At 64.6% G+C, this 111,954-nt stretch carries 107 protein-coding genes and 1 tRNA gene (1 of these 108 only partly in view); 45 read left to right on the top strand and 63 right to left on the bottom strand.

All coding sequences use genetic code 11. The annotated features are described in order from the left end of the window. The 3 genes from fmt to truA all read left to right on the top strand — a co-directional run. Positions 1 to 876: the 3' portion of a methionyl-tRNA formyltransferase gene (gene fmt / locus AC0YKC_RS12205; protein WP_488511200.1), read on the top strand. The gene continues 60 nt to the left of window position 1, outside the view; only the last 876 of its 936 coding nucleotides appear in the window; its start codon lies beyond the left edge, outside the window; the stop codon is at positions 874 to 876. Continuing rightward, positions 873 to 1,379 carry a GNAT family N-acetyltransferase gene (locus AC0YKC_RS12200; RefSeq protein WP_434724714.1) on the top strand — a complete coding sequence of 169 codons (507 nt, stop codon included), beginning with the start codon at positions 873 to 875 and terminating at the stop codon, positions 1,377 to 1,379. The genes fmt and AC0YKC_RS12200 overlap by 4 nt, the downstream gene beginning before the upstream one ends. A gap of 116 nt (positions 1,380 to 1,495) precedes the next feature. Beyond that, positions 1,496 to 2,251, top strand: a complete 756-nt coding sequence (gene truA, locus AC0YKC_RS12195; protein ID WP_488511199.1) for a tRNA pseudouridine(38-40) synthase TruA — start codon at positions 1,496 to 1,498, stop codon at positions 2,249 to 2,251. 12 nt (positions 2,252 to 2,263) lie between these two features. On the opposite strand, the gene AC0YKC_RS12190 is transcribed toward truA, so the two are convergent. The 4 genes from AC0YKC_RS12190 to dapE all read right to left on the bottom strand — a co-directional run bounded on the left by AC0YKC_RS12190 (position 2,264) and on the right by dapE (position 4,751). Beyond that, entirely contained in the window at positions 2,264 to 2,515 is a 252-nt protein-coding gene (locus tag AC0YKC_RS12190; RefSeq protein ID WP_488511325.1) for a type II toxin-antitoxin system RelE/ParE family toxin, read from the bottom strand. Positions 2,516 to 2,576: 61 nt separating this feature from the next. Beyond that, the gene (locus AC0YKC_RS12185; RefSeq protein WP_488511198.1) at positions 2,577 to 2,858 is read right to left on the bottom strand and encodes a type II toxin-antitoxin system ParD family antitoxin; all 282 of its coding nucleotides are present in this window, start codon (positions 2,856 to 2,858) and stop codon (positions 2,577 to 2,579) included. Positions 2,859 to 2,943: 85 nt separating this feature from the next. Then, on the bottom strand, positions 2,944 to 3,549 hold the full coding sequence (locus AC0YKC_RS12180; RefSeq protein ID WP_488511324.1) for a transporter: 606 nt from the start codon (positions 3,547 to 3,549) through the stop codon (positions 2,944 to 2,946). Positions 3,550 to 3,551: 2 nt separating this feature from the next. After that, a complete protein-coding gene (dapE, locus tag AC0YKC_RS12175) occupies positions 3,552 to 4,751 on the bottom strand; it encodes a succinyl-diaminopimelate desuccinylase (protein ID WP_488511197.1) in 1,200 nt (399 codons plus the stop codon). Between the two features lie 175 nt (positions 4,752 to 4,926). Between dapE and AC0YKC_RS12170 the strand changes: the two genes are divergently transcribed. Beyond that, positions 4,927 to 5,961: a 2-dehydropantoate 2-reductase gene (locus tag AC0YKC_RS12170; protein WP_488511196.1), complete on the top strand. Its 1,035-nt coding sequence runs from the start codon at positions 4,927 to 4,929 to the stop codon at positions 5,959 to 5,961. Here AC0YKC_RS12170 and AC0YKC_RS12165 read toward each other — a convergent pair. From AC0YKC_RS12165 to dapD, 3 genes are all read right to left on the bottom strand, one after another. Further along, positions 5,936 to 6,637, bottom strand: a complete 702-nt coding sequence (locus AC0YKC_RS12165) for a hypothetical protein (RefSeq protein ID WP_320293904.1) — start codon at positions 6,635 to 6,637, stop codon at positions 5,936 to 5,938. The genes AC0YKC_RS12170 and AC0YKC_RS12165 overlap by 26 nt on opposite strands. Before the next feature lie 7 nt (positions 6,638 to 6,644). Beyond that, positions 6,645 to 7,016 (bottom strand): DUF805 domain-containing protein, encoded by a 372-nt coding sequence (locus tag AC0YKC_RS12160; RefSeq protein ID WP_320293905.1) that lies wholly within the window; start codon positions 7,014 to 7,016, stop codon positions 6,645 to 6,647. Positions 7,017 to 7,141: 125 nt separating this feature from the next. Next, positions 7,142 to 7,996 carry a 2,3,4,5-tetrahydropyridine-2,6-dicarboxylate N-succinyltransferase gene (dapD, locus tag AC0YKC_RS12155; RefSeq protein WP_320293906.1) on the bottom strand — a complete coding sequence of 285 codons (855 nt, stop codon included), beginning with the start codon at positions 7,994 to 7,996 and terminating at the stop codon, positions 7,142 to 7,144. 144 nt (positions 7,997 to 8,140) lie between these two features. On the opposite strand from dapD, the gene AC0YKC_RS12150 reads away from it, so the two are divergent. Further along, complete coding sequence (locus tag AC0YKC_RS12150; protein WP_320293907.1) at positions 8,141 to 8,986, top strand: LOG family protein; 846 nt, start codon at positions 8,141 to 8,143, stop codon at positions 8,984 to 8,986. 136 nt (positions 8,987 to 9,122) lie between these two features. Here AC0YKC_RS12150 and AC0YKC_RS12145 read toward each other — a convergent pair whose 3' ends face one another. Together AC0YKC_RS12145 and AC0YKC_RS12140 are read right to left on the bottom strand one after the other, a co-directional pair. Beyond that, a complete protein-coding gene (locus tag AC0YKC_RS12145; RefSeq protein ID WP_320293908.1) occupies positions 9,123 to 9,767 on the bottom strand; it encodes a response regulator transcription factor in 645 nt (214 codons plus the stop codon). A gap of 362 nt (positions 9,768 to 10,129) precedes the next feature. Beyond that, positions 10,130 to 10,732 (bottom strand): sensor histidine kinase, encoded by a 603-nt coding sequence (locus AC0YKC_RS12140; protein ID WP_320294443.1) that lies wholly within the window; start codon positions 10,730 to 10,732, stop codon positions 10,130 to 10,132. A 355-nt stretch (positions 10,733 to 11,087) separates the two neighbouring features. On the opposite strand from AC0YKC_RS12140, the gene AC0YKC_RS12135 reads away from it, so the two are divergent. The 3 genes from AC0YKC_RS12135 to AC0YKC_RS12125 all read left to right on the top strand — a co-directional run bounded on the left by AC0YKC_RS12135 (position 11,088) and on the right by AC0YKC_RS12125 (position 12,602). After that, the gene (locus AC0YKC_RS12135; RefSeq protein WP_320293909.1) at positions 11,088 to 11,504 is read left to right on the top strand and encodes a hypothetical protein; all 417 of its coding nucleotides are present in this window, start codon (positions 11,088 to 11,090) and stop codon (positions 11,502 to 11,504) included. A gap of 178 nt (positions 11,505 to 11,682) precedes the next feature. Next, the gene (locus AC0YKC_RS12130; RefSeq protein ID WP_320293910.1) at positions 11,683 to 12,135 is read left to right on the top strand and encodes a hypothetical protein; all 453 of its coding nucleotides are present in this window, start codon (positions 11,683 to 11,685) and stop codon (positions 12,133 to 12,135) included. After that, complete coding sequence (locus AC0YKC_RS12125) at positions 12,135 to 12,602, top strand: hypothetical protein (RefSeq protein ID WP_320293911.1); 468 nt, start codon at positions 12,135 to 12,137, stop codon at positions 12,600 to 12,602. Before AC0YKC_RS12130 ends, AC0YKC_RS12125 begins: the two co-directional genes overlap by 1 nt. Before the next feature lie 430 nt (positions 12,603 to 13,032). Here AC0YKC_RS12125 and AC0YKC_RS12120 read toward each other — a convergent pair whose 3' ends face one another. Continuing rightward, positions 13,033 to 13,740 (bottom strand): pyrimidine 5'-nucleotidase, encoded by a 708-nt coding sequence (locus AC0YKC_RS12120; protein ID WP_320293912.1) that lies wholly within the window; start codon positions 13,738 to 13,740, stop codon positions 13,033 to 13,035. Positions 13,741 to 13,890: 150 nt separating this feature from the next. Between AC0YKC_RS12120 and AC0YKC_RS12115 the strand changes: the two genes are divergently transcribed. The 3 genes from AC0YKC_RS12115 (at position 13,891) to AC0YKC_RS12105 (ending at position 16,523) form a co-directional block, all read left to right on the top strand. Then, entirely contained in the window at positions 13,891 to 14,652 is a 762-nt protein-coding gene (locus tag AC0YKC_RS12115) for a GGDEF domain-containing protein (RefSeq protein WP_320293913.1), read from the top strand. Between the two features lie 276 nt (positions 14,653 to 14,928). Next, positions 14,929 to 15,087: a hypothetical protein gene (locus AC0YKC_RS12110; protein WP_320293914.1), complete on the top strand. Its 159-nt coding sequence runs from the start codon at positions 14,929 to 14,931 to the stop codon at positions 15,085 to 15,087. Then, positions 15,084 to 16,523 carry a GMC family oxidoreductase gene (locus tag AC0YKC_RS12105; protein ID WP_320293915.1) on the top strand — a complete coding sequence of 480 codons (1,440 nt, stop codon included), beginning with the start codon at positions 15,084 to 15,086 and terminating at the stop codon, positions 16,521 to 16,523. Before AC0YKC_RS12110 ends, AC0YKC_RS12105 begins: the two co-directional genes overlap by 4 nt. Positions 16,524 to 16,601: 78 nt before the next feature. On the opposite strand, the gene AC0YKC_RS12100 is transcribed toward AC0YKC_RS12105, so the two are convergent. Continuing rightward, entirely contained in the window at positions 16,602 to 16,769 is a 168-nt protein-coding gene (locus AC0YKC_RS12100) for a hypothetical protein (RefSeq protein WP_488511195.1), read from the bottom strand. A 96-nt stretch (positions 16,770 to 16,865) separates the two neighbouring features. On the opposite strand from AC0YKC_RS12100, the gene AC0YKC_RS12095 reads away from it, so the two are divergent. Next, entirely contained in the window at positions 16,866 to 17,354 is a 489-nt protein-coding gene (locus AC0YKC_RS12095; protein WP_434724723.1) for a MarR family winged helix-turn-helix transcriptional regulator, read from the top strand. A 262-nt stretch (positions 17,355 to 17,616) separates the two neighbouring features. On the opposite strand, the gene phhA is transcribed toward AC0YKC_RS12095, so the two are convergent. After that, positions 17,617 to 18,453 carry a phenylalanine 4-monooxygenase gene (phhA, locus tag AC0YKC_RS12090; RefSeq protein ID WP_488511194.1) on the bottom strand — a complete coding sequence of 279 codons (837 nt, stop codon included), beginning with the start codon at positions 18,451 to 18,453 and terminating at the stop codon, positions 17,617 to 17,619. A 137-nt stretch (positions 18,454 to 18,590) separates the two neighbouring features. On the opposite strand from phhA, the gene AC0YKC_RS12085 reads away from it, so the two are divergent. Next, positions 18,591 to 19,067, top strand: coding sequence for an Lrp/AsnC family transcriptional regulator (locus tag AC0YKC_RS12085; RefSeq protein WP_320293919.1), 477 nt, complete (start codon positions 18,591 to 18,593; stop codon positions 19,065 to 19,067). Between the two features lie 102 nt (positions 19,068 to 19,169). Further along, positions 19,170 to 20,732: a magnesium-protoporphyrin IX monomethyl ester anaerobic oxidative cyclase gene (bchE, locus tag AC0YKC_RS12080; RefSeq protein WP_488511193.1), complete on the top strand. Its 1,563-nt coding sequence runs from the start codon at positions 19,170 to 19,172 to the stop codon at positions 20,730 to 20,732. Positions 20,733 to 20,771: 39 nt separating this feature from the next. On the opposite strand, the gene argB is transcribed toward bchE, so the two are convergent. Continuing rightward, positions 20,772 to 21,665: an acetylglutamate kinase gene (gene argB, locus AC0YKC_RS12075; protein WP_488511192.1), complete on the bottom strand. Its 894-nt coding sequence runs from the start codon at positions 21,663 to 21,665 to the stop codon at positions 20,772 to 20,774. A 410-nt stretch (positions 21,666 to 22,075) separates the two neighbouring features. Between argB and AC0YKC_RS12070 the strand changes: the two genes are divergently transcribed. The 4 genes from AC0YKC_RS12070 to msrB all read left to right on the top strand — a co-directional run bounded on the left by AC0YKC_RS12070 (position 22,076) and on the right by msrB (position 24,801). Continuing rightward, on the top strand, positions 22,076 to 22,615 hold the full coding sequence (locus AC0YKC_RS12070) for a sigma-70 family RNA polymerase sigma factor (protein WP_320293922.1): 540 nt from the start codon (positions 22,076 to 22,078) through the stop codon (positions 22,613 to 22,615). After that, entirely contained in the window at positions 22,612 to 23,334 is a 723-nt protein-coding gene (locus AC0YKC_RS12065; RefSeq protein ID WP_488511191.1) for an anti-sigma factor, read from the top strand. The genes AC0YKC_RS12070 and AC0YKC_RS12065 overlap by 4 nt, the downstream gene beginning before the upstream one ends. Before the next feature lie 204 nt (positions 23,335 to 23,538). Then, complete coding sequence (locus tag AC0YKC_RS12060) at positions 23,539 to 24,096, top strand: fasciclin domain-containing protein (RefSeq protein WP_127234038.1); 558 nt, start codon at positions 23,539 to 23,541, stop codon at positions 24,094 to 24,096. Between the two features lie 201 nt (positions 24,097 to 24,297). Then, positions 24,298 to 24,801, top strand: coding sequence for a peptide-methionine (R)-S-oxide reductase MsrB (gene msrB, locus AC0YKC_RS12055; protein ID WP_320293925.1), 504 nt, complete (start codon positions 24,298 to 24,300; stop codon positions 24,799 to 24,801). A 92-nt stretch (positions 24,802 to 24,893) separates the two neighbouring features. On the opposite strand, the gene AC0YKC_RS12050 is transcribed toward msrB, so the two are convergent. Both AC0YKC_RS12050 and AC0YKC_RS12045 read right to left on the bottom strand, forming a co-directional pair. Beyond that, positions 24,894 to 26,510, bottom strand: coding sequence for a DHA2 family efflux MFS transporter permease subunit (locus AC0YKC_RS12050; protein ID WP_434724727.1), 1,617 nt, complete (start codon positions 26,508 to 26,510; stop codon positions 24,894 to 24,896). A gap of 231 nt (positions 26,511 to 26,741) precedes the next feature. Next, positions 26,742 to 27,935, bottom strand: coding sequence for an HlyD family secretion protein (locus tag AC0YKC_RS12045; RefSeq protein ID WP_488511190.1), 1,194 nt, complete (start codon positions 27,933 to 27,935; stop codon positions 26,742 to 26,744). A 133-nt stretch (positions 27,936 to 28,068) separates the two neighbouring features. Between AC0YKC_RS12045 and AC0YKC_RS12040 the strand changes: the two genes are divergently transcribed. Then, positions 28,069 to 28,767, top strand: a complete 699-nt coding sequence (locus AC0YKC_RS12040) for a TetR/AcrR family transcriptional regulator (RefSeq protein ID WP_488511189.1) — start codon at positions 28,069 to 28,071, stop codon at positions 28,765 to 28,767. A gap of 198 nt (positions 28,768 to 28,965) precedes the next feature. Beyond that, entirely contained in the window at positions 28,966 to 31,434 is a 2,469-nt protein-coding gene (locus AC0YKC_RS12035; protein WP_488511188.1) for a DNA translocase FtsK, read from the top strand. A 366-nt stretch (positions 31,435 to 31,800) separates the two neighbouring features. Here the strand turns inward: AC0YKC_RS12035 and yihA are convergent, their stop codons facing one another. The 3 genes from yihA to AC0YKC_RS12020 all read right to left on the bottom strand — a co-directional run bounded on the left by yihA (position 31,801) and on the right by AC0YKC_RS12020 (position 33,517). Further along, entirely contained in the window at positions 31,801 to 32,472 is a 672-nt protein-coding gene (gene yihA / locus AC0YKC_RS12030; protein ID WP_430699223.1) for a ribosome biogenesis GTP-binding protein YihA/YsxC, read from the bottom strand. Beyond that, on the bottom strand, positions 32,469 to 33,107 hold the full coding sequence (locus AC0YKC_RS12025) for a CatB-related O-acetyltransferase (RefSeq protein WP_488511187.1): 639 nt from the start codon (positions 33,105 to 33,107) through the stop codon (positions 32,469 to 32,471). Before AC0YKC_RS12025 ends, yihA begins: the two co-directional genes overlap by 4 nt. Before the next feature lie 95 nt (positions 33,108 to 33,202). Continuing rightward, on the bottom strand, positions 33,203 to 33,517 hold the full coding sequence (locus tag AC0YKC_RS12020) for a hypothetical protein (RefSeq protein WP_320293931.1): 315 nt from the start codon (positions 33,515 to 33,517) through the stop codon (positions 33,203 to 33,205). 167 nt (positions 33,518 to 33,684) lie between these two features. On the opposite strand from AC0YKC_RS12020, the gene AC0YKC_RS12015 reads away from it, so the two are divergent. Genes AC0YKC_RS12015 through AC0YKC_RS12005 form a run of 3 tightly spaced genes read left to right on the top strand, consistent with a single transcriptional unit; the run spans position 33,685 to position 36,639 of the window. Beyond that, positions 33,685 to 33,816, top strand: a complete 132-nt coding sequence (locus tag AC0YKC_RS12015; protein WP_320327827.1) for a hypothetical protein — start codon at positions 33,685 to 33,687, stop codon at positions 33,814 to 33,816. Further along, positions 33,809 to 35,098 carry an HlyD family secretion protein gene (locus tag AC0YKC_RS12010; protein WP_488511186.1) on the top strand — a complete coding sequence of 430 codons (1,290 nt, stop codon included), beginning with the start codon at positions 33,809 to 33,811 and terminating at the stop codon, positions 35,096 to 35,098. Before AC0YKC_RS12015 ends, AC0YKC_RS12010 begins: the two co-directional genes overlap by 8 nt. Further along, positions 35,095 to 36,639, top strand: a complete 1,545-nt coding sequence (locus tag AC0YKC_RS12005; protein ID WP_488511185.1) for a DHA2 family efflux MFS transporter permease subunit — start codon at positions 35,095 to 35,097, stop codon at positions 36,637 to 36,639. Before AC0YKC_RS12010 ends, AC0YKC_RS12005 begins: the two co-directional genes overlap by 4 nt. Before the next feature lie 677 nt (positions 36,640 to 37,316). Here AC0YKC_RS12005 and yidC read toward each other — a convergent pair. Genes yidC through rpmH form a run of 3 tightly spaced genes read right to left on the bottom strand, consistent with a single transcriptional unit; the run spans position 37,317 to position 39,668 of the window. Beyond that, the gene (gene yidC / locus AC0YKC_RS12000) at positions 37,317 to 39,149 is read right to left on the bottom strand and encodes a membrane protein insertase YidC (RefSeq protein WP_434724736.1); all 1,833 of its coding nucleotides are present in this window, start codon (positions 39,147 to 39,149) and stop codon (positions 37,317 to 37,319) included. 14 nt (positions 39,150 to 39,163) lie between these two features. Next, positions 39,164 to 39,517 (bottom strand): ribonuclease P protein component, encoded by a 354-nt coding sequence (gene rnpA / locus AC0YKC_RS11995; RefSeq protein WP_140708569.1) that lies wholly within the window; start codon positions 39,515 to 39,517, stop codon positions 39,164 to 39,166. A gap of 16 nt (positions 39,518 to 39,533) precedes the next feature. Beyond that, complete coding sequence (gene rpmH / locus AC0YKC_RS11990) at positions 39,534 to 39,668, bottom strand: 50S ribosomal protein L34 (RefSeq protein WP_008833937.1); 135 nt, start codon at positions 39,666 to 39,668, stop codon at positions 39,534 to 39,536. A gap of 254 nt (positions 39,669 to 39,922) precedes the next feature. On the opposite strand from rpmH, the gene AC0YKC_RS11985 reads away from it, so the two are divergent. Together AC0YKC_RS11985 and AC0YKC_RS11980 are read left to right on the top strand one after the other, a co-directional pair. Then, positions 39,923 to 41,413, top strand: a complete 1,491-nt coding sequence (locus tag AC0YKC_RS11985) for a HAMP domain-containing sensor histidine kinase (RefSeq protein ID WP_320293937.1) — start codon at positions 39,923 to 39,925, stop codon at positions 41,411 to 41,413. Between the two features lie 189 nt (positions 41,414 to 41,602). Then, a tRNA-Arg gene (locus AC0YKC_RS11980) sits at positions 41,603 to 41,679 on the top strand. 273 nt (positions 41,680 to 41,952) lie between these two features. Here AC0YKC_RS11980 and AC0YKC_RS11975 read toward each other — a convergent pair. Together AC0YKC_RS11975 and AC0YKC_RS11970 are read right to left on the bottom strand one after the other, a co-directional pair. Continuing rightward, positions 41,953 to 42,714, bottom strand: a complete 762-nt coding sequence (locus tag AC0YKC_RS11975) for an alpha/beta fold hydrolase (RefSeq protein WP_488511184.1) — start codon at positions 42,712 to 42,714, stop codon at positions 41,953 to 41,955. Between the two features lie 355 nt (positions 42,715 to 43,069). Beyond that, the gene (locus AC0YKC_RS11970) at positions 43,070 to 43,939 is read right to left on the bottom strand and encodes an SDR family oxidoreductase (protein ID WP_434724742.1); all 870 of its coding nucleotides are present in this window, start codon (positions 43,937 to 43,939) and stop codon (positions 43,070 to 43,072) included. A gap of 104 nt (positions 43,940 to 44,043) precedes the next feature. On the opposite strand from AC0YKC_RS11970, the gene AC0YKC_RS11965 reads away from it, so the two are divergent. The 5 genes from AC0YKC_RS11965 to AC0YKC_RS11945 all read left to right on the top strand — a co-directional run bounded on the left by AC0YKC_RS11965 (position 44,044) and on the right by AC0YKC_RS11945 (position 48,403). Further along, positions 44,044 to 44,934: a LysR family transcriptional regulator gene (locus AC0YKC_RS11965; protein ID WP_488511182.1), complete on the top strand. Its 891-nt coding sequence runs from the start codon at positions 44,044 to 44,046 to the stop codon at positions 44,932 to 44,934. Between the two features lie 138 nt (positions 44,935 to 45,072). Further along, positions 45,073 to 45,603 (top strand): dihydrofolate reductase family protein, encoded by a 531-nt coding sequence (locus AC0YKC_RS11960; protein ID WP_488511181.1) that lies wholly within the window; start codon positions 45,073 to 45,075, stop codon positions 45,601 to 45,603. 167 nt (positions 45,604 to 45,770) lie between these two features. Further along, a complete protein-coding gene (locus AC0YKC_RS11955) occupies positions 45,771 to 46,502 on the top strand; it encodes an NUDIX hydrolase (protein ID WP_488511180.1) in 732 nt (243 codons plus the stop codon). Positions 46,503 to 46,515: 13 nt separating this feature from the next. Beyond that, on the top strand, positions 46,516 to 47,499 hold the full coding sequence (locus AC0YKC_RS11950; RefSeq protein ID WP_488511179.1) for an SPFH domain-containing protein: 984 nt from the start codon (positions 46,516 to 46,518) through the stop codon (positions 47,497 to 47,499). Between the two features lie 10 nt (positions 47,500 to 47,509). Continuing rightward, positions 47,510 to 48,403 carry a diacylglycerol kinase catalytic domain-containing protein gene (locus AC0YKC_RS11945; RefSeq protein WP_488511178.1) on the top strand — a complete coding sequence of 298 codons (894 nt, stop codon included), beginning with the start codon at positions 47,510 to 47,512 and terminating at the stop codon, positions 48,401 to 48,403. Between the two features lie 35 nt (positions 48,404 to 48,438). Here AC0YKC_RS11945 and AC0YKC_RS11940 read toward each other — a convergent pair whose 3' ends face one another. The 18 genes from AC0YKC_RS11940 to AC0YKC_RS11855 all read right to left on the bottom strand — a co-directional run bounded on the left by AC0YKC_RS11940 (position 48,439) and on the right by AC0YKC_RS11855 (position 69,398). Then, a complete protein-coding gene (locus tag AC0YKC_RS11940; RefSeq protein ID WP_488511177.1) occupies positions 48,439 to 49,089 on the bottom strand; it encodes a 4'-phosphopantetheinyl transferase family protein in 651 nt (216 codons plus the stop codon). Between the two features lie 4 nt (positions 49,090 to 49,093). Further along, a complete protein-coding gene (locus AC0YKC_RS11935; RefSeq protein ID WP_488511176.1) occupies positions 49,094 to 49,564 on the bottom strand; it encodes a GNAT family N-acetyltransferase in 471 nt (156 codons plus the stop codon). Then, positions 49,561 to 53,631 (bottom strand): Pls/PosA family non-ribosomal peptide synthetase, encoded by a 4,071-nt coding sequence (locus tag AC0YKC_RS11930; protein WP_488511175.1) that lies wholly within the window; start codon positions 53,629 to 53,631, stop codon positions 49,561 to 49,563. The genes AC0YKC_RS11935 and AC0YKC_RS11930 overlap by 4 nt, the downstream gene beginning before the upstream one ends. A gap of 228 nt (positions 53,632 to 53,859) precedes the next feature. Beyond that, entirely contained in the window at positions 53,860 to 54,399 is a 540-nt protein-coding gene (locus AC0YKC_RS11925) for an NADH-quinone oxidoreductase subunit B family protein (RefSeq protein WP_320293948.1), read from the bottom strand. A 123-nt stretch (positions 54,400 to 54,522) separates the two neighbouring features. Continuing rightward, positions 54,523 to 56,034 (bottom strand): hydrogenase large subunit, encoded by a 1,512-nt coding sequence (locus tag AC0YKC_RS11920; RefSeq protein WP_488511323.1) that lies wholly within the window; start codon positions 56,032 to 56,034, stop codon positions 54,523 to 54,525. Between the two features lie 20 nt (positions 56,035 to 56,054). Then, on the bottom strand, positions 56,055 to 57,506 hold the full coding sequence (locus tag AC0YKC_RS11915) for a hydrogenase 4 subunit F (RefSeq protein ID WP_488511174.1): 1,452 nt from the start codon (positions 57,504 to 57,506) through the stop codon (positions 56,055 to 56,057). Next, complete coding sequence (locus AC0YKC_RS11910) at positions 57,503 to 58,165, bottom strand: hydrogenase-4 component E (protein ID WP_112098328.1); 663 nt, start codon at positions 58,163 to 58,165, stop codon at positions 57,503 to 57,505. The genes AC0YKC_RS11915 and AC0YKC_RS11910 overlap by 4 nt, the downstream gene beginning before the upstream one ends. Beyond that, a complete protein-coding gene (locus tag AC0YKC_RS11905) occupies positions 58,165 to 59,121 on the bottom strand; it encodes a respiratory chain complex I subunit 1 family protein (RefSeq protein ID WP_320293950.1) in 957 nt (318 codons plus the stop codon). Before AC0YKC_RS11905 ends, AC0YKC_RS11910 begins: the two co-directional genes overlap by 1 nt. After that, entirely contained in the window at positions 59,112 to 61,127 is a 2,016-nt protein-coding gene (hyfB, locus tag AC0YKC_RS11900) for a hydrogenase 4 subunit B (RefSeq protein WP_488511173.1), read from the bottom strand. Before hyfB ends, AC0YKC_RS11905 begins: the two co-directional genes overlap by 10 nt. Then, the gene (locus AC0YKC_RS11895; RefSeq protein ID WP_488511172.1) at positions 61,124 to 61,429 is read right to left on the bottom strand and encodes a helix-turn-helix domain-containing protein; all 306 of its coding nucleotides are present in this window, start codon (positions 61,427 to 61,429) and stop codon (positions 61,124 to 61,126) included. The genes hyfB and AC0YKC_RS11895 overlap by 4 nt, the downstream gene beginning before the upstream one ends. 208 nt (positions 61,430 to 61,637) lie before the next feature. Then, positions 61,638 to 62,522 carry an RNA polymerase sigma factor gene (locus AC0YKC_RS11890; protein WP_434724755.1) on the bottom strand — a complete coding sequence of 295 codons (885 nt, stop codon included), beginning with the start codon at positions 62,520 to 62,522 and terminating at the stop codon, positions 61,638 to 61,640. A gap of 41 nt (positions 62,523 to 62,563) precedes the next feature. Further along, entirely contained in the window at positions 62,564 to 62,884 is a 321-nt protein-coding gene (locus AC0YKC_RS11885; RefSeq protein ID WP_320293954.1) for a hypothetical protein, read from the bottom strand. Positions 62,885 to 62,980: 96 nt separating this feature from the next. Continuing rightward, positions 62,981 to 63,946, bottom strand: coding sequence for a ketopantoate reductase family protein (locus AC0YKC_RS11880; protein ID WP_488511171.1), 966 nt, complete (start codon positions 63,944 to 63,946; stop codon positions 62,981 to 62,983). Between the two features lie 95 nt (positions 63,947 to 64,041). Continuing rightward, a complete protein-coding gene (locus AC0YKC_RS11875) occupies positions 64,042 to 65,697 on the bottom strand; it encodes an FAD-binding dehydrogenase (RefSeq protein WP_488511170.1) in 1,656 nt (551 codons plus the stop codon). Between the two features lie 41 nt (positions 65,698 to 65,738). Then, positions 65,739 to 66,725 carry a Gfo/Idh/MocA family protein gene (locus AC0YKC_RS11870; protein WP_488511169.1) on the bottom strand — a complete coding sequence of 329 codons (987 nt, stop codon included), beginning with the start codon at positions 66,723 to 66,725 and terminating at the stop codon, positions 65,739 to 65,741. Between the two features lie 284 nt (positions 66,726 to 67,009). Continuing rightward, positions 67,010 to 67,585, bottom strand: a complete 576-nt coding sequence (locus AC0YKC_RS11865) for a YceI family protein (RefSeq protein ID WP_488511168.1) — start codon at positions 67,583 to 67,585, stop codon at positions 67,010 to 67,012. A gap of 67 nt (positions 67,586 to 67,652) precedes the next feature. Further along, complete coding sequence (locus AC0YKC_RS11860; protein ID WP_488511167.1) at positions 67,653 to 68,222, bottom strand: cytochrome b; 570 nt, start codon at positions 68,220 to 68,222, stop codon at positions 67,653 to 67,655. Between the two features lie 285 nt (positions 68,223 to 68,507). Then, complete coding sequence (locus AC0YKC_RS11855; RefSeq protein WP_320293960.1) at positions 68,508 to 69,398, bottom strand: LysR family transcriptional regulator; 891 nt, start codon at positions 69,396 to 69,398, stop codon at positions 68,508 to 68,510. A gap of 96 nt (positions 69,399 to 69,494) precedes the next feature. Between AC0YKC_RS11855 and AC0YKC_RS11850 the strand changes: the two genes are divergently transcribed. Further along, complete coding sequence (locus tag AC0YKC_RS11850; RefSeq protein ID WP_488511166.1) at positions 69,495 to 70,490, top strand: aldo/keto reductase; 996 nt, start codon at positions 69,495 to 69,497, stop codon at positions 70,488 to 70,490. Between the two features lie 245 nt (positions 70,491 to 70,735). On the opposite strand, the gene AC0YKC_RS11845 is transcribed toward AC0YKC_RS11850, so the two are convergent. From AC0YKC_RS11845 to infC, 8 genes are all read right to left on the bottom strand, one after another. Next, a complete protein-coding gene (locus AC0YKC_RS11845; RefSeq protein ID WP_488511165.1) occupies positions 70,736 to 71,338 on the bottom strand; it encodes a nucleotidyltransferase family protein in 603 nt (200 codons plus the stop codon). 47 nt (positions 71,339 to 71,385) lie between these two features. Beyond that, on the bottom strand, positions 71,386 to 73,794 hold the full coding sequence (gene pheT / locus AC0YKC_RS11840; RefSeq protein ID WP_488511164.1) for a phenylalanine--tRNA ligase subunit beta: 2,409 nt from the start codon (positions 73,792 to 73,794) through the stop codon (positions 71,386 to 71,388). Continuing rightward, on the bottom strand, positions 73,791 to 74,228 hold the full coding sequence (locus tag AC0YKC_RS11835; RefSeq protein ID WP_488511163.1) for a GFA family protein: 438 nt from the start codon (positions 74,226 to 74,228) through the stop codon (positions 73,791 to 73,793). The genes pheT and AC0YKC_RS11835 overlap by 4 nt, the downstream gene beginning before the upstream one ends. Then, the gene (gene pheS, locus AC0YKC_RS11830; protein WP_434724765.1) at positions 74,225 to 75,277 is read right to left on the bottom strand and encodes a phenylalanine--tRNA ligase subunit alpha; all 1,053 of its coding nucleotides are present in this window, start codon (positions 75,275 to 75,277) and stop codon (positions 74,225 to 74,227) included. Before pheS ends, AC0YKC_RS11835 begins: the two co-directional genes overlap by 4 nt. A 319-nt stretch (positions 75,278 to 75,596) precedes the next feature. Next, positions 75,597 to 75,998 (bottom strand): 50S ribosomal protein L20, encoded by a 402-nt coding sequence (gene rplT / locus AC0YKC_RS11825; RefSeq protein WP_042637600.1) that lies wholly within the window; start codon positions 75,996 to 75,998, stop codon positions 75,597 to 75,599. Positions 75,999 to 76,038: 40 nt separating this feature from the next. Further along, the gene (rpmI, locus tag AC0YKC_RS11820) at positions 76,039 to 76,242 is read right to left on the bottom strand and encodes a 50S ribosomal protein L35 (protein ID WP_027166935.1); all 204 of its coding nucleotides are present in this window, start codon (positions 76,240 to 76,242) and stop codon (positions 76,039 to 76,041) included. Positions 76,243 to 77,017: 775 nt separating this feature from the next. Continuing rightward, positions 77,018 to 77,665: a methyltransferase family protein gene (locus AC0YKC_RS11815; protein WP_488511162.1), complete on the bottom strand. Its 648-nt coding sequence runs from the start codon at positions 77,663 to 77,665 to the stop codon at positions 77,018 to 77,020. A gap of 261 nt (positions 77,666 to 77,926) precedes the next feature. Then, complete coding sequence (gene infC / locus AC0YKC_RS11810) at positions 77,927 to 78,463, bottom strand: translation initiation factor IF-3 (RefSeq protein ID WP_010912915.1); 537 nt, start codon at positions 78,461 to 78,463, stop codon at positions 77,927 to 77,929. A 215-nt stretch (positions 78,464 to 78,678) separates the two neighbouring features. On the opposite strand from infC, the gene AC0YKC_RS11805 reads away from it, so the two are divergent. The 4 genes from AC0YKC_RS11805 (at position 78,679) to AC0YKC_RS11790 (ending at position 82,170) form a co-directional block, all read left to right on the top strand. Further along, positions 78,679 to 79,452: an alpha/beta hydrolase gene (locus AC0YKC_RS11805; RefSeq protein WP_488511161.1), complete on the top strand. Its 774-nt coding sequence runs from the start codon at positions 78,679 to 78,681 to the stop codon at positions 79,450 to 79,452. Then, entirely contained in the window at positions 79,452 to 80,594 is a 1,143-nt protein-coding gene (locus AC0YKC_RS11800) for a benzoate/H(+) symporter BenE family transporter (protein WP_488511160.1), read from the top strand. The genes AC0YKC_RS11805 and AC0YKC_RS11800 overlap by 1 nt, the downstream gene beginning before the upstream one ends. A gap of 115 nt (positions 80,595 to 80,709) precedes the next feature. Then, positions 80,710 to 81,189, top strand: coding sequence for a DUF2852 domain-containing protein (locus AC0YKC_RS11795; RefSeq protein ID WP_320293970.1), 480 nt, complete (start codon positions 80,710 to 80,712; stop codon positions 81,187 to 81,189). 222 nt (positions 81,190 to 81,411) lie between these two features. Next, a complete protein-coding gene (locus AC0YKC_RS11790) occupies positions 81,412 to 82,170 on the top strand; it encodes a M48 family metallopeptidase (protein WP_320293971.1) in 759 nt (252 codons plus the stop codon). Between the two features lie 288 nt (positions 82,171 to 82,458). Here AC0YKC_RS11790 and AC0YKC_RS11785 read toward each other — a convergent pair whose 3' ends face one another. Further along, on the bottom strand, positions 82,459 to 82,674 hold the full coding sequence (locus AC0YKC_RS11785) for a hypothetical protein (RefSeq protein ID WP_320214843.1): 216 nt from the start codon (positions 82,672 to 82,674) through the stop codon (positions 82,459 to 82,461). A 110-nt stretch (positions 82,675 to 82,784) separates the two neighbouring features. On the opposite strand from AC0YKC_RS11785, the gene AC0YKC_RS11780 reads away from it, so the two are divergent. From AC0YKC_RS11780 to AC0YKC_RS11755, 6 genes are all read left to right on the top strand, one after another. Next, the gene (locus tag AC0YKC_RS11780) at positions 82,785 to 83,444 is read left to right on the top strand and encodes a phosphoribosylanthranilate isomerase (RefSeq protein ID WP_488511159.1); all 660 of its coding nucleotides are present in this window, start codon (positions 82,785 to 82,787) and stop codon (positions 83,442 to 83,444) included. Between the two features lie 90 nt (positions 83,445 to 83,534). Beyond that, entirely contained in the window at positions 83,535 to 84,785 is a 1,251-nt protein-coding gene (gene trpB, locus AC0YKC_RS11775; RefSeq protein WP_320293972.1) for a tryptophan synthase subunit beta, read from the top strand. Between the two features lie 2 nt (positions 84,786 to 84,787). Further along, on the top strand, positions 84,788 to 85,627 hold the full coding sequence (trpA, locus tag AC0YKC_RS11770; RefSeq protein ID WP_488511158.1) for a tryptophan synthase subunit alpha: 840 nt from the start codon (positions 84,788 to 84,790) through the stop codon (positions 85,625 to 85,627). Positions 85,628 to 85,665: 38 nt separating this feature from the next. Then, complete coding sequence (gene accD, locus AC0YKC_RS11765) at positions 85,666 to 86,592, top strand: acetyl-CoA carboxylase, carboxyltransferase subunit beta (RefSeq protein WP_488511157.1); 927 nt, start codon at positions 85,666 to 85,668, stop codon at positions 86,590 to 86,592. A gap of 236 nt (positions 86,593 to 86,828) precedes the next feature. Then, positions 86,829 to 88,154: a bifunctional folylpolyglutamate synthase/dihydrofolate synthase gene (locus AC0YKC_RS11760; RefSeq protein ID WP_488511156.1), complete on the top strand. Its 1,326-nt coding sequence runs from the start codon at positions 86,829 to 86,831 to the stop codon at positions 88,152 to 88,154. Positions 88,155 to 88,206: 52 nt separating this feature from the next. Then, entirely contained in the window at positions 88,207 to 88,626 is a 420-nt protein-coding gene (locus tag AC0YKC_RS11755) for a VOC family protein (protein ID WP_488511155.1), read from the top strand. Between the two features lie 7 nt (positions 88,627 to 88,633). On the opposite strand, the gene AC0YKC_RS11750 is transcribed toward AC0YKC_RS11755, so the two are convergent. From AC0YKC_RS11750 to AC0YKC_RS11690, 13 genes are all read right to left on the bottom strand, one after another. Continuing rightward, a complete protein-coding gene (locus AC0YKC_RS11750; protein WP_027166948.1) occupies positions 88,634 to 88,915 on the bottom strand; it encodes a cupin domain-containing protein in 282 nt (93 codons plus the stop codon). Between the two features lie 129 nt (positions 88,916 to 89,044). Next, on the bottom strand, positions 89,045 to 89,368 hold the full coding sequence (gene trxA, locus AC0YKC_RS11745; protein ID WP_488511154.1) for a thioredoxin: 324 nt from the start codon (positions 89,366 to 89,368) through the stop codon (positions 89,045 to 89,047). A gap of 74 nt (positions 89,369 to 89,442) precedes the next feature. Further along, positions 89,443 to 92,955 carry a double-strand break repair helicase AddA gene (addA, locus tag AC0YKC_RS11740; RefSeq protein WP_488511153.1) on the bottom strand — a complete coding sequence of 1,171 codons (3,513 nt, stop codon included), beginning with the start codon at positions 92,953 to 92,955 and terminating at the stop codon, positions 89,443 to 89,445. Next, the gene (gene addB, locus AC0YKC_RS11735) at positions 92,952 to 96,086 is read right to left on the bottom strand and encodes a double-strand break repair protein AddB (protein WP_488511151.1); all 3,135 of its coding nucleotides are present in this window, start codon (positions 96,084 to 96,086) and stop codon (positions 92,952 to 92,954) included. Before addB ends, addA begins: the two co-directional genes overlap by 4 nt. After that, complete coding sequence (locus tag AC0YKC_RS11730) at positions 96,083 to 96,805, bottom strand: nucleotidyltransferase family protein (protein WP_434724774.1); 723 nt, start codon at positions 96,803 to 96,805, stop codon at positions 96,083 to 96,085. The genes addB and AC0YKC_RS11730 overlap by 4 nt, the downstream gene beginning before the upstream one ends. Next, positions 96,802 to 98,313 carry a tRNA (adenosine(37)-N6)-threonylcarbamoyltransferase complex ATPase subunit type 1 TsaE gene (gene tsaE, locus AC0YKC_RS11725; RefSeq protein ID WP_488511150.1) on the bottom strand — a complete coding sequence of 504 codons (1,512 nt, stop codon included), beginning with the start codon at positions 98,311 to 98,313 and terminating at the stop codon, positions 96,802 to 96,804. The genes AC0YKC_RS11730 and tsaE overlap by 4 nt, the downstream gene beginning before the upstream one ends. 9 nt (positions 98,314 to 98,322) lie before the next feature. Further along, positions 98,323 to 100,902 (bottom strand): sensor histidine kinase, encoded by a 2,580-nt coding sequence (locus AC0YKC_RS11720; protein WP_488511149.1) that lies wholly within the window; start codon positions 100,900 to 100,902, stop codon positions 98,323 to 98,325. Between the two features lie 190 nt (positions 100,903 to 101,092). Next, complete coding sequence (gene ahcY / locus AC0YKC_RS11715) at positions 101,093 to 102,493, bottom strand: adenosylhomocysteinase (protein ID WP_320293984.1); 1,401 nt, start codon at positions 102,491 to 102,493, stop codon at positions 101,093 to 101,095. A gap of 579 nt (positions 102,494 to 103,072) precedes the next feature. Continuing rightward, positions 103,073 to 103,369, bottom strand: a complete 297-nt coding sequence (locus tag AC0YKC_RS11710) for an HPr family phosphocarrier protein (RefSeq protein ID WP_320293985.1) — start codon at positions 103,367 to 103,369, stop codon at positions 103,073 to 103,075. Then, entirely contained in the window at positions 103,366 to 103,767 is a 402-nt protein-coding gene (locus tag AC0YKC_RS11705; RefSeq protein WP_320293986.1) for a PTS sugar transporter subunit IIA, read from the bottom strand. The genes AC0YKC_RS11710 and AC0YKC_RS11705 overlap by 4 nt, the downstream gene beginning before the upstream one ends. A 165-nt stretch (positions 103,768 to 103,932) precedes the next feature. Beyond that, a complete protein-coding gene (locus tag AC0YKC_RS11700; protein WP_320294447.1) occupies positions 103,933 to 104,394 on the bottom strand; it encodes an HPr kinase/phosphorylase in 462 nt (153 codons plus the stop codon). 20 nt (positions 104,395 to 104,414) lie between these two features. Continuing rightward, positions 104,415 to 106,199: a stimulus-sensing domain-containing protein gene (locus AC0YKC_RS11695; RefSeq protein WP_434724777.1), complete on the bottom strand. Its 1,785-nt coding sequence runs from the start codon at positions 106,197 to 106,199 to the stop codon at positions 104,415 to 104,417. Positions 106,200 to 106,333: 134 nt separating this feature from the next. After that, entirely contained in the window at positions 106,334 to 107,035 is a 702-nt protein-coding gene (locus tag AC0YKC_RS11690; RefSeq protein ID WP_006201274.1) for a response regulator transcription factor, read from the bottom strand. Positions 107,036 to 107,375: 340 nt separating this feature from the next. On the opposite strand from AC0YKC_RS11690, the gene AC0YKC_RS11685 reads away from it, so the two are divergent. From AC0YKC_RS11685 to AC0YKC_RS11670, 4 genes are all read left to right on the top strand, one after another. Beyond that, a complete protein-coding gene (locus AC0YKC_RS11685; protein ID WP_488511148.1) occupies positions 107,376 to 108,986 on the top strand; it encodes a phosphoenolpyruvate carboxykinase in 1,611 nt (536 codons plus the stop codon). Between the two features lie 185 nt (positions 108,987 to 109,171). Next, a complete protein-coding gene (gene arfB / locus AC0YKC_RS11680; RefSeq protein WP_488511147.1) occupies positions 109,172 to 109,609 on the top strand; it encodes an alternative ribosome rescue aminoacyl-tRNA hydrolase ArfB in 438 nt (145 codons plus the stop codon). 91 nt (positions 109,610 to 109,700) lie between these two features. Then, entirely contained in the window at positions 109,701 to 110,318 is a 618-nt protein-coding gene (locus tag AC0YKC_RS11675) for an alpha-ketoglutarate-dependent dioxygenase AlkB family protein (protein WP_488511146.1), read from the top strand. Positions 110,319 to 110,448: 130 nt separating this feature from the next. Then, positions 110,449 to 111,606: a glycosyltransferase family 87 protein gene (locus AC0YKC_RS11670; protein WP_488511145.1), complete on the top strand. Its 1,158-nt coding sequence runs from the start codon at positions 110,449 to 110,451 to the stop codon at positions 111,604 to 111,606. Positions 111,607 to 111,954: the final 348 nt, after the last annotated feature.

Here is a 111,954-nt window from a genome sequence, read left to right as displayed (position 1 = left end):
ATCGCCGAGGCCGGCCACGAGATCGCGGCCGTCTACACGCAGCCGCCGCGCGCCGCAGGCCGGCGCGGGCTGGAACTGACGCCGTCCCCGGTGCAGCGCGAGGCCGAGCGGCTGGGGCTCGACGTGCGCACGCCGACATCGCTGAAAAGCGAGGCCGAGCAACAGGCTTTTGCCGCCTTGCAGGCCGATGTCGCGGTCGTCGTCGCCTATGGCCTGCTGTTGCCGAAAGCGGTTCTCGAGGCGGCCAGGCTCGGCTGTCTCAACGGCCATGCCTCGCTTTTGCCACGCTGGCGTGGTGCTGCTCCCATCCAGCGTGCGATCATGGCCGGAGATAGCGAAACCGGCATGATGATCATGAAGATGGAAGAGGGTCTGGACACCGGACCGGTGGCATTGGTTGAAAAAGTCGCCATCGCACCCGATATGACGGCCGGCGAATTGCATGACCGCCTGATGGCACAAGGCGCTTCGCTGATGGTCGAGGCGCTCGCCCAGTTGGGGATAAATTGTCTGACATTTACCCCGCAGGCAACGGCAGGGGTGACCTACGCCCGAAAGATCGATAAATCGGAGACACGCGTAGACTGGACGCGGCCTTCTGGCGAAGTCCACAATCACATTCGCGGCCTCTCGCCCTTCCCGGGCGCGTGGTGCGAGGTCGAAATTGGCGGCCGCATGGAGCGGCTGAAACTGCTTCGCTCGACGCTCTCGGATGGCGTCGGCGAGTCGGGAGGAATTCTCGATGACCGGCTGACGGTTGCCTGCGGGGCAGGCGCGGTCAGGCTGGTCGAAGTTCAACGGGCGGGCGGAAAGCCTGCCGCCGCGCAGGAGTTTTTGCGCGGAGCCAAGATCGAAAAAGGAATGAAACTCACATGAGCATGATGTCGATACGCGCGGCGACGCCGCGGGATCGCGAGGCGATCCGCCTCGTCGAAGAGCATGCCTTTGGCCAGCAGGCGGAAGCCGGCCTGGTCGATGCCCTTGTCACCGGCGGCGATGCCGTCGTCGAGCTGGTTGCCGAGGAAGACGGCCAGGTCGTCGGCCATATTCTTTTCTCGCGGCTTTTCGTGCGAAACGGCGCCAAAGAGTTCGCGGCTGTCGCGCTTGCGCCGCTGGCGGTCGAGCCCTCCTTTCACGGCACCGGCATCGGCGGCGCGCTGATCCGCGAGGCGCATGTGCGCCTCAAGGAAGCCGGCGAGAAATTGGCCGTGGTTCTGGGCGATCCGGTCTATTACGGCCGCTTCGGTTATAGCCATGCCCGCGCCGGGAAGTTCGAGAGCGAGTATCAGGGCGAGGCGCTGCAGGCGCTGGCCTGGGGCGACGCGCCCGAGACCGGCAGGCTGGTCTACGCTTCGGCCTTCACCGCTTTGGCCGCCTAGAGCATGATCCCGAACCGAAGGTCCGCGTTCGCGAAAAGTGGGAACCGGTTTTCGGGTAAGATCATGCTCCACCGAGAAAACAGGGTCTCGTCTCAGACATCGGTAATTGTCTGAACATGCCGCGTTTTCGGCTCGATATCGAATATGACGGCAGCCAGTTCGCCGGCTGGCAGCATCAAGCCGACCAGCCCTCGGTGCAGCAGGCGATCGAGCAGGCGATCGAAAAGTTCTGCGGCGAAGACCTGAGAATACGTGCCGCCGGCCGCACCGATGCCGGCGTGCACGCCACCGCCCAGGTGGCGCATGTCGACCTCAGCAGGGACTGGCCGGCCGACAAGGTGCGCGACGCCGTCAACGCCCATCTGCAGGCGGCCGGCGCGCGCGTCGCCGTCCTGAAAGCCGCCGTCGTCGCCGTCGGTTTCGACGCGCGCTTTTCGGCCACCCGCCGCCACTATCTCTATCGCATCCTCAACCGCCGGGCACCGGCGGCGCTGGAAAAGGGCAAGGCCTGGTGGGTGCCGAAGCGCCTCGACGCCGAGGCCATGCACGACGCGGCCAAGGTGCTACTCGGCCGGCATGACTTCACCACCTTCCGCTCCACCCAGTGCCAGGCCGAAAGCCCGGTCCGCACGCTCGACCGCCTCGACGTCAGCCGCGCTGGCGATTTCATCGAGGTCCGCACCTCGGCGCGCTCGTTCCTGCACAACCAGGTGCGCTCGATGGTGGGATCGTTGCGGCGCATCGGCGACGGCTCCTGGGGCGCCGCCGATCTCAAGGCGGCGCTCGAAGCGCGCGACCGTGCGGCTTGCGGCCAGGTGGCGCCGCCGGATGGGCTTTTTCTCGTCGGGGTGGATTACCAGGAAGCCATCTGAAGGACGCTTCGATCAGCCGGTGTCGCCTTCAGCGAGTTCGTCCGACCAGTTCGCTCCGCCATAGAACAGGCGCAAAATGACGACCCGCTCAGGCTCCACGACGAAAGCGACGGTTACCCGGCGCTCAAATCCAACGACGCGAAGGTCGGGCCGCACACCATCACGACGCGTGCCGCGTTCAGAGCCATGTTCGAGGCGCTCGCAGAACGCCCGTATGCGACCGTCATGGCGGTCCGCCGTGGCAGGGCTGCTGGGTTCAGCAATGATGGTGTAGATGCGATCGAGATCGTTGCTACATCAAGCGTGTAGATGACGGTCCGCCGCTTCACGGTTTCTTCTGCGAATGGGTCGCGTGGCGCTTGCGCGCCCGTTCGGCCATGTCCTCCGGCGAAATGCCTTTGCCGGGAATTGCCTTCCACGCATCATAGGTCGAAGCGACTTCCTCGCGCAGCCAGCGCTCCACTGCGGCGTCACGCTCCTGAAGGGCGCGAAGCCCGGCGCGGATGACTTCGCTGCTGGTTGCATAGGTGCCGGAGCGCACAAGCTGATCGATGAAGGCGGCTTGCTCCGCCGGCAGGCTGAAAGTGCGTTTTTCGGTGGCGGACATGGGTTCGCGCTCCGCGAGGACAGCAGTATGAAATTATCATACCATTCCGGCTCGAAAATGAGAGGCGCCATCTGTTGGGCAAAGATCAGCCCGTGGTGCCATCCGGGAAGTCGATGCCGAGCAGCGCCTGCAGGCCGAACAGGACGAGCAGCGAGGCGATGAACATGCCGACAAAGACGGCTGTGCCCACGGCGGCGCCCTTGCCGATCGATGCATTGGTCATGCGCCACGTCAGCACCATCGACAGCGCGAACAAGAACAGCGACACCAGGCTGTTGACGTCGCTGGTGGAGGGCAGGAAAAGCCTGAGCAGCGCCGAGGGCAGCATCAGCCAGGCGATGATCGCCGATGTCCAGTTGGACGCGACGACATAGTGGACGAAGCGGCCGCCGATGCCGGCACGCGGCGCGACCAGCGCCAGCGCCACCAGCGGCAGCACCCAGGAGCCGATATCGACGGTCGCCAGCCGTATCAGCATGCCGAGACGCCCGGCGAAGGCGTCAGGGTCGCCGATCTCATTGGCGATGCCGACCCAGCCGACGATCAGCGCCGGCGCCGCCACGACGATGGCGAAGAAGGAATTCCAGAAACCGTCGGCCGAAAGGTCGAGCAGGCGCAAGCCGTCGGCCTTGCCGAGCATCAGCCGCCAGGCGCCGGCCAGCGAAGCATAGGTTTCGTCCGCCGAAAGCATGGTCACGAAAGGCCTTGTCCGAACCAGTCTTCGATGAAGCGTTCGTAGATTTGCGTCAGCGTCTCGAGGTCGGCAAGCGCGACGCGCTCGTCCACCATATGCATGGTCTTGCCGACCAGGCCGAACTCGACCACCGGGCAATAATCCTTGATGAAGCGCGCGTCCGACGTGCCGCCGGAGGTGGAGAGTGCCGGCGTCTTGCCGACCACCGCCTTGACCGAACCGCTCAGCTTATCGATCAACTTGTCGTCGCGGGTGAGGAAGACATGGCTCGGCCGGTCGCGCCAGACGAGCTCGTAGTCGACCGGCGTCTTCTTGTCCGGCCGGTATTTCTTGCGGCCCGCTGCCTGGTCGAGCCGGTTGTGGATCTCGGCCTGGACCGATTCGGCATCCCAGGTGTCGTTGAAGCGGATGTTGAAAATGGCCGTCGCCTTGGCCGGGATGACGTTGGTCGCCGGATTGCCGACGTCGATCGACGTCACTTCGAGATTGGTCGGCTGGAAATCCTTCGTGCCCTTGTCGAACACCGGATGGAGCAGCGCGTCGACCAGGCTCATCAGCCCGCGCACGGGGTTGTCGGCAAGCTGCGGATAGGCGGCATGGCCCTGGCGTCCGTTGACGGTCACGCTGCCCGACATCGAGCCGCGCCGGCCGATCTTGATCATGTCGCCGAGCGCATCCGGATTGGTCGGCTCGCCGACGATCGAGGCGTCCCATTTCTCACCCTTGGCCGCCGCCCAGTCGAGCAGCTTGGTGGTGCCGTTGATGGCCGGTCCTTCCTCGTCGCCGGTGATCAGCAGCGACACCGAGCCTTTCGGGCCGCCATTCTTCGCGACATGGCGCGCCACGGCGGCGATGAAGCAGGCGATGCCGCCCTTCATGTCGACGGCGCCCCGGCCATACATCTCGCCATTGGCGATTTCGGCGGCGAAGGGCGGATGCGTCCAGGCCACCTCGTCGCCCACCGGCACGACATCGGTATGGCCGGCAAACATCAGATGCGGGCCGTTGCCGGAGCGCCGCGCATAGAGGTTTTCGATGTCCGGCGTGCCGTCTTCCGAGAACACCGGTCGCTCGACCGAGAAGCCGAGAGGCTTCAGCATACCCTCCAGCGCGGCAAGCGCCCCACCTTCGGCGGGCGTCACGGAAGGACAGCGGATCAGGGCGGCAAGATTGGCGGCGGGATCGGTCGGCAATGTCATGGGCAAAGCGATAGTCGAAAGCGTTTGTCGTGTCACGATGGCAGATCATCGCCGGTCATGCCGCCGACAATATGGTTTTCATGGCGTATAAATGCATGCCGCCCAGAAGTGTGCAGCGGTTCTGGGAGAAACGACATGCATCATGGCAAGCCGTGAGCCAAGCGAGGACGAATGCATGGGCGGTGCAACAAGCACGATCGCGATAGCTGGCGCCGGCAGCATCGGCTGCTATGTCGGCGGCTGCCTGGCGCTCGCCGGACGCAAGGTCGTCTTCCTTGGCCGCGGCCGTGTCGTCGAGGCGATGCGCGAAAGCGGGCTGCGCGTCAGCGATCTTGACGGCCGCGACCGCCGCGTCGAAGCGCAGGCGATTTCGGCGACCGACGATCCGGCAACCGCGCTGCGCGACGCGGACGTCATCCTGGTGACGGTAAAGAGTGGCGCGACCGGCGAGATGGCCGGGCTGATCGCCGCCCACGGGCGCCCGGAAGCCGTGGTGGTCAGCCTGCAGAACGGCGTCGACAATGCCGACAGGCTGCGCGCCGCGCTCCCTGGACGGCGGGTGCTGACCGGCATGGTCATGTTCAACGTCGTCCAGTCGCCCGACGGCGAGACGCCGTTGCGTGCGCATCGCGCCAGCCAGGGCGAGGTGATGATCGACGACGGCGTCGATGGCCTCGTCGGCCTGCTCGACGTCGACGGGCTTGCCGTCGAAGCGCGCGCCGACATGAAGGCGGTGCAGTGGAGCAAATTGCTGATGAACCTCAACAATGCCCTGGTGGCGCTCTCCGACCTGCCGCTGGCAAGGCAACTGGCCGACCGAAGCTGGCGCGCCATCCTCGCCGCCGAGATCGACGAGGCGCTTGCCGCGATGCGAGCGGCGGGCATAGCGCCGGCGCGCATCACCGGCCTGCCGCCGTCGCTGCTGCCGAAAGTGCTGCGCCTGCCCGACTGGCTGTTCGGGATTCTGGCGCGCCGCATGCTGGCGATCGACCCTCAGGCGCGCTCGTCGATGTGGGACGACCTCAAACGCGGCCGCCCGACCGAGATCGACGAATTGCAGGGCGCGGTCATTCGCCTGGCCAAGCAAGCGGGCATCCCGACGCCGCTCAACGAACGCGTGACCGCGCTGGTGCGTCAGGCGGAAGCGGCAAAGCGCGGTCCGCCGGGGCTGACGCCGGACGAGGTCAGCGGCGGTCCTCGATCAGCGTGATCTTCTGCCAGATCTTGCGCGACAGGTTGGAGGACAGGTTCTCGATATCGTTGACGGCATTGACGACGACATCGTCATTGACCGACTGCGCGAACAGCGCCGCGATCTTGCCGGTGATCGACAGCATTTCCGAGCAATAGTCGAGATAGCGCGCCAGATCGGCCGCGTTGGTGATGCGGGCGGGCGAGTGCGAGGTCGGCTTGAAGTCGGCCGACAAGGTCGCCGGATCCTTGGTCAACTGGTGCATGTCGATGACATGGATCAGCGAGCGCAGCCCGTGCAGCTGCCGGAACACCTGCTTGCGCTTGATCCGCTCTTCCGTGCGGATCAGCGCCAGCAGCCCGAGCACCGCCAGGATCACCGTATTGATCGTCGCCTCGATGCCCTGCATCGACTGCACGGCATCGTCGGCGCCCGAAATGCGGTCGAGCGGCAGGATGGTGCCGACGAACAGGAACATCGCCACGCCGGCGATGAAGGCCGCGACGATGACGCCGCGCAGCCACCAGATCGGCGCTTCCAGCTCCTTGGCGGCCTTGGCGAGATCTTGCGACAGCGACACCAGTTCGGCGGCGACGGCGCTGAGGCCTCTTTCCGGGAACCGCTCGGCGACACGCTCCTCCAGCCTTTGGGCGGTCTCGATGATCCGCGTCGGATCGAGCGTGCGGTAGCGCATGGCGACCTCAGCTATCGCCCGGCGCGTTGGTGCGCCTGCCGTAGCGGTTCGGTCCGGGATCGCTGCGGAAACAGGCGAGGATGATGAGCAGGATCGGACCGATGATGAGCGAGATCAGCGCGAAATAGGTCGGCTTGCCGAAATCATGGAAGCGCTTTGCCGTAACCGCGAAGGTGGCCCAGGCCGAGATCAACAGCACGCCCCAGCATATCATGGCCCAGTTCTGGCTGGCGGTCGTGTTCAGCTCCACCCGCGCGAACTGGTAGAACGGGAAGAACTGGACAAGCACCAGCAAGATCCCGGCCAGCGCATAGGCGACCGGGCTCAGCCGCCCCGAAAGGCTGAAGAACAGCCAGAGGAATTGCGATCTCTCAGACAACCGCGTCCGCTCCGTTAAAGCAATGTCTCCCGAAAGTGGGAACCGGTTTCGGGACAAAGACATGCGCAAGAAAACCTAAAGCGCAGGGAGCGAATCTGAAAGATCGCGACGCGCTTTACGCAGGATCAATCGCGCAGCAATTCGTTGATCGAGGTCTTCGAACGGGTCTTGGCGTCGACGCGCTTGACGATGACGGCGCAGTAGAGGCTCGGGCCCGGCTCGCCATTGGGCAGCGGCTTGCCCGGCAGCGATCCGGCGACAACCACCGAGTTCGGCGGCACTTCGCCGTAAAACACCTCGCCGGTGGCGCGGTCGACGATCTTGGTTGACTGGCCGATGAACACGCCCATGCCAAGCACCGAGCCCTCGCGCACGATGCAGCCTTCGACCACTTCGGAGCGCGCGCCGATGAAGCAATTGTCCTCGATGATGGTCGGGCCGGCCTGCATCGGCTCCAGCACGCCGCCGATGCCGACGCCGCCGGAAAGATGCACGTTCTTGCCGATCTGGGCGCAGGAGCCGACCGAAGCCCAGGTGTCGACCATGGTGCCCGAATCGACATAGGCCCCGACATTGACGAAGGACGGCATCAGCACGGCGCCCGGCGCGACATAGGCTGAGCGGCGCACGATCGAGGACGGCACGGCGCGGAAGCCGGCCTTCTCGAAGTCGACGGCGCTCCAGCCGTCGAATTTGGACGGCACCTTGTCCCACCACACGGCCTGACCCGGACCGCCCTTGATGATCTCCATCGGATTCAGCCGGAAGGAGAGCAGCACCGCCTTCTTCAGCCACTGGTTGACGTGCCACTTGCCGTCGTCCTGCTTTTCGGCGACGCGGGCGATGCCGCGATCGAGCAGGTCGAGCGCCGCCTGGATGGCCTCGCGCGTCTCGCCGCGCGTCGCTGCCGAAATCGTGTCGCGCTCCTCGAAAGCCTTTTCGATGGTCTTTTCGAGGCTCGCCAGATCAGGCTTCGACATGATTTCGCTCCATTACCAAGCTGTTAAGGGGCTGCGCCTTAACCTGTTTAAAAGTCGCGCGGACCCTATGTTAAGGCTGAATGAGGGTCAATCGCGCCAGCGTCACGGGACGGCGCAAGTAAGGGAATTGGACGGGTGGATTCGATGACTCCCATGGAAAAGGCGGGATGGACGCCGCTGCCGCATTCGGACGAAGACCTGGAACGCTCGAAAAGCGTGCCGGATACCCCGCAGACACGAGCCGAAACCTACCGGCTGGCCTGGAACGATCCCGACTTCATGACCAGGCGCGAATTGCGCGCCGTGCGGCTGCAGCTCGAGCTGCTCAAGCCGGAAATGATCCTGGCCGAACGCGGCATTCGCTCGACCGTCATCCTGTTCGGCGGCGCCCGCCTGCCCGAACCGGGCGGCGAGGCCTGGGCGGCGAAGAACGAGACGCAGAGGAAGAACCTCGAGGCGAACAGCAAATATTACGAGGAGGCGCGCAAATTCGCCCGCCTGTGCTCGCAGCAGTCGGCGACGTCCTATTATCGTGAATATGTCGTCGTCACCGGCGGCGGGCCCGGCGTTATGGAGGCGGGCAACCGCGGCGCCGACGACGTCGGTGCGCCGTCGATCGGCTTGAACATCGTTTTGCCGCACGAGCAGGCGCCCAACGCCTATGTCACGCCGGAGCTCTGCTTCAACTTCCACTACTTCGCCATCCGCAAGATGCATTTCGTCATGCGCGCCAAGGCAGTCGCGGTGTTTCCGGGCGGCTTCGGGACGATGGACGAATTTTTCGAGACGCTGACGCTCATCCAGACGGGACGCATGGAGCGCGTCCCGGTCATCCTGTTCGGCAAGGCGTTCTGGCAAAGGGCGATCGATCTCGACTTCCTCGCCGAGCAGGGCACGATCTCGCCCGGCGATCAGGACATCATCGATTTCGTCGACACGGCCGACGAAGCGTGGGACATCATCCGCCGCTTCTACAAGTTGGGGGAGTAGGAACTGATGAATTGAAGAATTGGAGAATTGAAGAATTGGGGAAAAAGGACGTCCAGATCGTTCGCCTGTTCTCCAGCTCTTCAATTCCTCAGTTCTCCAATTCCTCTACCCCGGAACGGCATCCGGCTCGGTCTGTTCATACGGGCAACTCGGCCAGCCAGCCATTCGAATGGGCGAAGCGCACGATGGCCGCCCGTGAGTGCAGCGCGAGCTTCTCGGTTGCCCTGGTGCGATAGGTCTCGATCGTCTTTATGCTGAGGTTAAGCCGGGACGAGATCTCCTTGTTGCTGTAGCCCTGCGCCACCAGTTGGATGACCGACCGTTCCCGCTCGCTGAGATTGCCGGGATCGCCCTGTGTGGCGCTGCGTGGACTCAATATGCGCGCCGCAAGCGCCGGATCGACATAGTTGTCGCCTGCCAATACGCACCGGATGGCCTGCAGCAGGTCCGTCGCCGTCGACCGCTTGACCACGAAGCCGCGTCCGCCGGCCGCAAGCACCTGGCGCAGGCAGCCCGGGTCCTCATGCGCCGTCAGCGCTATGCAGCTGACCTCGGGAAAGCGTTCGCCGAGCCGTGCGATCAGCGTCACCCCGTTGACGCCCGGAAGCGATATGTCGACCACCGCGACATCGGGCAGCGCCTTGCCGATCCCTTCAAGGGCATCCTCGGCGTTTCCGGCCAGTCCGACGATCGTCAGATCGTCCTGGCTGTTGATCATCGCGCCGACCCCCGACAGGATGATCGGATGGTCGTCGACCACGAATATGCGCCTGGAGCACACCTTAACCTCCATCAGTCTGCCAAAGGCCCTGTCACGCGGAAAGGGTCCTCTTTGTCCTTGATGGTCTAGGCAACTGCCCCGCCTGGCGCGGGACGCCCGTCTGTCTCAGGCCCTAAACGGCCGCAACGGGTAAGCCATCCCCCGCCTAATCCCATGAGGCCGAATTGTAAGTCGTGACTAATGTCCGGGATGTGCAGCGCTTCACGTAGACGAATTTTAAGAAAGGTGCGTCGCGGTTCTGCCATCCGGAACTGTGCAAAAACAGACACTTGGCAAAACGCGATGAACAGGCCCGAAGCCGAAGCGACCATTTCCCCACCCCATCAGACTTTCGTTGGAAGGCGCAGCCTCCCACCCACTTTTCAGTGTGCCAACGGCACATCCGCATAAATGGTAGTTCCTTTCATCCTGGCGGTTTCGACCGTCAACTCACCGCCGACCAGCGCAAGCCGCTCCCGCATTCCGGCAAGTCCCAGGTGACCCGGGCCTGGTTCGGCGCGGCCGTCAAAGCCGCGGCCATCATCCTCGATCGTCAGGCGCATCCGGTCGGCCTGGATATGCGCCGTCACGCTTACCCGGCTTGGCTGGGCATGCTTGCCGATATTGGTAAGCGCCTCCTGCGCGACACGATAAAGCGTGAGCGCGGTCTCTGCGGGCAGTGGGTTCGAAAGGGCTTCGAGGTCCATCTCGCATGCAATGCCGAGCTGGCCGCAAAGCATTGTCGCCAGATCCTCGACCGAAGCGCGCAGGCCGGTGCGATCGAGGTCCGCGGGCCTCAGGTTCCAGGCCGCGTCATGCACTTTGGCGCTCAGCCGATCGATAAGCATCGCGGCACGCGCGAGACGCCCGTCCATCCCTTGCGTGCCGGCACGGACGTTGTGCAACTCCAGCGCGACACTGGCCAGCATCTGGCCGAGGTCGTCATGCAACTCCCGCGACAGCCGCAGGCGCTGCTCTTCCTGCACGGCGACCAAGCGCCGCGCAAGGCTACGGCGCAGGGCCCTATTGTCCTTGCTTGTAGTCATACCCGCCCACATCAACCTTTCTCTTCCCATTGCCGTCGCGGGGGTCGCAAGCCACCTGCGGGTCGGCGAGAAAAGGCATGAATGTCCGCGCAATATACACCCGCCAGATGCCTTTATGCCTGTCAGTTTTTTCCTGATTACTTCAAATTTTCCTGACATGGCGATCAGCAGAAAAACCGACAACCTCCGCTGAACATCCCGAATGTCTCGCCGCTATTTCTGCGTGCATCCTTAGAGCGTCCTCCCGGTCATCTTGAACTGGCCGGGAAGCTCAACACAAACCAAGGAGAACGTCATGAGAAAGATCATCCTGGCCGCGGCCGTCCTGTCGGCTCTGACTGGATCGGCATCCGCAACGTCGGTCGGTAGCGGCAATGGCAACGGCAATGGCAACGTCGGCGTCGGCAACGGCAATGGCAACGGCAACGCCAATACCGGCGCCTTCAACGGCAACTTCAACGGCAACGGCAATTTCGGCATCGGCAACGGTAACGGAAACGGCAACGGCAACTGGGGCGCCTTCAACGGCAACTACAACGGCAACCTGAATGCCGGCATCGCCAACGGCAATGGCAACGGCAACGGCAACTTCGGGTTCGGCAACGGCAACGTGAACGGCAACGGGAACCTCGGCCTCGGCAACGGCAATGCCAACGGCAACGGCAACTGGGGAGCCGGTAACGGCAACGGAAACGGCAACGCCAACCGCTAGCGCTGGTCCAACCGACAGCGTCGCCAAGCCGACGCTGACGTCTCTGGGATCGCCGAGCCACGCGCCCGTCCCCCGCGCAAGGCTATCGCGACATGTCGCCGGCGGTCCCAGTCCTTTTCGAAACAGGGGTCAATTTCAAAAGCCCAATTTCAAGCTTAGCCATGGAAGGAGCTCGCAGATGAAACGCTACGTCATATCGGCGCTATGCCTTGGGTTGTTGAGTGCAACCGCGGCGAAGGCCGACACCACGACGGGCAGCCAGGCCTTCGGCATGTCGGCCGTTCAGGGGGCGGTCGGCAAATACGGCAAAGCCATCGGCTCGGACGTCAGGGGCATGAACCCGCTCGGCAACTTCGGCGGCAATCTCGGCTACAAGAACAGCGGCACCGGCAATGTCGGCGCCTTCAACAGCGGCACCGGCAATGTCGGCGCCTTCAACGGCAACTCCAACACCTCGCCGACAAGCGGCAACGGCAACATTGGCGCCTTCAACGGCAACTCCAACGCCGGTCAATACAACGGCAACAGCAACATCGGTGCCGGCAACGGCAACTTCAACGGCGGCAACTTCAACGGCAACGGCAATGTCGGCGCCTTCAACGGCAACTCCAACGGCCGGGGGAACCGCTGATGACCAGCGTGAGATCAGCCGCGTCCGTTCGGCTTCGCCGGTGCAGCGTGGCGGCGAGGCTGCTTGATGGAAACGGCCTCGCGCTCGGCACGCTGCTTGCCGCGATCCTTGTTGCCGACGCCTCGACCCTGGTCAGAATTGCCGACCTTCCGATCGGCGCTGGCGTGACCAACGGGCTCGGCAATACCGGAAATTTCAACGGCAACGGAAATTCCGGCAACTTCAACGGCAATGGCAACAGCGGCAACTTCAACGGCAACGGTAACGCCGGAAGTTTCAGCGGCAACTTCAATGGCGGCAGCTTCAACGGCAACGCCAATTGCGGCAATGGCCACGGCAACGGCTACTCGTCCGACGGCAATGGCAACGGCAGCGGAGCCGGAGGCACGCCGGCCTGGTGCCGGTATCTGAAGGAGCTAAATGGCCGATTGGGGCTGCCGCCCGGCACGATTCCGGATTTCGACTAGATCCTCAACGCAGAAGTTTTGACCGGTTGGCTGGTGTGCGTTGGCAGATCCCAGGCCTTGGCGATTGGCCGAGACGCCTATCGCGGTCGTCATCCACGGGCGGAGCAAGGAGCGTAGCGACGCGCGCAGACCCGAGGATCCATGCCGTGACTTGGAAGCGCCGCGGCGGTCCAGAATTCTGCACCGTTGCACACTTCGGTCTCGGTAACGGCGTGGATTCCAGGGGTCTGCGCGCGTCGCTTCGCTCCTTGCTCCGCCCTGGAATGACGAGGTTCAGGAGCCTCCAGCTCGTCACCAGCGTTTGGCTGACTAGCCTTGCCCGACAAGCCCGCAATCTTTCAAAATCACTGGGGCAGAGGAACTAGATTCCGCCGTCTGCGCTAACAGTGCCCGTTGCGCGCGGACGGCGTACCGACAATCCAGGGTTGGTTCAGGCCATGACGTCGACGATCGCGGTCAGGAAGCCGGCGAGGTCGTCGGTGACGAAATCGACGTCATCCTCGTTTGCGGGGTCGCGTTCCCAGATCTCCGAGAAGGTCGGCTCGAAATTGCGCGGCACCACCAGCACGGTCGTCATGCCGAGCGTTTTCGGCACGGCCAGATTGCGCGCCAGATCCTCGAACATCACGGCATTGTGGCCGGTCACCGAGTGCAATTCGGCAAAACGCTCATAGGTCTGGCGCTCCGGCTTGGGATTCAGCCCCGCCGCGACGATGTCGAATATGTCGTCGAAATGCTCCAGTATGCCGAGCTGGCGCGCAGTGCGTTCGGCATGCCTGCGGTCGCCATTGGTGAAGATGAATTTGCGCCCGGGAAGCTGGCGGATCGCCGCGCCAAGCACAGGGTCCGGCACCAGCCGCGAATAGTCGATGTCATGCACCTTCTCGAGGAAATCGTCGGGGTCGATGCCGTGCCGCTTCATAAGCCCGTTCAGGGTCGTGCCGTACTCCAGGTAGAGTTCCTTCTGCAGCTTGCGTGCGTCGTCGCGCGAAAGCGTCAGCAGCTCGCCGACATAGGCGGTCATCTTCACGTCGATCTGCGCGAACAGGTTCGAGTGATGCGGATAGAGCGTGTTGTCGAGGTCGAACACCCAGTCAGTAACATGGGCGAAGCGGGCGGGATCGGGTGTCGTTGTCATGGTTTTCTTATGGCATGCCGACGCTGAGTTTATCCACAACTTATGCGCGTCACGAATTGTGAAAATGGCGGGTCACTTCAAATTTTATAAGTCCCGGAAAGGTCGCCTTTAACGCTTGCTGGCACAGAGGTTTTCCGTTGGGAGCAAGTGATGAGTCGCATATTTCTGAAGGCCGCTGCCGTGGCGTTCGCTTCGGTCGCCGTCTCGCTGTTGTTGACGCTGATTGTGGTTCCGGCAATGGGCTTTCCGATGAGCCGCACTGTCTGGCTGGCGTCGACGGTTTGCCCGCTCGTGCTCGCCTGGGCTGCCAGCGCCAGCAGCTTCTGGCAGAGCGACCGGTTGCAGAATGCCCATCGCGAGCTTGCCCGGGCCCACGCGCAGCTCGCGGCGGCGCACAGGCGCCTGTCGGACAAGGCAAGCCGCGACGACATGACCGGCATGCTCAACCGCGAAACCTTCTTCGCCGCGCTCGACGGGTCGCGGCGCAAGAGCGATCGCGGCGCGCTGCTCATCATCGACGCCGATCATTTCAAGCGGATCAATGACAGCTACGGTCATCTGACGGGAGACGAAGCGCTGCTTCTGATCGCCGGCGCCATCGAACGCGGCATTCGCAGTGGTGACGTGCTCGGCCGCATCGGCGGCGAGGAATTCGCGGCCTTCCTGGTCGGTGCCAGCGAACCGGAAGCCAAGCATATCGCCGAGCGCATCCGCCGCGAGGTCGAGCTGATCCGTTTCCGCCCCATCGACGAGCGGACCGTGCCGCTTACGGTCTCGATCGGCGGCATAAGCTGCGGCGAGAGCGCGACCGTTTCCGATCTGATGCGCGCCGCCGACCGCAGGCTTTACGAGGCGAAGAACCGCGGCCGCAATCTTTCGATCCTCGACCGCGAACTCCCCGAGGCCGCATGAAGCCTGCCGCGGGCGTCATGCATGTCGCCCAAAGTGCGCAGCGGTTTTGGGACAACGACACGCATCAAAACAAAGACTCGAAAAGCGCGGCGCCTGAATCGGGTTCAGCGCGACGCGCTTTAGGAAAGCCCTAACCATGTCCATATTCAACCGCGCTAAACTTCCGGGTGTAACGCCGTTTTCACCTAGGTTTGGCACGGAATTGGCCTCCTCGGCGCCACGTGTGCCGTTCGGGAACGGCATGCGTGGATCGAGGCCCCTATCGAGAGACGTGTCATGAGCAGGATCATAAGAAAGATGTCGCGCCGCGCGATCGTGCAGTCGCTGCTCGCGCTGCCCGCGCTGTCGCTGTTCCGCAGCCAGCAGCCCGTGGCCGACCCCGATGAAATCGTCGAGATCAATGGCTGGATCCTGCGGCGGAGCGATCTCGCATGATCTTCGACAGCTATGAGGCCTACAAGCAGGCTGGCTTCAAGCCCAAGGCATGCATCCTCGGCTCCGGCCCGGCCGGCACGACGATCGCCAGGAAGCTCGGCGCGGCCGGCATCCCGGTCGTCGTCCTGGAGGCGGGTTCGCGCGAATTCAGCGACGAGTCGCAGGATTTCTATCGCGGCAAGACGGTCGGTGATTTCTATTTCGACCTCGACATCACCAGGCTGCGCTTCATGGGCGGCTCGTCCAACCACTGGGCCGGTTGGTGCCGCGTGCTCGACAAGCAGGATTTCGAGCCCAAGGCCTGGGCGCCGGACACCGGCTGGCCGATCAGCCGCGCCGACATCGAGCCCTATCTGCCGGAAGTCCACGATATCCTCGAGCTTCCCGACTTCCGCCCCGATGTGCCGGTTTCGGACGACATCCGCTGGGTGCAGTTGATCAAGAGCCCGGCGGTGCGCTTCGGCGAGAAGTTCGCCGACGAGCTCGACCAGAGCAAGAACATCGCCGTGGTGCTCAACACCTACGCGACCGAGCTTGCCGGCGACGGCAAGCGCGTCACCGGCGCGAAGCTCTGGTCGAACGGGCAGGACGCCGGTACCTTCAGCGCGGACTATTTCGTCACCTGCACCGGCGGGCTGGAAAACTCGCGGCTGCTTTTGTGGTCGAATGAGCGCTCGAATGGTGGCGTGGTGCCGAACGCAGCGGCGCTCGGTCGCTACTGGATGGAGCATCCGACCTTCGAGGGCGGCAACGCCATCCTCGCCAACTACTCGGAGTTCGAGGTCGACGGCTCGAACGAAGCCTTTTTCTCGCCGACGCTTGCAGCGATGGAGCGGCTGCAGATCATGAATTTCGGCGTCCGCCTGATCGAGAGCCCTTATCCCAATGTGAAGAAGCTGATCGCGGATCTCGCCTGCACGGCGCCCAACATGGCGGAGTGGATGTCGTCACAGCTCGACCAGAAGCTGCGCTGCGCCGCCCAGCTCTACGTCGCCTGGGAACAGGCGCCGCTCGCCTCGAACCAGATCGAGCTGTCGAAGGCCGATGTCGACCACGCCGGCGTGCCGCGCATCGAATTGCACTGGAAGAAGTCGCCGCTCGAGCGCCGCACGCTGCTCGAGGGCCTCAGGCTGTTCGGGACGACCATGGCGCAGAAGAATCTCGGCCGTGTCCGCATCGACGACTGGATCAGCAATGGCGGCGATTATCCGACCAACGAGGAGACGGCCGGTCACCACCATATGGGCGGCACCCGCATGGGCGCCGATGTCTTGAAGAGCGTCGTCGACGCCAACTGCAAGGTGCACGGCATGGACAACCTCTATGTCGGCGGCTCCTCGGTGTTCTGCACGTCGGGCCAATGCAACCCGACGACGACCATCACCGCGCTCGCCTGCCGCCTGGGCGAGCATCTCGGCAAGGTGATCGCCGTCTGATCCCCGAACGCCGGCGGCACCGGCGCCTGGAGTGGCAACCGGCCCTGCCTTAGCGCTCTTGGGGGATTGCGACCTAGCTCAAAGGCCGTAGACGGCGATGCGCACCAGCACGGCCGCGGCGGCCAGCGCCACCAGTAGGATGCCGAGGCCGATGGGCGAGCCCCAGCCATACCATTCCATCGCCAGCTTGGCGTATTTGTACTCCTCCTCATTGGAGAGCGGGGTGCGTTGCTGGGTCATGCTCATTTTATCACTCCTTGCCGGCGACCTGGCCCTTGCTTTGCAAAGAGCGTCGTCGCATATTTATACGATGGCCTGAATGTTAGGCAAATTAATAATTAGATGATCGAAACAAATCCGTCAAGCACGAAACGCGATGAAATGACCCGGGACCTCGGCCTCGCCGTCATGCGCTGGCAGGACGCTACGCAAGCCTATGACGAGGCGGTGGGGGCGCGGCTGGGCCTGATCGCGGCCGAGCGGCATTGCCTGGGCCTGCTCCATGCCGGACCGCAATCGGCGGGCGCCGTGGCGGCTGCGACGGGGTTGACGCCGGCGGCGGTGACGGCGCTGATCGACCGGCTGGAGGCGCGCGGCTACGTCACCCGGACGCGCAGCCTCGAGGACAGGCGCAAGGTGGTGATCGAGGCGACCGAGCGGACCAGGGAGCTGTCGGAGCGCTACTACGGCACGATCGCGCGCGAGGGCGAGAAGGTGGTGGCGAGCTTCAGCGATGCGGAGCTCGCAACCGTGCTGCGCTTCATCAACGCCGCGCTCGAGCTGCAGAGCGAGCAGCTGGCCAGAATCAAGGCCGAGCCCGGCAAAACGTAAACATCCAAAGAAGCAACGCGGCTCAGCCGCCTGTCGGCACCTGGACCGCCCTAGAGTATGATCCCGAAAAGTGGGAACCGGTTTTCGGAAAAGATCATACTCCAACAAAAAGTCAGATCAGGATGACGGTTCAACGAAACGTCATCCTGATCTAATGTCGGTTGGGCGAAAACCGACCACAGAGCAATTCCAGGAAGAGTGCGTTGCGGTTTGGGCTCGGCGACTTCGCCGTAGCCTCTGTCCGGAATTGCGTAAACAACAATCAGACCGTCGCCGGGTCGAGCGCCGGCTGGCCCTTGAACCGCGCCACGATGCCGGCGAGGTCGCCCTTGGCGAAGGCATCGCGCAGCGCATCGAAGGACGGCAGCACGAAATAGGCGCGCTGGAACTTGTCGATCTCATAGCCGGTGCGCATCACCGTCGCGAGATCGAACGGCACATGGTGGGCGTCCTTGCTCTCGACCGCGAACTGCAGCTCGGTGAAGGATGACATCAGCCCGGCGCCGAACGCCTTCACCGGCTGGCCAGGCTCCTGGATGAGGCCGTATTCGGCGCTGTACCAGTAGAGCCTTGTGATCATCTCGTCGCCGCCGAGCGCGATCACGCTCTCCGCCTTCTCGCCATACATCTGCATGAAATCGGCGAACACCGGCTGGGTCAGGATCGGCACATGGCCGAAGAAGTCGTGGAACATGTCCGGCTCGACGATGTAGTCGAGCTCCTTCCTCGTCCGCAGCCAGTTGGTGACCGGGAAGCGCCGGTTGGCGAGATGGTCGAAGAACGGGCCGGCCGGGATCAGGCCCGGCACCGCGACGATTTCCCAGCCCGTCAGCCTGGCGAGCTTCTCGCTCACTTCGTCGAAATCCGGGATCCTGTCGAGCAGGCCGAGCGCCGCGACGCCGTCGAGATAGGAACGGTGCGCGAGCTTCCGGGTCAGCTTCGTCTGGCGATCGCACAGCGTGCGCCACACCGCCTGTTCCTCGGCCGAATAGTCGTAGCCCTGCGCCACGGTGAAATCGGTGCGGCACACCGAATAGTTGCCGCGAAGGCCCTGCGCCGCGCATTCGGCGGCGTAATCGGCAACGCTGATCGTCATCATGTCCTCCTCGAAGATCGTGATCCGCGGATCCTGAAGAGGAGTTTAGGAGCGATCGCTGAGGCAAATCAGCCTTGTTTTGTAGCTCGTCTGCTGATTTCGACGTAAAAGCACTCGGATCAATGTGAGATCGAGAAGACATGCCTCAATTCGACGATTTCGAGATAAAGATGCTCGACATCCTGCAGCGCGATGGCCGCAAGCCCGTGTCGGAGCTGGCGCAGGAGATCGGCCTGTCGACCACGCCTTGCGCGCGCCGCTTCGAGGCGTTGCAGGAAACCGGCATCATCAAGGGCTTTGCCGCCGTGCTCAGCCGCCGCGCCGTCGGCCTGACGGTCGAGGTGTTCATCCAGGTGCGGCTGGTCAGCCACAGCGACGGCTCGCCAGAAAGCTTCATCGCCGCCGTGCAGCGCATGGACGAGGTCTCGTCCTGCTGGACGATGACCGGCGACCACGATTTCCTGCTGCATGTCATGGTGCCGTCGGTGGACGAGCTGAACGCCTTCGTCATGCACCGGCTGATGCGTCTGCCCGGCGTGCGCGACGTCCACACGCAACTGGTGCTGCAGAACATCAAGGGCCCCGGCCATGTGCCGCTCAGCCATCTGCGGCGCTGATTCGGTCAAATCTGGCCAAAAGCTGCGTGGAAACTGCTGAACCGCGCCAAGGCGGCTTCGACATCGGCGGCTAGCACAAGCGGACCAACCTGGAGGTCCGCCATGAACATCGTGCTGATCAATCCGCCGCACACGGCCATCGGCAGCCGCGTGCCCGACGACCATCTGCCGCCGCTTGGGCTGCTGGCGATCGGCGGTCCATTGATCGATTCCGGCCATGAGGTGCGCCTGGTCGACGCCGAATTCGGGCCGATGCCGCTTGCCGTGCTTGTCGACGAGGCCCTGCGCGGCGATCCGGATTTCGTCCTGATCGGCCATTCCGGCTCGACCTCGGCGCATCCGACCGCCTTGAAGATCGCCGAAATGATCAAGGCGCGCGCGCCCGGCGTCATCGTGATCTATGGCGGCGTCTTCCCGACCTATCATTGGCGCGACATCCTCGTCGCGACGGACGTCTTCGATTTCATCGTGCGGGGCGAGGGCGAGGCGACCGCCACGGCGCTGGTCGAGGCGATCGAGATGCGCCAGCCGGTGGCGAGCGTCGCCGGCATCGCCTATCGCGACGACCTTGGCCGCGCTGTCGCCACGCAGCCGGCCATGACCATCGCCGACCTCGACGCCTACCGCGTCGGCTGGGAGCTGATCGATCACCGCCGCTACTCCTATTGGGGCGGCAAGCGGGCGGTGGTGATGCAGTTCTCGCGCGGCTGTCCGCATCTGTGCAACTATTGCGGCCAGCGCGGCTTCTGGACCCGCTGGCGTCACCGCGACCCGGTCAAATTCGCCAGGGAGATCGCCTGGCTCCATCGCGAGCACGGCGTCGAGCTGATCAACCTGGCGGACGAGAACCCGACATCCTCGAAGAAAGCCTGGCGTGCCTTTCTCGATGCCATGATCGCCGAGAACGTGCCGGTGCTGATCGTCGGCTCGACCCGCGCCGACGATATCGTGCGCGATGCCGATATCCTGCATCTCTATCGCAGGGCTGGCGTCATCCGCTGGCTGCTCGGCATGGAGAACACCGACGAGGAGACGCTGTCGCTGATCCGCAAGGGCGGCAGCACCAAGTCCGACCGCGAGGCGATCCGGCTGCTCAGGCGGCATGGCATCCTGTCAATGGCGACCTGGGTGGCCGGCTTCGAGGACGAGACCTTGCGCGACCTCTGGCGCGGCTTCCGCCAGCTCATCGCTTATGATCCCGACCAGATCCAGGCGCTCTATGTGACGCCGCACCGCTGGACGCCGTTCTTCCGCATCGCCAGCGATCGCAAGGTGATCCAGAAGGACGTGCGTCTCTGGGACTACAAGCACCAGGTCCTGCACATGACGCGGCTGAAGCCGTGGATGCTGTTCTTCGCGGTCAAGCTGATCGAGGTCGCCGTGCAGTCGCGGCCGAAAGCGCTGGCGCGCATCCTGTTCCACCCCGATCCCGAGCAGCGCCATTCGATGCGCTGGTACACGAAGATGGGCCGCCGCGTCTGGTTCAGCGAGGTCTGGGGTTTTCTCGCCCGCGACGGCCGCGTGAGCGATGGCCCGACGCTCGCCGAATTCTGGGGGGCGCCACAGGATGCGGAGGAGGAATCGATGGCCGTCGCGCGGCCGGCCCGAAAGCCGGCTCTGCCGGCCGCACAACGCGCGGCGGAGGAAAGAAGGTTAGCCGGCTGATTATGGCAGTTTACCGTTCCGGTGAACTTGCCTGCCCTGTTACGGAACGATCAGTGTGCCGGCGCCGTGCTCGGTGAAGAGTTCCAGCAGCACCGAATGCGGCGTCTTGCCGTTGAGGATGACGACACCCTCGACGCCGCGCTCGATCGCCTCGATGCAGGTCTCGACCTTCGGGATCATGCCGCCGGACACCGTGCCGTCCTTGATCAGCGCCCTGGCTTCGGCGACCGTCAGCTCGTCGATCAGCTTCTTGTTCTTGTCGAGCACGCCGGGCACGTCGGTGAGGAAGAGCAGGCGCGAGGCGCGGCAGGCGCCCGCGATGGCGCCGGCGAACGTGTCGGCATTGATGTTGTAGGTGTGGCCGTCGCGGCCCGGCGCCACCGGCGCCAGCACCGGGATCATTTCGGAGCGCGCGAGAAGATCGAGCAGCGTGCGGTCGACCTCGACCGGCTCGCCGACGAAGCCGAGATCGAGCACCCGCTCGATGTTGGAGTCGGGGTCGATCATGGTCTTGCGCGCCTTTTCGGCGAACACCATGTTGCCGTCCTTGCCGCAGAGCCCGATCGCCCACTCGCCCTCGGCGTTGATCAGCGCCACGATCTCCTTGTTGATCGAGCCGGCCAGCACCATCTCGACGATCTCGACCGTCTTCTGGTCGGTGACGCGCAAGCCGCCCTCGAACCTGGATTCGATACCCATCTTGGAAAGCATCGCGCCGATCTGCGGCCCGCCGCCATGCACGACGATCGGGTTGACGCCGGACTGTTTAAGAAGCGCGATGTCGCGGGCGAAGGCCTTGCCGAGCTCGGTGTCGCCCATGGCATGGCCGCCATATTTCACCACCACCGTCTTGTTCTCGTAACGCTGCATATAGGGCAGCGCGCGCGAGAGCAGCGCGGCCTGCATTTCGGCGGTGGCGGCGACGTCCGTCATCGGTATCGATCCCAGTTGAGCATGTCTCCCGAAAGTGGGTACCGGTTTCGGGATGAAGACATGCTTGAAATCAGAGTTAAAGCTTGAATGGCGGCCTCTTAGCGGGAATTGCCGCAGGCCGCAAACGGCTTTCCGGTCACAATGACGAAATCGTGCGTGGGAGGTTCTAAGCGGGGCACCTTGAGCGGCGCGCGCCGCTTCAGCCATCCGACAGCTTCTCCATCTGCGCGGCGAAGGAACCGCGAGATAGAGTGGTTCGCCGGTTCCGTGAAACGGTGAAACGCTTTGGCGGCGCGGAATTTGCTTGGCAACGACCCAGCGCCGAACCGTCTCGGATCGGCCCGCAGCCGCTGCTGGACAACGCTTCCGGCACCCGTTGCAAATAAATCGCAATCTTCTAATTTGCCGCTATGGCGCCGCAGGACATCAGCAAGCTGATCGTCCGGACTTCGATGAAGGACCGGGCCGCGTTCGATCTGCTCTACAAGCAGACCAGCGCGAAACTTTTCGGCGTCTGCCTTCGTGTATTGCGGGACAGGGGAGACGCGGAAGAAGCGCTGCAGGAGGTCTTCGTCAAGATATGGACGAAGGCCGATCGTTTCGCGGTTTCCGATCTGAGCCCGATTTCCTGGCTGGTGGCCGTTGCGCGCAACCATGCGATCGATCGCATTCGGGCGCGGCGCAGTCCTTCTGCCAATATCGATACGGTCCTCGACGTCGCCGATCCGACGCCGGGACCCGAGGCCATGGCCGTGGCGGGCGGCGAGACCGAACGCATCTACCATTGCCTCGACGAACTGGAGAAAGACCGGGCGGCGGCCGTCCGGGGCGCCTATTTGAGCGGCGAAAGCTATGCCGAGCTGGCGGAACGCTTCAAGGTTCCGCTGAACACGATGCGGACTTGGCTGCGGCGAAGCCTGCTCAAACTTAGAGAATGCCTGGAAAGATGACGCTGGCGGAAGACAACGGACCGGAACGTGGAGGCGACGACCTGCTCGCCGCCGAATACTTTCTCGGCGTTCTGGCGGCCGACGAACGCCAGATCGCTTCCCGTCGCATCGACTCGGAAACGGCGTTCGCCCGCCTGGTCGATGCCTGGGAGGTCCACTTCGCGCCGATGGCCTCGGCCTATGCCGCGGTCGAGCCGCCGGCTTCCGTCAAGGTGGCGATCGACCGCCGCCTGTTTGCCTCGTCCGCGTCGACATCCACTGCGCCCAGTGGCAGCGTTTGGGCGAGCCTTGCTTTCTGGCGCGGCCTCGCTGCCGCGGCAATCGCCGCTTTGGCCGTCTATGTCGCCCTGCCTTATGTCAATCCGCCGGCGCCGCAGCCCGAGACCAGGCTGGTCGCCTCTCTGGCCGCCGACAACAGCAACGTCAAATACCTTGCCGTCTACGACGCCGCACGCCACGAGGTCGGCCTGTCGCTGGTTTCCGGCGATCGCGGCGCCGGCAAGGATTTCGAGCTGTGGATGATCGAAGGCAAGAACGCGCCGGTCTCGATGGGCGTCATCCCCGCCGGCCAGACCGCGCGCATGGCCGTCACCCCGGCCGTCCAGCAGAAGCTGGCGCAAGGCGCCGTGCTCGCCGTCAGCCTCGAGCCTTCGGGCGGTTCGCCGACCGGCCAACCGACCGGTCCGGTCGTCGCCGCGGGTGACCTGAAGGGCATCTGATCCCGACCTCTGAATCTAAAGACTAGATAAAGTCCATATCCTATCCTTGCCAGGAAGGGGAAGTTCGCTGTCGCCATAGGTGATGCGAACGAAATAATCGGACGAAGAAAAAATCTCGCCACGCTCGTGAAACTAAGTTTTTTCGACAACGTATCTCCTCGCGTTCCCAAAGACGGGAAGAAACAACCCGAGGAGACTGACATCATGCGTAAACTCGCCACCCTTTTGCTTGCCTCTACGCTCGGCCTTTCGGCGCTCGGCGCCGTCGCCTATGCCGCCAATCCGATGGTCGGCGGCGCGCCGATGTATGCCAAGAAGAACATCATCGAGAACGCCGTGAATTCGAAGGACCACACCACGCTGGTCGCCGCGGTCAAGGCCGCCGGGCTGGTCGACACGCTGCAGGGCGCCGGTCCCTTCACCGTCTTCGCGCCGACCAACGAGGCCTTTGCCGCACTTCCCGCCGGCACGGTCGACACGCTGCTCAAGCCCGAGAACAAGGACAAGCTGACCAAGGTGCTCACCTGCCACGTCATCGCCGCCAAGGCGCTGGCCGCCGACGTCGCCAAGATGGCCAAGGCCGATGGCGGCGCCCACCAGGTCAAGACGGTCGGCGGCTGCGAGCTGACGCTCAAGGCGGAGAAGGGCAAGGTTACCGTCACCGACGAGAACGGCAATGTCGCCCACGTCACCATCGCCGATGTCCGCCAGTCGAACGGCGTCATCCACGTCATCGACAAGGTTCTCTTGCCGAAGATGTAACAAAGCGGACCTGGCCGGCGAAGACATGGCTGAGCGCCGGCCGCGACATCCAAGATCCGCGCCGCCGGCAAGGGTGTGCTCCGCGTCGTGCCGCAAGCGCGGCGCGGAGCAGCATCCGAGCAAGGAAACGGACAGAGCGTCACCGGCTTTTGATTTCAGGGTGGCGCTCTATCTTGGCAAAATGCATCAGGAGGAACGGCCATGAACCGTCGCGATTTTCTCTGGAGCGGGGCTGCCGCCACCGCTCTCATCGTCGGATCCGGGGCGATGCTGCGCGCCGGTGGACCAGGACCCGCTCTCGCCGCCGAGACCTTCGAGGTCACCAAGACCGACGCCGAATGGCATGCCATACTGTCGGACGAGGCCTTCGACGTGCTGCGCAAGCAAGGCACGGAATATCCCGGCACCAGCCCGCTGCTCAACGAGCACCGCAAGGGCATCTTCGCCTGCGCCGGCTGCGACCTGCCGGTCTATTCGTCGGAGACGAAATTCGATTCCGGCACCGGCTGGCCGAGCTTCTACCAGGAGATCGCCAATTCCATCGGCAAGACCGTGGACACTTCGCTCGGCATGACGCGCACCGAGGTGCATTGCCGGCGCTGCGGCGGCCATCTCGGCCATGTCTTCGACGATGGCCCGCCGCCCACCGGCCTGCGCCACTGCATCAACGGCGTGGCGCTGAGCTTCAAGCCGGCCGCCGCCTGAAAACTTCGATCTCTCTAAAAGAAATGACCCCGGAAATCGTCGCCGATTTCCGGGGTCACGCGTTGAGGAAGCCAGGCGGGGGTTCCGGCTCCTCAATGGCCTCCGCCGCCGCCGCCGCCCTGCTGGGCCGGCTTGTTGATGAACAGCACGAAGAATCCGAGCGAGGCGAACAGCACCGTCAGCATCATGAACACGTCCATGAAGGACAAAAGCGCCGCCTGCTGATGCACCATGCCGGACAGTTTCGAGATCGCGGCGCTTGTGGCGTCGAGGCCGGCGGTCTGCCCGAAATTCTGCGTCATGTTCTGCAGCTTGGTCTGCGCGGCGGAACTGCCCCACTGCACATGCTCGGCGAGCCGCGCGTAGTGGAAGGCGTTGCGGTCGATCAGCACCGTGTTGATCAGCGCCAGGCCGACGGCGCCGCCGAGATTGCGGGTCAGGTTGAACAGGCCCGATGCGTTCTTCAGCCGTTCCGGTGGCAGCGTGCCCAGCGCGATGTTGTTGATCGGCACCATGCACAGCATCATCGAGCAGCCGCGCAGGATCTGCGGGATCAACAGCTCATAGAAATCCCAGTCGGCGGTGAGATGCGTCATCCACCAGGTGCCGGTGGCGAAGCCGAGGAAGCCGATCATCATCATCAGCCTGAGATCGATCTTGTTCGACAGGATGCCGGCAACGGGCGCGGTGAAGAACATCGCCATGCCGCTGACGAACAACGCCTCGCCGATCATCATCGAATCGTAGCCGCGGATACGCCCCAGGAACACGGGATAGAGATAGGTGAGCCCGTAAAGCCCTATGCCGACGACGAAGGAGAACAGCGAGCCGAAGGCGAAGTTGACGTTGCTGAACGCCCTCAAATCGACGATCGGCTCCTCGGCGGTGAAGACGCGCCAGAAGAAGATGATGCCGCCGATGGTCATGATGACGGCGCAGGCGAACACCGCCGGCTCCTGCAGCCAGTCATGGTTCGGGCCTTCCTCCAGCACATATTCCATGCAGCCGAGGAAAGCGGCCATGCCGATCAGGCCCCACCAGTCGAACTTCGAGAACAGCTTCAGGTTGGGCTTGTCGAAATCGATCAGCGCCCAGGCCGCCGTCGCCACCAGGATGCCGGGCACGACATTGATCAGGAACAGCCAGTGCCAGGACATGGCGTGGCTGATATAGCCGCCCACCGTCGGGCCGATCGTCGGCGCCAGCGTCGCCACCAGGCCGATCATCGGCGAGACGACCGCGCGCCTGGAGGGCGGGAAGATGGTGAAGGCGGCCGCGAACACGCTGGGGATCATGCCACCGCCGATGAAACCCTGGATGGCGCGGTAGACGATCATCTGGTCGATATTGGTGGCGGTGGCGGCCAGTGCGCTGGCCGCGGTGAAGCCGGCCGCCGCGGTAGTGAACAGCACGCGCGTCGACAGCATGCGGCTGAGGAAGCCCGACAGCGGGATCATCACCACCTCGGCGATCAGGTAGGCGGTCTGCACCCACGGGATCTCGTCGGAGCTGGCGCTCAGCCCCGCCTGGATTTCCGAAAGCGAGGCCGAGACGATCTGGATGTCGAGGATCGCCATGAACATGCCGAACACCATCGCCAGGAAGGCGACGACGCGGCGCACCGGCATATGGTCCGCGGGCAGGGCCGGCGCGGCGGCAGCGACGGAGCGTCCCGGCGCTGATCCTGCGGTGATGGTTGCGGTTGCCATGTCATGGGCTCCTAGAGCATGATGCCGAAAAGTGTGAAGCGGTTTTCGGCCGACATCATGCTCTATCTCTTTGATTTAGAGCCGGATTCAGATTTCAGGTCGGTTCGACCTGAAATCATCCGGCTCTAGGCAATTCTTGGCACAGCGCGCTTGGCGGTCCCGAATTGCGTCGAAACGGATAAAGCAGGCTGGGCGGCTCGGCGCTCGATTGGCCACCGAACCGCCCCCCAATTAGTTGGTCGTCGAGGCCGGCGCGGTGCGGCTGTCGACCGCGACGATGACGCTCAAGCCGGCGCGCAGCTTGCCGGTCTTCAGCACGTCGGCCGGCACGTCGATGCGCACGGGCACGCGCTGCACCACCTTGGTGAAGTTGCCGGTGGCGTTTTCCGGCGGCAGCAGCGAGAACACCGCGCCCGAAGCCGGCGCCAGCGAAGACACGGTACCCTCGAAGGTCTGGCCGTCGATCGCGTCGACGGTGATGCGGACCTTCTCACCGGGCACCATGCGGCCGAGCTGCGTCTCCTTGAAGTTGCCGACGATGTAGAGCTTGTCCATCGGCACGACGACGGCGAGCTTCTGTCCGGGGCTGACGAGGTCGCCCTGTTCGACAGAACGGTTGCCGACGACGCCGTCATAGGGCGCCTTCAGCACGGTGAAGGACAGGTCGCGCTGCGCCTTGTCGCGGGTGAGTTGCAGCGAGGCGAGCGTCGAGGCCGATTCCGCGCGCTGCGCTTCCAGAACGCCGATATTGGCCTGCGCCGCGGCGATCTGGGCATCGGCGCCGACAAGCGCCGCCTTGGCCTGGTCGAGCGCGGTCTGGGCGTCGTCGAGCTGGGCCTGCGTGCCGACATGGGTCTTGAGCAGCTGCGCGGCGCGGTCCTGGGCGCGCGCCGCATTGTCGGCTGCGGCCTGGTCCGCGAGCTTCTGCGCCTCGGCCTGCGACAGCGAGGCCTGGGCCGCCTTTGTCTGGGCGTCGATGCGGTCGAGCGTCTTCGCCAATGTGGCGATCTGCGCCTCGGCCTGGGCGACGGCTATTCTGTAGTCGCCATTGTCGATGGCGAACAGCGGATCGCCGGCCTTGACCTGCTGGTTCTCGCTCACCAGCACCTTGTCGATATAACCGGATATTTTCGGCGACACGAACGACATATCGGCCTGGACATAGGCGTCGTCGGTGGAGATCATGAAGCGGCCGTCGGTCCAATAGTTATACCCATACCAGGAGCCGGCGCCGAGCAGGGCAAGGCCAATGATCGGCAAAAGGAAAGAGCGCACCGAACGCTTCTTCTTGGCAGGCGCTTCGGCCGCCGGCGGCGCTACCGGGGTGGCGGGCTGTACGGGAATTTCCGGCGCTTCGGTCGAGGGTTGGACCTTGGCGTTGGGAAACGTGCGGACTTCGGCGGTGGCGGGCGCGTTCGAGGACATGGCGATCTCTCTGGAATGTCAGTCAGACTGAACCGTTCGGTTCGAATTGGTGATTGACATAGCGCGGAAAGAGGACCATATCAAGAGGAAATCGAACCGAGCGGTTCGAAATATTTTCTAAGGAATGACTTCCATGGTCGAAACGACAGCCGATAGCGATCTGCTCGACTTACGCAAGGGCCGTCCGGCCGCCGGACAGGACCCGGTCAAGCGCGCCCAGATCATCGAGGGCGCCCGCCGCGTCTTCATAGACAAGGGTTTCGAGGCCGCCTCGATGAATGACATCACCCGCGAGGCCGGGGTCTCGAAGGGCACGATCTACGTTTATTTCGAAAACAAGGAAGAGCTGTTCGAGGCCCTCATCGAGGAAGAGCGCGGCACCATCTTCAAGAACTTGTATGAGGTGCTCGACCACTTCGACGACTTGCGCAAGACCCTGGTGAAGTTCGGCATAGCGCTTTCGGTGAAGATCACCTCGGTCAAGGTCATCCAGGCGCAGCGAACCGTAGTCGGCGCCGCCGACCGGATTCCCGAGCTTGGCGCGCGCTTCTACGAGCGTGGTCCGAAGCGCGGCCACGACAGGATGATGGTCTTCCTCGATGAAGCCGTCGGGCGCGGCCTCTTGCAGATCGATGACGTTGATCTCGCCGCCTATCAGTTCACCGAGCTCTGCCTCGCCGGCCTGTTCCGCCAGTGTATCTTTTCCTACCGCACCAAGGCGCCGAGCCAGACCGAGATCGAGCATGTAGTGCGGTCGGGCGTCGACGTCTTCCTCAAGGCCTACGCCACGGAAAAATTCCTCGCCGAGGAAAAGGCGCCGCAATCGGCCTGAGTGCCCCCGGGCACTTGAATCCCAAAGCGTGCGAAAGCAAGGCTGAAAGGCCTCGGCGCGCCTTTGTGACGTCGTCGAGATCGTCCGCAGACCCCTCTGAAAATATCGATCGGCATCGCTGCGGCATGCGCTTTCGGAAGGACCTGTTAACCATCGCTTCCTATGTCTCGGGAGACGTTCAATCGGCGAGTCTCGAGAATGACATCCATGCGTTTTCCCCGTGCCAATCTTTCCGGCGCTTCCGCCGAAGACGATCACCGCGCGGAGGATGTCGGGCGCCGTGGCGGGGTCTCGCAGCCGCAGGCGCAACCGGGGCAGGTGGTCGCCTTGCGCGCTGTCCCGGCAGGCGGATCGGACGCGGCTCGCGCTGGGTCGTCCGAATCGGCTGATGGCGGCGAATTCAACCGTCCGGCGTGGCAGGACTATTTCTTCCTCGCGCCCAATGTGCGGTTCACCCGCACGCCGGACACCGATCTCTCCAGGCGCGCCGCCCCGCAGGCGGAAGATGCCCAGCAGGGCAAGGCGTCCGAGCCCGTCCGGCCCGCGCCGCCGGTCCCGGCGGTTGCCAATACAGTCCGGGCGATTCCCACTGTGTCTGCGGCCCGCGCCGCGGCGCCGGCACAGGCCAAAGCGGTCCGCGCACCTTCCACGGTTGCCCCAGCCGCGGTCCCGGCTCCTCCGGCGGCACCTTCCCAGGCCGCTCCCTCGCCCAAGCCGCGCCCGACCGGATTGCGCTGGTCCTATCTTTCCGATCATGCTTTTTTCGAATTCGGCATGCCCTTCCTCGCCGAGCGCCTGGCGCGGGCGCGTTTGAACGAAGCCGGTCAGGCGCCTGCCGTTCCGGCGCAGCCGCAGGTCAAGCCGACGCCGGCGCATCGACCTGAGGCCCAGGCAAGCCAGGCCCATGCCCCCTTCATGAGCGAGGCGACGTCGTTTTACCGGGTCATCGAATGGCGCTCCAACGTCGCGGATGCCGGCTTCGCGTCGACGCCGGTCCCGGCACCCATCCAGCCGATGCCTGTCGAGCCTATGCCGGTTTCTGTCCCGGTCAGCGCAAGGAAAGCCAGGCAGGCGCCTTCGCTGCCGATGGCCGTCGAGGTCATGCCGCTATCGGCGATGGTCGGCTACGAGCTGCCCTCCGAGGACCTTTTGCAGATGCCGCCGGAAGGCCAGGGCTTCTACATGTCGCAGGAGCGGATGGAGCAGAACGCCGACCTGCTCGAAAGCGTGCTCGAGGATTTCGGCGTCAAGGGCGAGATCATCCATGTCCGCCCCGGTCCGGTCGTCACGCTCTACGAGTTCGAGCCGGCGCCGGGCGTGAAATCCAGCCGCGTCATTGGCCTCGCCGACGACATCGCCCGCTCGATGTCGGCCATCTCGGCGCGTGTCGCCGTGGTGCCGGGCCGCAATGTCATCGGCATCGAATTGCCCAACGAGACACGCGAGACCGTCTATTTCCGCGAGCTGATCGGATCGGCCGGCTTCCGCAACACCTCCTGCAAGCTGGCGCTCGGCCTCGGCAAGACGATCGGCGGCGAGCCGGTCATCGCCGAGCTTGCCAAGATGCCGCATCTGCTGGTGGCCGGCACCACCGGCTCCGGCAAGTCGGTCGCCATCAACACCATGATCCTGTCGCTGCTCTATAGGATGAAGCCGGAGGAATGCCGCCTCATCATGGTCGACCCCAAGATGCTGGAGCTCTCCGTCTATGACGGCATCCCGCATCTCCTGACGCCGGTCGTCACCGATCCCAAGAAGGCCGTCACGGCGCTCAAATGGGCGGTGCGCGAGATGGAGGATCGCTACCGCAAGATGGCGCGCCTCGGCGTGCGCAACATCGACGGCTACAACCAGCGCGCGGCAAGCGCCCGCGACAAGGGCGAGGTCGTGACCATGCAGGTGCAGGCAGGCTTCGAGAAGGGCACCGGCGAGCCGCTGTTCGAGGAGCGCGTGATCGACCTCGCGCCCATGCCCTACATCGTCATCATCGTCGACGAGATGGCCGACCTGATGATGGTGGCCGGCAAGGAGATCGAGGGCGCCATCCAGCGCCTGGCGCAGATGGCTCGCGCCGCCGGTATCCATCTGATCATGGCCACGCAGCGCCCGTCGGTCGACGTCATCACCGGCACGATCAAGGCCAATTTCCCGACCCGCATCTCCTTCCAGGTGACGTCCAAGATCGACAGCCGCACGATCCTTGGCGAGCAGGGCGCCGAGCAGCTGCTCGGCCAGGGCGACATGCTGCACATGGCTGGCGGCGGGCGCATTTCGCGCGTGCATGGTCCCTTCGTGTCCGACCTGGAGGTCGAGCAGGTCGTGGCGCACCTGAAGGCGCAGGGGCGTCCCGAATATCTCGACACCGTCACCGCCGACGAGGAAGAGGCTGAGGAAGCGGCTGAAGCCGGCCCCGTCTTCGACAAGAGTTCGATCGCCGAGGAGGACGGCGACGCGCTCTACGAGGAAGCCATCAAGGTGGTCAAGCGCGACAAGAAATGCTCGACCTCCTACATCCAGCGGCGCCTCGGCGTCGGCTACAACCGCGCCGCCTCGTTGGTCGAGCGCATGGAAAAGGAAGGACTGGTCGGCGCCCCCAACCATGTCGGCAAGCGCGAAATCCTCACCGGCCGGCGCGATCGTGAGCCCGAACGCGAGGAGACGGATTGAGCGGGGGAGTTTGGAGTTGGCCGAAACGCCTCCCCCAACATCGTCATCCACGGGCGGAGCAAGGAGCGAAGCGACGCGGCGCAGACCCGAGGATCCATGCCGTGACCTAGAAGCGCCGCGGCGGTCCAGCATTCTGCACCGTTGCACATTCCGGTCGATGCAACGGCATGGATTCTAGGGTCTGCGCCGCGTCGCTTCGCTCCTTGCTCCGCCCTAGAATGACGAGGTTGGGGAGCCTTCAGCTCATCGCCAGCGTTTGCGCTAATTACCCCAACGGACTTTGACAAACTTGCCCACGGATGGGCCAGCGCGCCTTTCAAAATCCTGCACAGAGTCCTGTCTTATCTGACGCGGTTTCGGCGGACCTCAGCCGCCGTTCGCCACCAGGGCGATGGCCGCGCGCAACTCGTCCAGCCCTGCGGCTTTCTCCGATGAGGTGGCCAGTACGACCGGAAACGCCGCTGGCCGCTTCTTGATCTTGGCCAGCGTTTCCTCGATCAGCCTCGGCACGCCGGCGGCCTTGATCTTGTCGGTCTTGGTCAGCACCACCTGGTAGGACACCGCCGCCTTGTCGAGCAGCGTCAGCACTTCCTCATCCTTGGCCTTGATGCCGTGGCGCGCGTCGATCAGCACATAGACGCGTTTGAGCGTCACGCGGCCCTGCAGATACTCGTAGATGAGTTTCGTCCACTCATCGACCTTGTCCTTCGGCGCGCTGGCATAGCCGTAGCCCGGCATGTCGACCAGCGCCATCGGCGGCAGGTCGGCGCCCTCGCCGGAAAAGCCGTCGGGCACGAAATAGTTGAGCTCCTGCGTGCGGCCCGGCGTGTTCGACGTGCGCGCCAGGCCCTTGTGCCCGACCAGCGCATTGATCAGCGACGACTTGCCGACATTGGAGCGGCCGGCAAAAGCGATCTCCGGCGGTCCTTCCGGCGGCAGGAACTTCATCGACGGCACGCCGCGGATGAAGATCCAGCCACGGGTGAACAGCTCCGGGCTTACCGCAGTTTCGTTCGGGGTCTTGTCCGACGCGTTCAAACCGCTGCCTCCAGCCTGGAAATATCGGCGCCGCGAATGGCATTGAGGTTGCGGCTGATCTTATCGACCGGCCAGTCCCACCAGGCCGCCTTGAGCAGCCGCCGCACCGTGAATTCGTCGAAGCGCATCTTCACCACCTTGGCCGCATTGCCGGCGACGATCGCATAAGGCGGCACGTCGTGCGTGACAACCGATTTCGCCGCCACGATGGCGCCGTCGCCCACCGTCACGCCCGGCATGATCACCGCATCCATGCCGATCCACACGTCATTTCCGATGATGGTATCGCCGCGGATCTCCTTCGACCACGTCTGCGGGTCGAAGCCTTCCTCCCAGCCATGGCCGAAGATATTGAACGGATAGGTCGAGAAGCCGGACATGGCGTGGTTGGCGCCGTTCATGATGAAGCGCGCGCCTTCGGCGATGGCGCAGAACTTGCCGATCACCAGCCGGTCGCCGATGAAGTCGTAGTGATGCAGCACGCATTTCTCGGCGAATTTATCGGGACCGTCGGGGTCGTCGTAATAGGTGAAATCGCCCACCTCGATGTTGGGCGACGTCACCAGCCCCTTCAGGAAGCCGACGCGCGGATGCATCGCGACAGGATGCTTGATGTTGGGATTGGGCCCGGTCATCGCCGTCCCTCCATGGTTCCATAGGCATGTTCTGGGCGCGGCCGGCACGCCCGCGCCCGATCAAACTAACGTGATCCTTCTATAGCACCAACCGTTCAATGGCCGCCGCGGCAGATCACGATCGGATTGGAAAGGGCGCTGTCGAAGCCGCTGCCCTGATAGACCTGGACGTTCGATGCCCCGGGCGGCAGCGAGAAGCTGCCCTCGACGATTTTCTGGTCGCCGGCCGTCGTGTGCAGCGCCCAGCTGAAGGTGCAGAACTGCGGCGGCGCCTTGGGTTGCACGTGGCTGCAGTTGAGCTGCGCGCCGCCCAGCATCGCCGCCCCGCCGCAACTCACCGCGTCCTTCGCGGCGGCCGGAAAAGCGTATCCCATGAGCAGCGCCAGCATGATGATCTTGAGCCGGTTCATCGTCTTGTCCTTGCTGCAAACCAGGCCGGTCCGGCCGGGTTGTGGCCTATGCGATATTTTTACCAAGCGCCTTAGTCGGTCTTGCGCTCGGCGTCCAGCCGGATTATGTGCATGATGATAATAAGCATGCTCATGAAAGTTTGTCCGCCGACTCCGAAGCCCTCCCTATGTCCAGTTCGCCCAATATCAGCTTCGTGCTGCACGATGTCGCGCGCCTTTTCAGGACACGCCTGATCAAATCCAATCTGCTCGAGGCCTGCACCCAGCCGGCCGTCGACCGGGAGAAAGTCCATGTCTGAAGGAACCTCACCCAGAAAGTCCGCCGACGGAGAAAATGCCGGCGAAAGAGCAAGCGACCAGGTCATCCGCCTGGACAGCCAGCGCGAGCAGAGGCGCGCCAATCCGCCTGTCGTCGAAGACGATGAGCTGGAAGCGCCCGTAGCGCCGGAGCCGGTAGCCGAGGCTCCCTCGGCCCAGCCGAAGCCGGCCGCCGTCACGGTGGCTGCGCCCGCTCCCGCCAGGCCGCGCCGCAGCCTGACGCGGCCGATCCTGTTTGCGCTGCTGCCGGTCGCGCTGGTCGCCGGCGGCTACTATTACGTCGTCGGCGGCCAGATCATGACCACCGACAACGCCTATATCCAGGCGCAGTCGCTCGGCGTTTCGACCGATGTCTCCGGCACCGTGCAGGAGATCGACGTGCAGGACAACCAGGCGGTGAAGAAGGGCGACGTGCTCTTCCGGCTGCGGCCTGCCTCCTTCGAAACCGCGCTTGCCGGCGCCAAGGCGCAGCTCGGCACGGTGCGCAACCAGGTGCTGACGCTGCAGGCGAGCTACCGGCAGTCGCTGGCATCGATCGACCAGGCGCAAGCGGACATTCCCTATTACGAGTCCGCCTTCCAGCGTCAGCAGGACCTGCTCAAGACCTCGACCGCCTCCAAGGCGACCTTCGACAGCGCCCAGCACGACCTCGTAGCGGCCCGCCAGAAGGTCACCGTCGCCAAGGCGCAGGCGCAGGCGATGCTCTCCCAGCTCGGCGGCGACGCCAGCCAGCCGGTCGAGCGGAATCCGTTTTATCTCCAGGCCCAGTCCGCGGTGGACGACGCGCAGCGCAACCTCAACGATTCCATCGTCAGGGCGCCGTTCGACGGCATCGTCACCAATGTCGACGCGCTGCAGGTCGGCAAGTACCTGCCGGCCTCGCAGCCAGCCTTCAGCCTGGTGTCGTCGACCGACATCTGGATTGCGGCCGAGCCCAAGGAAACCGAGCTCACCTATGTGCGTCCCGGCCAGACGGCGACGATCAGCATCGACGGCTATCCAGGCGAGGTCTGGCACGGCACCGTCGGCTCGATCAGCCCCGCTTCCTCGTCGAGCTTCTCGCTGCTGCCGGCGCAGAACACCAGCGGCAACTGGGTCAAGGTCGTGCAGCGCATCCCGATGCGGGTGACGATCGACGATCCCCAAGGCAAGCCGCCGCTGCGCGGCGGCATGAGCGCCGTCGTCAGCATCGACACAGGCCACGCCCGCGGCCTGCCGGACTTCATCGCCGACCTCTTCAAGCAATCCGGATCAAAGTCATGACAACGGCTTCCGCGACAGGCGCGCCCGTGGTCGCCAATCGCGGCGCCATCACAGCTTGCGTGATCCTGGCGGTCATCATGCAGGCGCTGGACACCACCATCGCCAATGTGGCGCTGCCCTATATCCAAGGCAGCGTCTCTGCGAGCGCCGACCAGATCAACTGGGTGCTCACCTCCTATATCGTCGCCGCCGCGGTGATGACGCCGCCGTCCGGCTATCTGGCCAACCGCTTCGGCCGCAAGCGCATCCTTTTGGTGGCGATCACCGGCTTCGTGGTCGCCTCGGTGCTGTGCGGCTTCGCCCAGTCGCTGCCGCAGATCGTCGGCTTCCGCCTGCTGCAGGGCCTGTTCGGCGCGGCGCTCGTGCCGCTGTCGCAGTCGATCCTGCTCGATATCTACAGCGTCGAGGAGCGCGGCTCGGCCATGGCGCTGTTCGGCGTCTCGGTCATGGTCGGTCCGGTGCTTGGCCCGGTCATCGGCGGCTGGCTGACCGAGAACGTCTCCTGGCGCTGGGTCTTCTACATCAACGTGCCGATCGGCGCGCTGGCCTTCGCCGGCGTCTCGATGTTCGTCCAGGAAACCAAGCTCGACTTGAAGGCCAGGTTGGACTGGCTGGGCTTCGGCATGCTCTCGATCGCCATCGCCTCGCTGCAGATGTTCCTCGACCGCGGCGAGCAGCTCAATTGGTTCTCATCGGCCGAGATCATCGTCGAGGCCCTGGTCTGCGCGTCGGCCTTCTACATCTTCATCGTCCACACCTTCACCGCGCGCGATACTTTCGTGAATCCACGGCTGTTCCTCGACCGCAACTTCGCCGTCGGCATGGTGTTCATCTTCATCATCGGCATCACCTATCTCGCCTCGCTGGCGCTGATGACGCCCTACCTGCAGACGCTGATGGGCTATCCGGTGGTGACGGCCGGCATCGTCATGGGGCCGCGCGGCCTCGGCACCATGGCCTGCATGTTCGTCGTCGGCCGGCTGGTCGGCAAGGTCGACACGCGCTGGCTGCTGTTCATCGGCCTGGCGATCACCGCCTGGGCGATGTACGACATGACCGGCTGGACGCCGGCTGTCTCGCAATGGACGATCATCAGCACCGGCTTCATCCAGGGCGCGGGCCTCGGTTTCCTGTTCGTGCCGCTCACCACCATCACCTTCGCCACGCTGGCGCCGGAGCGGCGCTCGGAAGGCACTGGTCTCTACAATCTGTCGCGCAACATCGGCTCCAGCGTCGGCATCTCGGTGGTCTCCGCGCTTCTGACGCAGAACCAGCAGATCAACCACGCCAACATCGCCGCCTATGTGACGCCCTACAACCCGGCCTTCAGCGATCCGGCGGTCTCGCAGGCGCTGAGCCCCTACACCGCCGCCGGCCGCGCCGCGCTCGACGGCCTGGTCACGCTGCAGGCGACGATCATCTCCTATGTCGACGACTTCAAGCTGATGATGATCCTGTCCTTGGCCGCCATCCCGCTGGTGCTTTTGCTGCGCAAGCCGGGCACGCCGGCCAAGGTCGATCACAGCGCCGTCATGGAATGAAGAACCGGGGTCCCGCCGCGGGACCCCGGCCTGCTGGACAGCCTCCCAAACACCGGCGTCATTGCGCCGGAAGCCATCCGGCCTTTTTGGGGAGGACCGGAATGATACGAGGCGAGCCGGCGCGGAGTTTCAGGAATTCCGAATAATTTCCTGAAAAGCATTCTCGCCCCAGTGCATCGAGGGCAATCACGTATGGGTTTATCGGCGGGTCAACGCAACGGCGTCATCCTCGGGCTTGTTCCAAGGATCCGCCGCGCACGCGGATATAACGTGACCAGCTCAGGGACGCCGGTAGATCCTCGGGACAAGCCCGAGGATGACGCCGATCAAGGCATGCCGGCTATCTGAACGCAGAAAGCCGCACGCGATCACCTTGCCCGAATGGCGCCGACGTTGGAGATTGGCCGAAATCCCCCGTGACGTCGTCATCCTCGGGCTTGACCCGAGGATCCATTCCGTGACCTCTGCCGCAGAGTGTGACGGTGCAGAATTCTGTAACCGTCGCAATGCCTTGGCGTAACGGCATGGATTCCAGGGTCTGCGCGCGTCGCTCCGTCCTGGCATGACGACCGGGGTGTAGGCCACGGCCAATCGCGAATGTTGGCGCTGTCTCGTTGGCATCTCCAACAAAAAACCCGGCCGAGGCCGGGTTTTTGGTTTGGAGCTCGCGGAGCCTTCTATTCCGCCGGCGATGGTTTCTTGCGGAATAGCGCCGCCAGATTGTCCCACAATTCGATCTTGGCGCCCTGGCGCTTCATGATCACGCCCTGCTGCAGGATCGACAGCGTGTTGTTCCAGGCCCAGTAGATGACGAGGCCGGCCGGGAAAGAACCCATCATGAAGGTGAAGATCACCGGCATCCAGGTGAAGATCGCCGCCTGCGTCGGGTCCGGCGGCGCCGGGTTCATGCGCATCTGCAGGAACATGGTGATGCCCATCACCACCGCCCAGGCGCCCATATGCGGCAGGAAGGCGGGCGCCGCGAACGGCAGCAGGCCGAACAGGTTGAAAATCGACGTCGGATCGGGCGCCGCAAGGTCGTGGATCCAGCCGAAGAATGGCGCATGCCGCATCTCGATGGTGATGTAGAGCACCTTGTAGAGCGAGAAGAAGACCGGGATCTGCAGCGCCACCGGCCAGCAGCCGGCGAGCGGATTGATCTTCTCGGTCTTGTAGAGCTCCATCATCGCCTGCTGCTGCTTCATCTTGTCGTCCGCGTATTTCTCGCGGATCTCGACCATCTTCGGCTGCACCTTCTTCATGTTCGCCATCGAAGCGTAGGATTTGTTGGCCAACGGGAAGAAGATCGCCTTGACGATGACGGTGGTGGCGAGGATCGCCAGGCCGAAATTGCCGAAGAATTTGTAGAGCGTGTCGATGAGCCAGAACATCGGCTTGGTGATGAAATAGAACCAGCCCCAGTCGATCATCAGGCTGAACTGGCGGATCTGCCGGTCCTTTTCATAGGCGTTGATGGTCGAGACTTCCTTCGCTCCGGCGAAGATTTCGGACTCGACCGTCGTCGACTGGCCGGGCGCGACGCTGATCGCGTCGGACAGGTAGTCGGACTGGTAGCTGTGGCTGTGCGGTCCGTCCTTGAACTCGAAATAGGAGAATTTCGGCTGGAAAGGCTGCTTTTCCGACGGGATGAGCGTCACGGCCCAGTATTTGTCGGTGATGCCGAGCCAGCCATTGGTCGACTTGCTGGGCGTGTATTCCTTGTCTTTCTCGATCTTGGCGTATTTGTATTCCTGCAGCCCTTCGCTGCCGGTGACGCCGATCAGGCCCTCATGCAGCACATAGGTGCTGGCGACGGCCGGCTTGTCGAAACGCGTGACGCGTCCGTAATTGTAAAGCGAGACGGCGGCCGTTCCCGAATTCTGCACCGTGTCGGAAACGGTGAACATGTACTCGTTGTCGATCGAGATGGTGCGCTTGAACGTCAGGCCCTTGTCGTTGGTGAAGGTCAGCGTCACCGGGCTCGACGGCGTCAGCGTCGAATTGCCGTCGACGCTCCACACCGTATCCGCGCCGGGAACAGTGCCGGTGGTGTCGTTGCCGACGAAGCCGATCTCGGCGAAATAGCCATTGGGCAGCGACGAGGGGTTGAGCAGCTCGATCTCGGGCGAGTTCTTGTCGACCGTCTCGGTGTAGTGCTTGAGCTTCAGGTCGTCGAGGCGCGCGCCGGTCAGGTTGATCGAGCCTTCGAGGCTCGGCGTGTCGATCTTGACGCGCTTGGTCGCGGCGATCGCCTGGTCGCGGCTGGCCGCCGTCACGGTATCGCCACCGGGCGCGCCGGGAACGCTGCCGGCGGTCGGCGCCGGCGTTCCGGCCGCGCCGGAATTGGCGCCGCCGCCCGCTTCCTTCTTCTGCGCCTCGACGCGCTGCTGCTCGATACGGGCCTGTTCGCGTTGCTGCTCCATGCGCGGGTTCATGTAGAACACCTGCCAGAGCGTCAGGATCAGCACCGACAGCGCGATGGTGATGAAGAAATTGCGGTTGTTTTCCATCGAAAGCCCTTGGCCTATCGTGTTCCGCGCAGCCGGCGGGAAAGCTCGGCCTTCAACTGGCCGAACGGAATGGCAAGCACGTCTTCACGCCCCACGATGACATAGTCGTTGCCGGGCGCCATGTCATCGGCGGCATGAACGCGCACAGCTTCCCTCAGCCGCCGCCGGACGCGGTTGCGCACCACGGCGTTGCCGACCTTCTTCGTGACGGTGTAGCCGACGCGCGGCGCGAGGTCGTCGCCGCGGTCGAGAACTTCAACGAGAAAAAGCCGTCCGCGGCGTTTCTCGCCGCCGCGCACAGCCAGGAATTCCGCGCGTTTCAGAAGCCGCCCGGGAGTTTTCCCCTTTGGCTTGCCGGTTGCGGGCAACGATCTCGTCTTTCGTTCAGGCGCTGAGCCGCTTGCGGCCGCGATTGCGGCGGGCGGCAACGACGCCACGGCCACCCTTGGTGGCCATGCGGGCACGGAAACCATGCCGGCGCTTACGGACGAGCTTGGACGGTTGGTAGGTACGCTTCATTTGTTTTAATACCGCGGGGTGCGGCCCTTCTTGATTCTGTCACTCTGTAACAGGAGCTTTGCCGGGCCGGCTTAGGCGCGATCGAAACCGCGCCGGGACGAATGGCCCGAGCGTGAGCGGCTTATAGAAAGAAGGTTTTTGGAAGTCAATCCGGGGTGCTCGCGAGGGCTTTTTTGCTGGTCCAAGGTTGAAATTGGCAAAAAAGCCGCAAATCGCATAATCTTGGCCGATCAAGCCTTTGTGAATGCGCGTCAATGACGAGTGAAACTCTGCCCACGAACGAGAAGGCAAGGCCGGCGGCGAATTCGACGCGGCGGGTGCCGCTGTCGCGCGGCCTGTCCACCAAGCTTCTCTTCCTCACCATCGCCTTCGTGCTTCTGGCTGAAATCCTGATCTTCCTGCCCTGGATCGCCAGCTACCGGGTCAACTGGCTGAAGGAGCGGCTGAGCACCGCCGCCGCCGTGTCGATCGTGCTCTTGCAGGGCGAGCCCAACTCGCTGTCGCACAATGCCCAGAACGACGTGCTGATGGCGATCGGCGCCAAGGCGATCGCCGTGCGCGACGGCGGGGTGTCGCGGCTGCTTGTCGTTTCCGACATGCCGCCCCAGGTCGACGAGCATATCGACATCGCCGATGTCGGCCTGGTCAACGGCATGACCGGCGCGCTCGACACGCTGTTCTTCGGCGGCAAGCACATGCTGCGCGTCTTCGGCCCGGTCGGCGACAGCGACAAGGAATTCGAGCTGATCATGCCGGACTACCGGCTGCGCGACGCCATGCTTCGATATTCGCGCAACGTCGCCGTCGTCTCGCTGCTGATTTCGCTGTTCACCGCCATGCTGGTTTACGCGGCGATCGACCTGATCATGATCGGGCCGATCCGCACCATGACGCGCTCGATCCTGGCCTTCTCCGAGGCGCCCGACGATCCCGGCCGCGTCATCCGGCCCGCCGACCGCGCCGACGAGATCGGGGTGGCTGAGCGCGAGCTGTCGCAGATGCAGGACCGGCTGCAGAAGATGCTGTCGGAACAGAAGCATCTCGCTGACCTCGGCCTGGCCGTCTCGAAGATCAACCACGACATGCGCAACATCCTGGCGTCCGCGCAACTGATGTCGGATCGCCTGCGCCAGGTGAAGGACCCGACCGTCCAGACCTTCGCGCCGAAGCTCTTGCGCGCCCTCGACCGCGCCGTCGCCTATTCCGAAGGTGTGCTTCACTATGGCCGCACGCAGGAGCCGGCGCCGTCGCGCCGCCGTGTGCGGCTGCGCCAGCTGGTCGACGACGTGCACGGCCTGCTCGACATCGAGGACGGCATCGAGTTCATAAACGGCGTCGAGACCGCCTTCGAGGTCGACGCCGATTCCGACCAGCTGTTCCGGGTGCTCACCAATCTGTGCCGCAACTCCGTGCAGGCGATGGCCGCCGATACCGAAAGCGCTGTGGTGCGCCGGCTGGCGGTCGCGGCCGAGCGCCACGGCAGCGTCAGCCGCATCATCGTCACCGACACCGGCCCCGGCCTGCCGCCCAAGGCGCGAGAGAATCTCTTCGCCGCTTTCCGCGGCTCGGCGCGCAGTGGCGGCACCGGGCTTGGCCTGGCGATCGCGCACGAGCTGATCCGCGCCCATGGCGGCACGGTAGAGCTCGTCGAATCGATCGGCGGCCGCACCGTCTTCGCCGTCACCATCCCCGACCAGCCGGTGCGGCTCGATCAGGCCCGCAACGGCCTGCGCCGTCCGGCCTGAGGCCACCACCCTTCGGCTGAGCCGCCTGTCGGCAGCGGCGCGCCTCGATCAGCACCGGCAAAACCACCTGCGACAAAACTTTTGCCGGATCGACTTGCTTTTCGCAAATTCAGTCGTTAGGGAACACTCCACATCGCGGCCGGCCGTCTCGACCGGATCGCGGGGCTTGTGTCACACACGGCCTGTTGCGCGCCCGTAGCTCAGCTGGATAGAGCACCAGACTACGAATCTGGGGGTCAGGAGTTCGAATCTCTTCGGGCGCGCCATTTCGGTACAGAACTGGGCACACCAAAACCTGCCGTTTTGCGCCTTCAAGCGTCTTCTTGGTCCAATATCCGCGTTGCCCGGGTGATTCGACGATACGATAGCCGATCGGCGGCAACGCCCCATTCCAGAAGCCCTGACAGGCGGACGATACGCCGGGCGCGCATCGCGCTAATGCATGTCGCGCAAAAGTGACCTCGGTTTTGCGGCAACGACATGCATCAAAACAAAGACTTAAAGCGTGTCGCCTGAATCCGTTTCAGCGCGACGCGCTTTTAGGGTGCGGTCTCGGCGCGCTTCCAGAATCCGCGCAGCATGGTGGCCACCTGCTCCGGCTCAACCCGGTGCGGGGGATCGAAATGATGCCGGTCGGGATAGGTTTCGATCGAAAAGTCGGGAAAGACCGTCGCAAGCCGGTCGGCCATCCGGGCGAAGTAGTCAGGGTTGCTCAGTCCGCCCAGCAAATACAGTACCGGACGCTGGAAAGCCCTGAGGCGGCGAAGATCGAGTTTCGCGCGGCTGAACGCTTTCGCCAAAGCGTTCAGCCCGTCTGGTCGCTTCGCCATCCAGGGTGGCGTCGGTCCCTCGGGGGATGGAGGCGGCGAGACGCCTTCCCTCAAGTGGGCCCGCACAAATCCAGCCATGAACTCGGGCGGCGGTAGCCCTTCGAGTTGGCGAAAGATCTGCCGTACCGCAAGCTCCTCGGCGCTCAGGCCTTCGTTACCAGCCCAAGCGGGCTCCATGAGAGTGAGGCTCGATACGCGCTCGGGATGGGCGCACACGAATGCCAGGCTCGCGGCGCCGCCGCCCGAATAGCCCACGAGATGGAATTTTTCGAAGCCGAGCCGGTCGGCATAGCGCGCTATTCCGTCGACCTCGACGTCAAGCGAATAGTCGCTCGGCGGTGCCGCTTCAGCATAGACCTCCAAGTCCTTGGCATGGGCGTCGACGTCATTGCCGAGCGCCGAAAGGAGTGCCGCATAGGCCGGCTGGGCCGGCAAGACTCCGCCAGGAAGGAGGATCGCCTTGTGAGACATCGTTCTTCTCGCACCGCGCCCGCGCCGAAGTCATTGCCTGGGTTTGCCTGGGCGCACGGATCTGACTTCTGGCTCTCTCATTTTGCGCGCCTTGCGGCTCGCCGACAAGGCCAGCCATCACGCCCCTTAGGGCGGTAATTTCATAGGGTTGTGGAGTGGACATAATTGTCGCTTTCGTCCCGTGAGGTGTCATTCCTACGCTACGGGCACGCCAAGCCTTCGCGGCAACCGGAAGCCGCACGGGGCAGAGGCCGGGAAGTTGACGGGCGACGCGGGCCTCGAGTTGCTGGCTGGTCCAAGCTTCGCGCGGGCCAGCCAGGTTTCGCCTTCCGGTTCAACAGGACAGCCCCGGCCGTTAGGCCGAGGTCGCGATCTCGGTCGCGAAGTTGCGATAGGAGTGTAGCGGGCGGCCCAGGACCTTGGTCAGACGCTCGACGTCGCCAACCTCCGGGATCATGCCGTCGCTGACATAGCGTTCGGCCATCAGGCGCATCTCGTAGGCCATCCACTTCGGCATGAAGGTCGCCAGGTTCTGCTCGAATCCGGTGGGGTCATCGCCGCCGTAGTTGACCGGGCGGCCCAGCACATCCGACCAGATCGCGGCCACGTCCGCACCCGTGAGCGTGTCGGGACCGACCAGGTTGATGGTTTCTATCGGCAGCTTGCCTGGCGCCTGCTCGCGACGGATCAGCTCGATCGCCGCGACCTCGGCGATGTCGCGGGCGTCGACCATGGCAACACCCTTGCTGCCGATCGGCATCGGATAGACGCCGTAGTTGAAGATGACGTCCTTGATCATGTGCTCATTGTCGATGAAGTAGGACGGACGCAGGATCGTGGCGCTGAAGCCCATCTGCTGGATCATTCGCTCGGCGCCTGACTTCACCGCGAAGTGCGGCACGTTGACGAAGCGATCGGCATGGATCACCGACAGATAGACGACCCGTTCGACGCCGGTTTCACGCGCGACGTTCAGCGTGATGATCGCTTGCGTGAATTCGTCGCTCGCGACCGCATTGAGCAGGAACAGCGTGCTGACGCCGGTGAATGCGCTGCGCAGCGAGTCGATGTCGAGCAGGTCGCCTTGCGCGACCTCCACACCAGCCGGGAAATCGGCCTTCGAGGCATCGCGGGTGAGCACGCGCACATTGGCGCCGCGCTTGACGAGTTGATCGACGACATGGCGGCCGACACGCCCGGTGGCGCCGGTAACAAGGATAGTCATGAGAGTCACTCCTGGTTGGGGTCGAAAGACACCCTGTAATTTATCGTTCCACATTCACCGCAGTAGGCGGTATATTTGGACAGGTCGTCTCACTGGTGGAACATATGGATCTGCTTGCTCTCGCCGATTTCAATCTCGTCGCCCGACACGGAGGGTTCGGGCGGGCCGCTCGCGCAACTGGGCGCCCAAAGGCGACCCTGTCCCGCCGGGTCACGGAACTTGAAGCCGCGCTCAACCTGCGTCTGCTGGAGCGCGGCGCGCGTGCGCTGAGACTCACCGAGGAGGGGCGTGCGCTCCATGAACGAACGGGGGCATTGCTTACCGAGCTCGAAGAGACGGCGGCGGCGATCGCCTCGGGCGGAGAAAAGCCGCGAGGCAGGTTGCGGATCAGCGCGCCCCTGCTTTTCTCCCAGACCGCGATGGGGAAGCTGGCCGCCGGGTTCGCCTTGAAGTATCCGGAGGTAAGGCTCGAGGTCACGACGGAAGACCGGGCCGTCGATATGATCGAGGAGGGATTTGATCTGGTGATCCGGGTCAATCCGGATCCGGATGACGGCCTGGTCGGGCGAATCTTTCTCCGTGACCGGCTGGTGGCCGTGGCAAGTCCCGACTTTGTCCGGCCGACCGCGGATCTCGCTGTGCCCGCTATTGTGCGCTCGGAAGGCGATCGGCTGGCATGGGACGTGAAGACGCCTACTGGCCTGTCGACAATTGTGATCAAGCCGGTTCTTGCCCTGTCATCGCTCCTCATGGTCCGTGATGCGGTCCGGGCGGGCGTTGGCGCCGGCCGTCTCCCCATATCGCTGGTGAGCAACGATCTGGCCGATGGCACCCTGGTCCACTGGGGAGATATCGACGGACCCGACATTGCCCTATGGACGCTTTACCCCTCCAGGCGCCTGCTGAGCGCTCGCGTATCGGCATTCCTCGATTATCTAAAACAGGCCTTTCCCAAGGGGACGCCGGATGAGCTGGCGGCCTATATCGGCGAATGAGCAGGAAAACCGCGATCGAAGCACCGCCGACGGCGTTCATGATTCCAAAAACCAATTGCAAAACAAAATCGGTCGACCTAACCTGAACCGATTGCATAACGCAATCAGATCGCGCACATGCCATTTGAGGAACAGGCGATGGCGAAGCTCGTGTTCGGAATGAATCAGTCGCTGGACGGCTATGTCGACCATACGAAGTTTGGGCCGAGCCCCACGCTCTTCCGCCACTTCATCGAGGAGACGCGGGGGCAGGCCGGCAGCATTTACGGTCGCCGCATGTATGAGATCATGCGCTACTGGGACGACGAGCATCCTGAATGGGATGCGGAGCGGCTAGCCTACGCGACGGCGTGGCGGAACCAACCGAAATGGGTCGTTTCGCGTTCGTTGCAGTCGGTCGGTCCCAACGCCACGCTTGTCGAGGGCGATCTCGCGGACGCGATCCGCAAGTTGAAGGCCGAGCGCGACGGCGAGATCGCAGTCGCCGGCCCGGATCTGGCGCGAAGCCTCACCGAACTGGGCTTGATCGATGAGTATCGGATCTACCTGCATCCCGTGGTGCTAGGTCACGGCAAGCCATATTTCGCAGGACCCCGGCCGCCGCTCCGCCTCGTGGCGCATGATCGGATCGACGAGGATGTGATCAGGTTGACTTACGTCCCCGCCTGATCTTGCGGCCCTTGGGTCGAAATCGCAGAGGAACAGGGGGCTTGGACCCCAAGCGGCGGGAAGGGCCATCTCGCAGCGAAACCCAATGGCATGGCGTCGATGATTCTCTCGTTGACATATATTCAATATAGATATATGTAGTATGCATATTAGTAAGGCGCGTATCAATGAACGAGACCGATTTCCTCAAGGACTACGACCCCGCCGCATTCCAGCGCCCGTCGGTGGCGGTCGACCTCGTTCTGCTGGGAATTCGCGATGGTCGGCCGACTGTGCTGCTCCTCAAGCGCGACCAGCACCCGCATGCTGGCCGCTGGGCGCTGCCGGGCGGCTTTATCGGCATCGATGAATCGCTCGATGCCGCGGCCGCGCGGGTTCTGCGCGAAAAGGCCTCCATGGCGCATGCGCATCTCGAACAGCTTTACACCTTCGGCGCGGTGGACCGCGATCCACGCATGCGCATCATCAGCGTCGCCTATCTTGCGCTGCTCACCGAGCAGGCCTTCGAAGCCGCGCTGAGCGCGATGCCCGCCTTGCTGCCGGCGGTGATCCAGGTGCCCTGGACCGGCGAGGTCGGCGGTCCTGTCGATGCGCTCTCGCCGGACAACGACAGGCTGACGCTCGCCTTCGACCATGCCGGCATCCTGGCGACGGCGATGCTCAGGCTGCGCGGCAAGCTCGATTATTCGGACGTCGCCTTCGCGCTGCTGCCCGAGCTCTTCACATTGCGGCAGCTGCAGGATGTGCACGAGGCCATTCTTGGCACGTCGCTCAACAAGCCGGCCTTCCGCCGGCGCCAGCTCGACAGAGGCTGGCTGGCGCCGACAGGCGCCTATGAATCGGGCGCCGCCTTCCGCCCGGCTGAGCTTTATCGTTTCCAGCCTTCCACGGCCGATTGAGGGAGAGACCACCATGGCCACCATTCGCAGTTTCGGCTTCATCGCCCAGCTTCGCAGCGAGGCAAGCAGCCACGTCATCCGCTACCGCAACGGCCGTGCCGTGCAGAGCGGCCGCGGCCTGGTCTTCTGGTTCGTGCCGGAGACAGCCAGCATTGCCGAGCTGCCGATGGACGACCGCGAGATGACCTTGTTCGTCAAGGGCCGTAGCCAGGATTTCCAGACCGTTGCCGTGCAAGGCACCATCGGCTGGCATGTCGTCCACCCGGCGCGGCTCGCCGAGCGGGTCGACTTCAGCATCGATCTTGGGAACGGCAAGCTGCGCGGCGAGCCGATCGAAAAGATCCAGGCGCGCATTGCCGGCATCGCCAACCAGGCGGTGCAGCAATATCTCGGCCAGGCGCCGGTGCGCGCGCTGCTCGATGCCGGCCCGGCGCCCTTGCGCGAGCGGCTGCAGGCGCTGGTCGCGGCCGATCCGGCGCTGACCGATATCGGCGTCGCCGCCGTCGCCGTGCGTCTCACCAATCTGACGCCGACCAGCGAGCTCGAGCGGGCGCTGCAGACGCCGACCTTCGAGGCCCTGCAGCAGAAGGCCGACGAGGCGACCTTCCAGCGCCGGGCGCTTGCGGTCGAGAAGGAGCGCGCCATCGCCGAGAACGAGCTGGCGAACAAGACCGAGCTGGCGCGGCGCGAGAAGCTGCTCATTGCCGAGGAGGCCGAGAATGCTCGCAACCGCGCTACCGGCGCGGCCGAAGCGCAGCAGATCGAGGCCGGCGCCGAGGCCGAGCGCATCCGCACCATCGAGAGCGCCAAGGCCGAGACCGAAAGGCAGCATATCGCCATCTATCGCGACCGGCCGCCCGCGATCCTGCTCGGCCTTGCCGCCCAGCAGCTCGCCGGCAAGCTGGACAAGATAGAGCACGTCAATGTCACGCCCGACCTGCTTGCCACGGTGCTCGGCGAATTCCGCAAAGGCCCGGCGGTGATCGAGCAGCGCTGAGGGGGTAACAATGGCCGCGAACCGTCCCCGCGCGGTGTTCGTGACGCGCGAGACCGACTACGAGCTTCTGATCGCGCATCACGCGACGCGCGGTCAGGCCCGCTTCTTCCTCGAGACGCGCGGCCAGCGGCTGGAAGACGTCGAGGCCCGGCACGACCGCTTCCACACGGTGTTGGGCTCCGCCCGCGCAGCGGTGCCGGCCGACTGGCGCCAGACCCTGGTGAGCCGCGCCGATCTCAACCGCTTCCTGTTCGCGCCCGACGATGTCGTTGTCGCCGTTGGGCAGGACGGGCTGGTCGCCAACGTCGCCAAATATCTGAACGCCCAGCCGGTGTTGGGGGTCAATCCGGCGCCGGATCTCTATGACGGCGTCCTGGTGCGGATCGGCGTCGACAGGCTGGCCAGGCTGCTTGTCGCCAGCACGGCCGGCGATGTCGACATGGAATCGCGCACGATGGTCCAGGCCGAACTGGGTGAGGGCGAGACGCTTCTCGCGCTCAACGAAATCTTCGTCGGCCACCGCAGCCACCAGTCGGCCCGCTACCGCATCGAGGCGGAAGGCGCGGCGGAGGACCATTCCTCCAGCGGCCTCATCGTCGCCTCCGGCACCGGCGCGACCGGCTGGGCGCGAATCATGGAAGCCACGCATCTGGAACTGTCGCTCGGCCGCGAGGAGCACGCGGTCGGCTTCTGGGTGCGCGAGCCGTTCCCCAGCATCGCCACCGCCACGAAATTGCGGGCCGGCAAGATCACCGAAAAACCGCTCTTCATCACCTCGCGCATGAATGATGGCGGCGTCATTTTCGCCGACGGCATCGAGCAGGACTTCATCGCCTTCGACTGGGGCAGGCAGGTGCGGCTTTCGCCGGCGTCAAGGGTGCTGCGCCTGGTCGTCGACCGGTAACCGCGGGGCGACGGCTCAGGCAGAATTCGGCACTCTCATGCCGTATAGGCCAGCGCCAGAATTCTCGCGGAGACGGAAAAGCGCACCGTCAGACGACGGCCGAATGACGTGACTGCTTCGCCCGATTTGAAATCGACGGCGATGTCTTCAAAGCCAAGCACCAGACCGTCGAGCGGAAACGATGCCTTGTAGGCGGCTTCCTTCGCCGCGAACAGTATGCGGCCACCTATGTCCGAATCGAGGTCGCCCAGGCGATCTTGCGGCGTGATCACGATGGGTCGTAGGTCGGTCGGCAATGGCAAGACAGGCTCGATGTCCACGCCGACGCTTCTCATCGCATCTATTCGCGCGACGACCGCCACGGCCAGTTCGTCGTCATGCGCGATTGAACCGACGACATCTGCCGGCCAAACCGGGTCTCCCATCCGGCCTCTCGTTACGGCGAGATCCGCCCACCCCAGACGCTGCAGCAATTCATGTGCGATCTTGCGGCCCGCCCCACTGGCGTCGCGCGCCCTGTGTTCGCGCGTGGCGATGGAAGCGCGCTCGGCTGGAAGAAGAAATTGTTCGTCTCCGACCTGAATGCGGCGGCAGCCGGTCAGCAGGCCGGGTGGAGCAACGCCGATCAGCGCCCGATCCAGGGCAGTCTCGATCGCTTGGGGAGAGCTGTCCGGCCGGGTGTGCAACGCTTTATCGGCTCAATTCGAGCGCGGCGATCATCTCGTCGTCCTCGTCCAACCCCTGCTCGATGAAACCGAAGCTTGCATAGAGGCGACGCGCCGCCTCGTTTTCTGGCTCATAGCAGATCGAAACGCGGCTTATGTGGCTAAGGCGCGCAATCTCTTCCAGTACCTTGGCGACAGCGGCGCGGCCGAAGCCTTTGCCCTGTTCGCGGCGGTCGATCATGAAACGATAGATGATCGCCTCGTCATCGTCTTCGGGCGCGCTGTACATCAGGAATCCGACGACGCGCCCTGCTGCGACCACGGCGCGAGGGACGGCCTCGTCATCCTGGCGAGCCTCGGCCAGCGATTCTGCGTTGGAGGCGACGAAGCTTTGTTGGTCGGGCGCGAGCTTCAGCGCCAGGATCGCCGCACGGTTGCCCTTGCCGACTGGCTCCAGGGCAACCGGCTGGTCACTCATGCCGGCGGCGCGCGTCACGGGGCATGCCCGATTTCCATCGCGCGGGCATCGATCGGCGTCACCACGCCATAGAGCTTCGCCGGATTGCCGCGCCAGACCGTGTTCGGCTCGAGCACCTCGCCCTTCATGACGAAGCAGTCGACGTCGGCCACGGATCCCTCGCCCATCACCACCGCGTAGTGGACGAAAGAGGAAGGCGCCAGCGTGCAGCCATTGCCAATACGGATGTAGTCGGACTTGAACGCGCCTTCCTCCAGCGAGTGCGGCTGGATCACGCAGCCCTCGTTCAGCGTTACATCGTCGCCGATCTCCACCAGCGAGCGCTCGGTTATGATGCAGCCGCCGTCATAGAGGCGAAGCCCGACCTTCACGCCCAGCATGCGCAGGATGATCGGCCGGAACGGCGTGCCGGTGAACAGGCCCATGATCGGAGAATCGGACAGCTTCCAGTGCCGCTCATGCCGCCAGAAGACCGGGTCGTAGATCGTGGCCATCCTTGGCTTCAGCCGGCTGAAGCCGAGGCTGGCGCGCTCGAGGAAGATGTAGAATGGGAGACCGATCGCGGTCGTCAGCATCACCGCAACGAACAGCGCCGTCGCCCCCCATTCGGTATAGTAGTTGAGCGCCCGGTCCCAGATGGCGAGCGTCAGGAAGAGGATCAGCCACTGCGCGGCCACGAACATCAGCGCTGTGACGAGATTGTGCAGGTTCTTCAGCGGCAGGCGGCGGTTGCGCTCCTTGTCGGAGATCAATCCGAGAAGCTCCTTGTCGCGATTGACCATGCGCGGAATTTCGAAGGGTGGGGAGCCGAGAAGCCCGACATTCTCGCGCATCGGTCCGTCCACCGGAACGTGCACCTTGGTGCCGAGAAGGCAGTTGTCGCCGGCGCGCGAATCCGGCGAATAGACGATGTTGTTGCCGAAGAAGTTGCGTTCGCCGACCCGCGTGTGCTCGAGGCGGAAAGAATTGGCCGACTTTTGCATGTTGACCATGAACAGTCCGTCGGACACCATCGTGTGCGAGCCGATCTCGCTCAGTTGCGGGTTTTCGTGCCGCTGGTTGGTGCCGAAATTCGACCCGGTCTGGTCCACCTTGTTCAGCTTCCAGCCGATGGCGCGCAGATAGTAGACGACGGCCGAGCTGTCGCCGAACAGCACGTTGAGCAGCCGCACATTGCTGACCAGCTCCAACATCGTCTGCAGCCAGTAGTGGAAGCCGTAGAGCGAATAGTTCCGGCCGGGCTTCAGCACGAGGTTGAACAGCCGCGGCACGATCGCCGCCAGGAGCACGCCGCCGATGATGAAGCCGACCACCGTGACCGTCGTGCCAATCGCCACGATGCCGATGGTCTCGTCATAGTCGTCGCCGACATTTTCCCAGTAGCTGTGGAACAGAAGCGGGAATGGCGTGACGATGGCGAACAGGATGAAGAGCTGGATCGTCTCGTAGATGACGCGGCGCGCCCGCGACAGCGGCACGTTGGGGACGGTGCAATAATTCGCTTCGGTCGGGATCGCCGGCGATCCGTGCCAGCGCTCGCCGGCCGGGATCGACTGCCCGCGATGCAGCGACGAGGCATGGCCGAGCTGGGAGCCGTCGCCCATGCGGGTGTCGATGTCGAGCGTCGATCCGACACCGACGAAAGCGTTGTTGCCGATGTCGACGGGGCCGGTATGGATGTAGCCCGCCTGCGCGCGGAAACCGAGGATCGTCGAATCCTTGCGCAGGATCGAGTTGTCGCCGATGGCAATCAGGTCGGTGCAGACCGGAACGGCCCGGCACTCGACGACCGCACGGCTCCCGAGCCGCGCGCCGAGCAGGCGCAGATAGAGACTGTAAAGCGGACTGCCGCGGAACAGCACCACCGGGGCGCTGCGCACCAGTGTCTTGACGATCCAGAAGCGGTAGTAGCGCCAGCCCCAGATCGGAAAGGATTCGGCCTTCCAGCGGCCGACCAGCAGCCATTTGGCGACGATGGCGAAGCCGCTCAACCCGAAGAACACGCCGGCGGACAGAAGAACGCAGCGCAGATAGAGAGACGCCGGGTCGTCCAGGGCGTCATAGACCCAGCTGAGGCCGTCATTGATCGCCCACAGCGCGAGATAGCTGTAGGCCGCATAGAACAGCAATTGGCCGAACCCCGTTGCCCAGATGGCAAGATTGGAGGCCCGATGCGTCAGCATGGGCTCGCTCGCGACAACCGCGGCCATCTGCGGCGCCCGCAGGTAGTCGGCGAGCTTCGCCACCGTCGGGTGCAGGTAGATGTCGCGCATCGAAGTCGTCGACCAGGCCTTGCGCGAGCGGATGCGCGCGCAGAACCTGGCCATCAACAGCGAGTTCGCGCCGAGATCGTCGAAGAAGTGATCCTCGATCGAGATATCGTCGAACTTCAGCACATCCTGCAGCGTATCGACGAGGAACTTCTCGTCGTCGTTGCGCGGGTCGATCATCGCATGACCGGCGGCAACGCGGGCGCTCGTCGGCTTGGGCAGCTTCCGCAAATCGACCTTGTTGGAAACGGTCATCGGGATTGCAGGCAGCTGTTCCAGATAGGCCGGAACCATGTAGTCGGGCAGCCGCCGCTTGAGCTCCTGCACCAACACGGTGCGGTCCACGCCGTCGCCGCCGCTCTTGGGGGCATAATAACCGACCAGCTCGGTGCGCTCGGGCTCGATCTCCCATGTCGTGACCGCCGCCTGCGCGATACCCGGCTGATCCAGAAGCACGGCTTCGATCTCGCCCAGCTCGATGCGGTAGCCGCGGATCTTCACCTGCGTGTCGATGCGGCCGTGATATTCGATATCACCATTGTCGTTGATGCGGCCAAGGTCGCCGGTCCGATAGATGCGGCCGCTGGGATTGTTCGGCAGGCCGATGAAATCCTCGATGAACCGCTGTTCGGTGAGTTCCGGCCGGTTGAGGTAGCCGACCGCGACGCCCATGCCGCCGATGCAGACCTCGCCCAACTGGTCGCCGGTCAGCACCTCCGGCTTTTCGGGATCGAGAATGGCGATCGAATAGGTGGGCAGTGGCTTGCCGATGGTCACCGGCTCGTCGGGGGTCAGCAAGGCCATCGTCGCCGTGACCGTCGCCTCGGTTGGTCCGTAGGTATTGAGAATCTTGCGGCCCGGCTTTGCCCAGCGGGTGACGAGCTTCTGCGAGCAGGCTTCGCCGCCGACCAGGATCGCGCGCAGGCTTGGCGCATCGCTCTCGATCGATGACAGCAGCGTCGGGCTGCAGGCCATGCAGGTGATGTTATGCTCGCGCAGGAAGCTCGCCAGTTCCTCGCCGACCAGCGGTTGCTGGCCCGGCGCCGGCACGACTGTAGCGCCGGCGGCGAATGGCACCCAGATCTCCTCCGAGGAGAAATCGAAGGCGATCGTCATGCCCTGGTACACGCGGTCACCCGGCTGGTAGCCATAGGAGGCGGCGGCGACGCGGATGAAGTTGCAGAAACTCTGATGCGTGATGACCACGCCCTTCGGCTTGCCCGTGGTGCCCGAGGTATAGAGGATGTAGCAGGTCTGGTCCTGGCTGCCGTCCGGCAAGGGTGCCGTTTCCGGATGCAGCGCGATCTCGGACTCGGCCGAATCGATCGAGATATGCGGAACGGGCAGGCGCGCCACGCGCGCCGCATAGCCCGAGACGCTAATCACCATCGTGACGTTGGCGTCCTCGATGATCATCACCATGCGATCTTCCGGAAACGCCGTGGCCAGGGGCACGAATGCCGCTCCGGCCTTCATCACGGCAAGCACGGCGATATAGGTTTCGGCGGAGCGGTCGAGCAAGAGGCCGATCCGGTCGCCCGGCTTCACGCCGCGCTCGATCAAGAGATGCGCGAACTGGTTGGCGCGGTTGTTCATCTCGCGATAGGACCAGGCACGGCCGTCGGAAATGACTGCGGTCGCGGCGTCGAAGCGGCTCGCCAGGTCGCCGAAGAAACGGTCGAGCCTCTCGTTCGGCTCACCCTTGTGAATGAAATCGGGGCCGACAAGAACCTGGTCGTGCGCCGGGGAGTTCGCTGCTGCTTTGGCGGTGCGAGAGCTTTGCCTGGCGGGCTTGCTTGCTTCATTGAGAGACATTGGAGATTCCCGCGAGCTCGTATTCGCTCGCACTATGCCGCCATCGGCGAAAAGACAATAAGCTGTGATATTGGGCCAGTTGATCCGCCTTTGCGGCCGAATTGAGATGCGGTGCGCTTTGATGTCGTCGCCCGAAAGTGCGCGGCGATTTCTGGCAGACGACATGCATCATGGGTCGCCGCCAGTGCGACACTTCAGAGCCAAGGAGGGTTCCACGACGCTCTCTGCTCAGCCCTTGGCGGTGCCCGCCTTCCCATTCGCCCCATCGAGCAGCGCGATCAATCCCTTGAGGATGTCGATCGGCGGAGGCGGGCAGCCTGGGATGTGCAGGTCGACCGGCACCACGTCGGACACGCCGCCCACGACGGCGTAGCTGCCGGCGAAGCAGCCGCCGTCCTTGGCGCAGCCGCCGAGCGCCACCACCCATTTCGGGTTGGGCGTTGCGTCGAATGTCCGCTTCAGCGCCTCGCGCATGTTTTTCGTCACTGGCCCGGTGACCAGAAGCACATCGGCATGGCGCGGCGAGGCGACGAAGCGGAAACCGAAGCGCTCGATGTCGTAGAAGGCGTTATTGAGCGCGTGCATCTCGAGCTCGCAGCCATTGCAGGAGCCGGCGTCGACCGCGCGGATCGACAGGCTCCGGCCGAGCCGCTTGCGGGCAAGTCCGTCGAGCGCGCGCGCCAGCTCGTCGACGGCAGCATTGCTCGCTTGCGGCGGACGCTCGGTCAAGGGCGGGCGGATCAGGCTTTCAAAGAGCAGTTTTCGCATGGCGGTGTGCCTTGGCCCGGTTTGGAGCAGTTCAGCGTCTGATAGAATCGCCGACCTGCTCCAACTCTTTGTTTTCGCGCAATTCCGGACGGAAAACCGCTGCGCACTTTTCCTGGAATTGCTCTAGAGATCATGGCCGGAATAGGAGCAGTTGAACGATTTGTTGCAGATCGGGAAGTCGGCGACGATGTTGCCTTCGATCGCCGCTTCCAAGAGCGGCCACTGGAACCATGAAGGGTCGCGCAGGTGGCAGCGCTCGATCGAGCCGTCCTCGCCGATGCGCAGCCAGACCAGTATGTCGCCGCGAAACCCTTCGACCAGCGCCATGCCCTCGCCCGGCCCTTCCGGCGCAGCGATATCGACGCGGATCGGACCGGCGGGCAGCCGCCCGAGGATCTGTTCGACCAGCGACAGGCTCTGCTCGACCTCCCGCACGCGGATCCAGACGCGCGCGTTGACGTCGCCTTCCTGGAGGACCGGCACGTCGAAGGTGAGTTCGTCATAAGGCGCGTAGCTCGGGGCGCGGCGCGCATCGAAATCGCGGCCCGACGCCCGCCCGACATAGCCGCCGGCGGCATATTGCCGGGCAAGCTCGACCTTGAGCCGGCCGGTCGCCACCGTGCGGTCCTGCAGCGAGGCCGTGTTGTCGTAGAGTTCCACCAGATGCGGGAAGCGCCGCCTGATCTCCGCGACAAGCGATCGGATGGCGCTGGTCCCCGCCTCGCTCAGATCGCTTGCCGTGCCGCCGGGCAGGATGCGGTCGCGCATCAGGCGATGGCCAAAGGCCGCGTCGGCGGCGCGCAGGACGCGCTCGCGCAGCACGCCGCAATGCGCGTGCATGATCGCGAAGGCGGCATCGTTGCAGATGGCGCCGATGTCGCCGAGATGATTGGCAAGGCGCTCCAGTTCGGCCATCAGCGCCCGCAGCCAGATTGCGCGCGCGGGAACCTCGATCCCGAGCGCGGCTTCGACGGCGCGGGCAAAGGCCAGCGAATAGGCGATCGTGCTGTCGCCCGACGTCCTGCCCGCGAGTTTTGCGGCGCGGTCGATCGGCGCGCCGGCCATCAGGCCTTCGATGCCCTTGTGCACATAGCCCAGCCGCTCTTCCAGCCGCACCACCGTCTCGCCGCCGGCCGTGAAACGGAAATGCCCCGGCTCGATGATGCCGGCATGCACCGGCCCGACCGCGATCTGATGCAGGCTTTCGCCCTCCGCCGCCAGGAACCGGTAGGAGGCGGCGGCCGCCGGCCCGCCAGGCCGCGCGGCCAGCGGATGCGAGACGCCCCATTGGCCATGGTCGAGCCAGCGGCGGGTGTCGGGAAGGCCTTGCGGCGCCAGTCCGAACAGGTCCGCGGCGGCGCGCTCCAGCCGCAGGGCCGGCGGATGGTATTGGCCGACCGACGGGTAGCGGCCGCCGCGGCACTCCAGGCTGATGACGCCGATGTCGAGCGCGTCGTCGAGAAGCGCCATGTGCACCTTTTCCGGCTCCCCCCACAGGTCGAGCAGGCTCCAGCGGCCGCCGGCGAGCTGCTCGACGGCGATATTCCAGGCCTTCGGGGCCACCACGGCGCGCCGCCAGGGGGCGTGACGCTCGATCCGGCGGCCGGCTTCGATGAGATCGGCGAGCGCGGGCATGTTCTTCCTCGCCATGCGCATCACCCCAATATTCCGGCGACATGCTGGAACCACGCCACCAGCGGCGCCGGCAGGTAGATGCCGGCGGCGAAGACGAGGGCGAGGTGCGAGTACATCGGCACATAGGATGCCTCGACCGGCGCCATGCCGCCGCGCGGCTCGCCGAAGGCAAGGCCGCTCAGCCGCAGCAGCAGCGCTCCGAAGGCGATGAGCAGCCCGAACACCAGCGGGATCGCCAGCCATGGATGCCTGGCGAAGGTCGAGCTGACGACCAGGAACTCGCTCATGAAGATGCCGAGCGGCGGCAGGCCGGCGATCGCCACGACGCCGATGACCAGCGCCCAGCCGAGCCCGGGATGGCTTTCCGTCAGCCCTCTGATCTCGGAGATCTTCTGCGTGCCCTTGACCTGCGCGATATGGCCGACGGCGAAGAAGATCGCCGACTTGGTCAGGCTGTGCATGACCATGTGCAACAGGCCGGCGAAGTTGGCGAGCGGGCCGCCCATGCCGAAGGCGAAGACGATGATGCCCATATGCTCGATCGAGGAATAGGCGAACAGGCGTTTGATGTCGCGGCGGCGGTAGAGCATGAAGGCCGCGAAGATCAGCGAGGTCAGGCCCATCGTGACCATCAGCGGTCCAGGCCCGATCGCCTGCGGGCTTGCCGCGAGCAAAAGCTTGAAGCGCAGCACGGCGTAGAGCGCGACGTTGAGCAGCAGGCCCGACAGCACCGCCGAGATCGGCGTCGGGCCTTCGGCATGCGCGTCGGGCAGCCAGGCATGCAGCGGCGCGAGACCGACCTTGGTGCCGTAGCCGAGCAGCAGGAAGATGAAGGCGACGCTGAGCAGCGCGGGGTCGAAATGCGCCGCCTTCTCGATCAGCACCGACCAGACCATGGCGTTGGTGCCCTCGCCGACGACTGGCTGCGCGGCCATGTAGACGAGGATGGTGCCGAACAGCGCGAGCGCGATGCCGACGCTGCCGAGGATGAAATACTTCCAGGCCGCCTCCAGCGCCTCATGCGTGCGGTAGATGCCGACCATCAGCACGGTGGTCAGCGTGGCGAGCTCGACCGCGACCCACATCAGGCCGATATTGTTCGACACGAAGGCCAGGTTCATGCCGAACATCATGATCTGGTACATCGCGTGGTAGAACCGCAGGTTCGGCGCGGTCAGCCGCCCGGTCTCCAGCTCATGCGCGATATAGGACGCGCTGAACACGCTGGTGGTGAAGCCGACGAATGTGTTGAGCACGATGAAGACGATGTTGAGATCGTCGACGATGAGATATTGCCCCGGCGCCGGCCGTTCAGTGACGAACAGAGACAGCGCCGCGAGCAAGGTGAGCAGGCTGGCGATGACGTTGACGACGGACGATATCTTGTAATTCGGCAGCGCCGCCAGGATGGCCGCGGCGCCCGCCGGGATGAAAAGGATCGCGGCCACGGCGTCGAAGGAGAACCCGCTCACCGGCGTTCTCCCCGGTAGTCGTCGAGCGCGCCGACATCGACCGAATCGAAGCGTTCGCGGATGCGGAACAGGAAGACGCCGATGACGATAAAGGCGATCAGGATCGAGAAGGCGACGCTGATCTCGACCACCAGCGGCATGCCCTTGGCGCCGGTGGCGGCCAGCACCAGGCCGTTCTCCAGCGACATGAAGCCGACGACCTGGCTGACCGCGTTGCGCCTGGTCACCATCACCAGCAGGCCCAGCAGGATGATCGACAGCGCGAAGGCGAGATCCTCTCGGGCGAGCGGGTCGGCCTCGGGCGTCACCCGAAGCATCAGCACCATGGAAAGCGTCACCAGCCCGATGCCGGCGAGCATGGTCGGGCCGATGCCGACGGCGGTCTCGATGTCGCGGTGGATGCCGAGCCGCTGGATGATGCGATGCAGCCCGACGGGAATGACGATCGCCTTGAAGACCAGAGCGATGCCGGCGGTGATGTAGAGGTGGTGCGCGTCCTGGATATAGGCCTGCCACGCCACCGACAGCGCAAGCACGACCGCATGCAGCGCAAAGACGTTGATCAGCGCGAACAGCCGGTCCTGGTAGAGCATCATGAAGGAGATCAGCACCAGGCTGCCGGCGAGCAGATGGGCGATGTCGAAGGTGAGACCGTTCATCACAGGCTCCGTGAGACGAACAGCAGGAGCGTGCCGAGCAGCGCCAGCATCAGCGCCGCACCCAGGAAGTCCGGCACGCGGAAGACGCGCATCTTGGCGACCGCCGTCTCGAACACGGCAAGCAGGATGGCGAGCACCGCGAGCTTGCCGAGATAGGCGGCCGCGCCGATGGCCAGCGATCGCGGCCCTGTGCCAGCGCCCGCCAGCCCCCAGGGCAGGAAGACGCAGGAGATCAGCGACATGTAGAGCAGCAGCTTGATGAAGCTGGCGAGCTCGATCATCGCCAGATGGCGGCCGGAATATTCCAGGATCATCGCCTCATGCACCATGGTGAGCTCCAGATGCGTGGCGGGATTGTCGACCGGTATGCGCGCATTCTCGGCGATCGCCACCATCACCAGCGCGATCAGCGACATGCCGAGCGACACGCGCAATCCGACCTGCGGCGAGCCCATGAAGGCGGCGACCGTCGAAAGCTGCGTGGCGCCGGCCACCAGCGCCAGGCTGAAGACGATGAGCAGCATCGCGGGTTCGGCGAGCGAGGCGATCATCACCTCGCGGCTGGCGCCGATGCCGCCGAAGCTGGTGCCGATATCCATTCCGGCCAGCGCCTGGAAGAAGCGCGCGCTGCCGAGCAGCGCCACGATGACGATGAGATCGGCGGCCCAGCTGAACTGGAGGCCGGCGGCGAAGGTTGGAACCAGCGCCGCCGCGACCCATGTGGCGGCGAAGATCAGGTAGGGCGTGACGCGGAACAGCCAGGACGCGTTGTCCGCCAGCACGACCTCCTTGCGCATCAGCCTGACCAGATCGCGATAGGGCTGGATCACCGAGGGTCCCTGCCGCCTGACCAGCCTCGCCTTCACCTTGCGCACGAAGCCGATCAGAAGCGGCGCCAGCAAAAGCACCGAAAACATCTGGGCGCCCTGCACGGCGAGATCCAGGATCACGGCCATAGCGCAAGCACCAGGAGCAGGGTGACGAGGTAGAGGAAGACCAGCGTCAGGTAGCGGCGGATGGTCAGGAACTGCAGGTGGTTCAGTCGCTCGGTGGCGAAATCGATCGCGCCGGTGATCGGCTGATAGAAGATCTCCCAGGCCACGTCATGCATATCCACCTTGAGGCGCGCCGGCTCGAGGGAGCCCGGCGCCGGCATCTCGACGGTTTCGCGGGCGCGGAACGCGAAGCCACCGAAGACGCGGCGGATGGGCTGCGCGAAGCTGACCGCCGTGTATTGCGCGGCCGGTACTGCGTCGGCGAAGCCGCACCCCCATGCAATGCCCCGGCGCAGCGCGTGCGAGGCGAAGCGGTGGATGAAGAAGGCCGCGAGCGACGCCGAAATGGCGATGAAGGCGAAGACCAGCAGGCCGTTATAGGAGCTGCGGCTCTCGGCGATCGGCACGATCGACAGCCAGGGCTCAGCCATCTGCACCGGCATGCGGTCGCCGATGAGCGAAAGCGTCACCGGCGACAGGCCGTCGAGGACGAAGCCGGGCAGGATGCCGGCGAGCAGGCAGAAGGCGGCAAGCACGGCCATTGCCGCCAGCGACCAGCGGTCGACCTCATGCGCGCGTTCCACCACCGCCGATCGCGCCCGGCCAAGGAAGGTGATGCCGAAGGCCTTGACGAAGCAGGCCGCGGCCAGCGCTGCCGCCAGCGCCAGCATGCCGCCGACCGCCGGCACGATGACCTTCAGCCCCCATTGCGGCAGCTCGGGGCTGCGCAATATGGCCTGGAAGACCAGCCATTCGGAGGCGAAGCCGTTGAAGGGCGGCAGCGCCGAGATCGAGACGCAGCCGACGAGAAAGACGAAGCTGGTGACCGGCAGGCGATGGATGAGGCCGCCGAGCTTTTCCATGTCGCGTTCGCCGGTCGACGTCAGCACCGCGCCGGCGCCGAAGAACAGCAGGCTCTTGAAGAAGGAATGGTTGAGCACGTGGAAGAGCGCCGCCGTGAAGGCCAGCGCCGCGGCCGAGGGCATCGCGTTCGCCTTGAAGGCCAGTGCAAGGCCAAGGCTGGCGAAGATGACGCCGATATTCTCGATGGTCGAATAGGCGAGCAGCCGCTTCAGGTCTTTTTCCATCAGCGCATGCAGGATGCCGAGCACCGCCGTCACGCCGCCGATGAGGAGCACGGCGACGCCCGACCACCATGCCGGCGCGCCAAGCAGGTCGAACACCACGCGGATGAAGCCGTAGATGGCGACCTTGGTCATGATGCCGCTCATCAGCGCCGAGACGTGGCTGGGTGCGGCCGGATGGGCAAGCGGCAGCCAGGCATGCAGCGGCACGAGGCCGGCCTTGGAGCCGGCGCCGAGCAACATGAGAACGAGCACCGCGCCGGCCGCGAGCGGGCCGGGATGCGCCATCCGCATCGCGTCGAACGCATAGGTTCCCGCCGGTCCCGCCAGCAGGCCGAAGGCAAGCAGCAGCGCCATCGTGCCGAAGCTCGCCATCACCAGGTAGATGTAACCTGCGCGTCGGTTGGCCTCGTCGCGGTGGTGCGCCATGACCAGCGCCCACGAGGCGAGCGACATGAATTCCCAGGACAAAAGGAAGCTGAAGGCGTCGTTGGCCAGCACGACGAGGTTCATGCCGGCGAGGAACGCCGGATAGAACGGCAGCACGCGATGCGGCTGGGATTCGTGCCGGCCGTAGCCAAGAGCATAAAGGCTGGTGATGGTGCCGCCCAGATTGACGACGATGAGGAAGAACGCCGACAGGCCGTCGAGGCGGAACCGGGCGCCGGTCCAGGGCAGGCCGAGCGGCAAGGTGGCGGACGCCTCGCCGGGATTGCCGACGAGATGGCCGGCAACGATCGCGAGCAAGGCGGCTGAAATGACGAACGCGGCGCCATAGACAAGACGCGTCGCGGCGGTGTGCCGGCTGAAGGCTGCGGCCAGGATGGCTGTTGCCAGAAGCGCGGCAGGACCGCACAGCAGAAGCGCCACGATCGAGATCACGACAGGCTCCCACCGGGCGCGGCATCGCCGACATTGGATGCCCGGGCCGGATCGAATCCGGTCTTCAGCCTCACCCCGCGTCCGCCGCCCTGGCTGACCGCGCCTTCGCCGATCAGCTCGATGCCGGCCACCTCGAGCGCGGCGATCAGCTTCATCAGCGAATCGACATTGCCCCGGATGATCGAGCCGCTGGCTTCCATGCGCTGGATTGTTGGTACCGACAGGCCGGACAATTCGGCAAGCCGGCGTTGATCGATGCCGAGCAGCGATCGGGCGGCGCGCAATTGCGGTGCGGTTATCACCGAGGACTCTCTCGTTCAGTTCTGAGATATGAGGTCTCGGTGCTGTAGCCTACATTAAAATGTTCTATCGTCAAGGATTGATGTCTGAAACATGTATGTTGATGGCGAACGACCGCGAGTCTGGCGCTCAATTCGTTACGGGACGAAGCTCTGGTGTTCCGTCCAATGCTGTGCGCGGTGAATGCTGGCAGCGAGGGTGCCGCTTGGGTCAATCGGCAAAACGAATATCCGCGTCAGCCGCACAATAAGGCACATGGCGGAAATCGCGGATGCGCACGACCTCTTCGCCGCGCCAGTCGATCAGCACGAAGCCGCCCAAGGCATTGTCCGCTTGCGGGTTGCGGATCAGGATCGCCGGCCGGTCCTCGACGAAGCCCAGCGCCAGCGTCCAGTCGTTCATACGGTCGTAGTTGCCGAAATAGGTCGAGGCTTCCTTCTTGCCGCTGAGGCGGGCGCGGTTGACGACGTCGACCTGGATGTCTTCGGCGATCAGCATCCTGACACCGTCGAAATCGCGTGCGTTGAACAGGTCGACATAGCGGCGCAGCCGGCGCTCCTCCTCAAGGTCGAGCTTCGGCATGGTCATGTCGTCGGGCAAAGCCGCCAACGCCTTCAACTCCGCCCGGCCGCGATGCAGCGCCGCCTTGCTGGCGGCTAAAGTCGCGCCCGTCACCTCGCAGGTTTCATGCAGGCTAAGGCCGAGCACGTCGACCAGGATCACGGCGCTGCGCTGCGCCGGCGTCAGCCGCATGAAGCTGCGCAGGCTCGCGGCAGTCGCGAGCCTCGTCTCGGCGCTGGCGGAGAGGTCCGCTATCGCGGTCATGTCGGCCTCGCTCATTCGCGAACGCTCCCGCTGGCGGCGGCGCAGATGATCCTGCGCCGCATTGTGGGCGATGCGGAATAGCCACTGCTCCGGTCGCTCGACCTGAGCGCCGCCGTCATATGCGGCAAGCGCCTTCACCACTGCTTCCTGCACGATGTCCTCGCCCTCGATCGCCGAGCCGGCCATGCGGGCGGCATAGCGGTGCAGTTTCGGCCGCAGGCCGACGAGCATGGCTTCAAGTTCCGCTCGGCCGAACCCTGCTGAGCTCATCGTCCTCTTTCTCGCCTCGCCGATCACAAACCGTGCCTCGGTCAGGCGGGCACGGCTTCATCGGCCTTGGCCAGCATACGATAATTGCCGATGATCTTCGCCGGCGACCTAGCTAGCGGTGTCGACCGCCGATCGGCGTGATTGGCGCCGAAAACCTTGAAAGCGTCGAGTTCGGTCAGCGCCGAACTATCCCTGTCGTAGCCGACAAGGTGGACGAACTCGCCATTCTCCAGTTCGAGCACCAGATAGCGCACGGATTGCGGCTGCGTTTCGTCCAGCGCTTCGAACACCTTTGCCACCAGCGCCCGGTTCTCGGCGATGCCGGCATCCTTCACGCCGTAGCGGATGAGATTGTAGGTCATGGTCGTCTCCTGTTTGCGGATCTGCTTGAGGAAGACGTTCCACGGGCTCGAAAGGATTCTCGGGATCGGGTCGATCTTTTTGATCGTCTCCAGCTATCAGCCGGGTCCGCCGATCATGGAGACGATCATGTCGTCGCCGGCCGATTGCGGTCGCATCCGGCCGCTGGCCAGCTCGACCGACAGTTTGCATAGGGCCGAGTTGACGGGCGTAGCCATGCCGTGAAACCGCCCGAGAAGGACGATCTCGCCATTGAGGAAGTCTGTTTCGAGGGAGCCGGTCCCGCGCACGATGCTTTGCAGCGTCGAGGAACCCACGCGCGTTCGACCCGAGATGGCGGTTATGGTCAATTCTTCACGGGCCATGGCATCGGTCTTGTCCCAGTCGATCCCGGCCGCGCTTAGCACGGCCTCGGCCTCGGCGCGTGCCTTCGCATACCATTTCCGCTGAAGCTCGGTGTCGCCCAGCGCCGCGTCGATGATGTTTCGAAGGTTGGCCAGCAGCTTGCGGTATTTGCTGCTCATCACATTGTCCCTGGGGTCGACGATGAAACCGGACGCCTTGAGAACCCCGCACAGTTTCTCGACGGTGTCGTCGGTTCCGGACGGATAGCGGCCGATGTCGAAGGCGCCGATCTTGGGCGCGAAATAGGCAGCGACCTCGCCGGGCGTGTCGTAATCGGCCGGCAGCATGACTGTCGCGCCATAGACATTGGCGAAGAAACGCAAGGCTAGCGGCTCGTTGGCGACGCCGTTCTGGAAACAGAACACCGGCAGCGTCGCCGCACCGGCGGCGTTGAGCCGCTGCAGCGCGCCGAGCGTATCGGGGGTCTTCATCGTCAGGAGCACCACATCGTCCGGCCTGAAGGAAATCTCCGCCGGGTCGGCATGGACGGGAAAGCGCGCGGTCCTGGTGCCTTGCGGGGTGGAAAGCGTCAGCCCCGAGGCGCGAATGGCGTCGAGCTGCCTGCCGCGGGCAATGCCGATGACTTCATCTCCGGAAAAGCTCAGCTGGGCCGCGATGGCGCCGCCGATTGCGCCAATGCCATAGACGATGATGCGCATTCTATTCTCGTTTTGATTGGGACTTCGGTCGACAGCAGTTGATCGAAAAAGCCTACAGCGTTGTCGCTCAACCGGCGATCACCCGTACCCTCCATTCACGCAATCGTGGCCGCTGCCGTCCGTCCCGCGCTGCGCCCCGAAAAAATGCATCCGCCGAGGAAGGTGCCTTCCAGCGCCGCATAGCCATGCACGCCGCCGCCGCCGAAGCCGGCGGCCTCGCCCACGGCGTAGAGTCCCGGCACCGCTTGTCCGGCGGCATCGAGCACGCGGCTGTCGAGGTCGGTCTGCAGGCCGCCCAGCGTCTTGCGGGTGAGGATGTTGAGACGCACGGCGATCAGCGGGCCGTTGGCCGGATCGAGCATCTTGTGCGGCTTGGCCGTGCGGATCAGCCTGTCGCCGAGATAGGCGCGCGCGCCGCGCAGCGCGGTGACCTGCGCATCCTTGGAGAACGGATTGTCGAGTTGCCTGTCGCGGGCGCGGATCTCGCGCTCGACCTGGGCGACCTCGAGCAGCGGCTCGCCGCCGGCCAGAGCGTTCATGCGCGCCACCAGCTTCGAGAGATTGGCCTCGACAATAAAATCCTCGCCCTTTTCCATGAAGGCTTTCACCGGGCCGGGAATGCCCGATGTCGCGCGGCCCAGCACCTGCCGCCAGCTTTTGCCGGTGAGGTCCGGGTTCTGCTCGGAGCCCGACAGCGCGAACTCCTTCTGGATGATCTTCCTGGTCAGGATGAACCAGGAATAATCGAAGCCGGTGCCCATGACGTGGCTGAGCGTGGCTAGAGTGTCGAAGCCCGGATAGAGCGGCACCGGCAGCCTTTTGCCGCGCGCGTCGAGCCAGAGCGAGGACGGGCCGGGCAGGATGCGGATCGCATGCTCGGTCCAGATCGGCGCCCAGTTCTTGATGCCCTCGACATAATGCCACATGCGGTCGCGGTTGATGATCGAGCCCCCGGCCTGTTCGGTGATCGCCAGCATGCGGCCGTCGACATGGTCCGGCACGCCGGTGATCATCCGCTTCGGCGGCACGCCCAGGCGCTGCGGCCAGTTTTGGCGCACCAGCTCGTGATTGCCGCCAATGCCGCCGGAAGCCACGATCACCGCCTGCGCATGGAGCTCGAAGTCTCCGACGACTTCCCGCGAGCTCTTGCGGCCGCGCTCGGCGCTGCTGGCTTCGAGAACGTCGCCGCGCACGCCGGTCACGGTATCGCCGGCGCGGATGATCTCGTTGACCCGGTGGCGGAATTTGAACGCGGCCAGTCCGCGCTTCTGCGCCTCGCGCACGCGCAGCACGAAAGGTTCGAGCACGCCGGGTCCGGTGCCCCAAGTGATGTGGAAGCGCGGCACAGAATTGCCGTGACCGGTCGCATTGCCGCCGCCGCGTTCGGCCCAGCCGACCACGGGGAAGAATTTCAAGCCGCGCTCGATGAGCCAGGAGCGCTTCTCGCCGGCGGCGAAGCCGACATAGGCCTCAGCCCATTTGCGCGGCCAGAAATCCTCCGGCCTGTCGAAGGCGGCGGTGCCCATCCAGTCCTCGAGCGCCAGGTCATACGAATCACGGATGCGCATGCGCCGCTGCTCCGGCGAATCGACCAAGAACAACCCGCCGAACGACCAGAAGGCCTGGCCGCCCAGCGACTGCTCCGGCTCCTGGTCGACGACGATGATTTTCTTGCCGGCGTCGGCCAGCTCGGTCGCGGCGACGAGGCCGGCCAGCCCCGCGCCGACAATGATCACGTCCGCGTCAGCCATCTATTCCTCCCAGAAATTAGCCGGCAGCTTGTTGCGAAAACTCAGACGGGCTCCCAGCCGTCCTTTTCGCCGGCGCGGAAGATGGCGTCGATGACCTTCTGGTTGAGCACCGATTCCTCCAGCGTGAAGACGCGGTCCTTGCTGCCCTGGGCGGCGCGCACGAAGGCCTCGCATTCGAGCCGGTATTGCTGCGTGCCGGGGAAGCGGAACACCTGCGCCTCGGTGTGGTTCTGGTTGTGCAGCTCGATGCGGTGGTGCTCGTAGAGCCCGGCATTGAACGGCCCGAACACCTCGATGAAGCCCTTCTCGCCGTGGAACACCATCACCTGCCGCGCCGCCATCTGCGTCGAGAGATAGAAGGACAGTTCGAAGTCGCCGAAATCGGCGCGGATCGAGGAATAGATGTCGGTGCCGAAGGTCTTGTCGCGCTCGATCGTCGCCTGGACGCGGAGTGGCTCCTTGCCGGTCGAAAAACGCGTCGACACGGTCGGATAGACGCCGATGTCGGGCAGCGCGCCGCCGCCGAGGTCGAGCTGGTTGCGCATGTTCTTGGGGTCGACATTGTAATAGGAGAACGCGCCTTGCACGTGGCGCAGCCGGCCGATGGCGCCGCCGGCGATGAGGTCGCGTACCTTGATCCATTGCGGGTGGTAGACGACCATGAAGGCCTCGCAGACCAGTACCTTCTTTTCGTCGCGCAGCTTGATCAGCGGCGGGATGTCCTTGGCGTCGAGCGCAAGCGGCTTCTCGACCAGCACGTGTTTTCCCGCCTCGATCGCCTTCGCCGCCCATTCGACATGCTGCGATGTGGGCAGCGGGATATAGACGCCGTCGACCTCCTTGGAGGCGAGCAACTCCTCATAGGAGCCGAAGGCATGCCGGGCGCCGAAACGCTCGCCCAGTGCTTTGGCCTTCGCCAGGTCGCGGCTGGCGATCGCCGACAGGATGCCGTTCTCCGACTCCACGATTGCCGGCAAAAGCTGCTCGCGGCCGATCTTCGCCGTCGACAGAACACCCCATCGGAACATCACGCTTCTCCATGTCGGTTTTTCAGGCGACGAGGTTTGCCCGAAATCGATCGAAAAGCCAATGCGCGGTACTTCCTCGCCCCACGCAGTGGGGAGAGGTGGCCCGGCGCAGCCGGGACGGAGAGGGGTCTTCGTGGAGTGCCGAACTGTCGGAGCGACGCCGCTTCATGGCCGCCCAATTATCAAATGGCTCTGCCGTCGCGGGCGTCGTCCCCCGCTCCGTCTCGGGTTTCGCCCGAGCCACCTCTCCCCCGCCTTCGCGGGGGCGAGGAAATCAGGCCGAGCTACCCCCTCTTACCCATCAGCGTCATGTCGAAGTCGACGACGTTGGAATAGAGCGGCGTGCCGACATCCATGCCGTAGCGCGACCGCAGCACCTTGCCGGTGACATGGAACTTGATGGTTCCGCCTTTCAATCCACCCAACTCGGCGGTGAATTTTTCAGGAAACGTCTTGCCGCGCGCCGTCAGCCGGCCGGTGACCAGCGCCGTCGTGTCGCCGGTGCGGGTGACGCTGGTCGAGCGGAACTGGATTTCCGGATTGTTGGCGGCATCGAACACCGCGTCGGAGCGCAGGAAGGCGTCGATGCGGCCCTGTCCGGTGCCGACGCTTTCGGGATAGATGGTGAGGTCGACCTTCGAGCGGCCGACATCGCCATTGTCGATGCGGATCGTGCCCTTGAAGCGGCCGAAGGCGCCGTCGAAGCCGCCGCCGCCGGCCTTGCCGATGGTGAAGCGGATCGAGGAGCCCGACGGGCTGATCGTGTAGCTGCCGGCGGCGTCGCTGAGCGCCACGGCGGCAACGGCAGGCACGACAAGGCAAGCGGCAAAAGCCGCCAATCCAAGGATGCGCATTTTCATGGGTTTCTTCCTTCCGCAGATACGCTTCTTCTGCGTTCTCGCCCCACCAACGAAGGACGGGGCGGTTCTATTCCCCACCTGACGAAGGTGTGATCATGCGCCTGAGCACGCTGTCGCGCAGCAGGAAATGGTGGCGCAGCGCCGCCGCCACGTGCAACGCCACCAGCGCGATGCCGGCATAGGCGAGATACCAATGCGCGGCCGACCAGAAGCTTTCCGCGGCATCGGATTCGGCCAGCGGCAATTTGGGCATCACGAACAGGTCGAACGGCATGGTTGGGATTTCCAGCGTCGACACCGAGACCAGCGCCCAGCCGGATAAGGGCAGCGCGATCTGGAAAGCATAGAGCGCGAAGTGGGCGAGGGGCGCGGTCCGGCGCTCCAGCGTTGCGACAGAGCGCGGCAGAGGCGGCGGCGCATTGCCGAGCCGCCAGGCGATGCGCAGGACGATCAGCCCGAGCAGCAGGAAGCCGAAGGATTTGTGCAGCTGGATCAGCTCGAAGGACGTCCGCTGGCTTGTCGTGCGCACCATGACGAAGCCGAGCACAAACTGGCCGATGAAGACGATACCGATCAGCCAGTGGAGGACGATCATCGCCCAGCCATAGCGGGTTGGGGTGTTGGTGAGGAAATGCATAAAAAAGGGAACGTTGCCGGGTCGGTCATTCTTCCAACATCCCACTAGAAGGGGGCAATCGCATATGGCGCTCCCCCATTTTCGTCTCGGCTTCGCCGAGCCACCTCTCCCCCCCCACATTCGTGGAGGGAGAGGAAACGCTAACCGCCGAGGCCGCGACCTTGAAAGGCTTGGTTTCCCCTCCCCCATGGACATGGGGGAGAGGTGGCCGCGCAGCGGCCGGAGTGGGGGGCTGGCGCGGTCATACGCGATTGCTCCCTTGCTGCCTCCCCACAAAGAGGGGGACTAACCACTCACCTTGAAGAAATCCACAAACGCCCTCAGCGCCGGCCGCATTTGCCGGCGGCTCGGATAGTAGACGAAAAAGCCGTCGAAGGACGGGCACCAGTCCTCCAGCACGCGGATCAGCCTGCCGTCGGCGAGCGGCGCCCGCACATAGGGCTCGAAGACGAAAGCAAGCCCGGCGCCGTCGACCGCCGCTTGGGCGATCAGATGGTCCTCGTCGAGGATCAGCGGCCCTTGCGCGGCAATCTCGATCTCCTCGCCGTCCTTCTCGAACTCCCAGCGGTAGAGGATGCCGCTGGAGAAACGGAAGCGGATGCAGCGATGGTCCGCCAGCTCGCGCGGATGGCGAGGCTTTGGCATAAAAGCGAAATAGGATGGCGCCGCGACCACCGCGCCGCGAAGATCGGGGCCGATGCGTACCGCGATCATGTCGCGCTGCAGGCTTTCGCCGAGCCGCACGCCGGCGTCGAAACCGCCTTCGACCACGTCGGTGAAGCGGTCCTCGATGACGATCTCCAGCACGATCTCGGGATAGGCGGCGGCAAAGGAGCCGAGCCGTGGCGTCAGCGTCAGATGCGCAGCCGTGCGCGGCACGGTCAGCCGCAGATTGCCGGCCGGCCGGTCGCGCGCCTCGACCGCCGTTTCCAGCGCCAGGTCGATTTCGGACAATGCCGGCCGCAGCCGTTCCAGCAGCTGCGCGCCCTCCTCGGTCGGCGCGACGCTGCGCGTGCTGCGGGCAAGCAACCGCACGCCGAGCCGCGCCTCCAGGCTGGAGACCGCGTGGCTGACCGCCGACGGCGCGATGCCGAGCTCGCGCGCGGCGCCGCGAAAGCTGGCGCATTGGGCGACGGTGGCGAGGACCGCGAGCTGCGAAAGATTGGTTCGGTTCATTGTTCTATTTTATAGAGCAAGCCGTGCGAAAGAGAACCGATTATCGAACGGAGTGCAAGAGGCTATCTCCTTGTCATCGCAACAAGGAGATGCGTGATGAAAACCCGCAAACTCGGAACTGAACTCGAAGTCTTCCCCGTTGGCCTCGGCTGCATGGGCATGAGCTTCGCCTATGGCGGCCAGCCGGAAGCGGAAGCCATCGCCACGCTGCGCCGCGCCGTCGAGATCGGCGTCACCTTCTTCGACACGGCCGAAGTCTATGGCCCATTCGAGAACGAAATCCTGCTCGGCAAAGCCCTGAAGCCGGTGCGCGATCATGTCACGATCGCCACCAAGTTTGGCTTCAAGATTTCCGAGCACGGCTCGGGCATCGATCGCATGGTCGGCGTCGACAGCCGCCCCGAGCACGTCAAGGCGGTAGCGGAAGCCTCGCTGAAGCGGCTCGATACCGATGTGATCGACCTCTACTACCAGCATCGCATCGATCCGAACGTGCCGATCGAGGACACGGTTGGCGCGATGGCCGAGCTGGTGCGGGAAGGCAAGGTGCGCGCGCTCGGCCTGTCGGAAGTGAGCGGCGCGACGCTGCGCCGGGCCCATGCCGTGCACCCGATCGCCGCTGTCCAGAGCGAATATTCGCTGTGGAGCCGCGATCCGGAGGATGAGGTCCTCGCCGTCTGCCGCGAGCTCGGCATCGGTTTCGTGCCCTACAGCCCGCTCGGCCGCGGCCTGCTCACCGGCGCGATCGCCAAGCCCGACGCGCTCGGCGCCGACGACTGGCGCCTCACCTTGCCGCGCTTCCAGGCCGAGGCGATGGCAGCCAACAACGCCGTCATCGCGATGCTGGAGAAGATGGCGGCCGAAAAGGGCGTGACACCGGCGCAACTGGCGCTCGCCTGGGTGCTGCACCAGGGCGATTTCATCGTGCCGATCCCCGGCGCAAGGAAGATACGACACCTGGAGCAGAACACGGCGGCAGCCGGGATTGACCTGAGCGTGGCGGAGGTCGCTGCGATCGGTGATGCACTGTCGCCCGACAAGGTGGTCGGCAAGCGCTATACGGAGGAATTGCTGGCGCTGGTGAATGGGTGAGGTGGAAAGGGCGCTTCAGCGCCTCCTTAGGCGGCGCAGTGCGGAAGATTGCGAGACGTCAGCGCGAGGCACCCCCCTCTGGCCTGCCGGCCATCTCCCCCGCAAGGGGGGAGATCAGATGTCGCGCGGGCTTTCGCCAATCTTCGACGTTGAAAGAGAAATGCCCCCGACGAAGCTGCCAATCTCCCCCCTTGCGGGGGAGATGCCCGGCAGGGCAGAGGGGGGTGCTGTCCCGCCGGCATCTCTCACCACGGCACCACCCTAATCTCCGGCCAATACTCCTTGGCCCGCTTCCCCTTCGCCTCATGCGTCCGCTGATTGTCCAGCACCCGGTTCGGCGTAATCCGAAACGAAAAAACATCAACCAGCCCGAACGGCGCCACCAGTTCCAGCTGCCCGTCAGCGTCGTACCGCACCCCGACCGCATGCGTCTTCGACGCAAAATAGCTCACCGACTCGCTGGAACTCGCGTATCTCGGGCATTCCTGCCCGAACTTCACCGGATACCACAGATGCACCCGCGCCTGGTTGCGCACCTCGACCGGCAGCTTCCATCCCTCGAAATGCCTCGCTGCCCGTCGGATCACCGCATCCTCGGCCTCGTAGGACAAATCGGCATCGTCGAAATAGAACAGGTCGACATCCTTGATGCCGTATCCCGGCGGCTTGCCGGTCAGATGGTTCCAGATGCTGTTGTAAAGCGCGCCGGAAACCACCAGCCAATCCGGCAGCGCAAGCTTCCGCACGCGCGCAAGCGTCTCGGCCAGCAGCGGATCCGCCGCGACGATCCTCAAGAACGCCGCGCGCTGTGCTTCGAAGGGAAGGCCGGAATAGCGGAGATGGTCCATCGCCCTTTGGAGGGCGATTCGCCATGCTCCGGCAATCCCAGAAAGCGTTAAGCCCGCAGCACGCCGCCCGTCTGCTTGTTGACGTTCTCGACGATCCGCTTGGCCAGCGCCTCGAAATCCTCGTCGGTCAGCGTCTTTTCGACCGGCTGGATCGACACTTCGATGGCGATCGACTTCTTGGCCGCGCCCAGTGCCGCGCCCTCGAAGACGTCGAACACCGAAACGCCGGTGACCAGCTTCTTGTCGGCGGCCAAAGCCGCCCGCACCAGCGTGCCGGCCTCGACCGTCCGGTCGACGACGAAGGCGAAATCGCGCTTCACCGCCTGGAAGGGCGACAGCTCCAGCTTCGGCTTGGTGCGCGTCGGCTTTGCCTTCGGCTCCGGCACGGCGTCGACGAAAACCTCGAAGCCGCAGATCGGACCCGATGCGTCGAGCCCGTCCAGCGTCTTCGGATGGAACTCGCCGAATGTGCCGAGCACCGTCTTCGGACCGAGCTTGATCGTGCCGGAGCGTCCCGGGTGATACCAGGCCGGGCCGCCGGGCTCGATCTGCAGCCGGTCGACCGGCGCGCCGCAGGCTTCAAGCGCCGCGATCGCGTCCGCCTTGGCGTCGAACACGCCGACAGGCCCGGCATTGCCGGCCCAACTGCGGCCGGAACCATCGAGCTTGGCGGTGCCGCGCCGCACGCCGGCGGCGACACGCCGCTGCTGGTCGGCGCCGTCGCCTTCATAGGTGCCCGAAACCTCGAACAGCGCCACGTCGCCGATGCCCTTGTCGGCATTGCGCTGCGCGGCCGCGATCAGCCCCGGCAGCAGCGAAGGCCGCATGTCGGACATGTCGGCGGCAATCGGGTTGGCGAGCTTCAGCGCCGCCTGGCCGCCGCCGAACAGCTCGGCGTGTTTCGCCGGAATGAACGACCAGGTGACGGCCTCCATCATGCCGCGCACGGCAAGCGCGCGCTTGGCCGCGCGGGTGCGCACCTGCAGCGTGGTCAGGATCTTGCCGTTGACCGCGTCATGCGAGGTCAGCGGCTGGGCCAAGATGTTGTCGACGCCATGGATGCGCATCACCTCTTCGACCAGGTCTGCCTTGCCGTCGACATCCGGCCGCCAGGACGGCACCTTCACCTTGACCGTGTCGCCCGAGCCCTGCGGCTCGAAGCCGAGGCGGGTCAGGATGCGCAGCGCCTCGGCCTTCGGCACCTCGATGCCGGTCAGCCGCTTCACTTCCGACAGCGGGAAGGTGACGACCTTCGGCTTGTGGCCGGTATAGCCAGCCACCTCGATTTCGCTCGGCGTGCCGCCGCAGAAATCGAGCACCAGCTTGGTCGCCAGCTCGATGCCCGGCACCATGAATTCGGGATCGACGCCGCGCTCGAAGCGGTAGCGCGCGTCGGTGATGATGCCGAGCGCGCGGCCGGTGCGGGCCGTGGTGATCGGGTCCCAGAGCGCCGATTCGATCAGCACGTCGGTGGTGTTCTCGTCGCAGCCCGAATGCTCGCCGCCCATGATGCCCGCGATCGATTCCACGCCATTGTCGTCGGCGATGACGCACATCTCCGGCGTCAGCGTGTATTCGCGCCCATCGAGCGCCAGCACGGTCTCGCCGTCCTTCGCCCGGCGCACCACGAGGTTACCGGCGACCTTCTTCGCGTCGAACACATGCAGCGGCCGGCCGCGATCGAAGGTGACGTAGTTGGTGATGTCGACCAACGCGCTGATCGGCCTGAGCCCGATGGCGATCAGCCGCTGCTGCAGCCATTTCGGCGACGGGCTGTTCTTCACGCCCGTCACCAATGCCAGCGCGAAGCCCGGGCAGAGTTCCGGCGCCTCGATCGTGACCTTGATCGGGCAGAGGCCTTCGCCGGCATGCGGCATGATCCCGCCGCCGATAAGCCGGCCGAGCCCGCTTGCCGCGAGGTCGCGCGCGATGCCGTAGACGCTGGTCGCATCCGGCCGGTTCGGCGTCAGGTTGATCTCGATCACCGGATCGTCGAGATGCGCGTAGGCAGCGAAGCTGGTGCCGACCGGCGCGTCTTCGGGTAGGTCGATGATGCCGTTATGCTCGTCGGAGATTTCCAGCTCGCGCTCCGAGCACATCATGCCATGGCTTTCGACGCCGCGTATCTTGCCGACCGAGAGCGTCACGTCGATGCCGGGAACATAGGTGCCGGGCGCAGCAAAGGCGCCGATCAGGCCCGCGCGGGCATTCGGCGCCCCGCATACGACTTGAACAGGCGGCGTGCCGTCGCCGGTGTCGACGGTCAGCACGCGCAGCCGGTCGGCGTCGGGGTGCTGCACCGCCGTCAGCACTTTGGCGATGACGAAGGGCTTCAGGCCGGCCTTGTCGTCGACATGTTCGACTTCGAGGCCGATCGCGGTCAACCGCTCGACGATCTCGGCAAGCGAGGCGTCGGTCTCGAGATGGTCCTTGAGCCAGGAGAGGGTGAATTTCATGACTGTCTTCCGTCGGGTCTTTGTTCTTCGGGCCGGGGTACGCTGGTCTTCAGATGTCTGGGCAGATCGTCCGGCATGTGCAGGAAGGGCAATTCCTCACGCACATAGGCATGCAGCGTCGGCTTGAAATAAGCCGGCATGTCCATGGCGCCGAGCATGAAATAGATCTGGTTGTCGAGCCGCTTGTCGGTATAGGCGATCGGCGAGCCGCAGATACCGCAGAAGCTGCGCTCCACCGGACCGTTGCGGTAGCTTTTCAGCGATTTGCCATTGAGCGCGGCCTGGTCGGCCAGGAAGCCGACAAAGGCCGACACCGGCGCGCCGCTGGCGCGCCGGCAATCGCCGCAATGGCAATAGCTGATGTGGTGCGGCTCGGCTGATGCCTCGAACCGCACCGCGCCGCAACGGCAGCCGCCGGTGTGAGGTGCCGTCATGCAGAGAGGCCCCCGAACAGCGTCGGCAGGTCGAGCGGCCTGAAGCCGTAATGCGACAGCCAGCGCACATCCGCGTCGAAGAAGGCGCGCAGGTCCGGCATGCCGTATTTCAGCATGGCGATGCGGTCGATGCCCATGCCCCACGCAAAGCCCTGATATTCGTCGGGATCGAGCCCGCCGGCGCGCAGCACGTTCGGATGCACCATGCCGCAGCCCAGGATCTCCATCCAGTCGGAGCCTTCGCCGAAGCGCACTTCGCCCGGGCGCGAGCGGTCGCACTGGATGTCGACCTCGAGGCTGGGCTCGGTGAACGGGAAGAAGGACGGGCGGAAGCGCATCTTGACGCTCGGCACCTCGAAGAAGGCCTTGCAGAACTCCTCCAGCACCCACTTCATGTTGGCGACGTTCGCGGTCTTATCGACCACGAGCCCCTCGACCTGATGGAACATCGGCGAGTGGGTGGCGTCGGAATCCTGCCGGTAGGTCTTGCCGGGGATGACGATGCGGATCGGCGGCTTCTGCCGCTCCATGGTGCGGATCTGCACGGGCGAGGTGTGCGTGCGCAACAGCTTGCGCTCACCCTTCTCGTCCGGCTGGAAGAAGAAGGTGTCGTGCATCTCGCGCGCCGGATGCCCTTCGGGGAAATTGAGCGCCGTGAAATTGTAATAGTCGGTCTCGATGTCCGGACCTTCGGCGATCGAGAAGCCGAGGTCGCCGAAGATCGCGGCGATCTCATCGATCACCTGGCTGATCGGATGGATGCGGCCGCGCTCGGCCGGCGACTGGCGAACGGGCAGCGTGACGTCGACCTTCTCGGCCTCGAGCCGGGCGGCGATCGCCACGTCCTTCAGCTCCGCCTTGCGCGCGGTCAGCGCGTCGGTGACGCGGTTCTTCAGGCCGTTGATCGCCGGGCCCTTCACCTGGCGTTCCTCGGCGCTCATGGCGCCCAGCGTCTTCAGCATTTCGGAGACCGAGCCCTTCTTGCCCAGCGCCGAGACGCGCACCGCCTCGATCGCGGCCTCGTCGGCCGCGGCCGCGATTTCGGCCATCAGCGAAGCTTCAAGGGTTTCAAGATTTCCAGCGGTGGCGTTCACGGCGAAACTCTCTCGATTGGATGACTGGCATTGCAGAGTGCGTCACCATTTTGGTTACGCGGGTGCCATTTTGGTTACATCAGGCATAAGAAAAACCCGCGCCAGCCGTGCCAGCGCGGGTTCCCCAAATCAGTACTAAAAATGCTTGGGAAGCGCTGGGCTCGGAGCCCGATCCCGAAAAGTTGCAGACTTTTCGGAAAAGATCGCGCTCCTCGCTAAATTCCCCTGGAGCATGATGTTGTCCAAAAAGTCAGAAACTTTTTGGCATCATGCTCTAGGCGACAGCGCTCTCAAAAGCATTCGGCGTGGTGTTCTTCAGGTATTCGAGCGCGACCTTGGCCTTGGCGACCAGCGCGGCGAAAGCCTGCGGCTCGTGGATGGCCATGTCCGAAAGGACCTTGCGGTCGATCTCGATGCCGGCCTTGTTGAGACCGTCGATGAAGCGGCCATAGGTCAGGCCGTGCTCGTGGGTCGCCGCGTTGATGCGCTGGATCCACAGCGCGCGGAACGAGCGCTTGCGGTTCTTGCGGTCACGGTAGGCGTACTGCAGCGACTTCTCCACCGCCTGCTTGGCGATGCGGATGGTGTTCTTGCGGCGGCCGTAGAAGCCCTTGGCGGCTTTCAGGACCTTCTTGTGCTTGGCGTGGGCGGTAACGCCTCTCTTTACGCGTGCCATGTCATGATCTCCTTAAAAACGCTGTTCCGGAACCGAATGCTCAGAGGCCGTTCGGCAGAAAATTCTTGATGACCTTCTTGCCGTCCGGTTCAGCCAGAACCATCGTGCCGCGGGCATCGCGAATGAACTTGTTGGAACGCTTGATCATGCCGTGGCGCTTGCCGGCGGCAGCCGACAGCACCTTGCCGGTGGCAGTAATCTTGAACCGCTTCTTGGCGGCCGATTTGGTCTTCATCTTGGGCATTTTGCTACTCCGTATTGGTGGCGCACCATCGCGCTTCTTTTCTCGCTTCGGGCCGACCAAAGCCCGAAAAGCAAATGAAACCGCCACGGCATGCCCTGCCGGGCGGTTTTTGTTTTTTGCTCTGCGTATCGTGCTTTCCGTAAATCAGGGATGACTTCCGGGCCGATACGCGGAACGGCGGTCCTATAGATCAAAGACGGCGCGGGCGCAACACCCCAGGCCAGGTCGTTGCGCCGAAGCCCGGCGACCCTCAACAAGAAGCAATTGCCAATGATCGTGGCCAGCCGGACCTATGCGTTTGCGGGTACGACCTTAGGCATAAGAATTAGAGGTACCTAATATGCTATAAGCATAGATCGAGGGGTCTAATCCATGTCTTGGGTTCAACCGAACTTAGCCGTTATGTGCCTTGTATTGGCTGGTGATGCGTGCGCTCACGGTTGGTACACGGGCAAGACCGATCCTATGCTTCATCTCAAATGCTGCGGCGATCACGATTGCCATCCTGTCAATTCCAATGATGTCAGATCGACTGTAGAGGGCTACTACGTCAGACAACCGAAGCCCTATTCCCGCAACGATCCGCCAACCGGAGAGTGGTTTATCCCAAGAGATCGCGTTCAGGCTGCGCCGGATGATCAGTATCATATCTGCGAAACGCTATACCCGACGTTTCGAGTTGGCAGATACAGGATGCGCTGGACGTGCTTCTTCGCGCCGCGCGGGACCAGTTCAATTTCAAACTGAGGCACTACCGGCCATGCGACGCTCTCGTTCAGGGCAGCGTGAACCACACCGGCAGCATCCCCGACTGCTGCATGCCGTCGATCAGTTCGAAGGCCGGCAGCGCCACCAGGAACACCAGCCCGTCGAGCAGCGTGTTCAAGAGCAGGCGCGGCTTGAAGCTGCCGGTATCGCCTTCCTGGTAGAGCCTGAGGTTCGGGAAGAAACGCGGCACGCCGGCCAGATAGGCCGCGTAGGGCGCGCCGAGCAGTCCCTTGAGGTAACGCTCCTCGCGCAGGATGACGATATGGAAGGCGCCGGCGCACAGAAGCGAGAACAGGATGACGCCGGTGAACGAGCCGATCTGCGCGCCGACGCCGGCGGCGGCCACCGTCGAAAACAGATAGAGCGGGTTGCGGGTGATCGAGTAGGGACCGCCGGTGACCACTTCGGCCGATTTGCGCCCGCCTATATAGAGCGTCGACCACAGCCGTCCGACAATGCCGAGGAAGATCAAGAGCACGCCGAACATCTCGATCGACTCGTGCACGGGCGTGTCCGGCGGAAAGGACGACTGGCCGAACAGCAGCGCGCAGAACAGCACCACGATCAGCATCGCCAGCACGATCCGGCGCATGTGCTGATAGCCGCCCAACCCTTCATTTCGGTTGTCGGCCGGGACCTTCACTTCATCGACCATGACCCCATCCGATCGTCGATTTGCTCGCGATCGACAAAAGCCGATCGTCGATTTGCTCGCGATCGCGAAGCGATCGTCGATTTGCTCGCGATCGCGAAGCGATCGTCGAGGTAGCTCGCGATCGGATTGAAAACAGGCGCCCCGCCGATCGTCGGGACGCCGTGCCCGGCAATTCGGGCGGATTTTAGAGCGAGATACAAAGAGCCCGGCAACTCTCGAAACCGTGATAGGCGCGACGCTTTGACGGCCGCGCCTTCCCGGTTAGCGCGGCGCCAGGACCATCATCATCTGGCGGCCTTCGAGCTTCGGCTCCGCCTCGACCTTGGCGATCGTCGCCACTTCCTCGCGCACCTTGTTCAGAAGCTGCATGCCGAGTTCCATATGCGCCATCTCGCGGCCGCGGAAGCGCAGCGTCAGCTTGACCTTGTCGCCTTCCTCGAAGAAGCGCCGCACGGCCTTCATCTTGGTCTCGTAGTCATGGCTGTCGATGTTCGGGCGCATCTTGATCTCCTTGATCTCGATGACCTTCTGGTTCTTGCGCGCTTCGGCCGCCTTCTTCTGGTTGGCGTATTTCAGCTTGCCGAGATCGAGGATCTTGACGACGGGCGGCACCGCATTGGGCGATATCTCGACCAGATCGAGCCCGGCCTCTTCGGCGAGCAGCAATGCGTCGTTGATGGAAACATCGCCTCGGTTCTGGCCCTCGGCGTCGATAAGCTGGACCCGGGGCACCCGGATGTCTCGGTTGGAGCGCGGCCCGTCCTTGGTGGGTGCCGCTGCTTTGAAAGGTCTGCGAATGGTCGTGGTCTCCTCGGCCGTTTCGTTCAGGGTTTCGTTAGACAAAAATACGTGGACGCGCCTATGTGGTGAGCGCGGGGCGGGAGTCAATAGCATAGCCGCGCCGCAAAATCACCTGCCGCTTGGCAATTGTCTGCACCAAGCAATCAAACGCCGCGAGCACTTTTCGTTGAACCCCCGCCTGTGCCAAAAGACCGGCGGGGAAGGACAAGCTCATGGCCGCCAGCGCTCCGGTTTTCATCGATGTGGACGGGTCGAACATCGCCGTCAGGCAGATAGCGGGCGCGGCGCCCGGCATCGTCTGGCTCGGCGGCTACAAGTCCGACATGCTGGGCACGAAGGCGGAGACGCTAGCCGCCTGGGCCAGCGGCGAAGGCCGAGCCTATCTGCGTCACGACTATTCCGGCCATGGCGAGTCGGGCGGCGCGTTCGCCGACGGCACGATCTCCAGATGGCTGGCCGAAAGCCTTGCCGTCTTTAGCCGGTTCAGCAAGGGCAAGCAGATCCTGGTCGGCTCCTCGATGGGGGCGTGGATCGCGCTGCGCATGGCGCAGGAACTGCGCAGGGCGGGCGACACAAGGGTTGCGGGCCTGGTGCTGCTCGCCCCGGCGCCGGACTTCACCGTCGAGCTGATCGAGCCGGTGCTGACTGACGCGCAGCGCCGCGATCTCGCGGAAAAAGGCTTCTTCGCCGAGCCGTCGGACTATTCGGACGAGCCCTATATCTACACGCGCGCGCTGATCGAGGATGGCCGTGCCAACCGGGTCATGACCGGGCCGATCGACACGCATTGCCCGGTGCATATCCTGCAGGGCTTGGCCGATCCAGACGTGCCTTCGGGCCACGCGCTGAAGCTGGCTGCGATGCTGCCCGCCGACGACGTGACGCTGTCGCTTATCCCGGACGGCGACCATCGCCTGTCCCGCCCCGAGGATCTCGATTTGCTCAAGCGGGCCGTCGGCGACATGGTCAAGCGGGCTACCGCATAATGCGCGTCTCCATCCCGGTATCCGCCTTCGTCGCGGCTGTCGTCGGCTTCGGCGGCACGCTGGCCCTCGTCATCGCTGCCGCCAAGGCGGTCGGCGCCACGCAGATCGAGACCGCAAGCGGCGTGACGGCGATCTGCCTCGCCATGGTCGTGGAATGCCTGTGGCTCTCCTGGCGCACCAAGATGCCGGTCATCACCGCCTGGTCGACGCCCGGCCTGGCGCTGATCGCGGCCTCCAGCGGTTTCACGATGCCGCAGGCCGTCGGCGCCTTCATTGTCACCGGCATCCTTTTGGTCGCGACCGGCCTGTTCAAGCCGCTGACCCGGCTGATCGCGCAGATCCCGGCCTCGGTCGCGTCCGGCATGCTGGCCGGCATTCTGGTCAGCTTCGCCGTGAACGCGGTGAAGGCCATTCCCGCCGATCCCTGGCTGATCCTGCCGCTGATCGCCGCCTTCTTCGTCATCCGCCTGTTCAATCCGGCTTTGTCGGTGCTGGTGGTGCTGATCGGCGGCGGCCTCGCCGCTTTCCTCACCGGCCGCGTCGGCAGCCTGCCGGCGCCGGAACTGTCGACATTGACGTTCATCGCGCCGCAATTCACCGCCTCGGCGACCATTGGCCTTGCCCTGCCGCTCTATCTGGTCACCATGGCTTCCCAGAACCTTTCCGGTCTCGCTGTGCTGCGCGCCGCCGGCTACCATCCGGAACCCGGTCCGCTGATCGGCGTCACCGGGCTGTTTTCGCTGCTCTCGGCGCCGTTCGGTGCCGCCACCACCAATCTTGCGGCGATCTCAGCCGCCATCTGCACCGGCCCCGATGTCCATCCCGACCCGGCCGAACGCTGGAAGACCGGGCCGTTCTACGCGCTCGCCTATCTGGTCTTCGCGATCTTCGGCGCCTCGCTGGTGGCGATCTTCGCCGTCCTGCCGCAAAGCCTGATCGTGCTGGTCGCCGGGCTCGCCTTGACGGCGCCCCTGGCCAACGCGCTGTCGATCGCGCTGAAGGACGAGGCCGAGCGCATGCCGGCCACCGTCACCTTCGCCGTGACGGCTTCGGGGCTCACGCTCTTCGGCGTCGGCGCGGCATTTTGGGGGCTGGTTGCTGGAATGGCAGTGCTTTTCCTCGAGAAACTCAAAAAGCGATAATCATTTCAGGCGCTTCGCCGGTTTTGGCGGGATTTGCCTTGAATCGCCGATTTCGCCTTCCCATTTCGATTCCACGCAGCCGGTTTGGCTGTCTCCAACGGAAGGATTGGGAGAAATGAATACGAGTGCATTGATCCGTCCGGCCTGGACGCCGGCCACCATCGCGCTGATGGTCATCGGCTTCATGGTGTTCTGGCCGCTCGGCTTCGCCATGCTCGCCTACATCATCTGGGGCGACCGGCTGGAAGGCTTCAAGCGCGACGTCAACCGCGCCACGGACGGCATCTTCGCCGGCTGCCGCCGCGGTTCCGACAAGGCGGCCCGCTGGGGCCACGGCTCGGCCCGCACCGGCAACGTCGCTTTCGACGACTGGCGCGAGAAGGAACTCGAGCGCCTCGCCGAGGAGCGACGCAAGCTTGACGAGATGCTGAGCGAGTTCGACGATTACGCTCGCGAACTGCGCCGCGCCAAGGACCAGGACGAGTTCGACCGCTTCATGGCGAACCGCAACAAGTCGACGGCCCCGACGACCACGGAGTCGTCCAAGCCGGCGACCCCGAAGCGCGGCAAGGGCTCGAACCTGCTCGACGACTGAGACCACGCGCATGACCCCGAAGATCGATGCCGATTTTCGGAAAAGGTCATGCGCAAACTCAAAGTGCTGCAGCGTCCTTTGCGCGTCCAAAGGACGCGCGGCGCTGCAGGGACAGGTCTCGGCATGATATGCGGCGTCGCGTCTAGCGGCGCCGTTTCTTTTTTGTTCTCTTTGTAGCTTCCCTCCACTGGCCGTTTTTTTCGAATCGCGTATCGTCCAGCCATGACCCTCGGCTTCTTTCGCAACCTGACCAAGCCCAAGGCCGCGCCTGTCGTGGAGCGCGAACATTGCGTCGCCGGCCGCACGCTGCCGCTGAAAATCGTCGAAAGCGCCCGCGCCCGGCGGCTTACGCTGCGCATCGATTCCGGCGGCCAGGGCCTGCGCATCACCGTGCCGCCCGGCCTGCGCCGGGGCGAGGTGGAGAAATTCCTCGACCGCCACCAGGACTGGCTGGAACAGCGGCTGGCCAAGGTGCCGACCAGGCCGCAGGTGCGGCCGGGCATCAGGATCCCGATCCGCGGCGTGCCGCATCGCATCGTGCATGAGCCTTCGAAGCGCGGCACCGTCACCGTCGCGCGCGACGAGCGCGGCCCGCTCCTGATCATCCATGGCGAGCGCATCCACCTGCCGCGCCGCATCGCTGACCACCTCAAGCGCGAGGCCAAGAAGGAGATCGAGAGGCTGGTGGTCAAGCACACCGAGGCGATCGGCAAGCGTGCCAAGGCAATAAGGTATAAAGATACCTCCAGCCGCTGGGGGTCATGCACATCGGAGGGCAATCTCTCCTTCTCCTGGCGCATCATGATGGCGCCGCCGGCGGTGATAAACTACCTGGTGGCGCATGAGGTGGCGCATCTGAAGGAGATGAACCACGGCCCGAAATTCTGGAAGCTGTGCGAAAAGCTCTGCCCGGACACCGACCGCTGCAAGGACTGGCTGAAACGCAACGGCGGCGCCCTGCAGGCGATTGTGTTCGAGTAGAGTGTCTGGCGAACGGGGCACCGCCGCTAGCCAAGCAACACTGGAGATTAGCCGGGCCATCTCAGCATCGTCATTCTAGGGCGGAGCAAGGAGCGAAGCGACGCGCGCAGACCCTAGAATCCATGCCGTGACGCGTGAGCGCCGCAACCGTTCAAAAAAGTGGCTATGCCATTGAACGAAAAAGGCAAATATTCTCCACCGCCGTGTCGCCGGCCGAGGTAACGGCATGGATCCTCGGGTCAAGCCCGAGGATGACGACAGCGTGGTTGCCTCGCCCTGCGTAACCCCTCAATCGTCATTCGCCGCGTTCAGTTCCTCCGGCCGCAATCCTTCCTCCGAATGCGGCCAGGGCAAAAAATTCCGGTCGAAGGCATCGCTGCCGAAATAATCCAGCGCCCGGTGCGCCTCGGCGCCATTGTAGGCGGCCTTGTCCATCAGATGCGCGATCACCTCGCGCGCCTGCGCGATCTTCTGCCTGAGTTCGGCGACGGTCTGGTCGGCCATGCTTATCGTGCTCCCGCCTGTGGTTCCTATATCAACGTAGTGTTTTCCGCAGAGCCGGCAACAGCATGCTTTTTCTCGACTCTTTCCCCGTTTCGTGCCAATCCCGCGCCATGACGCCCGACATCAAGATCTGCGGATTGAAGACCGACGCCGCGATGGCCGCCGCGCTTGCCGGCGGCGCCAGCCATGTCGGCTTTATTTTCTTCGCCAAGAGCCCGCGCTATGTCGAGCCTGTCGAGGCCGGGCGCTTGCGCGAAGCGGCGCGCGGCAAGGCCAAGGCAGTCTCCGTCACCGTCGATGCCGACGATGCCTTTCTCGACGAGATCGTCGCGAAAATGCAGCCGGACATGCTGCAGCTGCATGGTTCGGAAACGCCTGGGCGTGTGGCCGGGATCAAGGCGCGCTACGGCCTGCCAGTGATGAAGGCGCTGTCCGTCAGCGAGGCGGCGGATCTCGACCGCATAAAACCCTTCGTCGGCATCGCCGATCGCTTCCTTCTGGATTCCAAGCCGCCGAAGGGGTCGCAATTGCCGGGCGGCAACGGCGTTGCCTTCGACTGGCGCGTGCTTGCCGGCCTTGACGCCGGCGTCGAATACATGCTTTCCGGTGGACTCAACGCCGCCAATATCGGCGATGCCCTGAGACAGGCCAATCCGCCCGGAATAGACATCTCGTCCGGCGTGGAAAGCGCTCCGGGTGTCAAGGATCCGGCGCTGATCGAGCAGTTTTTCCGGGCCGTCAGAGCCGCGCGGGATAATCGCGCTGCCTGAGGAGTTTTCGAACCCGAGCATGCCCCGGAAAAGTGGGAACCGGTTTTCCGACCAGGACAGGCTCGCAAGTCAAGATTTAGGAGATCGGCGATGAACAAGCCGGCAATGCCCAATTCCTTCCGCACCGGACCCGACGAGCAGGGCATGTTCGGCATTTTTGGCGGCCGCTTCGTCGCCGAGACGCTGATGCCGCTGATCCTCGATCTGGAGGACCAGTGGAACAAGGCCAAGACCGATCCCGAGTTCAAGGCCGAGCTGCAGAACCTGTCGACCCACTATGCCGGGCGGCCCTCGAAGCTCTATTTTGCCGAGGGCCTGACCAAACATCTTCGTGACGTTTCCTCGGCGAAGGGCCTTGGGGGTGGCGCCAAGGTCTATTTCAAGCGCGAGGACCTCAACCACACCGGCTCGCACAAGATCAACAACTGCCTCGGCCAGATCCTGCTCGCCAAGCGCATGGGCAAGAAGCGCATCATCGCCGAGACCGGCGCCGGCCAGCATGGCGTCGCCTCGGCCACTGTGGCGGCGCGCTTCGGTTATCCTTGCGTGGTCTACATGGGCGCCACCGACGTCGCCCGCCAGAGCCCCAATGTGTTCCGCATGAAGCTGCTCGGCGCCGAGGTTCGGCCGGTCACCGCCGGCCACGGCACGCTGAAGGACGCCATGAACGAGGCCCTGCGCGACTGGGTCACCAATGTCGAGGACACCTATTACCTGATCGGCACCGCCGCCGGCCCGCATCCCTATCCGGAGCTGGTGCGCGACTTCCAGTCGGTGATCGGCACGGAAGCCCGCGCCCAGATACTGGAGCAGGAGGGCCGGCTGCCGGATGTCATCATCGCCGCCGTCGGCGGCGGCTCCAATGCCATCGGCCTCTTCCATCCCTTCCTCGACGACAAGGACGTCCGCATCATCGGTATCGAAGCCGGCGGGCGCGGCCTCGACGGCGTCGAACATTGCGCCTCGATGAACGCCGGCAAGCCGGGCGTGCTGCATGGCAACCGCACCTATCTCCTGCAGAATGCCGACGGCCAGATCCTCGACGGTCATTCGATCTCGGCCGGCCTCGATTATCCGGGCGTCGGTCCGGAGCATTCCTGGCTGCGCGACAGCGGCCGCGTCGAATATGTGCCGATCCTCGACGACGAGGCGCTGGAAGCCTTCCAGCTCACCACCCGGGTCGAAGGCATCATTCCGGCGCTGGAATCGGCGCATGCCATCGCCCATGCGGTGAAGATCGTGCCGAAGATGGACAAGGACCAGATCGTCATCGTCAATTTGTCCGGTCGCGGCGACAAGGACGTGCACACGGTGGCGAACATGCTGGGCATGGAGATCTGACAATGACCACCCGCATTGACCGCCGCATGGCCAAGCTCAAGGCCGAAGGCCGCCCGGCCTTGGTCACCTATTTCATGGGCGGCGACCCGGATTACGACACCGCCTTGGCCATCATGAAGGCGCTGCCGGGCGCCGGCTCCGACATCATCGAGCTCGGCATGCCCTTCTCCGACCCGATGGCCGACGGCCCGGCGATCCAGGCGGCCGGTCTTCGGGCGCTGAAGGGCGGCCAGACCTTGGCTAAGACGCTGAAGATGGCGTCCGAATTCCGCGCCGGCGACAACGAGACGCCGATCGTGCTGATGGGCTACTACAATCCAATCTATATCTACGGCGTCGACCGTTTCCTGGCAGACGCCAAGGCAAGCGGCATCGACGGCCTGATCGTCGTCGACCTGCCGCCGGAGATGGATGAGGAGCTCTGCATTCCGGCGCTGAAGGCCGGCGTCAACTTCATCCGCCTGGCGACGCCGACCACCGACGACAAGCGCCTCCCCAAGGTTTTGGAAAACACCTCGGGCTTCGTCTATTACGTCTCGATGACCGGCATCACCGGCTCGGCCCTTGCCGATACAGCCAAGGTCGCGGCGGCGGTGAAGCGCATCAAGGGCCATACCGTGCTGCCGGTCTGCGTCGGCTTCGGCGTCAAGACCGCCGAGCAGGCGCGTGTCATCGGGGCCTCGGCCGACGGTGTCGTGGTCGGCACGGCGATCGTCAACGCGATCGCCAATGTGCTGGGGCCCAAGGGCGAGAAGACAGCCGATCCGGCGGAAGCCGTCGCCACTTTGGTCAGCGGCCTTGCCCAGGGCGTCCGCTCGGCCCGCCTTGCTGCCGCCGAATAGTCTTACTACGTCTATTTTCCAGGACAGGAGCCGAAGCCATGAACTGGATCACCAATTACGTCCGCCCGAAGATCAATTCGATGCTCGGCCGGCGCACCGACATGCCGGAAAATCTCTGGATTAAGGATCCCGAGACCGGCGAAATGATCTTCCACAAGGATCTCGAATCCAACCAGTTCGTCATCCCGGCGTCCGGCCACCACATGAAGATCTCGGCCAAGGAGCGGCTGAAATACTTCTTCGACGACGGCAAATACGAGGTGCTGGAAAACCCCAAGGTCGTCCAGGATCCGCTGAAGTTCCGCGACGAGAAGCGCTACACCGATCGCCTGAAGGAGGCCAAGGCCAAGACCAGCCTCGAGGATGCGATCCTCAACGGCGCCGGCACCATCGACGGGCTGCCGGTCATCGTCACCGTGCAGGACTTCGCCTTCATGGGCGGCTCGCTCGGCATGGCCGCGGGCGAAGCAATCGTGCATGCCTTCGAGGTTGCGCTGCAGCGCAAGCGGCCGCTGATCCTGTTCGCCGCCTCCGGCGGCGCCCGCATGCAGGAAGGCATCCTGTCGCTGATGCAATTGCCGCGCACCACGGTCGGCGTCGACCGGCTGAAGGAAGCCGGCCTGCCCTATATCGTCGTGCTCACCAACCCGACCACCGGCGGCGTCACCGCCTCCTACGCCATGTTGGGCGATGTCCAGATCGCCGAGCCCGGCGCGCTGATCGGCTTTGCCGGCCCGCGCGTCATCGTGCAGACCATCCGCGAGAAATTGCCCGACGGTTTTCAGCGCGCCGAATATCTGATGGAGCACGGCATGGTCGACATGGTCGTCTCGCGCCTCGAGATGCGCCAGACCATTTCCCGGCTGTTGAAGATGCTGCTCAAGATGCCGGAGGCCGAGAAGCCGCTGGAGCCGGAGATCCTGCCGCCGGCGGTGGTCAACGCCGAGGCGCGGCCGCAAGCCTGAGCCGAGGTCGGCCCGACGCGACATCGTTCGCCGCGAACCGAGATTTGCGCCGTCCGTTCTGTGCTGTAGCCTCTGATTTGCGCATGGCCGTTCCGAAACCGATTCCCGGTTTCGAGGCCGTGCGCCAAAGCAATTCCAGGAAAAGTGTGAAACGGTTTTCCGTTCGGAATTGCGTCAGCAAAAAGAGAGAGCGGTTCTGCATTCCATGAAATGATGAACCGCTCTAGGATTCCGCCATGACAACGCTTTCCGCCGAACGCGAAATCGAACATCTGATGACGCTGCATCCGAAAGGCTTCGACCTTTCGCTGGACCGCGTCACGCGGCTTCTCGAACGCCTCGGCAATCCGCAGGACCGGCTGCCGCCGGTCATCCACATCGCCGGCACCAACGGCAAGGGCTCCTGCGCCGCCTTCTCCCGCGCGCTGCTGGAAGCGGCCGGCCATCTCGTCCACGTCCACACCTCGCCGCATCTGGTGAACTGGCATGAGCGCTACCGGCTGGCGGCCGAAGGCGGCGGCAAGCTCGTCGACGATGACGTTTTCGCCGAGGCCATTGCGCGCGTCGCCGAGGCCAATGGCGGCCAGAAGATCACCGTCTTCGAGATCCTCACCGCCGTCACCTTCGTCCTGTTCTCGGAGCATCCAGCGGAGGCGGCGATCATCGAAGTCGGCCTCGGCGGCCGTTTCGACGCCACCAACGTCATCAGGCAGCCAGCGGTTTCGGTGATCATGCCGATATCGATGGACCACGAAGCCTATCTCGGCGACCGCGTCGAGCTGATCGCCGCCGAGAAGGCCGGCATCATGAAACGCGGCTGCCCGGTGGTGATCGGCGCCCAGGAAAGCGATGTCGCGCTCCAGGTGCTGATCGAGACGGCCGAGCGGCTGGATTGCCCGACCGTGGTCTATGGCCAGGATTTCCTCGCCTTCGAGGAGAACGGCCGCATGGTCTATCAGGACGAGGATGGGCTGATGGACCTGCCCTCGCCGCGCTTGCCCGGGCGCCATCAATACGCCAACGCGGCGGCGGCGATCGCCGCCGTCAAGGCGGCCGGCTTCGAGATCAGCCATCGCGCCGCCGAACGGGCGATGACCCATGTCGCCTGGCCGGCGCGCATGCAGAAGCTGACGCAGGGCAAACTGGTGGACCTCGCGCCGAAGGGCGCGGAGATCTGGCTGGACGGCGGCCACAATCCAGGCGCCGGCATCGTCATCGCCGAGGCCCTGGCCGAGCAGGAGGAAAAGAACCCGAGGCCGCTGGTGCTGATCTCCGGCATGATCAACACCAAGGACCAGACCGGCTATTTCAGCGCCTTCAAGGGCCTCGCCCGCCATGTCTATACTGTGCCGGTGACCAGCAGCGATGCCGGCGTGCCGAATGACGAGCTGGCCTTGCGCGCCGAAGAGGCCGGCCTGTCGGCCGAGCCGGTCAGCTCGGTCGCCAGCGCGCTGATGCTGTTGCGCGACTCTTGGGACGGCCCGGCGCCGCGCATCCTGATCGGCGGCTCGCTCTATTTTGCCGGCGCCGTGCTGGCCGAGAACGGCACGCCGCCGACTTAAAGCCAATTCAAGATAGCGCTGCGGATTCGGCGGGGGCCGAAAGGAACCGGCCATGATCAAGGTGAAGCAGCTCGCCCATGTCTGCATTTTCGCGCATGACCTGGAGGCGACGCGACGCTTCTACAGCGACGTGCTCGGCATGGACACACGGTTCAATTTCCTGCGCGACGGCAGGATCTTCGGCTTCTATCTCGATTGCGGCGGCCGCAGCCATGTCGAGGTGTTCGAGAAGAGCGAGGCCCGCTACAGCGAGGCGAACCAGATCAATCACTTGTGCCTTGAGGTGGAAGACATCGATGCAACCATCGCCCATATCCGATCGAAAGGCGTCGAGGTCACGCCGAAGAAGTTCGCCTGCGACGACACCTACCAGGCCTGGGTCCGCGACCCCAACGGCGTGAAGATCGAGCTGTTCGAGTATACGGACAGAAGCGCCCAATTCACCGGCGGCGATCGCATCGCCGACTGGTGAGCGACAGCTATTTCAGCTCGATCTCGATGAATGCGTATTCGCCGTCATTGGCGTTGATGACGTCGTGCTCGACGCCTTCGCGCCGGAAATAGGGCGCCCCCTGCTTCATCTCGGCAAAGGATTCGCCGTCCTTGGTCACCAGCTTCACCTTGCCGTCCATCAGCGGCACGACGACATAGTCGTGGCCATGGCGGTGCCACCCGGTGTTGGCGCCCGGCGCGAACCGGTACTCGGTGACGATGACGCGCTCATTGTCGACGTGAACTGTGGCCTTGGCTGTCCCGGTCATGGCGCTCTCCTTTTTCTGAAGCAGAGAGTATGACGTGCCTGCGTGCGAGGGCCAGAGCGCCATGAGCGATGGCGCCAAAGAAAAGCCCGGCGCGACGGCCGGGCTCGTTCATTGAATATTCGGATTGGCTCAGGCGAGGTTGCCGTTAATCCAGTGCGACAGCGCGGTCTTCGGCGCGGCGCCCACCTTCATGTCGGCCAATTCGCCGCCCTTGAAGATCATCAGCGTCGGAATCGAGCGCACGCCAAATTGGGCGGCAAGCTCGGGATTCTCGTCGATGTTGAGCTTGGCGATCTTGACCTTGGAGCCGAACTCGTTGGCGATCTCTTCCAGCGACGGACCGATCATCTTGCACGGGCCGCACCACTCGGCCCAGAAATCCACCACGACCGGCTCCTTGGCGTTGAGCACATCGGCCTGGAAATTGCCCTTGTCGACCTTGACGGTGGCCATGCTGAAATCCTTTCGAAAACTCGGGTTGCACCAAATGTGGTGGTTGTGGTGGCGATGTTCAAGCAGTTCTTGTGTCACGCTCCCGTGAGTCGGGCAAGGGCGTCGTCCATGGCCGCCGCCGGCAGCTCGATCAGGCGTGGCGCCTCGGTGAACAGCAGCGCCGCCGTCACCTCGCGGCCCGGATAGAGCGGCTGAAGCAGCGCGCGGTAGAGCGCAAGCTGCAGCATATAGGCCGGTGGTACTTCGGCCAGACTGGTCGGCGCAGGCCGGTTGGTCTTGTAGTCGACGATCGACACTTTTTCCGTCGTGACGGCCAGCCGGTCGATCTTGCCGGAGATCGAGCGCAGCTTGCCCTTCACCTCGAGGCTGCCCATCACCGCGACTTCCGCGCGCGAGGACGGCGAGAACAGCGTGCCGAAGCGACCGTCGGACAGGACCGACAGCACCGCTTCCAGCGCCTTGTCGCGCTCGCCGTCGGGCCAGCCGGCGCCGGCGCGCGCCAGATAGCGCTCGGCGGCGCCCCGCCTTTCCGTATCCGCGATGCCGGGCAGCATCTGCAGCAATTTGTGCAGGGCAAGGCCGCGCATGACCGCAAAGCCGGGTTCGGCGGCGGCATCGAGCACCGGCGAGCGTGTGTCGGGGACGGCGTCCTTCGCTTCGTCGATCAGTGCCGAGGCGCCGGAAGGCGAAAGCGGCCGCGGCAACTCCTCATAGGGCGGCAGCGGCCGAAACAGGGTTTCGGGCAGCGGCGCGGCGTGCTCGAACAGTCCAGCCTTGTCGACGCCGGTCGGTGCCACCGGCGGCAATCTGGTCATGTGGAAGCGATGCACCGTCACATCGGCCGTCGCGGGATGCCGCCGCTCGGCACTCTCGGGCGCACCGAGCAACGCGCGGCTGACGATCGAATGCCAGGTGCCTGTGCTGGGCTGACGCTTGCCGTGATAGCCGCAGACGATCAGCCGATCCTCGGCGCGCGTCATGCCGACATAGAGCAGCCGCCGGTATTCGTCGTCCGCCAGTTCGCGCGCTCGAACCGAAGCCGCCCTCGAGACGCCGTTGGCGACGTCACTGGCCGAGCGCCACAGATAGCCCTTGCCTTTCCATTGCCCGCCCGAGCTCTCGAACGGCATCAGCCGCGGCAGGTGCTGGTCGCTGAACGGCGCCGAGCCGCCATCGACCAGGAAAACCACCGGTGCTTCCAGGCCCTTGGCGGCGTGCACGGTCATCACGCGCACTTCGTCGCGCGTCTGGTCCATCTCGCGCTTGATCTCGGGGCCGGCATTCTCCAGCGTCGACAGGAAGGATTCCAGCCCCGGCAGTCCGGTGCGTTCCTCGGCCAGGCAAAAACTCAGGAATTCGTCGAGGATGTCGCCGGCTTCCGGTCCAAGCCGCGCCGTCATCTTGCGGCGCAGGCCGTCACGCGCCAGCGCAGCGGCGTAGAATTCGAACACCGGCTTGAACGCCACTTCGCTCGCCCAGCCGTCGAGCCGGCTAACGACAGCGGCGAGGGCCACGTCCTCGGCCGCGTGCTGCCGCAGCGAGGAAATCAGCGACTGGCCTTTCGGCCTCGAGCCGGCGAGCGCCAGCAGCGTTTCCTCGGGAACCTCGAAGATCGGGCTGCGCAGCACCGCCGCCAAGGACAGATCGTCTTCCGGCTGGATCAGGAAATGCCCGAGCGCGATCAGATCCTGCACGGCGATATGGCCGGGCAGGCTCAGCCGGTCGGCGCCGGCGACCGGGATCTGCCGGTTCTTGAGGCTGCGCGACAGCGCATGGACGAAGCGGTCGCGCTTGCGCACCAGGACGAGTATGTCGCCGGCGGTCAGTTTCCTGCCCTTGCCTTCGATCGCCTCGCCATTGCGCAGCCAGTTCTGGATGGTCGTCGCGACATGCTCGGCGACGCGCACGGCCGGCGCGCTGGCATGGTTGACCGGCAAGGTCCAGTCGTCAGGCTCCTCGACCATTTCGGCGCCGACCGAGGGCCACACCTCGACATAGCCCGGCGCGTCATTGCGGATCGCCTTATGGCTCAAAGGGTCAGGGTCGTGACTGATGCCGCGCCGGACACCCGGTTCGGCGAAGACACGGTCGACCGCGGCCAGCACGTCGTCGCTCGACCGGAACGACCAGGTGAGCTTGAGATTGGCGAAGGCGGCTTCGGCGTCGCGCACGCGCCCGGCAAACAAAAGCCGGCTTTCGGCAAAGGAATCCGGCGCCGCGCCCTGGAAGGAATAGATCGACTGCTTCTCGTCGCCCACGGCAAAGATCGTGCGCGTCACCGCCTCGCGCTGGCCGAGCCCGGCAAAGAACTCTTCCGTAAGCTTCTTCACGACCTCCCACTGGTCCGGGCTGGTGTCCTGCGCCTCGTCGAGCAGGATGTGGTCGATGCCCTGGTCGAGCTTGAACTGCACCCAGGGGCCGGCATCGGGCCGCGATAGGAGGCTGACGGTGCGGGTGATGAGATCGTTGAAGTCGAGGAAGCCCCGCCCGCGCTTCAGCTGCTCGTAGCGCGCGATCAGCCAGCCGGCGACGGTCAGCGCCGCGGCAGTCCCTTCCAGCATGCGGAACAGCGCCAGCCGGTCGGTTACCTCAAGGATCGCCTTGGCCGCGGCCAGATAGCGGTCCGGCAGATCCGGCACCCGGTCGACAAGCGCCTTCTTGAAGATCTTGGGCGGCTCATAGGGGTCGCCGTCGGCCTTGAGAAAGGCCTTCGCCAGCAGCCGCAACCGCCGGATCGGGTCGGCTTCGGCGAACGCTCCCTGCGCATAGGGGACGACATTGTTCAGCACCTGCCGCGCGTCGGAGGCCTCGGCGGCCTGGGTGAATTCGGCGAACTGGCCGGGGCCGAAGCCAGGCAGCGGCCACAGCGAAGCGGCGATGTCCTCGGCGCTCTGTCCGGGCCTGAAGCCGAATTCGGCGAACAGCGGCCGGAAATCCCGATCCTTGCCGAGCTTGGCGATGAAATCGCGCAGCTCGTCGCGCTTGCCGACGATTTCTGTAAGCAGCGTGTCGAGACCGAACTCGCCGCCGCGCTCCAGCACGGTGGCGAAGGCCTCCGCAAGGCCCTCGACGCCGGCGGCCGCCCCCGAAATCATGTCGCGGCGGGCATCGCCGAACAGCGAGGCTTCCATCTGCGGATCGAGCATCTCGAAATGCGCCGGGATGTTGGCTTCGAGCGGGAACTGGTGCAGCACGGATTCGCAGAAGGCATGGATGGTCTGGATCTTCAGCCCACCCGGCGTTTCCAGCGCCTCCGCGAACAATCGCCGTGCGCGCCGCATCATGTCGCGGTCGGCGCCGTGGCTGTCCAGCGCCGCGATCCTGATCGCCAGCTCCGCATCCGGGAGCGCCGTCCATTCCGACAGGGTCGAGAACACGCGGTTCGACATGTTGGCGGCGGCCGCCCGCGTATAGGTCAGGCACAGGATCTTCGACGGATCGGTGCCGTTGAGCAGAAGCCGGATGACGCGCTGCGCCAAGACATGCGTCTTGCCCGAGCCGGCGTTGGCCGACACCCAGGCGGAGTAGGCGGGATCCGAGGCGCGCGCCTGGCTGGCGGCGGTATCGGAGGGGATCGGATATTTCATCCGTCCGCCTCGTCTTCGCTGGCCCCACCGGCCGACCATTCCAGCACGCGCGCCAGATGGTCGTAGTCGCCGTCCGCCTCGCCCTCGCGGAACGGCAGCGCGCGCGACAGGTAGCCGGTGGTCGGGTCGGCATAATGGAACAGCAGCCGCTCCAGCCGCGCCCAGGCTTCCTCGGACAGATCGTTGGCGGTGCGGGGCTTGCGGTTGTATTCGAGGATCGATTCCTCGAACACCTCGCCATTCGGCTTCAGCCGCACGAAGGCAAGCTGCGATGGCTCGCGAATGCCGAGCTCCTTGAAGGCGCCGCGCCTGAGCAAGGCGCCTTCCAACGCAAGCTGCGGCGCCAGCAGCGTATGCGCCTGCGCCTTCGAGGGCGAGGAGCCGGTCTTGTAGTCGAGTATGTCGGCCATGCCGCCGGCAAGCAGGTCGACGCGGTCGGCATAGCCGGACAGCGTCACGCCGGTGCGGCCGACCACCGTCTTGTTGGCACGTTCCTCGGCGTAGCGTCGCGTGACCGCATCGGCGCGGCCATGCTCCCATTCGATGATGTTTTCGGCGAGCTTTTCGAAACGCGGCCACCAGACAGCCTCGATATCAGGCGGAAGCTTTGCGTCGGCAAAGCAAATCCGTCCGGCTTCGATAAGGCTTGCCAGTGCATTCGGCGCCCTTGGATCCTCGACCTGCCGCGAGAACAGATGCAGGATTTCGTGGAACAGCGTTCCACGCTCGGCGGCGCCTGGATCGCGGATCAATGGCTCGAGCGGCGAAAGCCCCAGGATGCGCCGCGCGTAGACCGCGTAGGGGTCGCGGCGCAGCGTCTCGATCTCGGTGACCGAAAAATGCTGCGGGCGCATGCTGAGCGGCGGCTTCGGCTGCGGTCGAGGGGCAAAATCCTTCTTCTCGCCGGCATCGAGAGCGCGCGCCCAGCCAAGCAGCGCGTCGCCACGCCCGCGCAGCGCTGCCGCCGGTTCCTTGCCGATGAAGGTCAGGATGCGCTGCAGCCAGCGTGACGGCACCGCCGGCGCGTCGCCCGAACGGGCCGACCGCGTCAGCACCACTTCGCCGGCGCCCGTCGCCATCTGGAAATCATGCGCGGCAAGGCCGATGCGCCGTTCCGGCGGCTCGAGGTCGATGCCGGTCTTCATCAGCCGCGACATGAAGCGGTCGCTCTCGGGCTTGCGCGGCCAGATGCCTTCGTTGAGCCCGCCGATGATCAGCGTGTCGACGTTCTGCAATCGGGCTTCCAGCGCGCCCCAGATGGCGATGTTGCGGTCCGTGCCTTGCGCCGGCTTCACCGTCTCCGGCGCGATCAGCGCCTCCATCACGTCGGGCCATTCCGAAGCGGCGAAGGTGAAGGGCGAGGCCGCCGCCACCAGTCCGCGCAGCAACTCGGCCAGCTTGTCGCCGGCATCGCCGGCATAGAGGTCGGCCAGACCGCCATCGGCCGTGCGGCCCAAATCCTCCAGCGCGACGACGCTCGCCCGCGTCAGCGTCGCGATGTCGGCGCCGTTCTCGTCGCGCATCGCGGTGAGCGGCAACAGCGCATCTGTAAGGCGGCTAAGCATGCCGCGCGCCTGCTCGATGCCGCGCACGGTCAGGCGCGAAAACCAGAAAGGCTGCCTTGTGTCGCCGCTCAGCTCGGCGAGCCGTGTCTCGAAAAGCGCGCCGAGCGAGGCGACATCGGGCCGGCCGGTGCCGCCGCGCAGCGCGACCAGTTCGACGAGTTCGGCCGCCTTGCGCACGATCTCGCGTTCCAAACCGAGCCCAAGCAGCGGATGCTTGAGCAAGGACAGCAGGCTTACCGGATCGCCGGGCCGGAACGCCGCGCTCAGCGCGAGCCTGAGCAGGCTGGCGGCCGGCGTGTTGATGAGCGGCGCGCCGCCGGAATCGTCGGCAACGACACCGAAACGCAGAAGCTCGGCCGAAACTCGCCGCGCCAGCGCCCGGTCGCCGGTGACGAGCGCCGCGCGCCTGCCCGGGATCTCCACGGCGCGCTTCAACGCGATGGCGATTGCCGCCGCCTCGTCGCGTTCGTTCGCCGCTTCCACCACCGTTACGCCGGCAAGCGCCCGTTCGATGTCGTGTGCCGTGAAGCGGGGCCGCGTCTCGGTCCAATATTCGGTGGTTTCGGCCGGCCGCAGCGCCTCGCCGACAAGGGCCGCGCGCAGCGCAAGCGGCGGCGGCGCGGCGGCGACGTCCTCGACATCGCGGCGCGCAATGCCAATGCCGCCGATCAGCTTGGCGAGGCCGTATTGCGGATGGCCGAGCGTTGCCGGGCGCGCGCCGGGTGCGGTGATCGCCGCAAAGGATGCGTCGTCCAGCTCGCGGTCGAGCCCGGGCAGCACGACCGCGCCATTGGGCAGTCCGGCGATCACGCCAAGCAGTTCGGCGGTGGCGGGGATCGAGCCCGTCGAACCGGCGGCGATCACCGGTCCGGCCGGTGGATTGCGCTTCAGCCGCGCCGCTTCCAGCCGGATCAGCGCGCTGCGATGCGCGGCCGGATTGGAGCGGTCGCGCTCCTTGAGCAGTTCCGGCCAGTTGTCGGTGACGATGCCGAGGAAATCGAGCGTCACCTGCCACCAGCCGGCGAGATTGCCGGCGACCAGCGTCGCGAGCTTCGCCCAGTCCGTGCCTTCGGTCTCGATCTCGTCCATCAGCCGGGCGAGGTCGCGCGCCAGCCAGATGGCGTCGGCGGCCGAGGTCGGCACCACGAATTCCTCGTTGAACCGCTCTCTGACATGCGCCGGCAGGTTTTCCTTCCAGGCGCGCACCAGCGGCGCCAGCAACAACAGCCGCTCCTGCGCGGCGATCGGCGGCGCAAGCTCTATTGCAGGTGCCGCCTCGGCATCGAAGGCCGCCTCGTCCTCGTCGAACTCGCCGAGCGGCCGCACCGTCGGCAGGATGGCCGAGCGTTTTCCCCCGTCCATTTCAGAGAGAATGTCGACGAAGGCGCCGCGCAGCGCCCGCGCCGCGCGGCGCGTCGGCACATAGATGGTGGCGTCGGCGAGCTCCAGCGGATCGCCGTCGAAGCGGAAGCAGGGGATCAGGCGCCCGTCGAGCAACGCTCCGGCCAGCGTCGGCAGGAACGGCGCTCCGGGCGGGATGGAAAGAACGCGGCGCGCGCCGCTCATACCGCCTTCGCGAGCGCGCCGGCCACCGCCGCTTCGGCGGCGGGGATCGCGTCCGGCGTGCCGACGGTGATCCAGCGCCCGTTCATCTTCATGCCGAACAGGCGCCCGGCGGCGATCGCCTTATCGAAATAGACATTGAGCGAATGCGACCCGATAGGAGCATCCTTGAAGATGCGCGGATGGATGATGGCGGCGCCGGCATAGATCAGGCCGGCGGGGTCGCCTTTCGAGCGCGTGAGCGCACCGTCCGGCGCCGCCAGGAAATCGGTGCCGACGCAATGCCCGGTGGCTGAGTCGAGATCGGTAAGCATCAGCAGAATATCCATTCTGGCGGCGTCCCATGCAAGGGCAAGACGCTCGAGGCTGGGTTGGCCGCTGTCGATCCAGAAGGTGTCGGCATTGATGATGTAGAACGGTTCGCTGCCCAGTAGCGGCAGCGCCTTGACGATGCCGCCCGCCGATTCCAGCAGCGCCTCGCGCTCGTCGGAGATGACGATCTTCGGTGCGCGCCGAGCGGCGACATGGGCGACGATCTGTTCAGGCAGGTAGTGCACGTTGACGATCGCCTTGGCGACGCCGGCGGCCTCCAGGCTGTCCAGCCCCCAGTCGAGCAAGGTCTTGCCGGCGATCTTCACCAACGGCTTCGGCATCGTGTCGGTGATCGGCCGCATGCGCTTGCCAAGCCCGGCCGCCAGCACCATCGCGGTCGTCGGCTTCATGGGACCCGTTCCTCGAGCAGGCCGTGGGCCATGTAGAAATCCTTCAGGCCAGCCAGCGCCGGATGCGCCAGCGCCCGCCTCAGATAGTCGCGGATGCGCGGCAGGTGCTTCAGATAGTAAGGCTTGCCGTCGCGCTTTTCGAGCCGCACGAAGATGCCGAGGATCTTCGAATTGCGCTGCGCCGCCATGATCGCATAGGCCTCGGCGAAACCGGCCTCGTCGAACGCGCCGGCGGCGCGCCGCGCCGCGACATAGGCCGCGACCGTCCGCCGCTCGATCTCGGGCGAGACGGTGACCCGCGCATCCATGGCCAAGGAGGCTACGTCATAGGCCGCCGGCCCGATCAGCGCGTCCTGCACGTCGACGATGCCGAGCCGGTCGAGGCCGGACCGCTCCGCCCGCCAGATGATGTTGGGCGAATGGAAGTCGCGCAGCATCAGCGTGTATTCGCTGCTGGCAAGGCGGTCGAGAAGGGCATTCCATACCTTGTGGTAGCCTGCCCGCAAAGTGTCGTTTGCCGGTTTGCCGGTGATCCATGGCACATACCAGTCGACCAAAAGGTCGGCCTCGATCAGCATGGCTTCCCGATCGAAAGGCGGCACGTCGTGGAACACCCCCGGTGCCGCTTCCATGCGCGTGGGCCAAGCCTTGCCATGCATCATGGCCAGCAGTTCCGCCGCCGCTTCGTAGCGCTTCGCGATGGGCTGGCCGTCGTGGCCGAGGAAACCTTCCGAGCCGAGATGTTCGATGAGCAGAAAGCCCCGGTCGAGGTCCTGGGCATGGATCGCCGGCACGCTGACGCCGGCCGCAAGCAGCGCCCGGTCGATGGCGACGAAGGCGGTGACGGACTGGGCCGTATGGGCGATCACGGCATAGGGCTTGCCGTTGCGCACCGGCGGCCCGAGCACGAGGCGCGGCGAGTTCATCAGCACGCGCGGCGCCTTGCCGGGCAACGAGACGATCTCGTAGGAGCGGGCAGAGGCATCGCCGACGAAATGGCGGCGGCTGGCTTCGCCCCATCCGGCCGAGGCCAGGAAATCGCGCATGGCCAGCGATCGAGCGACGCGTTCGTAGACCGGCCCCTGCCCCGACAGCCTTGCCACGCGGCCCTCGCCATGTTCGGCAAGGTCGACCCACAGCGCGCTTGCCGGCAATCGGTCTGCGGCCCGTTCCGGCCATTCGACCAGCGCCGCGCCTTGGCTGAGCGCATCGTCGAGGCCGAGCTCGTCGAGCTCGTCCGGTGAGGAGAGGCGGTAGAGGTCGAAATGATGCACCGGAACGCGCGTCTCGTAGCTCTGCACCAGCGTGAAGGTCGGGCTCGGCACTTCGAGGCCGGTATCGTCGGCAAGCGTCCGGATCAGCGCGCGGGCCAGCGTCGACTTGCCCGCGCCGAGATCGCCGTTGAGCGCGATCGCGTCGCCGGCGCGCAAAGCCATGGCGAGGTCCTCGCCAAGCCTTGCCGTTGCCGCCTCGTCGGCGAGAAAACGCTCCAACACCGTTCCTGCCATCGGGCCGCGCTACTCGGCCGCGTCGCGGATGCCCGCCGGCGTATCCGGGATTCCGGAAGGCTTGTCCGGGAAGGTGCAGATCACCGTGGTGCCCTTGTCCTGGCCGGTCTCGATGCGCACGGTTCCGCCATGCAATTCGACGAAGCTCTTGACGATCGAGAGGCCCAGCCCGGCGCCGCGCCGCCGTCCGCCATTGGCGCGCGGCTCGAAGCGGCGGAAGACCGATTCCAGCACGTCCGGCGGCATGCCGGGGCCGTTGTCATGCACCGAGAACTCGACGCTGTCGGCCAACCGGCGGCAGGTAAGCGTGATCGTGCTTGCCTCCGGCGCGTAGTTCGCCGCGTTGCTAAGCAAATTGTAGAGGATCTGGCGGATACGGATCTCATCGCCATGGAAGCTCGCCGGCGCCTCCGCCGCATCGATATCGAGCTTGATCCGGTGCTCGTCCAGCCTGTCGGCGACCAGTTCGGCGGCGGCGGCGATGGTCCGGTCGATGTTCATTTCGGAGATGTCGAGCTGCATGATGCCGGCATCGACGGTGGCTAGGTCGAGGATATCGTTGACGATGGTGAGCAGCACCGACGACGACGAGCCGACATGCTCGACATATTCGCGCTGCTTCGGTGTCAGCGGCCCTGTCGCGGGCAGCGACAGAAGCTCGGTGAAGCCGATGATGTTGGTCAGCGGCGAGCGCAGCTCATAGGACACATGCTGCACGAATTCGTTCTTCAGCTGGTCGGATTTCTCCAGCGCCTCGTTCCTGTCCTTCAGCGCCCGCTCGACATTGACGGTGTCGGTGACGTCGACGAAGGTGATCATCACCTGGCCGTTGGGCAGGTGGATCACCGCGTAGCTCAGCACCGTGCCGTCGACGAGTTCGATCTGGCCGCGGCGGTCGCGGCGCTCGTCGTCGAAGCCGGTGATCGCGGCGACGAAGCCGCCCCACGGGCTGTTCGCGGCGCGCTGGTTGCACAGGTCGCGGATCGCCGAGACATGGACGTTCGGCTTGACCGCTTCCACCGTCAGGCCCCAAAGCGCGACGAAGGCCGGATTGGAAAGGCGCAGCCGGCCGTCCGGACCGAACACGACCACGCCTTCGGCGAGGTTGTCCAGCGTCTCGCCCTGCACCCGCACGGCGGTCTGGTAGCGGCTTTCGAGGTCCATCTTCTCGGTCAGGTTCTCGAACACCCAGGTGACGCCGCCCTTCGGCTGCGGGTTCGCCACGACGCGGATCGTCTTGCCGTCCGGCAGGTGCCACCAATGCTCCTGCGATTCGACGGCGCGGTAGGCGCTGAGCAGGTTTTCCTTCCAGCGCCGCCATTCCGGCTGCTCGGCAATCCTGCCTTCTGAGCGCAGCCGGTCGAGCAGCAGCGTGTTGGAGGGAGCGCTGAGCAGGAAGCCCGGGTCGAGACCCCACAGCTTCTGGAAGGCCTGGTTGAAGAAGCGCAGCTTTTCCTCGGTGTCGAAGATCGCCACCGCGGTGTTCAACTGGTCGAGCGTGTCGGCATGGCTGCGGACGGTCCGCTCATATTCGGCGCGGATCGTCTCGACCGCGCTGGTGTCGCAGGCAAGACCCGCCGAGCCGTCGGCGCCGGCAAAGTCGGTGACCGCGAACATGCGGCGGTCGCCCTCGATCACGGTGGAAAGCGTCTGCTCGAAGACTGCGCGCGTCTTGTGCTGCTCGGCGATCTGCTCGCGCGCCTGGCCGCCGAGGAATTCCTTGGCGTCGCGCAGGGCGGCGGCCGGGCTTTCGGCTTCCACCGCCTCGGCATAGGCGCGGTTGACCCATTGCAATCGCCCGTCCGCGCCGCGCAACCATGCCGGCATTTTCAACGCGTCGAGCAGGCCGACCAGCGTGTCGTGGTCGGCGCTAAGCCGCTGGTTCTCGATCTTCAGCCTGGCCTGGTTGCGCAGTGTCTCCGACAACGAGACGAAACGCACCAAGACATGCGCCGCGCTCTTGCGGCCATGCACTTCCAGCGGCACGCCGGCCTGCGTTTCGATGACCAGGTCGAAGGCCTTCGACTGTTCGCGCAGCGCCGCAACCGCGTGTTCCAAAGCCGCCGCCGAGCGTGGCATCAGCCAGCGGCCGAAGGCGAGGAAGGCCGACCTGTCGTCGGGCGCGCCGCTTTCCAGCGGCAGGTTGCCGATGAGTTCGGGTTTCTTGTTGTCCATTGCCCAGACGATCAGCCGCTGGTCGCGCAGGTTGAGCAGCGCCTCGGAACGCTGCAGCGCCGCGTTGACGTCCGCGATGCGGCCCCTGAGCTGGACATTTTGCGCGGCGGTGCGCGCGCGCTCGCGGATCAGGAAGATGGCCGAGACAAGTGCCGCGCCCATGACACCGACGAACATGGCGAGCTGCATGACCTCGACGGTGCTGACCGGCGCCGTGGCTTTTCCAGGAAGGCTTGTCTCGGCGTGCGCGGCAAACGCGAGCAGCGGGCTGGCGAGCGCCGAGGTGGCAAGCAGCGAGGCCAGCCGCAAGCCGCCACGAAAACCGCCGCCGCTCATGGCGGGGCCGGCCTCGTTCGAATCCTCATGGCCGCCGGAAACGGCCTTTCCCGCGCGTAGCGGGTAATCCCCCGGCATGTCTTGGTCCTCTTCGCCGCTTGAATGCAAGACCGCCCTGAATGCGTCCCCGGCCCAACATGTCCCCGGACCGCGAATCACAACAATAACGCCTGCCGGAATCGGCGTGAAGAATCATTGGCGCAAAAAATAAAGCCGGGCGGAAAGTCAACCGTCCGGCTTCAATATCTGGTAGATAATTTCGCTTTGGTTAATAGCGGTAGTGTTCCGGCTTGTACGGTCCCTGCGGCGTCACGCCGATATAGGCGGCCTGTTCGCCCGACAGCTCGGTGAGCTTGGCGCCGAGCTTGTCGAGATGCAGCCGCGCCACCTTCTCGTCGAGGTGCTTGGGCAGCACATAGACCTGGTTCTCATACTGGCCGTGCTTGCTGAAAAGCTCGATCTGCGCCAGCACCTGGTTGGTGAACGAGGCCGACATGACGAAGCTCGGATGTCCGGTGGCGTTGCCGAGGTTGAGCAGGCGTCCCTCGGACAGAAGGATCATCCGCTTGCCGTCCGGGAAGGTGATCAGGTCGACCTGCGGCTTGACGTTGGTCCATTTCAGGTTGCGCAGCGACGCCACCTGAATCTCGTTGTCGAAGTGGCCGATATTGCCGACGATCACCATGTCCTTCATCGACCGCATATGGTCGAGGGTGACGACGTCCTTGTTGCCGGTGGTGGTGATGACGATGTCGGCGGTGGGGGCCGCGTCTTCCAGCGTCACCACCTCAAAGCCGTCCATCGCCGCCTGCAGCGCGCAGATCGGGTCGACCTCGGTGACCTTGACGCGGGCGCCGGCGCCGCGCAGCGAAGCCGACGAGCCCTTGCCCACGTCGCCATAGCCGCACACCACCGCGACCTTGCCGGCCATCATCGTGTCGGTGCCGCGGCGGATGCCGTCGACCAGCGATTCCTTGCAGCCATACTTGTTGTCGAATTTCGACTTGGTGACGGAATCGTTGACGTTGATCGCCGGGAAGGGCAGCAGGCCCTTCTTCTGCAGCTGGTAGAGGCGGTTGACGCCGGTGGTGGTCTCCTCGGTGACGCCGCGGATCGCTTCGCGCTGCTTGGTGAAGAAGCCGGGTGAGGCCTTCAGGCGCTTCTTGATCTGGGCGAACAGGATCTCTTCCTCCTCGCTGCCGGGATTGGACAGCACGTCCTCGCCGGCCTCGGCGCGGGCGCCGAGCAGGATGTACATGGTGGCGTCGCCGCCGTCGTCCAGGATCATGTTGGAGGTGCCGCCGTCGGTCCACTGGAAGATGCGATCGGTGTAGTTCCAGTAGTCCTCGAGCGACTCGCCCTTGATGGCGAAGACCGGGATGCCGGCCTCGGCGATCGCGGCGGCCGCGTGGTCCTGTGTCGAGAAGATATTGCACGAGGCCCAGCGGATGTCGGCGCCCAGCGCCTTCAGCGTCTCTATCAGCACCGCCGTCTGGATGGTCATGTGCAGCGAGCCGGTGATGCGCGCGCCCTTCAGCGGCTTCTTGGCGCCGAACTCCTCGCGGCAGGCCATCAGGCCCGGCATTTCGGTTTCGGCGATCTCGATCTCCTTGCGGCCCCAGCCGGCAAGCGAGATGTCGGCGACCACATAGTCCTTGCTACCCGTCATGGCAGTGCTCCGGTGTGATTTTTTCTCAAAGGCGCGCCAACGCCGGGAGGCGCATGGGAGGGCGCGATTGCCGGCCTGACTAGCAGATCGGCCGTGACACGACAATGGGATATAAAGAAATCTTTATGCGCGCATGTCTTGGGAGGGCATGATATTCCCTGAAATCAGCGCAAACGCTGTGGATTGGCTGAAGCCGCCCCAACCCTCGTTATTCTATGGCGGAGCAAGGAGCGAAGCGACGCGGCGCAGACCATAGAATCCATGTCGTGCTTTCGAAGCGCCGCCAGGGTTGCAGAATTTTGCTCCGCTGCACTCTTTGGCGAAGGTAACGGCATGGATTCCAGGGTCTCCGCGATGGAGCTTCGCTCCCGCTCCGCCCTAATGCATGTCGCGCAAAAGTGACCTCGGTTTTGCGGCAACGACATGCATCAAACAAAGGATCTAAAGCGCGTCGCCTGAATCCGTTTCAGCGCAACGCGCTTTAGAATGACGATCGCGATGGACGTTTCGACCAATCTCCAACGCATGCCACCTGCCAAAGCAAAAAGAGCCGGCCGGTCAAAATCCTGTGCTGAGAAACTAGATTTCCTCGCCGAAGCGCGAGGCAACAAGCCGCTCCAGCGCGTCCATCGCCGGCACGGCTTCGGGGCCGCTGGCGATGACGCGGATCGAATAGCCCGGGCTCGCCGCCAGCATCATCAGGCCCATGATCGAGGTGCCGCCGACCTTCACGCCGTCCTTCTCGACGTGGATGGTGGCGTCGAAGCCGCTGGCGACCTGGACGAACTTGGCCGAAGCGCGCGCGTGCAGACCGCGCTGATTGATGATCGGGAACTCCCGCACCACCTCGTCCGTCTGCGACGCCGATACGTTCATTTGCTGCTCAGGAGCTGGCTGGCGACGTTGATGTATTTGCGGCCCGCCGCCTGCGCTTCGTCGAGCGCGGCGGCCATGTTGTCGCCCTTGCGGATCGAGGAGAGCTTGATCAGCATCGGCAGGTTCATGCCGGCGATGACCTCGGTGCGGCCGGATTCCATCACCGAGATGGCGAGGTTGGAGGGCGTGCCGCCGAACATGTCGGTGAGCACGATGACGCCGGTGCCTGTGTCGACGCGCGCCACGGCGTCGACAATGTCGGCCCGGCGCCGCTCCATGTCGTCATCGGCGCCGATCGCCACGGTTTCGAAATTGTCTTGCGGCCCGACGACATGCTCGACTGCATGCCGGAACTCGGTGGCGAGTTGACCGTGCGTCACGAGCACGAGTCCGATCATTCTCTGGTGGCTCCCGTCATCGCCGCTTCACAGGCGTATCTTATGTTCGCCGGCCATTCCAGGCGGCGGGAGCGCTATCTTGTCGACGCGCGGCCGGTTGACAAGCCCAAAATTGCGGCAGCCCGGGCCATTTTGACGCATCGCAACAAAAAAACCCCGGCCCGATCATGAAAAAGGCTGGATCGACAACCGCGCCATTATCGCCGGCAAGGCGGTGGCTGCGTTGCGTTCGGCAAGGTCGATACGCGGCACCGGGCAGCCTGCCACCGGCTCGCTGGTTTCCTCCTGGAAACGGGACATCTCCGTCTTCGGCACCAGCCGCACATTGAGGTCGATTACGCCGCCCGGTTCGAACGGCAGCCGGCGCGGCATGAAACCTGGCACTTCGGCGAGGCCCGCTATCGTCGTCGGCACGCGGCAGACAAGCCGGCCGGCATGGGCCACGGCAAGCACTCTGTCGTCGCCGATCAGCCGCGAGAACAGCCCGCGCGTGCGGCAATGGTCCAGGAGGGTCAGCGCCAGCGTCGTTTTGCCGGCGCCGGACGGCCCGGTGATAAGGATGCCTCGATCGCCGATCAGGATTGCGGTTCCATGGATGTTTTCAGGCTTCGCGGCGGGGTCGGACATCATCGGGTCGGCGCCTGGGCTCAGCCTTCGGCCGGCAGCGTCACCACGAAACGCGCGCCCTTGATCTCGCCGGGCTTGGTGCCGGGGATGTTCTCGGCCGTCAGCGTGCCGCCATGCGCCTCGACGATCTGGCGGCTGATCGACAGCCCGAGCCCGGAGTTCTGGCCGAACGCCTCGCCGGCCGGCCGGTCGGTGTAGAAGCGCTCGAAGATGCGGTCGATGTTCTCGGCCCGGATACCCGGGCCGTTGTCGTCGACGGTGATGATGTTGAACTTGCCCGCGCGCGCCAGCGAAATGGCGATGTGGCCGTGCTCGTCGGGCACGAAGGAGCGTGCGTTCTCGATCAGGTTGGTGATGACCTGGCCGATCCTGAGGTCATGGCCGACGACGAAGAAGCCTTTTGCGCCGGCCGGCAGCTTTGCCACCTTGAACTCGATCTCGACTGCCTTCTTGTTGCGCGTCGTCTCGCGTGACACGGCGACGAGGTCGGTGATGAACTTCTTCAAATCCACGGTGCCGGCATCCTCGCGCGCCAACTCGGCGTCGAGGCGGGAGGCGTCGGAGATGTCGGTTATCAGCCGGTCGAGCCGCCTCACATCGTGCTGGATGATTTCCATCAGACGCGCGCGAGAAGCATCGTTTTTCGCCAAAGGTAATGTCTCGACGGCGCTGCGCAGCGACGTCAGAGGGTTCTTCAATTCATGCGACACGTCGGCGGCGAAACTCTCGATCGCCTCGATTCTCGCGTACAGCGCATTCGTCATGTCACGCACGGCAATGGACAAATTGCCGATCTCGTCCTGGCGGTCGGAGAAATCGGGGATTTCCTCGCGGCTCTTGACGCCGCGCCGCACCCTGACGGCGGCGGCGGAAAGCCGGCGCAGCGGATTGGCGATGGTGGATGCCAGAAGCATCGACAGGATCGCGGTGACCAGAGCCGCCACTCCGAACACGCGCAGGATCGCCTTGCGCTCGGCCGCCACGATCTTGTCTATGTCGCCGCCTTCGGTGGACAGCATCAACACACCGAGCACGGCGCGGAAACGCTGGATCGGCACCGCGACGGAGACGATCTGCTCGCCTTGCTCGCTCACCCGCACGATGGTCGAGGGGCTACCGGTCAGCGCCTTGACCACTTCCGGGAAGGCCGCGCCATTGCCACCGGGCTGCTCGTGGTAGACGGGCAGGTCCTTGTTGCGGAAGAAGTCGAAGACGAATTTCTCGACCCGTTCCAGGAGGTCCGGCTGTTCGTCCTCGACCGGCGGCAGGTCGTAGCGCAGGATCTGGCCGCGCGAATAGAGATGGCGCGAATCGAGCAGCAGGTTGGCGTCGCGGTCATAGATGCGGGCGCGGGTGCGCGTCGGCGAGATCAGGCGCCTCAGCACCGGCGCGACGCGCTCCGGATTGATCGGGAAATCGAGGTTGTCGAGCTGGTCGGAACCCGGCCCAAGGCTCTCGCCGGCCTGCAGCTCCAGCAGCTTTTCCGGGTCGATGCTGATCGAATCGGTCTCGACTGTCGCCGAGGCCGCGATCGCGCCGGCGATGATCTCGCCCTGCGTCATCAGGCTCTCGACGCGCGCGTCGATCAGCCCGTCGCGGAAGGTGTTGAGATAAAGGATGCCTGTCACCAGCACGGCAAGGCCGGCCAGGTTGAGGAACAGGATGCGCCGCGTCAGGCTGGAGAAGATGTGATGGCCGAGAAACCGGCGCATCGGCACCGTGAACTTCGACACGAAGGCGGGCACGATCCGCGACGGGCGCCTCGCCGCGCCCGCCCGTCTGCCTCGCTCTACTTCCACTGCCATCGAATAGCAGGCCCTGCTTAGTTAGTGAGTAGTGAGTAGGCAGTAGGGAATAGGTTGGCTGACTGCGGCTATGAGTGGCCGCTCGCATCATTCAAAACTGACTACTGACTATTCCCTACTGCCTACTGCCTATCTCATGCTTCCCGGAACCGGTACCCGACTCCGTAAAGGGTTTCGATCATCTCGAAGTCGTCGTCGACAGCCTTGAACTTCTTGCGCAGCCGTTTGATGTGGCTGTCGATGGTGCGGTCGTCGACATAGACCTGTTCATCATAGGCTGAATCCATCAGCGCATCACGGCTTTTTACCACGCCGGGGCGCTGCGCCAGCGAATGCAGGATGAGGAACTCGGTCACTGTCAGCGTCACCGGCTCGCCCTTCCAGGTGCAGGTGTGGCGTTCCTGGTCCATCACCAGCTGGCCGCGTTCGAGCGAGCGGGCCTGCTGGCTCGGCGCCTTGGCCGCCGCCTCGCGGGCGCTGGTGCGGCGCAGCACCGCGCGCACGCGTTCGACCAGAAGGCGCTGCGAGAAGGGTTTGCGGATGAAGTCGTCGGCGCCCATCTTGAGGCCGAACAATTCGTCGATCTCGTCGTCCTTCGAGGTCAGGAAGATGACCGGCAGATCCGACTTCTGGCGCATGCGGCGCAACAGCTCCATGCCGTCCATGCGCGGCATCTTGATGTCGAGGATGGCGAGATTCGGCGGCCGCGCCGCCAGGCCTTCCAGCGCCGACGCGCCGTCGGTGTAGGTTTCGACCCGATAGCCCTCGGACTCGAGCGCGATCGACACCGAGGTCAGAATGTTGCGGTCGTCGTCGACAAGCGCGATTGTTGCCATTTCAAGCGGCTCCCTCATGAGCTGTCCCTTCTGTCGTCGAGAAGGGGCTTTTGCAGGACAAATTGGGTACAAAATGTGGCACGGGCCTTGTCCGAAGTCACGCTCGGCCTGCCGTCACACGCCATCGCACCCATATTGGGATTGGACGAACCAAGCCTGCCAATCCTTTGGGCAACCTCTGCGGTTTTTTGCACATATAAACGATTTAAACAACTTTCAAATTTTTTAAATCGATTAATGATTTGATATCATTCGCCTTTTCTGGTTCTGAACCTGGCGGCCCCAGCGCGGGCTCCGGGAAATCACCCGTCAGATGCGGCCAATCCAGAGAGGAAATTTGATGTCGGAAGCCGGCAAACGCAACCCCGACTGCGCCATTGACGCGATCGGCCTGAACACCACGGGCATGGTCCGCTACAATTTCGGCGCGGCCGAACTCTATGAGGAAGCGATCCGGCGTGGCGAGGCGAGGCTGACCGCGCAGGGCGCGCTGGTCGCCGAGACCGGCCAGCACACCGGCCGCTCGCCGAAGGACAAATTCGTCGTGCGCGACGGAGCGACCGAGCCGCATGTCTGGTGGGACAACAACAAGGCGATCTCGCCCGCCCAGTTCGAGGCGCTGCTTTCCGACTTCCGCGCCCACGCGGCGGACAAGGACCTCTATGTCCAGGACCTCGTCGGCGGTGCCGACGCCGATCTGAACCTGCCGACCCGGGTCATCACCGAATTCGCCTGGCATTCGCTGTTCATCCGCAACCTCCTGATCCGCCCCGACGCCGCGGAGCTCGAGCGCTTCGCGCCGCGCATGACCATCATCGATCTGCCCTCCTTCCGCGCCGATCCGGTACGTCACGGCACCCGCACGGAAACGGTGATCGCGGTCGACCTCACCCGCAAGATCGTGCTGATCGGCGGCACCTCCTATGCCGGCGAGATGAAGAAGTCGGTGTTCACCATGCTGAACTATCTGCTGCCGGCAAAGGGCGTCATGCCGATGCATTGCTCCGCCAATGAAGGTCCGGACGGCGACACGGCCGTCTTCTTCGGCCTGTCCGGCACCGGCAAGACGACGCTTTCCGCGGATCCGTCGCGCACGCTGATCGGCGACGACGAGCATGGCTGGGGTCCGCACGGCATCTTCAATTTTGAGGGCGGCTGCTACGCCAAGACGATCAGGCTGTCGGCCGAGGCCGAACCGGAGATCTTCGCCACCACGCAGCGCTTCGGCACGGTGTTGGAGAACGTGGTGCTCGACGCCGGTCGCGTTCCGGATTTCAACGATGGCAGCCTGACCGAAAACACGCGCTGCGCCTATCCGCTGGACTTTATCCCCAACGCCTCGAAGACCGGCCGCGCCGGTCATCCGAAGAACATCATCATGCTGACCGCCGACGCCTTTGGCGTCATGCCGCCGATCGCCAGGCTGACGCCGGCGCAGGCGATGTACCACTTCCTGTCGGGCTATACCGCGAAGGTTGCCGGCACGGAAAAGGGCGTCACCGAGCCGGAGGCGACCTTCTCGACCTGCTTCGGCGCCCCGTTCATGCCGCGCCACCCGTCCGAATACGGCAATCTGCTGCGCGAGCTGATCGCCAGCCATGGCGTCGACTGCTGGCTGGTCAACACCGGCTGGACCGGCGGCGCCTATGGCACCGGCCGCCGCATGCCCATCAAGGTGACGCGCGCCTTGCTGGGCGCCGCGCTGGACGGCTCGCTGAACTCGGCCGAGTTCCGCACCGACGCCAATTTCGGCTTCGAGGTGCCGGTGGCGGTCCCGGGTGTCGAGAGCGCCATTCTCGACCCGCGCTCGACCTGGGCGGACAAGGCCGGTTACGACCGCCAGGCCGCGAAGCTGGTCAACATGTTCGCGACCAATTTCGAGAAGTTCGAACGCCACGTCGACGCCACCATCCTCGGTGCCGCGCCGCGCCTGCAGGAAGCAGCGGAATAGGTCGCCGTCTCAGGCATCCTTCCTCCAGGGCCCGGCCAGCGCAATTCCAGGAAAAGTGTGAAACGGTTTTCCGTCCGGAATTGCGTCAACAGAGAAAGCCAGAGAGGTCACCGTTTCCGTGAGGCGGTGAACCGCTCTGGCGCCGGGCCTTTTCTTTTTGCCGCAGCCGCGTCATGAGTGCAGGCATGGCGAGCGACGACGACATCATCATCTCCGGCGAAGCGGTCATCCGTGCGGGCGACCTGCATGAGGACTTCATCCGCTCGTCCGGCCCGGGCGGCCAGAACGTCAACAAGGTAGCCACCGCCGTGCAGCTGCGCTTCGACGCGGCGAACGCTTCCGGCCTGTCCGAGCGGGTGCGCGCGCGTGCCATCAGGCTTGCCGGCCAGCGCGCCACCAAGGACGGCGTCATCGTCATCGAGGCCGGCCGCTTCCGCACCCAGGAGCAGAACCGGGCCGACGCGCGGGCGCGGCTGACGGCGTTGATCGCCAAGGCGGCCGAGCCGCCACCGCCGCCGCGCAAGAAGACCAGGCCGTCCAAGGGCGCCGTGGAGCGCCGCCTCAAGAGCAAGGCGGGCCGATCGACGGTGAAGAAGCTGCGCGGCCGGGTCGACAGCGACTGAGGCCGGCATACCGGCAAGCGAGCGGCCGTTTTCGGGTCGCGGAGCTGTTTCTTCGGTGGCATGCTCTCTGGCCAATTGATCGGATCGATCCATGCTCGTTCTGCCCAAAGGCGTTCGCCATATGCCGGGCTACATTACCCGCCCGGCCCAGGAAATGCTGGTCGAGGAGATCAGGCGCGTCGTGCAGGCGGCGCCCCTCTACGTGCCGGCCATGCCGCGCACCGGCAAGGAGATGAGCGTGCGCATGACCAATTGCGGCGCGCTTGGCTGGGTGACCGACAAGGAGCGCGGCTATCGCTACCAGCCCACGCATCCGGTGACGGGCGAGCCTTGGCCGCCGATCCCGGAAGCCTTGCTGCAACTGTGGCGCGAGGTCTCGGCCTATCCGCATCCGCCCGAGGCATGCCTGGTCAACTTCTATTCGGCGGACGCCAGAATGGGCCTGCATCAGGATCGCGACGAGCAGGATTTCGCCGCGCCCGTGGTGTCGGTCTCGCTGGGCGACGACTGCCTGTTCCGGGTCGGCCAGGACAGGCGCGAAGACGGCACGAAGTCGTTCAGGCTGAAGAGTGGCGACGTCGTCGTGCTCGGCGATGAAGGACGCCTCGCCTTCCACGGCGTCGACCGCATCTATCCCGCGACGTCGGCGCTTCTGGAGAATGGCGGCCGCATCAACCTGACGCTGCGCCGGGTGACGGTCCCGGCCTGAGCTGCTTGGCGCCGAGGCAACGCGATCTTAAGGACACCGCGACTAAAAGGTCGGTTGCGAAATCGAGGTCGCCATGCAGCCGGACTGGATCAGGACCAGAAGCCTCTTGGACGTAGCCATCGTCACGGTGGTGTCGATCGTCGCGCTTTGGATGACCGAGGTTTACCTGAGCAGTTTGTGGACCCTGAACAGCAAAGGATTTTCCGAACTTTCGCACAGGCTTCCCTATTGGGACTTCACCAATTTCTGGGCTGGTTCGCGCATGGCCATCGACGGCCATGTTGCTACCCTCTTCGATGTGGACGCCTACCGCGCGGCGCTGCGCGCCATGCTCTCGCCCGATCTTCCCAATCAGGAATGGAGCTATCCGCCGAACATCCTGTTGCTCGGCGTTCCGCTTGCCACCTTGCCGATCTTGCCTGCCTACCTGGTCTGGACGGTCGGGACCGTACTTTGTCTGTGGTTGGCGATCCGGCCGCTGAAGCTCGGAGCGGCCCTCGAACTGGCGATTGTCTTGAGCCCCGCGGTGATCTGGAACTCGGTATTCGGCCAGAACGGCGCGCTGACCACCGCGCTGTTGATCGGCGGCCTCGCCGTGGCGCCCAGGCGTCCGCTGCTGGCCGGGATCCTGTTCGGCCTGCTGACGATCAAGCCGCATCTCGGCATCCTTGTGCCCTTCTGCCTGCTCGCCAGCGGCAACTGGCGCGCCATTTTCGCGGCCATCGGGACCGCGGTCGTGATCGCCGTCGCCACCGGCCTGTTCTTCGGCTTTGATGTCTGGCGTCTGTTCCTGACCGAAACCCGTCCCTTGATGACGGCGATCATGCAAGCGCCATATCCGCAACCCTATCAGTACAACGCCATAACGGTGTTCTTCACGGCAAGGGCTGTCGGGCTCGGGCTGGCCCCCGCCTATGGCATCCAGGCTGTCGCGACCATCGCTTCCATCGCCGCGGCGATCTGGCTCTGGTGGCCGCGGCGCCTGGTCTCGCATCAGGAACGAGTGGTGCTTACCGCTGTCCTTGCGATCCTTGCCACGCCCTATGGGTACACCTACGACACGATCGGTGTGGCCGTAGCGGTCGCGATGCTCGCTGCGATGGTTTCGAGGCCGCCTCGACTGATCCTGGCGATTTGCTGGCTCGGGCCTTTCGTCGTGCATTTTTTCACCTGGGGCGGATATTGCGTCGCTGTCCTGATCCCGCTGTTTGTTGCCGCGTGGATGCTGCATTCGATATGGACGACAGGCCGCAAGGCTGAACTCTCGGGAGAACCGTCCCTGGCCTAAAGCATTCCAGGATACGTGCGCAGCGACGGGCTCGGCGACTTCGCCGCAGCCTTCCGTCCGCCGCGGGAATTAAAGCATGTCTCCCGTAAGTGAACCCGGTTTCGGGACAAAGACATGCTTAACATCAAAAACTTAGAGCAGGTCGCGTGCGCGCAAAAGTGACCTCGGTTTTGCGATGACGACGTGCATCAAACAAACACCTAGAGCGGGATGAGATTTGTAGGAGTCGTTGGATTCCCAAATCAGCAATGATCTGATTCAACATCGATGCTGGGCAGGAGGCCAGCATCGATGGCTGGATATTCGATGGATTTGCGCGAGCGGGTTGTCGCGGCGGTCAAGGTTGAA

Source organism: Mesorhizobium sp. CNPSo 4661 (assembly GCF_057784215.1).
Note: the sequence above shows the minus strand (reverse complement) of the source record. Positions and strands in the feature narration are given on the sequence as shown.

Excerpts from the sequence above, each read along its gene's own strand:
- AC0YKC_RS12200 (WP_434724714.1), top strand. The coding sequence starts at position 873 with ATGAGCATGATGTCGATACGCGCGGCGACGCCGCGGGATCGCGAGGCG.
- truA (WP_488511199.1), top strand. The coding sequence starts at position 1,496 with ATGCCGCGTTTTCGGCTCGATATCGAATATGACGGCAGCCAGTTCGCC.
- AC0YKC_RS12185 (WP_488511198.1), bottom strand. The coding sequence starts at position 2,858 with ATGTCCGCCACCGAAAAACGCACTTTCAGCCTGCCGGCGGAGCAAGCC.
- AC0YKC_RS12180 (WP_488511324.1), bottom strand. The coding sequence starts at position 3,549 with ATGCTTTCGGCGGACGAAACCTATGCTTCGCTGGCCGGCGCCTGGCGG.
- dapE (WP_488511197.1), bottom strand. The coding sequence starts at position 4,751 with ATGACATTGCCGACCGATCCCGCCGCCAATCTTGCCGCCCTGATCCGC.
- AC0YKC_RS12170 (WP_488511196.1), top strand. The coding sequence starts at position 4,927 with ATGGGCGGTGCAACAAGCACGATCGCGATAGCTGGCGCCGGCAGCATC.
- AC0YKC_RS12165 (WP_320293904.1), bottom strand. The coding sequence starts at position 6,637 with ATGCGCTACCGCACGCTCGATCCGACGCGGATCATCGAGACCGCCCAA.
- dapD (WP_320293906.1), bottom strand. The coding sequence starts at position 7,996 with ATGTCGAAGCCTGATCTGGCGAGCCTCGAAAAGACCATCGAAAAGGCT.
- AC0YKC_RS12150 (WP_320293907.1), top strand. The coding sequence starts at position 8,141 with ATGACTCCCATGGAAAAGGCGGGATGGACGCCGCTGCCGCATTCGGAC.
- AC0YKC_RS12135 (WP_320293909.1), top strand. The coding sequence starts at position 11,088 with ATGAGAAAGATCATCCTGGCCGCGGCCGTCCTGTCGGCTCTGACTGGA.
- AC0YKC_RS12130 (WP_320293910.1), top strand. The coding sequence starts at position 11,683 with ATGAAACGCTACGTCATATCGGCGCTATGCCTTGGGTTGTTGAGTGCA.
- AC0YKC_RS12125 (WP_320293911.1), top strand. The coding sequence starts at position 12,135 with ATGACCAGCGTGAGATCAGCCGCGTCCGTTCGGCTTCGCCGGTGCAGC.
- AC0YKC_RS12120 (WP_320293912.1), bottom strand. The coding sequence starts at position 13,740 with ATGACAACGACACCCGATCCCGCCCGCTTCGCCCATGTTACTGACTGG.
- AC0YKC_RS12115 (WP_320293913.1), top strand. The coding sequence starts at position 13,891 with ATGAGTCGCATATTTCTGAAGGCCGCTGCCGTGGCGTTCGCTTCGGTC.
- AC0YKC_RS12110 (WP_320293914.1), top strand. The coding sequence starts at position 14,929 with ATGAGCAGGATCATAAGAAAGATGTCGCGCCGCGCGATCGTGCAGTCG.
- AC0YKC_RS12105 (WP_320293915.1), top strand. The coding sequence starts at position 15,084 with ATGATCTTCGACAGCTATGAGGCCTACAAGCAGGCTGGCTTCAAGCCC.
- AC0YKC_RS12100 (WP_488511195.1), bottom strand. The coding sequence starts at position 16,769 with ATGAGCATGACCCAGCAACGCACCCCGCTCTCCAATGAGGAGGAGTAC.
- AC0YKC_RS12095 (WP_434724723.1), top strand. The coding sequence starts at position 16,866 with ATGATCGAAACAAATCCGTCAAGCACGAAACGCGATGAAATGACCCGG.
- phhA (WP_488511194.1), bottom strand. The coding sequence starts at position 18,453 with ATGATGACGATCAGCGTTGCCGATTACGCCGCCGAATGCGCGGCGCAG.
- AC0YKC_RS12085 (WP_320293919.1), top strand. The coding sequence starts at position 18,591 with ATGCCTCAATTCGACGATTTCGAGATAAAGATGCTCGACATCCTGCAG.
- bchE (WP_488511193.1), top strand. The coding sequence starts at position 19,170 with ATGAACATCGTGCTGATCAATCCGCCGCACACGGCCATCGGCAGCCGC.
- argB (WP_488511192.1), bottom strand. The coding sequence starts at position 21,665 with ATGACGGACGTCGCCGCCACCGCCGAAATGCAGGCCGCGCTGCTCTCG.
- AC0YKC_RS12070 (WP_320293922.1), top strand. The coding sequence starts at position 22,076 with ATGGCGCCGCAGGACATCAGCAAGCTGATCGTCCGGACTTCGATGAAG.
- AC0YKC_RS12065 (WP_488511191.1), top strand. The coding sequence starts at position 22,612 with ATGACGCTGGCGGAAGACAACGGACCGGAACGTGGAGGCGACGACCTG.
- AC0YKC_RS12060 (WP_127234038.1), top strand. The coding sequence starts at position 23,539 with ATGCGTAAACTCGCCACCCTTTTGCTTGCCTCTACGCTCGGCCTTTCG.
- msrB (WP_320293925.1), top strand. The coding sequence starts at position 24,298 with ATGAACCGTCGCGATTTTCTCTGGAGCGGGGCTGCCGCCACCGCTCTC.
- AC0YKC_RS12050 (WP_434724727.1), bottom strand. The coding sequence starts at position 26,510 with ATGGCAACCGCAACCATCACCGCAGGATCAGCGCCGGGACGCTCCGTC.
- AC0YKC_RS12045 (WP_488511190.1), bottom strand. The coding sequence starts at position 27,935 with ATGTCCTCGAACGCGCCCGCCACCGCCGAAGTCCGCACGTTTCCCAAC.
- AC0YKC_RS12040 (WP_488511189.1), top strand. The coding sequence starts at position 28,069 with ATGGTCGAAACGACAGCCGATAGCGATCTGCTCGACTTACGCAAGGGC.
- AC0YKC_RS12035 (WP_488511188.1), top strand. The coding sequence starts at position 28,966 with ATGACATCCATGCGTTTTCCCCGTGCCAATCTTTCCGGCGCTTCCGCC.
- AC0YKC_RS12025 (WP_488511187.1), bottom strand. The coding sequence starts at position 33,107 with ATGACCGGGCCCAATCCCAACATCAAGCATCCTGTCGCGATGCATCCG.
- AC0YKC_RS12020 (WP_320293931.1), bottom strand. The coding sequence starts at position 33,517 with ATGAACCGGCTCAAGATCATCATGCTGGCGCTGCTCATGGGATACGCT.
- AC0YKC_RS12015 (WP_320327827.1), top strand. The coding sequence starts at position 33,685 with ATGTCCAGTTCGCCCAATATCAGCTTCGTGCTGCACGATGTCGCGCGC.
- AC0YKC_RS12010 (WP_488511186.1), top strand. The coding sequence starts at position 33,809 with ATGTCTGAAGGAACCTCACCCAGAAAGTCCGCCGACGGAGAAAATGCC.
- AC0YKC_RS12005 (WP_488511185.1), top strand. The coding sequence starts at position 35,095 with ATGACAACGGCTTCCGCGACAGGCGCGCCCGTGGTCGCCAATCGCGGC.
- yidC (WP_434724736.1), bottom strand. The coding sequence starts at position 39,149 with ATGGAAAACAACCGCAATTTCTTCATCACCATCGCGCTGTCGGTGCTG.
- rpmH (WP_008833937.1), bottom strand. The coding sequence starts at position 39,668 with ATGAAGCGTACCTACCAACCGTCCAAGCTCGTCCGTAAGCGCCGGCAT.
- AC0YKC_RS11985 (WP_320293937.1), top strand. The coding sequence starts at position 39,923 with ATGACGAGTGAAACTCTGCCCACGAACGAGAAGGCAAGGCCGGCGGCG.
- AC0YKC_RS11975 (WP_488511184.1), bottom strand. The coding sequence starts at position 42,714 with ATGTCTCACAAGGCGATCCTCCTTCCTGGCGGAGTCTTGCCGGCCCAG.
- AC0YKC_RS11970 (WP_434724742.1), bottom strand. The coding sequence starts at position 43,939 with ATGACTATCCTTGTTACCGGCGCCACCGGGCGTGTCGGCCGCCATGTC.
- AC0YKC_RS11965 (WP_488511182.1), top strand. The coding sequence starts at position 44,044 with ATGGATCTGCTTGCTCTCGCCGATTTCAATCTCGTCGCCCGACACGGA.
- AC0YKC_RS11960 (WP_488511181.1), top strand. The coding sequence starts at position 45,073 with ATGGCGAAGCTCGTGTTCGGAATGAATCAGTCGCTGGACGGCTATGTC.
- AC0YKC_RS11955 (WP_488511180.1), top strand. The coding sequence starts at position 45,771 with ATGAACGAGACCGATTTCCTCAAGGACTACGACCCCGCCGCATTCCAG.
- AC0YKC_RS11950 (WP_488511179.1), top strand. The coding sequence starts at position 46,516 with ATGGCCACCATTCGCAGTTTCGGCTTCATCGCCCAGCTTCGCAGCGAG.
- AC0YKC_RS11945 (WP_488511178.1), top strand. The coding sequence starts at position 47,510 with ATGGCCGCGAACCGTCCCCGCGCGGTGTTCGTGACGCGCGAGACCGAC.
- AC0YKC_RS11930 (WP_488511175.1), bottom strand. The coding sequence starts at position 53,631 with ATGTCTCTCAATGAAGCAAGCAAGCCCGCCAGGCAAAGCTCTCGCACC.
- AC0YKC_RS11925 (WP_320293948.1), bottom strand. The coding sequence starts at position 54,399 with ATGCGAAAACTGCTCTTTGAAAGCCTGATCCGCCCGCCCTTGACCGAG.
- AC0YKC_RS11920 (WP_488511323.1), bottom strand. The coding sequence starts at position 56,034 with ATGCCCGCGCTCGCCGATCTCATCGAAGCCGGCCGCCGGATCGAGCGT.
- AC0YKC_RS11910 (WP_112098328.1), bottom strand. The coding sequence starts at position 58,165 with ATGAACGGTCTCACCTTCGACATCGCCCATCTGCTCGCCGGCAGCCTG.
- AC0YKC_RS11905 (WP_320293950.1), bottom strand. The coding sequence starts at position 59,121 with ATGGCCGTGATCCTGGATCTCGCCGTGCAGGGCGCCCAGATGTTTTCG.
- AC0YKC_RS11890 (WP_434724755.1), bottom strand. The coding sequence starts at position 62,522 with ATGAGCTCAGCAGGGTTCGGCCGAGCGGAACTTGAAGCCATGCTCGTC.
- AC0YKC_RS11885 (WP_320293954.1), bottom strand. The coding sequence starts at position 62,884 with ATGACCTACAATCTCATCCGCTACGGCGTGAAGGATGCCGGCATCGCC.
- AC0YKC_RS11880 (WP_488511171.1), bottom strand. The coding sequence starts at position 63,946 with ATGCGCATCATCGTCTATGGCATTGGCGCAATCGGCGGCGCCATCGCG.
- AC0YKC_RS11875 (WP_488511170.1), bottom strand. The coding sequence starts at position 65,697 with ATGGCTGACGCGGACGTGATCATTGTCGGCGCGGGGCTGGCCGGCCTC.
- AC0YKC_RS11870 (WP_488511169.1), bottom strand. The coding sequence starts at position 66,725 with ATGTTCCGATGGGGTGTTCTGTCGACGGCGAAGATCGGCCGCGAGCAG.
- AC0YKC_RS11865 (WP_488511168.1), bottom strand. The coding sequence starts at position 67,585 with ATGAAAATGCGCATCCTTGGATTGGCGGCTTTTGCCGCTTGCCTTGTC.
- AC0YKC_RS11860 (WP_488511167.1), bottom strand. The coding sequence starts at position 68,222 with ATGCATTTCCTCACCAACACCCCAACCCGCTATGGCTGGGCGATGATC.
- AC0YKC_RS11855 (WP_320293960.1), bottom strand. The coding sequence starts at position 69,398 with ATGAACCGAACCAATCTTTCGCAGCTCGCGGTCCTCGCCACCGTCGCC.
- AC0YKC_RS11850 (WP_488511166.1), top strand. The coding sequence starts at position 69,495 with ATGAAAACCCGCAAACTCGGAACTGAACTCGAAGTCTTCCCCGTTGGC.
- AC0YKC_RS11845 (WP_488511165.1), bottom strand. The coding sequence starts at position 71,338 with ATGGACCATCTCCGCTATTCCGGCCTTCCCTTCGAAGCACAGCGCGCG.
- pheT (WP_488511164.1), bottom strand. The coding sequence starts at position 73,794 with ATGAAATTCACCCTCTCCTGGCTCAAGGACCATCTCGAGACCGACGCC.
- AC0YKC_RS11835 (WP_488511163.1), bottom strand. The coding sequence starts at position 74,228 with ATGACGGCACCTCACACCGGCGGCTGCCGTTGCGGCGCGGTGCGGTTC.
- pheS (WP_434724765.1), bottom strand. The coding sequence starts at position 75,277 with ATGGCCGAAATCGCGGCCGCGGCCGACGAGGCCGCGATCGAGGCGGTG.
- rplT (WP_042637600.1), bottom strand. The coding sequence starts at position 75,998 with ATGGCACGCGTAAAGAGAGGCGTTACCGCCCACGCCAAGCACAAGAAG.
- rpmI (WP_027166935.1), bottom strand. The coding sequence starts at position 76,242 with ATGCCCAAGATGAAGACCAAATCGGCCGCCAAGAAGCGGTTCAAGATT.
- AC0YKC_RS11815 (WP_488511162.1), bottom strand. The coding sequence starts at position 77,665 with ATGGTCGATGAAGTGAAGGTCCCGGCCGACAACCGAAATGAAGGGTTG.
- AC0YKC_RS11805 (WP_488511161.1), top strand. The coding sequence starts at position 78,679 with ATGGCCGCCAGCGCTCCGGTTTTCATCGATGTGGACGGGTCGAACATC.
- AC0YKC_RS11800 (WP_488511160.1), top strand. The coding sequence starts at position 79,452 with ATGCGCGTCTCCATCCCGGTATCCGCCTTCGTCGCGGCTGTCGTCGGC.
- AC0YKC_RS11795 (WP_320293970.1), top strand. The coding sequence starts at position 80,710 with ATGAATACGAGTGCATTGATCCGTCCGGCCTGGACGCCGGCCACCATC.
- AC0YKC_RS11790 (WP_320293971.1), top strand. The coding sequence starts at position 81,412 with ATGACCCTCGGCTTCTTTCGCAACCTGACCAAGCCCAAGGCCGCGCCT.
- AC0YKC_RS11785 (WP_320214843.1), bottom strand. The coding sequence starts at position 82,674 with ATGGCCGACCAGACCGTCGCCGAACTCAGGCAGAAGATCGCGCAGGCG.
- AC0YKC_RS11780 (WP_488511159.1), top strand. The coding sequence starts at position 82,785 with ATGACGCCCGACATCAAGATCTGCGGATTGAAGACCGACGCCGCGATG.
- trpB (WP_320293972.1), top strand. The coding sequence starts at position 83,535 with ATGAACAAGCCGGCAATGCCCAATTCCTTCCGCACCGGACCCGACGAG.
- trpA (WP_488511158.1), top strand. The coding sequence starts at position 84,788 with ATGACCACCCGCATTGACCGCCGCATGGCCAAGCTCAAGGCCGAAGGC.
- accD (WP_488511157.1), top strand. The coding sequence starts at position 85,666 with ATGAACTGGATCACCAATTACGTCCGCCCGAAGATCAATTCGATGCTC.
- AC0YKC_RS11760 (WP_488511156.1), top strand. The coding sequence starts at position 86,829 with ATGACAACGCTTTCCGCCGAACGCGAAATCGAACATCTGATGACGCTG.
- AC0YKC_RS11755 (WP_488511155.1), top strand. The coding sequence starts at position 88,207 with ATGATCAAGGTGAAGCAGCTCGCCCATGTCTGCATTTTCGCGCATGAC.
- AC0YKC_RS11750 (WP_027166948.1), bottom strand. The coding sequence starts at position 88,915 with ATGACCGGGACAGCCAAGGCCACAGTTCACGTCGACAATGAGCGCGTC.
- trxA (WP_488511154.1), bottom strand. The coding sequence starts at position 89,368 with ATGGCCACCGTCAAGGTCGACAAGGGCAATTTCCAGGCCGATGTGCTC.
- addA (WP_488511153.1), bottom strand. The coding sequence starts at position 92,955 with ATGAAATATCCGATCCCCTCCGATACCGCCGCCAGCCAGGCGCGCGCC.
- addB (WP_488511151.1), bottom strand. The coding sequence starts at position 96,086 with ATGAGCGGCGCGCGCCGCGTTCTTTCCATCCCGCCCGGAGCGCCGTTC.
- AC0YKC_RS11730 (WP_434724774.1), bottom strand. The coding sequence starts at position 96,805 with ATGAAGCCGACGACCGCGATGGTGCTGGCGGCCGGGCTTGGCAAGCGC.
- tsaE (WP_488511150.1), bottom strand. The coding sequence starts at position 98,313 with ATGGCAGGAACGGTGTTGGAGCGTTTTCTCGCCGACGAGGCGGCAACG.
- AC0YKC_RS11720 (WP_488511149.1), bottom strand. The coding sequence starts at position 100,902 with ATGCCGGGGGATTACCCGCTACGCGCGGGAAAGGCCGTTTCCGGCGGC.
- ahcY (WP_320293984.1), bottom strand. The coding sequence starts at position 102,493 with ATGACGGGTAGCAAGGACTATGTGGTCGCCGACATCTCGCTTGCCGGC.
- AC0YKC_RS11710 (WP_320293985.1), bottom strand. The coding sequence starts at position 103,369 with ATGAACGTATCGGCGTCGCAGACGGACGAGGTGGTGCGGGAGTTCCCG.
- AC0YKC_RS11705 (WP_320293986.1), bottom strand. The coding sequence starts at position 103,767 with ATGATCGGACTCGTGCTCGTGACGCACGGTCAACTCGCCACCGAGTTC.
- AC0YKC_RS11700 (WP_320294447.1), bottom strand. The coding sequence starts at position 104,394 with ATGTCCGACCCCGCCGCGAAGCCTGAAAACATCCATGGAACCGCAATC.
- AC0YKC_RS11695 (WP_434724777.1), bottom strand. The coding sequence starts at position 106,199 with ATGGCAGTGGAAGTAGAGCGAGGCAGACGGGCGGGCGCGGCGAGGCGC.
- AC0YKC_RS11690 (WP_006201274.1), bottom strand. The coding sequence starts at position 107,035 with ATGGCAACAATCGCGCTTGTCGACGACGACCGCAACATTCTGACCTCG.
- AC0YKC_RS11685 (WP_488511148.1), top strand. The coding sequence starts at position 107,376 with ATGTCGGAAGCCGGCAAACGCAACCCCGACTGCGCCATTGACGCGATC.
- arfB (WP_488511147.1), top strand. The coding sequence starts at position 109,172 with ATGGCGAGCGACGACGACATCATCATCTCCGGCGAAGCGGTCATCCGT.
- AC0YKC_RS11675 (WP_488511146.1), top strand. The coding sequence starts at position 109,701 with ATGCTCGTTCTGCCCAAAGGCGTTCGCCATATGCCGGGCTACATTACC.